The organism is Parapedobacter sp. GCM10030251, assembly GCF_042666505.1.
In the GTDB taxonomy this organism is placed as follows: Bacteria; Bacteroidota; Bacteroidia; order Sphingobacteriales; family Sphingobacteriaceae; genus Parapedobacter.
In genome coordinates, this window is sequence record NZ_JBHTDN010000008.1 from 57672 (window position 1) to 173014 (window position 115343).

At 52.9% G+C, this 115343-nt stretch carries 80 protein-coding genes (1 of these 80 only partly in view); 54 read left to right on the forward strand and 26 right to left on the reverse strand.

Going from position 1 to position 115343, the window contains the following annotated elements:
* From ACFQRK_RS18920 to ACFQRK_RS18940, 5 genes are all read left to right on the forward strand, one after another.
* Positions 1 to 1510, forward strand: partial view of a two-component regulator propeller domain-containing protein gene (locus ACFQRK_RS18920; RefSeq protein ID WP_379009507.1) — the 3' portion only. It extends 1400 nt beyond the left edge of the window; 1510 of the gene's 2910 nt are visible here — the last part of the coding sequence; its start codon lies off the left edge, out of view; it ends in the stop codon at positions 1508 to 1510.
* Positions 1511 to 1622: 112 nt separating this feature from the next.
* The gene (locus ACFQRK_RS18925; protein WP_379009508.1) at positions 1623 to 4484 is read left to right on the forward strand and encodes a TIM-barrel domain-containing protein; all 2862 of its coding nucleotides are present in this window, start codon (positions 1623 to 1625) and stop codon (positions 4482 to 4484) included.
* A 34-nt stretch (positions 4485 to 4518) separates the two neighbouring features.
* Positions 4519 to 7758, forward strand: coding sequence for a SusC/RagA family TonB-linked outer membrane protein (locus ACFQRK_RS18930; protein WP_379009510.1), 3240 nt, complete (start codon positions 4519 to 4521; stop codon positions 7756 to 7758).
* Positions 7759 to 7769: 11 nt separating this feature from the next.
* A complete protein-coding gene (locus tag ACFQRK_RS18935; RefSeq protein ID WP_379009511.1) occupies positions 7770 to 9464 on the forward strand; it encodes a RagB/SusD family nutrient uptake outer membrane protein in 1695 nt (564 codons plus the stop codon).
* A 19-nt stretch (positions 9465 to 9483) separates the two neighbouring features.
* Entirely contained in the window at positions 9484 to 10326 is an 843-nt protein-coding gene (locus ACFQRK_RS18940; RefSeq protein WP_379009513.1) for a hypothetical protein, read from the forward strand.
* Positions 10327 to 10389: 63 nt separating this feature from the next.
* Here the strand turns inward: ACFQRK_RS18940 and ACFQRK_RS18945 are convergent, their stop codons facing one another.
* From ACFQRK_RS18945 to ACFQRK_RS18960, 4 genes are all read right to left on the reverse strand, one after another.
* A complete protein-coding gene (locus ACFQRK_RS18945; protein ID WP_379009515.1) occupies positions 10390 to 11616 on the reverse strand; it encodes an MFS transporter in 1227 nt (408 codons plus the stop codon).
* An 83-nt stretch (positions 11617 to 11699) separates the two neighbouring features.
* Positions 11700 to 12611, reverse strand: coding sequence for a helix-turn-helix domain-containing protein (locus ACFQRK_RS18950; protein WP_379009516.1), 912 nt, complete (start codon positions 12609 to 12611; stop codon positions 11700 to 11702).
* A 210-nt stretch (positions 12612 to 12821) separates the two neighbouring features.
* Positions 12822 to 15218 (reverse strand): TonB-dependent siderophore receptor, encoded by a 2397-nt coding sequence (locus tag ACFQRK_RS18955; protein WP_379009517.1) that lies wholly within the window; start codon positions 15216 to 15218, stop codon positions 12822 to 12824.
* A gap of 109 nt (positions 15219 to 15327) precedes the next feature.
* On the reverse strand, positions 15328 to 18264 hold the full coding sequence (locus ACFQRK_RS18960) for a two-component regulator propeller domain-containing protein (RefSeq protein WP_379009519.1): 2937 nt from the start codon (positions 18262 to 18264) through the stop codon (positions 15328 to 15330).
* A gap of 314 nt (positions 18265 to 18578) precedes the next feature.
* On the opposite strand from ACFQRK_RS18960, the gene ACFQRK_RS18965 reads away from it, so the two are divergent.
* The 24 genes from ACFQRK_RS18965 to ACFQRK_RS19080 all read left to right on the forward strand — a co-directional run bounded on the left by ACFQRK_RS18965 (position 18579) and on the right by ACFQRK_RS19080 (position 54542).
* Complete coding sequence (locus tag ACFQRK_RS18965) at positions 18579 to 21635, forward strand: SusC/RagA family TonB-linked outer membrane protein (protein ID WP_379009521.1); 3057 nt, start codon at positions 18579 to 18581, stop codon at positions 21633 to 21635.
* Positions 21636 to 21660: 25 nt separating this feature from the next.
* Complete coding sequence (locus tag ACFQRK_RS18970) at positions 21661 to 23211, forward strand: RagB/SusD family nutrient uptake outer membrane protein (protein ID WP_379009523.1); 1551 nt, start codon at positions 21661 to 21663, stop codon at positions 23209 to 23211.
* Positions 23212 to 23337: 126 nt separating this feature from the next.
* Positions 23338 to 24627, forward strand: a complete 1290-nt coding sequence (locus ACFQRK_RS18975; protein WP_379009524.1) for a glycoside hydrolase family 2 TIM barrel-domain containing protein — start codon at positions 23338 to 23340, stop codon at positions 24625 to 24627.
* A gap of 79 nt (positions 24628 to 24706) precedes the next feature.
* The gene (locus tag ACFQRK_RS18980; RefSeq protein WP_379009525.1) at positions 24707 to 25222 is read left to right on the forward strand and encodes an RNA polymerase sigma factor; all 516 of its coding nucleotides are present in this window, start codon (positions 24707 to 24709) and stop codon (positions 25220 to 25222) included.
* A gap of 94 nt (positions 25223 to 25316) precedes the next feature.
* Positions 25317 to 26369, forward strand: a complete 1053-nt coding sequence (locus tag ACFQRK_RS18985; RefSeq protein ID WP_379009527.1) for a FecR family protein — start codon at positions 25317 to 25319, stop codon at positions 26367 to 26369.
* Between the two features lie 103 nt (positions 26370 to 26472).
* The gene (locus ACFQRK_RS18990) at positions 26473 to 29844 is read left to right on the forward strand and encodes a SusC/RagA family TonB-linked outer membrane protein (RefSeq protein ID WP_379009530.1); all 3372 of its coding nucleotides are present in this window, start codon (positions 26473 to 26475) and stop codon (positions 29842 to 29844) included.
* Between the two features lie 13 nt (positions 29845 to 29857).
* A complete protein-coding gene (locus tag ACFQRK_RS18995; protein ID WP_379009531.1) occupies positions 29858 to 31252 on the forward strand; it encodes a RagB/SusD family nutrient uptake outer membrane protein in 1395 nt (464 codons plus the stop codon).
* A 1-nt stretch (position 31253) separates the two neighbouring features.
* Entirely contained in the window at positions 31254 to 32321 is a 1068-nt protein-coding gene (locus tag ACFQRK_RS19000; protein ID WP_379009533.1) for a cyanophycinase, read from the forward strand.
* A 2-nt stretch (positions 32322 to 32323) separates the two neighbouring features.
* Positions 32324 to 33325, forward strand: coding sequence for an isoaspartyl peptidase/L-asparaginase family protein (locus tag ACFQRK_RS19005; protein ID WP_379009535.1), 1002 nt, complete (start codon positions 32324 to 32326; stop codon positions 33323 to 33325).
* A 6-nt stretch (positions 33326 to 33331) separates the two neighbouring features.
* Positions 33332 to 34195 (forward strand): cyanophycinase, encoded by an 864-nt coding sequence (locus ACFQRK_RS19010; protein WP_379009536.1) that lies wholly within the window; start codon positions 33332 to 33334, stop codon positions 34193 to 34195.
* A 223-nt stretch (positions 34196 to 34418) separates the two neighbouring features.
* Positions 34419 to 35003 carry an RNA polymerase sigma factor gene (locus ACFQRK_RS19015; RefSeq protein WP_379009538.1) on the forward strand — a complete coding sequence of 195 codons (585 nt, stop codon included), beginning with the start codon at positions 34419 to 34421 and terminating at the stop codon, positions 35001 to 35003.
* Between the two features lie 12 nt (positions 35004 to 35015).
* A complete protein-coding gene (locus ACFQRK_RS19020; protein WP_379009540.1) occupies positions 35016 to 36179 on the forward strand; it encodes a FecR family protein in 1164 nt (387 codons plus the stop codon).
* A 118-nt stretch (positions 36180 to 36297) separates the two neighbouring features.
* Complete coding sequence (locus tag ACFQRK_RS19025; protein ID WP_379009542.1) at positions 36298 to 39585, forward strand: SusC/RagA family TonB-linked outer membrane protein; 3288 nt, start codon at positions 36298 to 36300, stop codon at positions 39583 to 39585.
* Between the two features lie 11 nt (positions 39586 to 39596).
* Positions 39597 to 41108 (forward strand): RagB/SusD family nutrient uptake outer membrane protein, encoded by a 1512-nt coding sequence (locus ACFQRK_RS19030; RefSeq protein WP_379009544.1) that lies wholly within the window; start codon positions 39597 to 39599, stop codon positions 41106 to 41108.
* A 10-nt stretch (positions 41109 to 41118) separates the two neighbouring features.
* Positions 41119 to 41982 (forward strand): PKD domain-containing protein, encoded by an 864-nt coding sequence (locus ACFQRK_RS19035; RefSeq protein WP_379009546.1) that lies wholly within the window; start codon positions 41119 to 41121, stop codon positions 41980 to 41982.
* 146 nt (positions 41983 to 42128) lie between these two features.
* The gene (locus ACFQRK_RS19040) at positions 42129 to 43124 is read left to right on the forward strand and encodes an acyltransferase family protein (protein WP_379009548.1); all 996 of its coding nucleotides are present in this window, start codon (positions 42129 to 42131) and stop codon (positions 43122 to 43124) included.
* Between the two features lie 4 nt (positions 43125 to 43128).
* Positions 43129 to 44682, forward strand: a complete 1554-nt coding sequence (locus tag ACFQRK_RS19045; RefSeq protein WP_379009550.1) for a DUF4832 domain-containing protein — start codon at positions 43129 to 43131, stop codon at positions 44680 to 44682.
* A gap of 72 nt (positions 44683 to 44754) precedes the next feature.
* Positions 44755 to 45105, forward strand: a complete 351-nt coding sequence (locus ACFQRK_RS19050; RefSeq protein WP_379009552.1) for a hypothetical protein — start codon at positions 44755 to 44757, stop codon at positions 45103 to 45105.
* 164 nt (positions 45106 to 45269) lie between these two features.
* Entirely contained in the window at positions 45270 to 45968 is a 699-nt protein-coding gene (locus ACFQRK_RS19055; protein ID WP_379009554.1) for a type 1 glutamine amidotransferase domain-containing protein, read from the forward strand.
* Between the two features lie 67 nt (positions 45969 to 46035).
* The gene (locus tag ACFQRK_RS19060) at positions 46036 to 46644 is read left to right on the forward strand and encodes an RNA polymerase sigma-70 factor (RefSeq protein WP_379009556.1); all 609 of its coding nucleotides are present in this window, start codon (positions 46036 to 46038) and stop codon (positions 46642 to 46644) included.
* Between the two features lie 122 nt (positions 46645 to 46766).
* Positions 46767 to 47765: a FecR domain-containing protein gene (locus tag ACFQRK_RS19065; protein ID WP_379009557.1), complete on the forward strand. Its 999-nt coding sequence runs from the start codon at positions 46767 to 46769 to the stop codon at positions 47763 to 47765.
* Between the two features lie 203 nt (positions 47766 to 47968).
* A complete protein-coding gene (locus tag ACFQRK_RS19070; protein ID WP_379009560.1) occupies positions 47969 to 51334 on the forward strand; it encodes a SusC/RagA family TonB-linked outer membrane protein in 3366 nt (1121 codons plus the stop codon).
* A 23-nt stretch (positions 51335 to 51357) separates the two neighbouring features.
* Positions 51358 to 53223, forward strand: a complete 1866-nt coding sequence (locus tag ACFQRK_RS19075; protein WP_379009561.1) for a RagB/SusD family nutrient uptake outer membrane protein — start codon at positions 51358 to 51360, stop codon at positions 53221 to 53223.
* A 53-nt stretch (positions 53224 to 53276) separates the two neighbouring features.
* Positions 53277 to 54542, forward strand: a complete 1266-nt coding sequence (locus ACFQRK_RS19080; protein ID WP_379009562.1) for an alpha/beta hydrolase family protein — start codon at positions 53277 to 53279, stop codon at positions 54540 to 54542.
* Positions 54543 to 54559: 17 nt separating this feature from the next.
* Here ACFQRK_RS19080 and ACFQRK_RS19085 read toward each other — a convergent pair whose 3' ends face one another.
* On the reverse strand, positions 54560 to 55297 hold the full coding sequence (locus tag ACFQRK_RS19085; protein WP_379009564.1) for a GntR family transcriptional regulator: 738 nt from the start codon (positions 55295 to 55297) through the stop codon (positions 54560 to 54562).
* 228 nt (positions 55298 to 55525) lie between these two features.
* On the opposite strand from ACFQRK_RS19085, the gene ACFQRK_RS19090 reads away from it, so the two are divergent.
* From ACFQRK_RS19090 to ACFQRK_RS19125, 8 genes are all read left to right on the forward strand, one after another.
* Entirely contained in the window at positions 55526 to 57304 is a 1779-nt protein-coding gene (locus ACFQRK_RS19090) for a class I mannose-6-phosphate isomerase (protein WP_379009565.1), read from the forward strand.
* A 22-nt stretch (positions 57305 to 57326) separates the two neighbouring features.
* Positions 57327 to 58619 carry an MFS transporter gene (locus tag ACFQRK_RS19095; RefSeq protein ID WP_379009566.1) on the forward strand — a complete coding sequence of 431 codons (1293 nt, stop codon included), beginning with the start codon at positions 57327 to 57329 and terminating at the stop codon, positions 58617 to 58619.
* 333 nt (positions 58620 to 58952) lie between these two features.
* Positions 58953 to 62435 (forward strand): GH92 family glycosyl hydrolase, encoded by a 3483-nt coding sequence (locus ACFQRK_RS19100; protein ID WP_379009568.1) that lies wholly within the window; start codon positions 58953 to 58955, stop codon positions 62433 to 62435.
* A 32-nt stretch (positions 62436 to 62467) separates the two neighbouring features.
* Positions 62468 to 65632: a SusC/RagA family TonB-linked outer membrane protein gene (locus ACFQRK_RS19105; RefSeq protein ID WP_379009569.1), complete on the forward strand. Its 3165-nt coding sequence runs from the start codon at positions 62468 to 62470 to the stop codon at positions 65630 to 65632.
* A gap of 20 nt (positions 65633 to 65652) precedes the next feature.
* On the forward strand, positions 65653 to 67572 hold the full coding sequence (locus ACFQRK_RS19110) for a RagB/SusD family nutrient uptake outer membrane protein (protein WP_379009570.1): 1920 nt from the start codon (positions 65653 to 65655) through the stop codon (positions 67570 to 67572).
* A gap of 22 nt (positions 67573 to 67594) precedes the next feature.
* Positions 67595 to 68797, forward strand: a complete 1203-nt coding sequence (locus tag ACFQRK_RS19115; protein ID WP_379009572.1) for a DUF5000 domain-containing lipoprotein — start codon at positions 67595 to 67597, stop codon at positions 68795 to 68797.
* 8 nt (positions 68798 to 68805) lie between these two features.
* Complete coding sequence (locus ACFQRK_RS19120; protein ID WP_379009573.1) at positions 68806 to 70017, forward strand: DUF4998 domain-containing protein; 1212 nt, start codon at positions 68806 to 68808, stop codon at positions 70015 to 70017.
* Complete coding sequence (locus tag ACFQRK_RS19125; protein WP_379009576.1) at positions 70014 to 70688, forward strand: SGNH/GDSL hydrolase family protein; 675 nt, start codon at positions 70014 to 70016, stop codon at positions 70686 to 70688. The genes ACFQRK_RS19120 and ACFQRK_RS19125 overlap by 4 nt, the downstream gene beginning before the upstream one ends.
* Positions 70689 to 70702: 14 nt before the next feature.
* Here ACFQRK_RS19125 and ACFQRK_RS19130 read toward each other — a convergent pair whose 3' ends face one another.
* The 3 genes from ACFQRK_RS19130 to ACFQRK_RS19140 all read right to left on the reverse strand — a co-directional run bounded on the left by ACFQRK_RS19130 (position 70703) and on the right by ACFQRK_RS19140 (position 77223).
* The gene (locus ACFQRK_RS19130) at positions 70703 to 75268 is read right to left on the reverse strand and encodes an efflux RND transporter permease subunit (protein ID WP_379009578.1); all 4566 of its coding nucleotides are present in this window, start codon (positions 75266 to 75268) and stop codon (positions 70703 to 70705) included.
* A gap of 40 nt (positions 75269 to 75308) precedes the next feature.
* On the reverse strand, positions 75309 to 76499 hold the full coding sequence (locus ACFQRK_RS19135) for an efflux RND transporter periplasmic adaptor subunit (protein ID WP_379009579.1): 1191 nt from the start codon (positions 76497 to 76499) through the stop codon (positions 75309 to 75311).
* A gap of 112 nt (positions 76500 to 76611) precedes the next feature.
* Positions 76612 to 77223 (reverse strand): TetR/AcrR family transcriptional regulator, encoded by a 612-nt coding sequence (locus ACFQRK_RS19140; protein ID WP_379009580.1) that lies wholly within the window; start codon positions 77221 to 77223, stop codon positions 76612 to 76614.
* A 110-nt stretch (positions 77224 to 77333) separates the two neighbouring features.
* Here ACFQRK_RS19140 and ACFQRK_RS19145 point away from each other — a divergent pair, with 110 nt between their 5' ends.
* From ACFQRK_RS19145 to ACFQRK_RS19185, 9 genes are all read left to right on the forward strand, one after another.
* Positions 77334 to 77624 carry a Smr/MutS family protein gene (locus ACFQRK_RS19145; protein ID WP_379009582.1) on the forward strand — a complete coding sequence of 97 codons (291 nt, stop codon included), beginning with the start codon at positions 77334 to 77336 and terminating at the stop codon, positions 77622 to 77624.
* A gap of 190 nt (positions 77625 to 77814) precedes the next feature.
* Entirely contained in the window at positions 77815 to 78384 is a 570-nt protein-coding gene (locus ACFQRK_RS19150; RefSeq protein ID WP_379009584.1) for an RNA polymerase sigma-70 factor, read from the forward strand.
* Between the two features lie 96 nt (positions 78385 to 78480).
* The gene (locus ACFQRK_RS19155) at positions 78481 to 79635 is read left to right on the forward strand and encodes a FecR family protein (RefSeq protein ID WP_379009586.1); all 1155 of its coding nucleotides are present in this window, start codon (positions 78481 to 78483) and stop codon (positions 79633 to 79635) included.
* 235 nt (positions 79636 to 79870) lie between these two features.
* Positions 79871 to 83263 carry a TonB-dependent receptor gene (locus tag ACFQRK_RS19160; protein ID WP_379009588.1) on the forward strand — a complete coding sequence of 1131 codons (3393 nt, stop codon included), beginning with the start codon at positions 79871 to 79873 and terminating at the stop codon, positions 83261 to 83263.
* Positions 83264 to 83274: 11 nt separating this feature from the next.
* Positions 83275 to 84981 carry a RagB/SusD family nutrient uptake outer membrane protein gene (locus ACFQRK_RS19165; RefSeq protein ID WP_379009591.1) on the forward strand — a complete coding sequence of 569 codons (1707 nt, stop codon included), beginning with the start codon at positions 83275 to 83277 and terminating at the stop codon, positions 84979 to 84981.
* A 39-nt stretch (positions 84982 to 85020) separates the two neighbouring features.
* Entirely contained in the window at positions 85021 to 86109 is a 1089-nt protein-coding gene (locus tag ACFQRK_RS19170) for a DUF4838 domain-containing protein (protein WP_379009593.1), read from the forward strand.
* 58 nt (positions 86110 to 86167) lie between these two features.
* Positions 86168 to 87673, forward strand: a complete 1506-nt coding sequence (locus ACFQRK_RS19175; RefSeq protein WP_379009595.1) for a Gfo/Idh/MocA family protein — start codon at positions 86168 to 86170, stop codon at positions 87671 to 87673.
* A gap of 77 nt (positions 87674 to 87750) precedes the next feature.
* The gene (locus ACFQRK_RS19180) at positions 87751 to 88533 is read left to right on the forward strand and encodes a DUF1080 domain-containing protein (RefSeq protein ID WP_379009596.1); all 783 of its coding nucleotides are present in this window, start codon (positions 87751 to 87753) and stop codon (positions 88531 to 88533) included.
* Between the two features lie 107 nt (positions 88534 to 88640).
* Positions 88641 to 90071 carry a Gfo/Idh/MocA family protein gene (locus ACFQRK_RS19185; RefSeq protein WP_379009598.1) on the forward strand — a complete coding sequence of 477 codons (1431 nt, stop codon included), beginning with the start codon at positions 88641 to 88643 and terminating at the stop codon, positions 90069 to 90071.
* A 322-nt stretch (positions 90072 to 90393) separates the two neighbouring features.
* Here the strand turns inward: ACFQRK_RS19185 and ACFQRK_RS19190 are convergent, their stop codons facing one another.
* The 10 genes from ACFQRK_RS19190 to ACFQRK_RS19235 all read right to left on the reverse strand — a co-directional run bounded on the left by ACFQRK_RS19190 (position 90394) and on the right by ACFQRK_RS19235 (position 105117).
* Positions 90394 to 90819, reverse strand: a complete 426-nt coding sequence (locus ACFQRK_RS19190; RefSeq protein ID WP_379009600.1) for a hypothetical protein — start codon at positions 90817 to 90819, stop codon at positions 90394 to 90396.
* Between the two features lie 60 nt (positions 90820 to 90879).
* Positions 90880 to 92802 (reverse strand): OmpA family protein, encoded by a 1923-nt coding sequence (locus ACFQRK_RS19195; RefSeq protein ID WP_379009602.1) that lies wholly within the window; start codon positions 92800 to 92802, stop codon positions 90880 to 90882.
* Between the two features lie 115 nt (positions 92803 to 92917).
* Positions 92918 to 93925 carry a type IX secretion system membrane protein PorP/SprF gene (locus ACFQRK_RS19200; RefSeq protein WP_379009605.1) on the reverse strand — a complete coding sequence of 336 codons (1008 nt, stop codon included), beginning with the start codon at positions 93923 to 93925 and terminating at the stop codon, positions 92918 to 92920.
* A gap of 16 nt (positions 93926 to 93941) precedes the next feature.
* Positions 93942 to 95501, reverse strand: coding sequence for a gliding motility-associated C-terminal domain-containing protein (locus ACFQRK_RS19205; RefSeq protein WP_379009606.1), 1560 nt, complete (start codon positions 95499 to 95501; stop codon positions 93942 to 93944).
* 60 nt (positions 95502 to 95561) lie between these two features.
* Positions 95562 to 96629 carry a hypothetical protein gene (locus ACFQRK_RS19210; protein WP_379009608.1) on the reverse strand — a complete coding sequence of 356 codons (1068 nt, stop codon included), beginning with the start codon at positions 96627 to 96629 and terminating at the stop codon, positions 95562 to 95564.
* 10 nt (positions 96630 to 96639) lie between these two features.
* Positions 96640 to 97659, reverse strand: coding sequence for a hypothetical protein (locus tag ACFQRK_RS19215; RefSeq protein WP_379009610.1), 1020 nt, complete (start codon positions 97657 to 97659; stop codon positions 96640 to 96642).
* Between the two features lie 6 nt (positions 97660 to 97665).
* Complete coding sequence (locus tag ACFQRK_RS19220; RefSeq protein WP_379009612.1) at positions 97666 to 98730, reverse strand: hypothetical protein; 1065 nt, start codon at positions 98728 to 98730, stop codon at positions 97666 to 97668.
* A gap of 42 nt (positions 98731 to 98772) precedes the next feature.
* On the reverse strand, positions 98773 to 102936 hold the full coding sequence (locus ACFQRK_RS19225; protein ID WP_379009615.1) for a beta strand repeat-containing protein: 4164 nt from the start codon (positions 102934 to 102936) through the stop codon (positions 98773 to 98775).
* Between the two features lie 652 nt (positions 102937 to 103588).
* Positions 103589 to 103948, reverse strand: a complete 360-nt coding sequence (locus ACFQRK_RS19230) for a helix-turn-helix transcriptional regulator (protein WP_379009617.1) — start codon at positions 103946 to 103948, stop codon at positions 103589 to 103591.
* A gap of 557 nt (positions 103949 to 104505) precedes the next feature.
* A complete protein-coding gene (locus ACFQRK_RS19235; protein ID WP_379009620.1) occupies positions 104506 to 105117 on the reverse strand; it encodes a DUF3267 domain-containing protein in 612 nt (203 codons plus the stop codon).
* A gap of 316 nt (positions 105118 to 105433) precedes the next feature.
* Here ACFQRK_RS19235 and ACFQRK_RS19240 point away from each other — a divergent pair, with 316 nt between their 5' ends.
* The 6 genes from ACFQRK_RS19240 to ACFQRK_RS19265 all read left to right on the forward strand — a co-directional run bounded on the left by ACFQRK_RS19240 (position 105434) and on the right by ACFQRK_RS19265 (position 107704).
* The gene (locus tag ACFQRK_RS19240; protein ID WP_379009622.1) at positions 105434 to 106201 is read left to right on the forward strand and encodes a hypothetical protein; all 768 of its coding nucleotides are present in this window, start codon (positions 105434 to 105436) and stop codon (positions 106199 to 106201) included.
* The gene (locus ACFQRK_RS19245; RefSeq protein WP_379009684.1) at positions 106201 to 106620 is read left to right on the forward strand and encodes a DUF5675 family protein; all 420 of its coding nucleotides are present in this window, start codon (positions 106201 to 106203) and stop codon (positions 106618 to 106620) included. Before ACFQRK_RS19240 ends, ACFQRK_RS19245 begins: the two co-directional genes overlap by 1 nt.
* Complete coding sequence (locus ACFQRK_RS19250; protein ID WP_379009625.1) at positions 106610 to 106909, forward strand: hypothetical protein; 300 nt, start codon at positions 106610 to 106612, stop codon at positions 106907 to 106909. The genes ACFQRK_RS19245 and ACFQRK_RS19250 overlap by 11 nt, the downstream gene beginning before the upstream one ends.
* Positions 106896 to 107069 (forward strand): hypothetical protein, encoded by a 174-nt coding sequence (locus ACFQRK_RS19255; RefSeq protein WP_379009627.1) that lies wholly within the window; start codon positions 106896 to 106898, stop codon positions 107067 to 107069. Before ACFQRK_RS19250 ends, ACFQRK_RS19255 begins: the two co-directional genes overlap by 14 nt.
* Before the next feature lie 96 nt (positions 107070 to 107165).
* Positions 107166 to 107396 (forward strand): type II toxin-antitoxin system ParD family antitoxin, encoded by a 231-nt coding sequence (locus ACFQRK_RS19260; protein WP_379009630.1) that lies wholly within the window; start codon positions 107166 to 107168, stop codon positions 107394 to 107396.
* Positions 107393 to 107704 carry a type II toxin-antitoxin system RelE/ParE family toxin gene (locus ACFQRK_RS19265; RefSeq protein WP_379009632.1) on the forward strand — a complete coding sequence of 104 codons (312 nt, stop codon included), beginning with the start codon at positions 107393 to 107395 and terminating at the stop codon, positions 107702 to 107704. Before ACFQRK_RS19260 ends, ACFQRK_RS19265 begins: the two co-directional genes overlap by 4 nt.
* Before the next feature lie 12 nt (positions 107705 to 107716).
* Here the strand turns inward: ACFQRK_RS19265 and ACFQRK_RS19270 are convergent, their stop codons facing one another.
* Positions 107717 to 107911, reverse strand: a complete 195-nt coding sequence (locus ACFQRK_RS19270; RefSeq protein WP_379009633.1) for a hypothetical protein — start codon at positions 107909 to 107911, stop codon at positions 107717 to 107719.
* Between the two features lie 283 nt (positions 107912 to 108194).
* On the opposite strand from ACFQRK_RS19270, the gene ACFQRK_RS19275 reads away from it, so the two are divergent.
* Positions 108195 to 108425 carry a hypothetical protein gene (locus tag ACFQRK_RS19275; protein WP_379009636.1) on the forward strand — a complete coding sequence of 77 codons (231 nt, stop codon included), beginning with the start codon at positions 108195 to 108197 and terminating at the stop codon, positions 108423 to 108425.
* 2 nt (positions 108426 to 108427) lie between these two features.
* Here ACFQRK_RS19275 and ACFQRK_RS19280 read toward each other — a convergent pair whose 3' ends face one another.
* The 4 genes from ACFQRK_RS19280 to ACFQRK_RS19295 form a co-directional block, all read right to left on the reverse strand.
* On the reverse strand, positions 108428 to 109171 hold the full coding sequence (locus ACFQRK_RS19280) for a LytR/AlgR family response regulator transcription factor (protein ID WP_379009638.1): 744 nt from the start codon (positions 109169 to 109171) through the stop codon (positions 108428 to 108430).
* Positions 109171 to 110226 carry a hypothetical protein gene (locus ACFQRK_RS19285; RefSeq protein WP_379009641.1) on the reverse strand — a complete coding sequence of 352 codons (1056 nt, stop codon included), beginning with the start codon at positions 110224 to 110226 and terminating at the stop codon, positions 109171 to 109173. Before ACFQRK_RS19285 ends, ACFQRK_RS19280 begins: the two co-directional genes overlap by 1 nt.
* A gap of 103 nt (positions 110227 to 110329) precedes the next feature.
* Positions 110330 to 111208 (reverse strand): hypothetical protein, encoded by an 879-nt coding sequence (locus ACFQRK_RS19290; RefSeq protein ID WP_379009643.1) that lies wholly within the window; start codon positions 111206 to 111208, stop codon positions 110330 to 110332.
* A gap of 110 nt (positions 111209 to 111318) precedes the next feature.
* Positions 111319 to 111468, reverse strand: coding sequence for a hypothetical protein (locus tag ACFQRK_RS19295; RefSeq protein WP_379009645.1), 150 nt, complete (start codon positions 111466 to 111468; stop codon positions 111319 to 111321).
* Between the two features lie 277 nt (positions 111469 to 111745).
* Between ACFQRK_RS19295 and ACFQRK_RS19300 the strand changes: the two genes are divergently transcribed.
* Entirely contained in the window at positions 111746 to 112732 is a 987-nt protein-coding gene (locus ACFQRK_RS19300; RefSeq protein ID WP_379009647.1) for a helix-turn-helix domain-containing protein, read from the forward strand.
* Between the two features lie 19 nt (positions 112733 to 112751).
* On the opposite strand, the gene ACFQRK_RS19305 is transcribed toward ACFQRK_RS19300, so the two are convergent.
* From ACFQRK_RS19305 to ACFQRK_RS19315, 3 genes are all read right to left on the reverse strand, one after another.
* Positions 112752 to 113144: a hypothetical protein gene (locus tag ACFQRK_RS19305; protein WP_379009649.1), complete on the reverse strand. Its 393-nt coding sequence runs from the start codon at positions 113142 to 113144 to the stop codon at positions 112752 to 112754.
* A 64-nt stretch (positions 113145 to 113208) separates the two neighbouring features.
* Positions 113209 to 114021, reverse strand: coding sequence for a helix-turn-helix domain-containing protein (locus ACFQRK_RS19310; RefSeq protein WP_379009650.1), 813 nt, complete (start codon positions 114019 to 114021; stop codon positions 113209 to 113211).
* A 42-nt stretch (positions 114022 to 114063) separates the two neighbouring features.
* Positions 114064 to 115209 carry a hypothetical protein gene (locus ACFQRK_RS19315; protein WP_379009651.1) on the reverse strand — a complete coding sequence of 382 codons (1146 nt, stop codon included), beginning with the start codon at positions 115207 to 115209 and terminating at the stop codon, positions 114064 to 114066.
* Positions 115210 to 115343 lie beyond the last annotated feature (134 nt).

The following is a 115343-nucleotide window of genomic DNA, read 5'->3' on the forward strand; positions in this document are numbered from 1 at the left end:
GGGACGATTCTGGGTCGGTACTTTACGGGCCGGGTTGGCACTTCTTGACCGAAAAACGAATCGTTTTAAACGGTTGGGGGGTGGTGAAGGAGGGTTTACGCAATCGGCTTATATTTCGGCTATTGTTGAGGATCACAAGGGGCAACTGTGGTTTGGTACGGCTTCCGGCATTGAATTGCTGATGCCGGATGGCCAGTTCAAGTTGTTTTCGTATACGGAAAACAAAAAAGGGGCACTCAGCAACGATCACGTGAATGAGATCATTAAGGATCGCCATGACCGGATCTGGGTGGCTACGCGTGATGGCCTCAATCTATACGATTCATCAAGCGATACATTCCGGGCCTTCCGCCTGGAAGACGGGTTGCCGGACAATACGGTATTGGGAGTTGTTGAAGACCAGGATGGAACGATTTGGGTCAGCACAGCGAAAGGGATTTCGGCAGTCCGGGAGGAGGAGCGTAGCCCCCGAAAGTGGCACTTTTGGAATTATGACCGCCGGGACGGTTTACAGGGAAACGCATTCAATGAGGACGCCGCTTGCCTGTTGTCAACGGGAGAGTTGTTTTTTGGTGGTCCGCAAGGATTCAACGTGATCGATCCCGCCCGCATTCAGTCACCTCCATCGACGTTAGCCGCTCCGGTTCTGACGGATTTTCAATTGTTCAACCGCAGCGTGGAGGTATCGCAATGGTTAAACCGGGAACGGATAAAACTTTCTCACGATCAAAATGTCCTGGGGTTTGTAGTCGCTTCGCTGTATTTCCTCAATAAGGACCGGGCTTATTTCCGCTACAAATTGGAGGGATTCGATCAAGAATGGATAGCAATGGATGGCCGCACGCGCAAGGCGGCCTTTACAAACCTGGACCCGGGCGACTACCGATTCCGGGTGATGGTATCCGAAGATGGCGAAAACTGGAGCACGCCTTATACGCTGGCAACCCTCACTATCATGCCACCGTTTTGGAAGACCGGTTGGGCGTATTTTCTGTATGCAGCCGTCGGGTTAGGCAGTATACTTTTGATCCGGCATATCGAGCGAACCCGGGAAAAGACGCGTTTCGCCCTACAGCGAGAGCGGCAGGAAGCCCGGTCAAAACTCGAAAATGTCTTAAAGCAACAAGCCACGATGGAACAGGCCTATAAGAAAAAACTTGACGTCTTTCCGTCTGAAAAGCCGGTGATGACCGCAGATGAGTTGTTTTTAAGGAAGGCGCTTGATACGGTAGAGCGGCATATTGGAGAAGCGGGTTTTTCGGTCGAATCCTTTGCAGTCGCCATGCACGTCAGCCGGGTCAGCCTTTACAAACGTATCCTTACCTTGACGGGCCACACACCCTCGGAGTTCATCCGGAATATTCGCTTACGGCGGGGTGCGCAGCTGTTGGAACAGTCTGGTCTTACCGTAGCGGAAATCGCCTATGAGGTGGGGTTCAGCAACCCCAAGCCCTTCAGCAAATATTTCAAGCAATTGTACGGCGTAGCCCCTTCCGCGTACCGCAAATGAGCGTGTATTACGTATAGGTTAACCAAAATACCCATATTTATTAACATACTTATCCCTTCGCATCCGCGTACCGCACCTAATTTTGATCCCGTAACCAATTGTGTTAACCAGCATGATGAAACAGCCGCTTGTTACTGCATTACTGCTCGGCAGTTTGTTGATGCCAACGATGGCAGTGCGGGGCAGCTATCCGAAGATAACCCGTACTGCCACCGGCGTAACTTTACGGTTTGACGGGCAACCGACAGCGATTGATCAGGAAGTCAGCCTGACGGTCGTTACCGATCGGATTATCCGCGTGACGGCCAGGCCCCTGACGGGAGGCGTGGCGCCAAGTGAATCGTTGATTGTCGTAGACTCGTTGCGTCAAACGGCGGGGCCACGGAAGGTGGAAGAGGTTGATAACTACTTACAGTTGAAAACGGAGGCGCTTACTGCACGCGTCTCACTGCTTTCCGGTGCGGTAGATTTTCTGGATGAGCAAGGGCGGATGCTGTTGGCCGAACGGCGACGGGATGCCGCCACATTTGAGTCGCATGCCTATGACGGCGACGCCTTTTACCGGGTGCGGCAGCATTTCACGGTCTCTGACACCGAGGGGCTTTATGGATTAGGGCAACATCAAAATGGCGTTATGAATTATCAGGGCCGCCAAGTGACCCTCCTGCAGTATAACACCATGATTGCGGTGCCTTTTCTGTTGTCCACCAACAACTATGGTATCCTTTGGCACAATTATTCGATCACGAAGGCCGGTGATATCCGGCCGCTGCTTCCCCTATCTGCATTCCGACTATATTCCATGGAGGGGCAGCGTGGGTGGCTGACGGCAACCTATCGGGATAAGCACCATCCCGAAACCATACGCGTGTCGCGACCGGAATCAGTGATCGATTACCGGTACCTGAGCGACCAATCCCGGTTTCCGGATTCGGTAGACCTAGCCAACAGCCTTGTTACGTATGAAGGGCAACTGGAATCGCCGTACACGGGCTTGCACCGCCTTCATTTTACCTATTCAGGTTACCTCAAGGTCTGGATTGACGGCCGTCTGCAGGAAGACCGCTGGCGTGAATCGTGGAATGCCGGCTCTTTCGAGGTCGCTTTGGATATGAAGGCAGGCCATCGCCATGATATACGGATCGAATGGCTTCCCGACGGTGGGCAGTCTTATCTGGGCGTCGAGTGGCAACGACCGATCCCCGAAGCCGATCGCGGTATATTTTCGTTTGATTCGGAAGCCGGTGACGGTGTCGACTATTACTTCATCGCCGGCGACAGCATGGACCATGTCATCGGAGGATACCGGCATCTTACCGGTCGTGCGCCCATTATGCCGCGGTGGGCATTTGGTTTCTGGCAGAGCCGGGAGCGCTACAAAACACAGAAAGAGCTGGAAGATACCGCGATGGAGTTCCGCACACGGCGGATTCCGATAGACAACATGGTGCAGGACTGGTCATACTGGCGTGAACACGATTGGGGGAGCCATGACTTTGATTCCACACGTTTTCCGGATCCTGAGGGAATGGTGCGTCGGTTGCATAAAAATCACTTCCATCTCATGATATCGGTTTGGCCCAAGATCAACGAAGCGTCCAGCGTATATAAGCGGTTCCGTGACAAGGGCTGGCTCTACCCTCGTAATATTTACGATGGCCGTAAAGATTGGATCGGCAAAGGGTATACCTCGACATTTTATGATCCGTTTAATGCAGAGGCCCGCGCGGGTTTTTGGGAGTTGATGAATAGAAAGCTCTATCAGAAAGGCATCGATGCCTGGTGGATGGATGCCAGCGAACCGGATATTCACTCCAATATCCATATCAACGCACGAAAATCCGTTATGCAACCAGCTATAGGGTCATCGGTGCGTTATTACAATGCTTTTCCGCTTGAAAATGCCCGGGGCATCTACGAAGGACAGCGTGGTACGGACCCCAATCAACGGGTCTTCATCCTGACCCGTTCGTACTTCGCCGGGCAGCAGCGCTATGCCGCGGCAGCGTGGAGTGGCGACATTTCTTCCCGCTGGCACGATATGAAAGATCAGATTGCCGCCGGCGTAAACTTCTCCATGTCGGGCACCCCATATTGGACGATGGATGCAGGCGGATTTTTGGTAGAACGGCGTTTCCATCATCCAAACGATGAAGATCGCGAAGCGTGGCGTGAATTGAATACCCGATGGTACCAGTACGGTGCGTTTCTGCCGATTTTCCGGGCGCACGGACAGTTTCCTTTCCGCGAGCCATTCAACATCGCTCCGGATGATCACCCCGCTTATGCCAGTATGTGCTATTACATCGGGCTGCGTTATCGGCTGCTACCGTACACGTACTCGCTCGCAGGTAATGTCTACCTGCGCAATGCTACGATGCTGAGAGGCTTAGCTATGGATTTTCCGGGCGACGTGAAAGTGTTGAACATCAACGATCAGTTCCTCTTCGGTCCGTCGCTGCTGGTAAATCCGGTTACGCAGCCCGGCGTAACCTCCCGCAAACTGTATTTGCCGGGCGGAGTGGGCTGGTATGATTTTTACCGGGGGGAATATTATCGTGGCGGGCAGACGGTTGAAGCGGCTGCGCCCTACGAACGTATGCCGCTTTTTGTCAAGGCGGGCAGCATCGTTCCGCTGGGGCCGGAGTTGCAATACACCGACGAAAAGCCAGCCAGCGAGATCACACTTCTCGTGTATGCAGGTGCCGATGCCACATTCGAGCTATACGAAGATGAGGGCACCAATTACAATTACGAGCAAGGAAAATTCAGTACCATTACATTCACCTATCGCGATAGCACCGGAGAACTGCATATTGGCGACCGGGAGGGTTCGTTTGAGGGGATGTTGACGCGCCGGACATTTCGCATCGTTTATGTACAGCCAGAAATGCCGCAGGGGCTGGATACACCGCTGAGCGTTACGCAGACTGTTCAATACACGGGAAAGAAAAAATATGCCAAGCTGAAATGAATTAGTCAAATTTTCAATTATAAACAAAAAAACCATGCGATTAATTTTTTACAAACACACGCGAAGGTTGTTGCGACTCACTATGGGTTGCCTCGCCTTGGGCATTTCGGTGTCTCCCGGCGCCGCATTTGCACACAGACACTCCGGACATCTGGTCGGACGCCCGCACGCTGTGCAGGCAACGGTTAGCGGCACGGTTGTCGATGATGCCGGTATGCCTATACCGGGCGTAACTGTTGTCGAAAAAAACACAAATACGTCAACGACGACAAACGATGAAGGGAAATTCCAGTTATCGGTATCTTCGGACAACGCGATTTTGGTGTTTTCATCAATCGGGTATACAACCCGGGAGGTATCCACCGGCAGTCAACGGGTAATCCACGTTACGTTGGAGCCTTCGGTCAATACCTTGGAGGAGCTGGTTGTGATCGGATACGGTACCCAGAAAAAAAAGCTGACTACAGGGGCGACCGTTCAGGTGAAGGGGGAGGATATCCAGAAACTGAGTACTACCTCGGTGGCCAATGCCCTGCAAAGCCAATCGCCGGGTGTACAAATCACCCAGTCTTCGGGCATGCCGGGCGAAGGATTTAAAATCAACATCCGGGGCATCGGGACCATCGGTGACTCCCAGCCCCTTTATGTCATTGACAACGTCATCGGCGGTGATATCAACAGCCTTAATCCCTCGGATATCGAATCCATCGACATTTTAAAAGATGCCGCTTCCGCAGCCATTTATGGTGCACGTGCCGCCAATGGGGTTATCTTCATTACCACCAAGCAAGGTAAGGCCGGAAAAACCTCGCTCCACTACGACACGTTTATCGGCTGGCAGAATGCCTATAAGATGCCCTCATTGCTCACTGCCAAAGAATACATGGCCATCCAGGATGAACGTATGTTTAACGAAGGGCTGGCACCGTATGACTGGGCCAATCTTATTCCGAATCAATACCAACAGATCCAGGAGGGAACATGGAATGGAACGAATTGGCTCAAAGAGATTCACAATCCTAACGCGTTGACGCAGAACCACGCTTTTAATGTGACCGGAGGGACCGATCGCTCGAAATTTTCCATCGGATATTCGTTTGCCCAGCAGGATGGTATTTTCGGGAAACCTGTGCAACCCCACCTGAACCGGCATACGGTGCGCATCAATTCCGACCACGTGATCCTGAAGAATGACGAGTTCGACGTCCTGACGTTCGGCGAAAACCTTACCTATACCTACCGGGTTAATTCAGGCATCGGGATCGGCAATATCTATTGGAACGACGTCCATAACATGATGGTGGGCAATCCACTCATGCCTGTCTACAATTCAGATGGTGGATATTATGACCATGCCAGCAAAGTAGCCGACGGCTGGGCATTCGATGGAGCTACCGCCAACCCCATTGCAGACATGGTATATCGACGTGGACAGAACGAAAGCAAAAACCACTCGGCCATGGCCAATGCCTATTTGGAAATACAGCCGCTCAAAGATCTCCGTTTCCGAAGCAACTTCGGCTACCGCTTCAATGCCTCCTCATACCGGGCTTATACACCGACGTTCCACCTCTCCACCACATCTATCAACGACATTGATGACATTTCGCAGAACCAGAGCGTTGGATATGGCTGGCTGTTGGAAAATACGCTGGCCTACCGGCGGGTATTTGGAGCCGGGCATGAATTCGATGCCGTGGTTGGGCAATCCATTGAGCAGTGGGGGCTGGGTGAAAATTTGAGTGTATCGACCAGCAATTCTTCATTTCCGGGTAGCTGGAAGCACGCCTACGTCGGCAATTGGACCCCTTTCCCAGGATTCACGCCTGCCATCAGCGGAGGACTGATCGGTAACAACGGGCACCGGGTGATTAATAAGTTCGCGGCCTTTTTCGGACGTCTCAATTACAACTATAAAGAAACCTACATGGCCTCCATCGTCATGCGGGCAGACGCCTCTTCGAATTTCAACCGTTCGCACCGCTGGGGTTACTTTCCGTCCGTTTCTGCGGGCTGGAACATTACCAACGAGTCGTTCATGGAAGGGACGTCCAACTGGCTTAATTACCTGAAATTGCGTGCCAGCTGGGGCCAGAATGGCAATGCCAACATCGACCCCTTGCAGTTCCTCGCCACCATTTCAACAGACCCCAAAAACGGGTATTACTTCGGCAACGATAAAAATACGTTGCTCAACGGAGCTTATCCGGACATTCTCCCCAATGAGCTTGTATCGTGGGAAACGTCCGAGCAGCTTAACCTCGGCTTTGATGCGCGTTTTGCGCAGGACCGCCTGGGTGTGGTATTTGATTGGTACCGCAAGTCTACCATCGATTGGTTGCTGGTTGCCCCCATATTGGCTATTTATGGTACCAACCCTCCATTTATCAACGGGGGAGATATCGAAAACCGTGGCGTTGAGCTGGGGTTGAATTGGAATGAAACCATCCATGATTTCACATACAGTATTGGCCTCAATGGCGCATATAACCGCAACCGTGTGGTGCGGATCGAAAATTTTGAAAAGCTTATCGAGGGCGATGCCAACGTGTTGAGCCAGGGCACGTTGCCCATGTACCGTGCACAGGTTGGTTATCCGGTCGGTTATTTCTATGGCTTCAGAACCGCTGGAATATTTCAGACGGCCGACCAGATCGCCGATTATCGGGCCCAAGGGCACGGCGTACTGGAAACCGCACAGCCGGGTGATGTCATCTTTGTCGATACCAACGGCGATGGCGCAATTACCAACGACGATAAAGTGCAGATCGGTAATCCACATCCTGATTTCACTGCCGGTCTGAATCTATCATTCGGATACAAAGGAATAGATCTGGGGATTACCGCATTTGGCGCATTCGGGCATCAGATTGCCAAGTCGTACCGGTCGTTTGCCGACAGTCCCCTGCAAAACTACACCACCGAGGTGTTCCAGCGCTGGCATGGAGAGGGGACGTCCAATCGGTATCCCCGTCTGACAAATGGCAGCCATACCAACAGCCAATATGTGTCCGATATCTACATCGAAGATGCTGATTTTGTCAAAATCCAAAACGTTACGCTGGGCTACAACCTGAAATCGGCATTCCCCCGGTTGCCGTTGGGCCAGGCGCGCCTTTACGTGTCGGCTCAGAACCTCTATACGTTTACCGGTTACTCAGGGATGGACCCTGAAATCGGATACGGTGATACGCGGGGATGGGTATCCGGCATAGACCTCGGATTTTATCCCAGTCCGCGCAACTTCATTATCGGGCTTAATGTTAACTTTTAGTACGCAAAGACATGAAACGATTTATCGCAATAGTCGTCGGCATCCTTACCTTATCCAGCTGCGAGCGCTTCCTGGACACGGAGAGCCACGACAAAAAGAACACAGGCAATTTCCCGCTCAATGCCACAGATGCCGAGCAGATGATCACGGGTATTTATTCCACCTTCAGCACGGCCATTGCTGATGCGGCGCACACCCACTTTTACACGGCAGAACTCGCTTCTGACGACCGTTTTGGCGGTGGCGGTGAAAACGACCGCGATATGCACGGTTTGGACCACCTGATGAATACCCAGCCCAATCGGTTCTTGCCGTTCTGGAGAGCACGCTACCAAGGGATTTTCCGGGCCAATACGGCCATCGCCACCATTGATAATGTCACCGTCTGGGAAAACGAAACCCAGCGCAACCAGCTGCTGGGCGAAGCGCATTTTCTGCGGGCACTATTCTATTTCGAGCTTTCCCAGCTTTTTGGCGAAGTACCGTTAGTCATTGTGCCCGAAGCCGAAAATCTGCCCAAAGCGCCGGCGGCCGAAACGTATGCGCAGATCGGTTATGACCTGCAGCAGGCCATATCGCTGCTCCCATCCGTTCCTTATACGAGCACGGTAGCTGGTCACGCTACCAAATGGGCTGCCGAAGCATTGGCTGCGCGGGTATTCCTGTTTTACACCGGGTATTACAACCAAGGTTCATTGCCGGTTGCCGGAGGCGGTGAAATCACCAAGGCGCAGGTAATCGGATGGCTGGACGACTGCATCGCGGAAAGCGGTCACGGCTTGGTGCCTAAATTTGGTGACCTATGGCCGTATAGCAATGAATACACGGCGAAGGACTACGATTACGTTGAAGACAATGATTTAGACGGATGGGCGGGCGATGGGAATCAGGAGACGGTCTTTGCCATTAAATTCGGCACGTTGGTGGATTGGGGCGACCAATATAAGCTGGGGTATTCCAACCAATATGTGCTGCACTTCGGTTTACGGTCAAATAACGGCCAGGCTGGCACGTTTCCTTTCGGCCAGGGATGGGGTGCAGGCCCGGTCAATACCAGACTATGGAATGAGTGGCGGCAGGCTGAACCCACCGATATCCGGCGTACAGGTTCCATTATCGATGTCGAGAACGACCTGGAAAGTTATATCTATGGGGCCGATGCGCAGATGGAAGAAACCGGCTACTGGCAGAAAAAGTATATTCCCGTTACGGCGTACAATGAAGGGACCTTATTGCCTTCATACGCCATCCTGAAAGACGCGGCTCCGACGGACTATCAACGGGCACATACCCAAGACCATGTGCTGATCCGTTTTGCCGACGTGTTATTAATGCATTCCGAGCTTACGGAAGACGCCACGGGCTTAAATCGCGTGAGGGCACGTGCAAAACTGGGCAGTGTCGCCTATTCGCTGGAAGCCCTGAAACGTGAGCGTCGCTGGGAGCTCGCTTTCGAAGGTCTCCGCTATTTTGACCTGATGCGTTGGCACGATGCGGCAAATGCATTGGCTGCGCAAGAAGGAGTAGCTATCAAAAATAAAGGCGTGGACACTCAAATGAAAGGGTTCGGCGGTGGATACCGTGCGCGTTACGAGGCCACGGGAGGCTTTTGGCCCATTCCTCAAAACGAAATCGCGCTCTCAAACGGTGTGCTGACACAGAATGCAGGATGGGGATCCCCGGCAGACGAATTTCCCGGATGGTAAGACAAAAAAGAACAATACGATGAAAACGTTAATAAAACACTGTGCCAACTGGGCAGCTTTACTGATTATGGTGGTTTCGGCCTGCGAGCCCATTGAAGACCGGATGGACATCGGCGGTGCGATTACTGCGGAACAACTCGATATTACGGCCACGCTGGTCCAGGTGGGTGGCAAGAACTCCAACAAAGTCGTGCTGGATAATCGAAGTCCCGTGCTCTCCTCATGGGACTACGGCATAGGGGTCACGCAGCGAAAAACAGATACCGTATTATTGGTTACCACGGGTGAGAACGAAATCGTGTTTACCGGGCTTAACCCCGACGGTAGCAAGGTAACGAAAACCCTGACGGTCAATGTCGATGAGTTGACGTTCGACGTTCCCTTGGAATGGGGGTACTTAACGGGTGGCCTTGAACGCGAGTGGGTTTGGGACGATGCCAAGCCCGCTGTTTGGGGTAACGGCGGTTACATGGGTAGCAGTAAACCTGAATGGTGGGCGCTGCCAATTTCTGATATCGATGGGCAGGCCGCTGGAGAAGGTGTCGGAGCTAAGATGGTTTTCTCGCTGCGGGGAGCTTCCCTTACCAAGATAAAATCCGACGGGCAGAGCCAGACCGGTTCGTTTTCATTTGATATGACCAAGATCATCACGCTAGACAATGGCACGGTATGGGCTAAGGGCAAACTTACCACCAAGGGAGTTACGGTGCTGTGCGGGAAATCGCCCAACGAGGGAGGTGCGCCGGTCTATGAGTATGACATCCTGCTGCTGGATGACGGGCACATGGTGTTGAGTTACCCGGAGCCCGGTGTCGGACCTTGGGGTACCGCTTGGTTCTGGATGTTCCGGGCTGTCGACTGATTTTATCCGGCGATTGATTCCTATTGGTAAATCAGTGGAGGCCGTTCCGTTATGGGGCGGCCTCTATTTTATGTGGCGGGCTAAGTGTTGCGCTTGGCCCGATTCGGGTGTAGTTTTGAACGAGGCTGCAATCAGCAGGCCTGTGGTGATTACAATCAGGATAAGGTAATTTACTGCCAACTGGGCCTGGTTTGCGGCAGGTAGCAGGGATACGATGGCGTAGCTGGTCAGTGAGGTGACCAAGTAGGATCCCCCACTGGTAAGGCCGCCGGCCACACCTGCATTTCTAGGAAAACGTGTGAGGCAGTGTGTGAAGTAAACGTTATAGATGAATCCGGAGGCCATGTGCATAACCAAAACGAAGCCCATCAGCGAGTATAGGTTGGCCATCCAATAGCTGCTAGCCAGCATAATGAGGGCGACCGCCCATTCAGCGGCGTTGGCATAACGTAACTTGGTCATTAACGGTGCATCGGTGAGTGCCCGGCCAATCGAACCTCCACAGAGGAGGCCCAGCCCGGAGACCAGCGCACAATAGCCCGTTACCACCGGTGTGAGGCCCAGTTCATGTTCCACGATGAAGGGGGCAGACATCGCAAAAATCATGACCATGCTGTAGCTGATGCCCAGCGTGAGCAACCCGTAAGTAAAGTCAGTAGCACGCAGAATGCGGCGATAAATGGCCAGTTGACCCTTGAATCGGAATGCCGGGAAGCGCTCCATCGCCTCGCCTCCAAAGCGAACTTCCATAAGGAGTGCCAGCAGCGCATAGGCGCCCAGAAAATGGAAATTGGCAGTCCAACCGAACCATACCTGCAGGTAGCCGCCGATAAAGGGTGCGGTGATAGGACCGAGCGCCCAAATTACGGTCAGCATGCTGGTGTAGCGTTTCAACTTGCTGCCGGTGAAGATATCGGCTAAAAAGGCACGTTTACTTACCACGATCAGGGCCGTAACGGCTCCCTGCAAAACACGCATCGCATAAACGAAGCCCACCTGGTGTATGGCGGCAATCGCGAAATTGCTGAGTGCAAAAAGCAGTAGCGAGATCAATACCACGCGATAGCGTCCCCATGTATCGACTACGCTGCCGGCGACAAGCATGGTCAGGCCATAACTAATCAGGAAGCAAGATAGTGTGAGCTGGATACCCGCAACGTCGGTGTGCAGCGCCCGCTGCATCTCCGGGAATGAGGGGAGGTATACGTCCGTCACCAAGCCCGACAGTGGGACAAGCACAAAGGTGGACAGCGTGGCCAATTTTTCGTATCGGGGCTGGTATCGTTTCATTCGGCTCCTGCAATGTGCAAAAGTAGGCAACGAGGTGCAGTTGACAAATAAACAAATCAAATGCTGAATGACGAAAATCAAAGTTAATTACCCCCGCTCCGATACGCTCTGGGACTTGCTCCGGTATGTTTGCGGAAGAATGCATTGAAATGCTGGGGATAAGCAAAGCCCAAGCCGTAGCTGATCGCCGTTACCGGCCAGTCACTCTGCCGGAGCAGATCAATTGCCTCCTTCAGTATCCGCTCATGAATGAGTTCACTGGTGGTCTTGCCTAACGATTCTTTTACGCAATGGTTCAGGTGATTTACATGAATATTCAGCGCATGGGCAAAGTCGGCGGGCGAGCGCATACGCGGCATTTCCGTAGGCGAGTCGAGCGGGAACTGCCCGTCGAGCAGATTAAGGAAGCGGCTCACCAGCAGGTCTTTGGCGTTCTCTTTGGGAATCGGAATGTTACTAGCTCGCTTCATTTTAATCGCTGTATAGATCATCAGCTTGAGGATGTTGCGGATAACCTCCTCACGGTATATAAAATCGTCCCGATGTTCGGCCATCAATGCCTCAAAGTGTCCGGCAAAGTGTGTGTATGATTCCTCATCCAAGAAAAGGAAGGGGTGGCCGGTCGGGTCAAACAACCCGGTAAATCTGCGGAAGGCGTGTCTGAGGTCTGCGGTGGTAAACGGCTCGTTGAAGAGGCAGACATAACCCGCTTGCTCTTCGGAACGGTTCTGCCAACCGTACCGGATGGATGTATCTGAAAAGAAAATCGCCGGGCGGTCAATGGTTACCGATCCGGCCTCCGTAAAAAGCTCGGCACTGCCTCGGCATAGGCATATTTTATAGTAATCTCGGCGAACGAATTGGAGCGAAGCATAACAATTGCCACGGCGCAGCACATTGAAGTGCGCCCTGGAGACGCCCGTTGCCGCCAAATCGGACGGCACTAACCGTTTCGTGCGTTCGTAATACTGCCTGATCGTCTCTACGGAAGCCATAGAGCAAAGTTACGCAAATCAAAGAGAAAAAGTATCCGTGGGCTCACTGTTCAAGCGTGAAAAGGCTCAAAAATGAAAGGTTTCCAAACGGGGAGAATGGAAACCTTTACTAACCAATTATAAACCTAAATTATGATGACACAAAGATAGTGTATTTTTAACACTATGCAAACTATTTTTTATTTTTTTTCAAAAACCTTTGCGGGGGCATTAGAACTTGTATCCGATTGAGAGACGCAAATTGCGGGGCGTCTCGGTTTGCCAGTAGAACGCGTTGTTGAATGCATAGTACGAGCCGCTGTACAGGTAATTGTCCAACAGATTGAATGCGTTCAGGCGAACGGTGACGTTGCTGACGGCGTAATGTAAACCCGCGTCCAATTTGAAGTAATCACCAAACGGCACGCCCTCCAGCTCACCCGAATATGTTTTCCGGTCCCACAGGTAGGTGAAGCCTGCAGAAATCCCGAGGTTGCGTAAGGGGCCCCGCTGAAGGGTGTAGTTCAACCAAGCATTGGCTGTATTGGTCGAATAGCCGGGAACGACGTCGCCCACCTGAAATTCGGTCACTCCTTCGGTCACTTCGGTGATCTCGGCATTGGTATAGGCATAATTTGCTACTACATCAAATCCGGGTATAATTCGGCCGCGGACATCGAGCTCGACGCCCCGGGCTACTTTTTGCCCCAATACAATGCTGTATTGTTGAGGGTCGGTGGGGTCGGCGGTTAACTCGTTATTTTTCAGGATTCGGTATACCGACAGGGTGGAATTCCAGTTGCCGCCTGCCCAATTGCGTTTGAAGCCAATCTCCTGGTTATGCCCGGTAATGGGGCGGACCCGGCTACCATCTTTAATCTGTCCCGATTGGGGCACAAACGCTTGATCATAGAGCGCATACAGCGCATTGTGCGGGTCGATGCTCCAGCTGAGGCCAATGCGGGGCGTGAATCGGGCGGCACGATCTGCGGGCGCTCCCCAGGCACTTTGACTGACCCAGGTGTAGCGTCCAGCCACTGTAAGGCGCAGTTGATTTCCAAAAAAGCCGAGTTCGTCTTGCAGGTAAATGCCGGTATAACGCTGGTCTTGGAGTCCACCGGCGGCCTTGGCCCGCTCGTTCAGCGGGGTTTCGCGATCAAACGTTGGATAACCATTTGCCGGGCGGCCGAGATTGGGACTGTACACATCGAATGGATCGTCTTCCGTGTCCAGCGCAAAGCTTTGGCCCCAATCGGCCATATAGTCTTTCTTGCCTAGATCGATCCCTGCCAGTACGCGGTGCTGAATGCCTCTGGTCTGAAAGTGTCCGTTGACAAAAGCCTGTCCCAATATGGATTCGCTGAAGGCATCCCAGATATCCACCCCACGGATAATCTTACCATCGTCGGTCATTTCATTTTCCGGCCACATGGAGGTGCCCTCCTGATTATACCGCAGGTAATACCCCTGTGCGGTTACTTTCCAGTTGGAGGTCAGGTCGCGAGTCACGTTTAACAAAAATGTCTGGTCGGTGATGTTGGTCGGATCAAGTCCCTTGGGTGTCATCGAAAAATTTTGCGGTAACCAGGCATATCCGTTGGTAATTGGACCGAATACATAATAAGACCCCACGTCAGACATGCGTGCGTATTGCATCGTATACTCCGCCGTAATCGTGGTCCTGTCGTCTGGCCGGTAGGCGATCACCGGTGCCACCGCGTAACGGTTGTCGAATTCATTCGGACGATGCGAACCTTTTGACTGTGCCGATACATTCAGCCGATACAGAAATTTGCCATTGCGGGATAGCTTACCATCTAAGTCAACCGCTGCGCGGTACAGGTTATATTCACCCACTGTCACCAACGCTTCGCCTTTGGTCTCGCCGGTCGGCTTTTTGGTCACTACATTGTAAGAGCCTGAAGGGTCTCCATTGGATAGTAGAAATCCGGCAGGCCCTTTGACAAACTCGATGTGATCAACAAAACTCATGTCCTCGGTCAACGGCCCCCAAAAAGAAGAGACCACGTTGAACCCATTGCGGAAGGCCTGTATCTGTGTGCCCCGCATGCTGATATTCGTGTACAGGTTGCCCCAATGCTCCAGTCGTACGGCACCGCTCACATTGCGGATCAATCCGTCGCTCATGCTGATCACCTGTTGGTCTGACAGGGCTTTGGGAGAGACCACCTGTATATTCTGCGGTATTTCCACGAGCGGCTCGTCCAATCGTAACGTAGGAGAGGGCACCGAGGAGGTGTAACCCTTTGACTGCGTGACGAGTACTTCCTGTAGCTGGGCGCTGGTCATATCGAGTGTAAAATCCTGGGTTAGCTGATCGCCGGGATTTGCCGTGAGGGTCTGCCTTTGCTTGGCCATGCCGATGGCGCTGACCTCCAACGTGAATGTGCCCACCTCGGCCAATTCAATTCGGTAATGTCCTTGCTCATCGGTCGTCGTACCCTGCCGGGTGCCAACCACTACAACGCTTACCGCGGCGGCGGGCAGGTTGTTGGAGGTGGAGACCTTACCGCTTACTGTTGCGTGGCCGCTAACTTGGGCATAAGAATCGAAAACGCAGAGGAAAACCGAGACAACCAAAAAAACAAAAAAATTAAAAGGTTTCATTTGAACGTTAATTTATCGTCAATCTATCGCCGGGAGTCTCCGACCATTTCGGCGACAATATTAGGAAACCTTTTTGATTTATTTAAATTAATTCTAAATAATATAAGTATTAGATACTTGCCAAATACTCGCTCAGCGACAATTCAGTTGGCAGTTCCAATTTTTTACGAAGCCGGTAGCGATGTATTTCAACACCTCTGACCGAGATGTTCTGAAGCTGGGCAATCTGCTTGGAGGAAAAATTCAGGCGCAGGTAAGCGCATACCTTTAGGTCGGTACGCGTCAGATTGGGGTGTGCGGTTTTTAACCGGTTGAGAAAACCGTCAATCAGTTCGTCAAAATGGGCGGCGAACTGATCCCAGTTGGCGCTGTTCTTCTCGACGTCTTTGAGTAGCGAAGTAATCCGTTTCAGGTCGTTTTCATCGTCGGCGTTTAAATTGAGTTTGGCGATTTCGACTTTCAGTTTGATCAGTGCGTCGGTATTTTCCATCAGCTGCATGCTCGTATTGGCCAATTCTTTGGTCTTTAGGAGTACTTCATTCTCGAGTTTTTCATTTTGTAGTTTAACGATCTCCTTTTCATTTTTTTCGATTTCCAGTTGATGGATATAGCGCAATTGTTCCAGTTTCTCGTCAAATTTTTGTCGTTGGCGCCGCCATGCCCGTTGCTGCCAGCGGATCAGCAGGTAAATGCCAACCAGGAATGCCACGAAATAGCCAAGCATCGCCCAAACGGTCTCGTACCATGGCGGAAGGATTACAAACGTATAAGCGACGATTTCAGATTCGTTGCCAGGATTTTTGCGGGCCTTTAATTTAAATGTATACCTGCCGCTTGGCAGGTTGGTATAGTGTTTTTCTGTTCCCGCACTCCAGTCGGACCACCCCGTATCGTAGCCTTCCAGCCAGTAGCTGTAAGTTACATGGTTCTGTATACCAAAACTCGGCGATCCATATTTGAAATGATACGAATCAAATGATGGATTTAGCTGGGGTATGTGTGAAGGATTCTGCTTGAAAATGCCCGCCCCGTCTTTGGGAAAATACCCATCAAAGATGACGCTGTCCTTTTTGCCGGAAGTCTTTATGGAAGAAAGTAGTGCCACTGGCTTGGGCGTATCGCCGGTATATTTTTTATAGTTGATGTGGATGACACCTTTTTCCGAACCGATGTAAATGTTATTTGCGTCATAGGGATAGATGTTTTCAAAACCTGACGTGTGGAGCCCTTCGATTTCCGGGAAAAATGTGATCGCCGGATCCGTCTGCCCCGCACCTAGGTGGGCTACCCCTACTTTCTTTCCGCTGCAGAACCACACATTTCCCTCTGCATCATCTTTCAGGTATTTGATGGGCATCCCCTGAAAGCAGGCGAGCGAGGCCGAAGGGACAAAGCGCGCTGTAGCCGCGTTATACTCATAGATGCCTGATTCGGTGGCAAACACAACGCGGTTACCGATTTTAAAAACATAATTCCGGAAAGATGAAGGCAGACCGTCAACCGCTGTAAAAAGGCGGGTCTCATATGTTAAATGATCCGGTGATATCTTTAGCTGATAAATACCGCGATACGGGTGAGATGCCCAAATGATGCCGTTTTCGTCACGTTCCAGAAAGCGATAAGAGTCTGATTGACCGATCATTGTGCCCGCTTTCTGGAAATGACCGTCTGAATAACGGAGTAGGTCGAGTCCGTAATACGTGCCTACCACAACATCCTGCACGGGGTACACCGAAGACAGGGGCAAGAACATCCAGGAGCCGGTGCCTGTTGCGATGGGTTTAGCTGCCTGATCATTGACCCTAAAGACCCCTGCGTTGTGGGCCAGCAGCAATTGCCCGTTTACCTCTTCCAAACGCCAAGCTTCACCCCGGTCACTGCCGGCGATCAGCGAAAAGCTACCCTGGGAGAAGCTATGATCGGCGATGTCTGGATCCAATGGTGCCGTATAGACGCCATTGGAGGAAGAAAGGTAGAGCTTATCTTTAAAAACACGAGTGGAAAATCCCGTGACGTCGTTGTCTAGATTCGGACGAAAATATTTGACCACACTATTGTAGCTGATCACCGCGATCGCATTATCGACCCCTGCCCAGATATTTTTGTCCCTATCGGTGAAGACGGCGGAGACGTTGTTGTTAGGTAAACCTTCCGCAACACCGATGCGTTGAATTACCTGTCCATCCAAATTGCGGATCAAGCAACCTGCCAGAGACGTAGCTGTGACGTACTCCGTGTCACTGATCGGCGAGAAAGAGGGGGTGTAGAAATCCTGCCAATGACCGGTATCGAAACGTTGGAAGCCCTTGTCGTGGAGCAAATACGTCTTATTGGTGATCGTCGCAAATAAAACGCTGTCCTTGCCGATGGAAAAAACACTGGCAATGCCTGCGTTTTCAAAAAACTCTCCCGCATAGCGCGGTATCCACTTATTGTTCCGGAATTCCAGCAATCCATTGGCCCGATCCTGTGCAAAAAGCCGGCCTTCTGCCTGCCCGAGAAACTGCCATGCCGACGTGGCGGTATGTACGGCAATCCTGCCTCCGGTTAATTCGAAAATGCGGTCGGAGGTTCTGAAAAAAACAGATTTTCCGTGCTTGGTAGTATTCCATACATCTGCAAATTTCCGGTGTTTTTCGGGAACAAGGTCCATCAGCGAGGTATAGCGCAGCGACGTGTTCGATGCCTCGAAATAACCGAATTCACCCTGACCACCCACATAAACCCGGTCGTCCGGGTCGATATATAACGAACGAACGATCGTACCGTTGGGCAGCGGATAGAGTTTCCAGTAACCGCCGTCAAAGGTGATCAGCCCTTCGTTATTGCCGAAATACATGACCCCTTTGCTATCCTGCTTGATGTCCCAGGTACGGCTTCCCCCTTGGAATACCGCTTTGTTGTAATTGAAAATTAAGGGAATTCCCAGTGTATTCTGCCCCCATGCTGCATACGGGAGGACAACCAACCAAATACATAACCATCGGGCAATAAACATCGTCGAGATTTTCTGCTGTTCAGTTGTTGTATTACTGAAGTAGGCCAAATGTAGCAAAATTTAGCTGATTCGCGGTTATGACGTAGAAATGATGTAGTGCATTATTTCGCGTTTGCTCGCGTTGTACACTACTTTTGGGTTGCTGATTGTAAACAAGGAATCCTAGTTAAAATGAATGGCATATGAAGCAGGTATGGGTCGCCTCTATTCTTGTTACCGAACGCTTAAAGGTGCTCATGCTGCTTCGGTGCCGTTAAAAATCAAACTGATGAGACCAGCATGAGTTGCCTTCACAAAACGACATAAACTTGGCGGTGAAATTACTTCATGCAAGCTCATTACCATTAAAACCAATTACTCAAATGAAAAAAAATCTATTAAAACTTGCGATGGTTACACTTTTGTCGAGCATGTACGTCTTCGTGCAGGCACAAAGTAGGCAGGTGACCGGTACGGTCACCGATGCAGGGGGCAACCCGGTGGTTGCTTCCGTAACCCTAAAGGATGTATCGGGTGTTGGGACCACTACCGATGAAAACGGAGCGTTTAGCTTATCCGTGCCGCAAACCGCCGACTCGCTAATTGTTTCTGCGGTGGGTTATGCCCGGCAGACCTTTGCTATTTCGGGCGATGTGTTAAACCTGCGGCTCACCGCAGATGGAGCGTTTAACCTTGATGAAGTGGTCGTAATCGGATACGGCACGCAACGGAAAGGTGACCTGACTGCGCCTGTAGCCACGGTGAATATGGAAAACGCAGCCAAGCGTACCATTTCGACACCCATGGATGCGTTGCAGGGCACGGTAACCGGCGTACAGGTGGTTAGTTCGGGCGCACCCGGTACCACACCTACTGTACGGGTGCGTGGAGTGGGCTCGTTCAATAATGAAAATCCGCTTTACGTCGTGGACGGTATGTTTATGGATAATATCGATTTCCTGAATCCGAATGATATTGCCGATATGTCGGTACTGAAGGATGCTTCCGGCGCTGCAATTTACGGGGTGAGGGCAGCAAACGGGGTCATCATCGTTACCACCAAAAAAGGAAGTCTTAATATGAAGCCCCGGGTTACCTATAACGGCTATGTGGGAGTCCAGACGCCCAACAACGTGCTGAAGATGGCAGATGGATCGCAATTTGCAGCTTATTCGCGGGCAAAGGGAGAGAATAGTATTGTTGAAAGCTCAATAAAGGAATTTGGCGGAGAAGGAAATAACCCGGCGATGAGTACCGATTGGTATGGCGAGTTGCTGCGGTCTGGGGCACTGATTACCAACCACAACCTGGATGTTCAGGGTGGTAGCGACAAGATCACCTATACCTTTGGGATCAACTATTTGGACCAGGACGGCATCATGGATGCGGAAAATTATCACCGCAAGTATAACATCCGCATGCAGGCCGAAGCACGGGCGGCCTCGTGGCTGAAGATCGGATTTACCGGTCACCTGAACAATTTCAACCAGTTTTCACCGAATAACGCGGCTTTCCGTCAAGCTTATTTTGCTTCGCCACTATATCCGGTCTACGATCCGAACCTCGAATTGGCCAAGCCCGTCAAGTTCGGCACCAGTGCCTCTATCGGCATACCCACGGGCTTTTGGTTCAACAATCCCATTGCAACGGCTTATTACAATCACAATGAAAGCAAGGGATTCCAAATCTTACCGAGTGCGTACCTAGAAGCTGAGTTCTGGGACAAGAAGCTGACCTTCCGATCGCAACTGAGCCAGCGATACCAGTCGGGGCATGCCATTGGCTATACACCGGTCTATTATATTGACAACGATCAACGAAGCGATCGTTCCTATTTGCGGTCGGCACAAACCCGTAATACCAACTACATCCTTGACAACCTCCTTACCTACCGGGATGAGGCCGGCGCCCACCATTGGACGATCCTGCTCGGGCAGTCTGCACGTGAAGAGCGTTGGCGGGAAACCTGGGTATCAGCCAATGATGTACCCGAGTCGCCTGAATTCTGGTATGTGGGTCAGGGCGCCCAAGGTATCGGCTCAGCGACGGGTTACGGCGAAGGAGGTTTCCGCAATGCGGGTATTTCGTACTTTACGAGGGGTACCTACGATTATGATAACAAATACCTGCTCACGGCGACGTTCCGGGCAGATGGAAGTTCCAAATATCAAACCAAATGGGGATATTTTCCGTCACTTGGCTTAGGATGGGTACTCAGTCGGGAAAAATTCATGGAAAACCAATCGCTGTTCGATCTCCTGAAAATCCGTGGAAGTTGGGGGCTTTTGGGTAATGACGGTATTCAGCCCAATGCTGGATATGCGATTGTCAACTCGGGCAATAACAATTCCGCAATATTCGGGAGTATCGGATCGACATATGGTAGCCGGATTCCCGGCTACCGAGTCAGCCGGTTCTTTACGCAGGTACGGTGGGAGGTGGTTGAAGAATGGGATGGCGGTATTGACTTTGCGATGCTCGATAACCGGCTGAGCGGTACCGTCGACTACTACTACCGCAAGACCAAAGACCTGGCTTTCAGTCGCCCGATACCCTTCATGTGGGACCGCGTGTATGGCAACTGGGGTAGCGTGGCCAACAGCGGATGGGAAATCGGCCTGGACTGGAAGGACCAAGCCGGCGAGTTGACTTATTCCATCGGGGTCAATGCCACCACCCTTAAAAACCGGGTTGTTGACCTCGGTGGACTTGCCAACATCATGAATGGCTTTCCAGAATGGTCAGCCGAGTTCCCCGCGCGTATAGAGGAAAATCAACCCATCAATTACTATTACGGGTATGAAGTAGCCGGCGTTTACCAAAGCCCGGCGGAGATCGATGCCGATCCGATCGCACGGCAATACAACGAGGTTAACCCGGGAAGCCCCATCTTACCCGGATATCTGAAATATAAGGATCAAAATAACAACGGAGAGCTGGATGAAGCAGATCGTATAAACCTGGGGAATTACCTGCCCAAGTTGACCTATGGGCTCAATATCGGGTTGAATTACAAACAGTTTGATTTCAGCGTAGCCCTTCAGGGAGTCGCCGGTAACAAAATCCATAACCTCAATCGGGCCATGCGGCGCAAGTATCCCCAAATGAATATGGATCGGGCCTTTTACGAAGGCCTCTGGACGGGCGAAGGATCGACCAACGAATACCCCTCGGCCCAAGGTACGGTGGCCTCGTGGAACCTGCAGGCAAGCTCTTTCTTTGTCGAAAACGGTGCCTATCTGCGCGTGCAGAATATTCAGGCGGGGTACCGCTTCAATATCCGGGGGACAGTGCCGGTGCGTGTCTTTGCGACAGCCGACCGGCCCTTTATTTTTACCGGATACAACGGGTTTACCCCCGAAGTTTCCGGAATGGGATACGATGCGAACGTGTACCCGGTGTCTGCCACCTACAGTGTCGGCTTAAACGTGACGTTTTAACAATGAAGTAATAAATAAGATAGCCATGAAAAAGTATCAATATATCGTAGTGGGCGGATGCATCGGAATAGCATCCTTATTGAGTGGTTGCGAGAAGTTTTTGGATAAACCGCTGGAGAACCAGCAGCGGTCGGAAGAGATCGACTATACCGATCTTTCGCTGATGTATGCACCTGTTTCGGGAGTTTATCGGGCTGCTTCCGACGATAACCTGGTGCACTGGATCGATCTGTCTATCCGCTGTGTGCGTGAAGACGACTACCAGCAGGGAGCGCCCAATCCGAATGACAACCCCGAATTGATGAGTATCAAAAATTTCCAACGCGACGTCACCATTCAGTCATATTGGGGACTTAACCAATCGTGGATCAGCTATTACAGTTTAGCTATTGCCGCGAACAGCGCCTTGACTGAGCTGAATCTCTTTGCGCAGACCATCCCTTCCGGAAACACGACGGATGCGGCACTGAACAGGCAGTATCAAGCCGAAGTGCGGTTTTTGCGGGCTTATGCCCACTTGATGGCTTCGCGGTTGTTTGGCGATGTACCGATCCTTTCGGACAGCGATGACATTGCACGGCTCACGACCATCGAAAAAAGTACAGCTGCCGAGGTGCGGCAATTCATCATCGACGAAATGGATGCCTGCGCGGCTGACCTTGAGGATGCCAGGCCCAATGAATCCATCCACGTAGGCGCAGTGACCAAATATTCTGCCCTGCTGCTGAAAGCCAAGGCCGCAGCAGACCTGGCGGGGAACGACAATGCCAGCCCCTACTGGGATGTGGTACTGGATGCGACGAATCAAATTATCGCAAGCAACAAGTTTTCTCTTTTTCCTGATTTTTACCAGCTGTTTAAGCTTCCCGGCAAGTTGTGCGATGAGTCGCTGTTTGAGTTGCAGTATTCCGATTTCGGCCTACCTACGGGAGATATCGTGCGGCCGGGAGTCGATTGGGGGACTTTCTTCCGTTGGCAAGGGCCGGCCGGCGATCAGCGGGGCAGTGCCATCTCGGGTGCAGGCTGGGTGCCCCCTTCGCAGGATATCGTTGATTTTCTGACGGAGCGCGGCGACGAAACCCGGTTGGAGACCACCATTCTGTATTGCGGAGAAGATGGCAATCCGGACACCTTTGTCGAGACCCCCAGTGGTGACCGCGTGTATGGAAATCCGTTTGGTACGAAATACTTTAACGGCAAAACCTACCTGCCGGTTTCGCAGATGACCGAAGGGCGGCTGGAATACGGGGCCAATAACAACGTACGCATCCTGCGTTATTCAGATGTACTGCTGTTAAACGCCGAAGCGAAAGTGCGCAAAGGACAAAATGGAGATGAACCTTTCCGGATGGTGCGCGAACGGGTGGATATGGATCCAATCACCGGGGTGACACTGGATCAGATTCTTGACGAGCGGCGTGCCGAGTTCGCCTGTGAGTGGTGGGGCGAGCGCTTCAATGACCTGGTGCGCACCGGAAGGGCGCAGCAAGTGTTCGGCCCGAATTTCGTACCCGGACAAAGCGAATATGTTCCGATCCCGCAGACGCAAATCGATGCGAATACTAATTTCAGGTAGCCATAGCCTGCGTAGATATCGAAATAACCGGGTTGACACGATGAGATCGAAACCTCACCGTGTCAACCCGGTTCGGTAACTACTTTTAAGCGACTATTACATTTTTATGCCATTAAATTCAATGTTATGAAATTTTACAGGTCCATCACTTGGATATTGCCAAGCCTCCTTTTCCTGACGTTTAGCGCCTCCGCGCAGCCCGATAAACCGATAAAGGCAGAAATCGTAAAGCGGGATGGAGGCTATACCTTGCTGCGGGATGGAAAACCGTATTTCATCAAGGGCGCCGGTGGTACAAGCTACATGGACCGGCTGCACGCTTATGGCGGAAATTCCATCCGCACCTGGAGCACTCACGATGGGCAGCGGATACTGGATGAAGCCCAACGGCTGGGGCTCACCGTAACGATGGGGCTGGCCGTAGCCACCGAGCGCCACGGCTTTGACTACAATGATAAAGAGGCGGTTGCTCAACAATTGGAGCGCCTCCGCGCGGAAGTGTTGAAGTACAGAAATCACCCTGCACTGCTGGCCTGGGGTATCGGCAATGAGCTGAACTTGCATTACACCAACCCAAAAGTCTGGGACGCGGTCAATGAAATCGCGGAGATGATCCATGAGCTCGATCCCAACCATCTGGTCACCACCATGTTGGCAGGAATCAACCAAAAGGAAATTGACTACATCAAAGCGAAGTGCCCCGCACTGGATTTGATTTCCGTCCAGGTATACGGCGGGCTCGCTTCAGTGCCCGAAAAGATCCGGGCTACGGGGTGGGAAAAGGCCTATATGGTAACCGAATGGGGGCCTACCGGTCATTGGGAAGGCCCGCAAACCCCGTGGAAGGCTTCGGTGGAAGAGACGAGCAGTGAAAAGGCTGCTGTTTATAAAAGCCGTTATGAAGCTTCGATTGCCACGGATAAACAGTGCCTGGGGTCGTACGTGTTCCTTTGGGGGCAAAAGCAGGAGCGCACCCCCACCTGGTACGGGCTTTTTACCGAGGCAGGCGAGGAAAATGAAGTCGTTGATGTGATGCAGTACTTGTGGACAGGTCAATGGCCGGAGAATCGGGCTCCTCATCTGGATTCGGTGCGGCTGGATGGGAAGCGGGTCTTGGACTTCATTTATCTTACCCCCGGTCAAATCTATACCGTTGATGTATTCGCATCAGATCCCGATGGCGATGCATTATCGGCGCGCTGGGAACTCCTGCATGAAAGTACGGATCTGAAAGAAGGCGGTGATCGGGAAAGCAGGCCCGAGGCGGTTCCGGGATTGGTAAACCACACCTCCGTCGAAAGGGCTACCTTGGCAGCGCCCAGCAAAGAGGGGGCGTACCGGCTGTTCCTATACGTATCGGACGGCAACAACAATGTGGCAACTGCCAATATTCCTTTTTATGTACACCGCCCATAATAGCGTATCTTTAGCGCGTTTACCCGAGGGGTGATCGCGCAAAGGCATGGGCTCAGGATATATAGCGTACTGGAATGCTTTGAGAGCAGGAAAAAAAGAGGCATTGTATGCTTTATACAATGCACTTTATTTTCATATGGTGCGTGACGGACTGCGTATCGGTGCCGACGATGAGCTTACCAAAGATTGCATCAATCAATTGTTTTTAAAACTTTGGGAACAACGAGGCGGTCTTAAGCCCGTAACCGAAGTGCGGGGATACTTGATGACGGCTTTCCAGCACCTCGTCCTGGACGAACTGGCTGACCGCCGCAGGCGGGGGCAGGCCTTGGATCATTTCGCAACCGAAATTCCGCAAACGGAGCGTTCCTACGAGGAAATCCTCATCAGTAGCCAACAATCCGAAGAGCAACGCATGCGATTGGGGGAGGCGTTATCTAAACTTACGCCCAAGCAACTGGAATTGATTCGGCTGAAATTTTTTGAAAACCGAACCTACGAAGAAATTGCTGAGCAGGAAGGTCTGGCCATCAAGACCGCCTACAACACCATTTACGATGCCGTAAAGCGGTTGCGTATGCTTTTAAAGCGTTGACCGCTCTGTTTTTTACCTAAACAACCTAAAATTTTAAAAAGTCTTAGGAAAAATCCCAGCTTTTCCCGTCGATAATAAAAAATAAAGGGAGTTCATGGACTTTGAACAATACGAGGTAGCAGATTTCGTGTGCGATCATGGGTTTCAGCAGTACTGTTTAGGGCAAGACGACGACGTTTGCCGCTTTTGGGAACGCTGGATTGAGGCCCACCCCGAGAAAAGTGCCGTCATCGTCGAGGCGAAAAGCCTGTTTGAGCTGTTATGTGCACACCAGGGCAATTTAGACGAGCAACTCCGTCAGTTTAAGCTGGGACTTATCCGGACCGAGGACTTCAGGGAGCAGATCGCAGGCCTGCCGGCAACGGGAGGTGGCCGCGGCAAGTCGCTGCGGCGGATTTTGCGTGTCGCCATACCGCTGGGAGCGGCCGCCGCAGGAGCACTGTTTATCTTGGCGATGCGTTACTGGACGGGGGACCCGAATCAACCGGAAATGCCAGTGCAGAGTGGCTACGATGAAACGGTGAGCACACGTAAGACCATCACCCTGCCCGACGGTACGGTGGTGATACTGGCAGACAGCAGCCAGGTTCTCACAGACGAAGGGTTTAACCGCACAAACCGTACAGTTTACCTAACCGGGCAGGCGTATTTCGATGTCACTTCACAAGCGGAGCGACCGTTTACCGTGCTAGGCAAGCTGACAAAAACGGTGGTGCTGGGCACGGCATTCACCGTGAAGGAAGACTTGCATGAAGGCGTTGCGGAGGTAACGCTGTTGCGGGGGAAAGTCAAGGTCAACCCGCATGAACATCCCGATCGGGAGGCTACCATCTTGCCGGCACAGCGGTATGTTTACCGAATGGATAAACCCATCGGTAGCAAAGGAGATACAATCATAACCACCCCTCTGGAAGTAGCATGGGCCAAGCAGACGTTTCATTTTGAAAACGATCCCTTGGAGGCCATTGTCGGAGAGCTGAGCAATTGGTACGGCATCCAGGTCCGGTTTACGGACGAAGACGTAAAACAGTATCGCTATACCGGCCGCTTTGAAGGCGAAAGTATTCAGGATATCCTCGAGTCGCTGCAACTTTCCTACCCGTTCGGCTTCCGGATGGAAGGAGACACGCTATTTATCGGGAATTAACGTATTGGTAGCGAACGCGCCACCAAAAGAATCATTCACATATAATCCGTTCCAAACTATGACAAAAACACCTACTATTCGACTGTTGCGGCTTAAACCTGCTATGTCAGCGCCCAATGCAAAGGGCGATGGACATGCACGTTCCATCTGGCAGCTAGGCGTCAATTATGTTCGCGTGAAATTATTGATGATGTTGATGTTTCCGTTCTGCATGAATGGTTACGCGGCCGCCCAGTTCAAGATCAACCTTGAGCAGCAGGGACAGCCGTTGAAGGCTATTTTTAGAGAAGTTGAAAGACAGACCGATTACCGGTTCGTTTACAGCAACAAGATCATTCCCGACCAACAGCGGTTTTCCGTTCAGGCCAAAGACGCCACTTTGCAGGAGGTGATGAACCAGTTGCTTGGCGACCTTGACCTCACCTATACGGTTAAGCAGGATGTGCTCGTCGTGATCTATCCGAAAGCAAGTCCGGCTGAGGCTGCCCAGGCGACGGTGTCGGGGCGTGTGGTCGACGAGTCGGGCACGCCCCTGTCGGGCGTTACGGTCCGGGCGGGAGCGGTTCATACCAGTACCACCACAGACGCCAACGGCGTTTATGCCATCCATGGCGTTTCCGGCGGTCAGGTCCTTCAATTTTCAGCCATCGGTTTCACAAGCCAGGAAGTCGTTTTCCGTGATCAGGCGAGGCTGGATGTCACGCTGCTGAGGGAGAACCGGGTGCTGGAAGAAGTTGCCGTAACGGGTTATACCAGTTACCGGCGGGAACAGTCCAGCAGTGCCATCGCCAATGTCCATGCCGAGCAGATCAATCAGGTGCCCGTGGGGTCGTTGGATCAGATTCTGCAGGGGCGGGTGGCAGGCCTTAATGTGACCGCGTCGTCCGGTCAGCCCGGAACCAGTGCCAGCGTGGTGCTGCGTGGCATCGGCAGCATCAGCGGGAGTACGGCACCCTTATACGTACTGGACGGCGTGCCCATCGAGTCTTCGTATTTCCAGACCCTCAACCCGGGCGACATCGCCCAGGTGACGGTGTTGAAGGATGCTTCAGCCAAGGCTCTGTATGGCTCACGCGGGTCCAATGGCGTCATTTTGATCACCTCAAAAAAAGGAAGTGCCGGTGGCGTCCGTGTGGATTATCAGTCGCAGTACGGCTTTTCCGATCTCACACGCACCAAGTTCATCATGATGAATACCGAACAGCGGCTGCGTTTTGAAGAGGAAGTGGGCCTGGAAATCGGACGGAATATCGGACCGGGCTGGACCTACTCGCCCAGACATCCCGATTATGCATCCATGAGTCCCGCCGAGCAGCAGCGGGCCAATCAAATACTGGATAGCCTGCGTAGCATCCAGACCGACTGGCGCGACCTGTTTTTTCAGCAGAGCCAATTTATGGAGCAGCAGGTCAGTGTCAGCGGCGGCAATGAGCAAGTGCGTTTCTACAACTCCCTCAATTATTACAAACAGGATGGAATTGCCCGCCGTACCGGAATGGACCGGTATTCGCTGCGCAGCAATGTCGACTTCCTGTCGGGCAAATTCTCAGGGCAGGTTAATCTCGGATTGGGTTATTCGCAGTCCAGTTTCACCGAGGGTGAAGGCGGAACGGGCGTAGGAACCTCCATGGCTTCGGTGTATTATGCCCTGCCGTATGAGTACCCTTATGCCCCCGATGGCACATTGATCCATCCCGGCAATGCAGGCGACGATATCCTGGATTGGCGCGAAGGAAGCCAGGGATTGGAGCGCCTGCTCAATTCGAGCGACAAAACCCATCAGTTTAAGTCCGTGATCGGCATCCAATTGGCGTACCAACTGTTACCGCATCTGAAGGTCAGTACCCGTGCGGGCATCGATTACCGCAATTCTACCGATCAGGTGTATATCAATCCCGATTCCTATTACGGATCGCGCAACAACTCCAACACCGTGGGTGGGCAGGGCAAATTTGGCGAAGGCAGCCGACAAAATTTCGGCATCATTTCCACGTCAGGCCTTACGTATGCCCAGGTGTTCGACGATGTACATGATGTAGAAATCAACGCTTTCTATGAATACGTATATGATAATTACCGGGCGTTCAACTATACCGGTTATGGCATCGACGGGCGGCTGCCGGAAACACCTGCCGGCGTAGCTTCACCCAGTGAAACCTTTCTTCCCGGCCTTGGCGGCGGTCGCACGCGCAGCGCCTTGGTATCATACATCGGTACCGGCCGGTATACCTACGGAGGCAAATATACCCTCACGGCTAGCTATCGGCACGACGGGTCTACCAAAGTAGCGCGTTCAAACCGCTGGCATGGGTTCTATTCGCTGGGGGTGAACTGGAATGCCAAGGCAGAGTCCTTTCTGCAGCCGATCGAATGGATCAGCGCCCTCAACGTGCGGAGCAGTTATGGCACGACGGCCAGCCCGTTCGGCAGCGACTTTGCCTATCTACCTACCTTCAGCGTGAGTACCAGTTACGGTGGCGCCCCGGCCATCCGGCCGGGTGAGCCGGGCAATCCGGCGTACGACTGGGAATATGTCGATGAGTTTGACGCAGGTATCGATCTGGGGCTATTCAAAGGGAACCGGCTGTCGCTCTCGGTTGATTACTATAACCGGATTACCAACAACATGTTTGTTGAGCAATCGCTCTCGGCCACCTCCGGATTCAGCAGCCTGCAACTCAGCACGGGCAAAATGCGCAACCGGGGTGTGGAAATCAGCGTGGCCGGAGACGTCATCCGGACGGCCGATTTCACCTGGTCGCTGGGAGCGGATGTCGCTTACAATAAAAACACCATCCTGGCACTGGGCAACGGTTTAGACAACCTCCCCGACGGAGACACCCGTGTGCTGAAAATCGGCATGCCTTACGGCACCTACCTGGCACCTCAATGGGCGGGGGTCGATCCTGAAACCGGCGAACCACAGTATTATACACCCGATGGGCAGCTTACCAAGACTTACAACGCCGAGGCACTCAACGTGACCAAATCCGGCAGCCTGTACCCCTCTTTTACGGGCGGATTCCATACCGGCCTCCGCTACAAAGGGCTGTCGTTGAATGCGCTGTTTTCATTCGTGTCTGACGTGATGCGCTGGAATAACGAAGATTTTTACAATGAAAACCAACGGTATATGACCAGCAACCAAAGCATACGGATGTTGGAAAATCGATGGAAGCAGCCCGGCGACCAAGCCATCCTGCAACGCATTGATATCCCGCGGCAGTTTACCTCCAAAGACATCCAGGACGCTTCCTACCTGCGCCTGCGTAATGTCAAGCTGGCCTACAGGCTGCCTCAGGGACTCCTGGACCGCTGGCAGGTCATCAGTGGTGTAAACGTGTTCGTGCAGGGCCAAAACTTGCTTACATGGACATCCTGGCGCGGCCTGGATCCCGAAAACAACCGCGTATACGGACGCTTTGAGTATCCGGCGGCGCGTACCTTTACCGCAGGACTGAATGTTAACTTTTAACCGACAAGAGACCATGAAGATACGATCCATTAAACATGCAATATGGGGGCTCGTAGCCGCCCTGCTGACATCCTGCAACGCATTGGACCTCGGGCCTACCGATACCATTGACCCGTCTAAAGCATTCCGCAATGTCAACGACCTGAATATGGGACTGCTGGGCGCATACGCGGTGTTGGATTACACACTGATCGGCGTCAACAGCATCGTTGCGGATGAAGCCGTGATGCCGGAAGAAAATACGGTAAGCAACTCGGATGCCTATCGCTGGCTGTATACATCCAGCAGCGGCTCGGTAACGAGCGCTTTTGCAGAATACTACATGGCTATTGACCGGGCCAACCGGGTGCTGGCCGCCATGAATCAGGTCCAAGCCGCCAATTCCGGCGAAGAGCAGTTGAAAACCCGCTATCAGGGTGAGCTTCTCGCCCTGCGGGCTTACGCCCACTTTGAGTTGCTTCGTGCGTATGCCTCGGATTATGAACCGGGAGCGCTTGGCGTGCCCTACATGAAGGTCTCTGCCATCGGTAGCCCTGCGCGCGACCCCTTTGAGTCCGTGGTCGCCGCGATCTACGCCGACCTAGCGGCAGCCAAACCCCTCATTCCGGCCGATTTTTCGGACCACACGCGCATTACCCGTGCGGCGGTCAGCGCCATACAAGCCCGGGTGGCGCTTTACGCGCGCGATTGGGCATTGGCTCATCAATATGCCGATGAGGCCATCGGGCGCATCCCCTTGGCAGATCGCGCTGATTTTGCAGCGATCTGGGTAGACGACAGCCAGGAGGAAGTAATCTGGAAACTCAGCCGCGTTGCCGGCGACACGCGTATCGGCGGGGCCTACTTCCGTGAGGCAGGAGGAATCGTGCTGTATGCACCTTCCCAAAAGCTGATGGCCACCTACGATCGTGAAAATGACATCCGTTTCAGCGCGTACATTGCGCATGAGCCAGGACGGGGCGAAGGCAAATCCGAATACCTGCTGAAAAAGTACCGCGGTGGCGATGCGGAAGCGCCAGGTCTGGCCGACATCAAGCTGTTCCGCACAGGTGAACTGTACCTGATCAAGGCCGAAGCCCTTGCCGAAGACAATCAGCTCGCTGCAGCCAACGAAGCCCTGAATACGTTGCGATCACGGCGGATAGCCGGATATGAGGACCAATCATACGGCAATAAAGATGCGCTGATCGACGCCGTCTACGAAGAACGCTACAAGGAACTTGCTTTTGAGGGACACCGGTTCTTTGACCTGCGGCGCCGGCGCTTGCCGGTCGAGCGGTCGCCGGCAGACGCGGCAAACACCAGTGGGGCATTGACACTCACGCCCAGCCAGGCGCAATATGCCTTACCCATCCCCACCGACGAGCTTCGGGTGAACCCGAACATGATACAGAATCCCAATTATTAGGATGATGGACAAGACGTTGTGGTTAAGTAGCTTGTCGCTTCTGCTGATGTGCATGTGCTGCAAGGGCGCGGCAGATGCAGGCCCGCCGTCCGGTGGGGGCGATGGTGGTGGAAATAGCCCGCTGCGCCCGGCATCGCTTGGCATCGTTGGCGATACGGCCGATGTGCAGACGGTTACCCAAGGAGGCTTGGTGCTGATGGGTGGCGGCAGGGACGTCGATGCCGCCTTCCAGTGGATGATTGCCCGAGCGGGCGGCGGCGATGCCGTAATTATCCGTGCCAGTGGCACGGATGCCTACAACCCTTATGTCAACGAACTGGGTCGGTTGAATTCGGTTGAAACGCTGAAGATCGATTCCCGCACGCTGGCTAACGACACGCGCGTGGCGCAGGTGGTCCGCAATGCGGAACTGCTTTTCATAGCGGGCGGTGATCAGTCCGATTACGTCCGTTATTGGAAAGGTACCCGGATCGAAGCCGCCATCAACTACCTGCTCAATGAGAAAAAGGTCCCCGTGGGCGGTACCAGTGCCGGATGCGCCATCTTGGGCAGCAGTTATTTCACCGGAGCGCAGGGTAGTATCACTTCCAACGAGGCGCTGTCTGATCCGATGGGCGGTAAGGTAACCATCGGCCATGGCGATTTTCTGCATGCACCGTTTTTGTCGCACCTCATTACCGATCAGCATTACGTGGCAAGGAACCGCCAGGGCCGCTCCGTGGTTTTTTTGGGTGCGCTCCAGGCGTCCGGTCCAGGCGAGGCGCGGTCCATTGCCGTTGACGAGCGGACGGCGGTCTGCATTGACGAAGCCGGAATAGCCCGGGTAATGGGAGAAAGCCGTGCCTTTTTTCTGTACGCTGCTGCCGACAAGCGGCCCGAAACGTATACAGCTGGCAAGCCGATGGAATGGAACCATGACGAGCAGGCCATCGCCGTATACGAAATTGCCGGGAGCACGGAAGGCGCAGGGCTGTTCGACGTATCCGATTTCCTGCACGGTCGGCAACAAGGCGGTCGCTGGCAATGGTGGTGGGTAGAAAATGGAAAACTACATCAAAAACAACAATAACTATGAAGAAAAGACACATAAAGAACCTCGCTGCAGGTTTAATCGCCGTGTTCGCCGTAGCCTGCTCGGCCACGCAGCCGGCTCCTGGCGAGCGCTACGTGCTGGTGATTCACGGCGGTGCCGGTACAATACGGAAAGCCGATATGACTGCTGAGCGGGAGCAGGCCTACCGGGAGACGCTAGAGGAAGCGCTTCGTACCGGGCATAAGCTCCTCCAAGCGGGCAGCAGCAGCCTCGACGCAGTAGAAGCAACCATCCACGTGCTGGAAGATTCGCCGCTGTTCAATGCCGGGAAAGGAGCGGTCTTTACGCACGAGGGGCGTAACGAACTCGATGCTTCCATCATGGATGGACAAAGCGGCAAGGCCGGTGCCGTAGCCGGTGTACGGACCATCCGCAATCCCATTAGCGCTGCCAGGGCGGTCATGGAAAAAACGGAACACGTTATGCTGAGTGGGGCCGGTGCCGACCAATTTGCCGCCGAAAGTGGCCTTGAAATCGTGGATCCATCCTATTTCTATACGCCCGAGCGCTGGCAGTCGCTGCAGGAAGTGTTGAAGCAGGATTCACTGAAGACAACCGGCAATGATTCCAAATTCGGCACCGTCGGCTGCGTGGCCCTCGATCAGCAAGGGCACCTGGCGGCGGGCACGTCTACCGGTGGCATGACCAATAAACGGTATGGCCGCATCGGCGATTCGCCGATTATCGGAGCAGGTACCTACGCCAACAAAGAAGTGGGTGTATCCTGCACCGGCTGGGGCGAGTTCTACATCCGCCATGTAGTTGCGCATGACGTAGCCGCTTTGATGGGCTATAAAGGGCTAGGCGTGACTGAAGCCACGGAAGCCGTGATTGCGAAGGTGGGCGAAGCCGGCGGTGACGGCGGGATTATCGCGTTGGATCGCAACGGGCAGATGTCGATGTCGTTCAACACCGAGGGCATGTACCGTGGCGCCATTACCGAATCAGGAGAAATTGTCATCGGCATTTACCAACCCTAAATACGCATGAATACCCGAACACATTACCGCAGCACCGGCGCGATGGCGCTGGCCATGGCGCTCCAGTTTACCTTTATGGCAACGAGCGCGCATGCGCAGCAACCCCGTGGCACGCTTTTCATCATCGGCGGCGGCGCCCGTCCGCAATCCTTGGTCCAGCGCATGGTTGCTACGGCTCCATTGGCGCAGGGCCGCCCCATTGTGGTGCTTACCATGGCCAGTGAAATCCCTCAGGAAAGTTTCGACGGCATCCGCGAAGAATTGCAGGCCGTGTGTGACGCCGCGGTTTACCACCTGCACTTTTCCGGCACGACCGCCCCGACCGACCCCCGTCTGGACACCCTGCTGCAAGCCGGGTTAATCTACATGACCGGGGGCGATCAAAACCGGCTTATGGAAGCTATTGGCTCAGGACCGGTTTATCGTGCCATCCACCAAGCATACCGGCAAGGAGCCACCGTCGCCGGTACGAGTGCCGGCGCGGCCGTCATGTGTGAACACATGATTACCGGCCGGCAACTTCAGGGCGATACCACCTACCAGGCCACTTTTGACAAGGTGTGGCAGGGCAATATCGAATTCGCGCCCGGGCTGGGGTTGGTCAAAGGGGTTATTATCGACCAGCATTTTATCAAACGAAGCCGGTACAATCGGTTGATTTCGGCCTTAGCCGCCTATCCCGATCAAACCTGCGTGGGCATCGATGAGGGGACTGCGCTGGTGATCCACCCCGGTGGGGCAACCGTGGCTGGGATCGCACAGGTGGTGGTCATGACGGCCATCGAACCGATCGGTGCGGATGGTTCCTTGATCACGGCGGAACACATCCGGCTGGGGCTGTATGCCGAAGGGTCGCATCTGCCGTTGTGAGCTTCTGTTGTAACGTGATTTCGCCCGTGCATTTCATCGAAATGGTCGGATAACGCAACCGGTTGCGTGCGCATTTCCCTTGGCAGATTGAATTTCTTTTCTTAACGTTGCAATACGTTAATACGCCAATTGTAAAACGAAATCAAGGTTGAGGTGATGTATTTGGCAGCGGTGGGTACAGCCGGTGCTAAAGGGCTGGAGCGGTCGTTAAAGCGAAAAGCATATGGAGCCAAAGGATTTGCTGCACCGGATCAGCAGGAACGATGAGGAGGCGTTCGGTGAACTCTATCGGGAATACCAGCCGGGTATGCGCGACTTTTTCATGCGGTATGTCCATGCCGATTCGTTGGCAGAAGACCTCTGTCAGGAACTGTTCATCAAGCTCTGGAATAACCGGCAGCAGCTGGGCCGGATACGTGAGTTCCGCCCCTACCTGCACGTCATTGCCCGAAACCTCGCCCTCAATTCCCTGAAGCGCATCGCGGTTTCCCAACGCGCCCTGGGTGAACTGCTCCGACATTATCCGTTGCAGCAAGAGACCACGGAACAGGCCGTGGCCGACCGCGAATACCAGGTGCTGCTTGATCAGGCACTCTCCCGGCTGCCCCGGCGGTCGCGCGAAATTTTTGCCTTATGCCGCGAACAGGGCAAAAGTTACGACGAGGCGGCCAGTACCCTCGGCATTTCCCGCAACGCCATCAAAAACCACATGGTGAGCACACTCAAAGTATTGAAATCCTTTGCCGAGAAGCAGTTGGGGGTAACCATTACGCTGCTTATCGGAATACTGAAATTTTTGCTACCCTAAATTCCATCTCAGGTGTCCTTCTATCAAAAGGAAGGAGTGCGACCCTCTGAGATGGACAAAACGGAATTTTATAAGTTGCTTATAAGGCGGTACAAGGAGAAAACCGCGACCGACGAAGAAATCGAAGTATTTTTTCAGCTGATCCGTGAAGGAAAGCTGGAAGCCTCACTCATGGCTGAAATGGGAATCGATCTGGACGAAGCCGAGAGCGGTGTTCCGCGTGTCCGTTCCCGGCGGCCCTATTACATTGCTGCTGCCGCTATGGTTTTGATTGCGTCCGGTATGGCGTTCTTGCTGATGAACCGTCCATCTGCCCCGTTGCCGGAATCCAACCTGGCGCTTGCCCCGGACGACGTGCCCGCCGGGGGCAATCATGCCACCCTCACCTTACCGGATGGTTCACGCATCGCATTGGACGAGATGGGGATCGGTGCGCTGGTGGAAGAGGCAGGTGTGCGGATCGATAAAACCGAAGACGGCCAATTGGTCTATCAAGTGGCGCCTTCCGCGTCGGCCGAAACCAGCCATGGGAGTGAGCCGGTGCTTCACGAAATCAGCACTCCCCGGGGCGGTCAATACCAGGTCGTACTGCCCGATGGCAGCCGGATCTGGCTCAATGCCGACTCCCGGCTCCGTTTTCCGCCGGTTTTCGCCTCCCGCAACCGGGAAGTATTTCTGGAGGGCGAAGGTTTTTTTGCTGTGGAACACGACGACCGGCCATTTATCGTCCACACCGACGGTCAGCAGATCGGCGTATTGGGAACGGAATTCAACGTCCGGGCACATCCCGATGAGCCAACGGTGCAGACGACGTTGGTGCGCGGAAGCGTGCGGGTCGACCTGAAAAACGGCCAATCGAGTTACGTACTCAAGCCCAATCAACAGTCGGTGGTAAACCGGCAGGCACAAACCGCCCGTATAGAATCCGTCGTCGCGACCGAATACGCAGCCTGGAAAGACGGATACTTCACGTTCCGCGATACGCCGTTGGCCACAGTGATGCAGGATGTCGCCCGATGGTACGACGTTGCGGTCGACGCCGGCGCGCTGCCCGACAAGCGGCTGTACGCAGTACTTCCCCGCGATGTTTCGCTGGCGACGCTGCTCGAAATGATCGAGCTGACCAGCGGTGTCCAGTTTACGTTAAAAGAAAGGAGGGTGTCTTTGGAGCGATAATACCACGAGCGGCAGGAAGCCAAAAACCGGAAGTGCGCCAACACCCCCGGTATGCGTTAGGCAATCCTTGTCATTGAATAGCGATCATTAACAAATTAACCACCTAATACACAAATGTATGAAATTTAGTAAACATGCATGTAGCATTTTCCTTGCCATGAAATTAACCCTTTTCTTTGTGCTTTGGTTCAGTCTGTATGCATCGGCCGAAGCCCTATCGCAGGAAGTCAGCCTGCGGGTGAAAAATGCTTCGCTGGAAGAAGTGCTTCGGGAAATCCGGAACAAAACCGGATTTACGTTCATTTACGACGCACAATACCTGCGTGAAGCGACGCCCATTACGCTGAACCTCCGGGAAAAGCCCGTGGAAGAAGCGCTGAAGGCCGTCTTTTCGGGTCAACCCTTCCGGTATGTCGTTCGGGAGAAAACGATCATCGTAGTCCCTCGCGAAGGAGAACGGCCTGTTGCCGTGCAGACTACCATCAGCGGCACCGTTCTGGATGAGCAGGGCAGGCCGATAGATGGCGCAAGCGTGCTGGAAAAGGGCACCACCAACGGCACATCGACCAATGCACGCGGCGAATTTACCCTCACGCTGCGTGCGCAGGGGGCGACGCTGGTAATTCAATCCATCGGCTATACCACCCGTGAAATCGCAGCCACTGAATCCCCGTTGCGCGTTGTTCTGCAACGCGAGGAAGCCCTGTTGGAAGAAGTGGTGGTAAGCGTGGGCTACAGCCAGGTCAAACCCGAGGAGCTCACCAGTGCCGTGAGCGTTGTCAAGTCCGATAAGCTGCTAGACGTCACGGCTAACAATGTCGGCACGATGCTTCAGGGAAAAATTCCCGGCTTGCAGATTATTAACAGTTCGGGCCAGCCCGGTGCAGCACCCGAGATACGCCTGCGGGGTGTGTCCTCCATCAATGCATCGCAGCAGCCCTTGGTGGTGGTAGATGGCATCATCGGTGGCAACTACGATCCGAACGATGTCGAGAGTATTACCGTGCTGAAAGACGCGGGCGCCACAGCCATGTACGGCTCGCAAGCCAACGCTGGCGTGCTGATCGTGACCACCAAGACCGCTTTGCAGGACAAAAATGTCTTTGAAGCCCGTTTGACCACTGGGGTCAAGACCGCAGATTTCGGTACCATGCGGATGATGAATGGCACCGAGCTCTACGAACACCACAAACAATTTTACCGCGATTACATCGTGGGCGGTACAGGCAACTCCTATAAGATCGATCTGTTGAAATTCTACAACGAGCGCCCGCTGACACTCCGCGAACAGAATTTCAATTGGCTGAAAGAATCGTTCCGTCCGGCGCCGACCACAACGGCTTATGTATCCCTGCGTGGCAAGACCGAGAAAAACAGCTACTATGCCGCGGTTTCCTATTACGACGAAACCGGGAGCTTCCTGAATACCGATTATCAGCGGCTCAACCTGCGGGCAAATACCGAATACCGGTTTTCTGAGCGGCTAAAGGTACGCAACAACCTTAACCTGAGCGCTAATATGGGCAAGAGCTACGACTACATGGATATGTACTACACCTTTCTCAACCTTCCTTGGGACAATCCCTACGACGAGAACGGCGTAGCCCGCTACGTAGATGGCAATGTGCCCTTCCGGTGGTGGTCGCGCGATAAGGTCAACCCCGTGCATACCATCGAGAACTCGGACCATCCCTATAAGGGATTCGACGCCAATTATGATTTTGTGCTGGAGTACAAAATCCTGCCCTGGCTTACCTTTTCGTCATCCAGCCGGTTATCCGCTGGATACAACAAAGGTACCAACTATTTTTCGCCGGTTGTTGCCGGCCAATACCACGGCACCGGTTTCCTGGATGAAACCAATTCGTTATTTTACGGCGGCATCACCAACAACTTGCTGCGCTTCGATACCGATTTCGGCCGCCATAGCCTCAACGGGTTGGCGGGCGTGGCGCTGGAAGGCGGGCGCAGCGAGCATTCCGGTGGCTCCGGACGGGGGCTTCCCGAAGGCCTCCGTGTGCTCAACGTCGTATCCAATAGCCAGGTCGTGAGCGGGTATTTCGACCGCTCAGCCCTCCAGTCGCTCATTTCACAGGTCAACTACAACTACGACAGCCGGTACTTTCTGACGGCTTCTTACCGGATAGACGGCTCGTCGGCCTTCCCGGAAGGAAACCAATACGCCGGCTTCCCGGCCGTCTCGGGAGCCTGGTTCGTCAGCAACGAATCGTTTCTGGAAAACCACCCCGTGGTTAGCTCCCTGAAGCTGCGCGCCAGCTACGGGGTTACCGGTACGCAGGACATCGGCAGTTCCCGGTTTCTCGGACTGTTTGCCTTGTCCAGTCAATACAATTCAGCCGTGGCCGCCATCCCTTACCAGCTGGCCAATCCCGGCCTCACCTGGGAAGGCAAGCACCAGTACAACGTCGGATTGGACCTGTCGCTGTTCAAGCGCGTCAACCTGACGGTCGATGCCTACCGGAACGTCACCAAAGACCTATTGCTGCAGGTATCCCAGCCACCATCCATCGGCTTTGAAGTCCGCTGGGAGAATGCCGGAAACGTGGTCAACAAAGGCCTGGAAATCGGGCTAGATGCCAACCCGGTTCAATCCACGAATTGGGACTGGAATACGGGCTTGGTGGTCAGTTTCAACAACAATACGCTGTCCGGATTGCCCAGCGAGATCGTCCGCACCACGATACGCGGCGTCTCACAGATCTACCGCAACGGCGGCCAGCTGTACGAATTTTACATGCCCAAATGGGCCGGTGTCGATCCGCAGACCGGTGCCCCGCTTTGGGAGAAGCTGGTATACGACACCGAGGGTGCTGCCGTGGGTCGCGAGCTAACCTCCAATTATGCCGAAGCCACCCACCAGGAAGTCGGATCGGCCCTGCCCCGCTACCAGGGAGGGTTCAACAACGCGCTCCGCTACCGCAACTTCGCCCTTCAGGTCAACACCGCATTCAGCTACGGCAACCAGGTGTTCAGCAACGACCTGCGGTATGTGTTCAACGACGGGCACGAGCCCTACTACAACCAGGTAAAGCGGCCTGAGGGTACGGTCATCTGGTCGAAACCTGGCGACATCGCCACCGAACCCAGTCCGCAGAATGCCGCCAATTCGGCCGAGTCGTCGTCCCGGTTCCTGATGGATGGAAGCTATTTCCGTATCCGCAACATCGCGCTTTCGTACGACCTGCCCAGTACGGCTGTCGGCAAACTCGGACTATCCGGATTGACCGTCTCGCTGACCGCAGACAACGTATACACGTTTACCAATTTCCTGGGGCAGGACCCCCAGACCTCCATTGTCTCCGAAAGCTGGACCATGCCCGGGGTTGCCGACTTCAAGTATCCCAACAACCGGCAGTTTCTGATTAACATCAATTGTAGGTTTTAAACATAACAACCATGAAAATCCGTATATATTTCCTCGGCTTACTCTGCGGTCTGCTCGTCAGCAGCTGCGACCTCGTCGTCGAGCCTTCCGACTCGCTGACCACCGGTACGCTCGTTACGACCAGCGACGGGCTCCGGAATGCCCTGAACGGGGCGTATTCCCTTTTCAAGGATCACGTCGAATTCAACGGGGTGGTTAGTGCGAACAACATGTACCTGCGTCAGTATTTTCAGCTGTCGGACTTTGCCAGCGACGACATCGTGTGCGGCCAGGTGACTACCGACCCGCTGTGGTACAGTTTTACGCAGGATCATACACCTACCCAGGCCAATACCCGCTTCTTCTGGTATATTTCCTATAAGATTATCAATACCGCGAACACGGTCATCGACGCCGTTGAGCAGCAGGGCGAAATCAATGCCGAAACCGAGCAATTGCTGGGTGAGTGTTACTTCCTGCGGGCCTTGGCCCATTTCAACCTGGTGCGCCTGTTTGCCAAACCCTACACGCATGACCCTGCGGCACCGGGTGTGATCCTGCGGTTATCGCTCGATGAGCCCGCCGCCAAGGAACGCGCCACCGTGGATGAAGTATACCGGTCGGTCATCGCCGACGCCGAGCGCGGGGCTTCGTTGATGAACAGTCCGCGTGGTGCCCAGTATGCATCGAAGGAAGCCGCGTGGGCGTTGCTCTCGCGTGTATACCTGTACATGGAAAACCACGAGCAGACCATCCAGTATGCCGATCAGGTGATCAATTCCGGCCGGTTTACGTTAACCACGGCCGATACCTACCCGTCGTTGTTTGCGAACGCCGTTTCGGGCAGCGAAACCATTTTCTGCGTGGCATTCACCAGTGTGGACGACTACGGCCGGGGCTCCATCGCCTCGATGGTGTACTCCGACGGAAATTCCGGTTGGGGCGAAGAGTTCGCGTCTGCATCCCTCCGTGCACGCATGGAAGATACGCCCGAAGACGTGCGGTGGTCGTACATCGAGCCTTCGACCGACGGATCCGGTGCCGTAAGGCGCCTGAATGGCATCCCCATCTACTACATCCGGAAATTCTCGTACCAGGACGGCAACCCCAATCTGAGCTCGCCCATTCTGTTCCGGCTTGCCGAGCTCTACCTGAACCGCGCGGAAGCCAAGGCCAAGAGCAACCGCGGCGCCGAAGCGCTGGACGATCTGGACATCATCCGTGCCAACCGCGGCTTATCCGACCACCTGTATGCCGGGCAGGCACCCAGCGGGATGAGCGTGCTGGAGGCCGTCTGGCAAGAGCGCCGCATCGAGCTGGCTTTCGAGGGGCACCGTGTGTTTGACATTTACCGCAACAAGCAGGACCTGGTGCGTAACTACTGGGGGTACCACTTGGTGGGACTGCGCGAGTCCGATATCGACCTGTCGCGGCAGCCTACCGGATATGCCAATATCCGGTTGGATTGGCAGCATCCACGGAGCATCTACCACATTCCCATCGATGAAATATTGAGCAATCCCTCAGTTACCCAAAACCCCTAATCGCAACCTCATGAAGAAAATCAGTTATATCATCGCAGCACTTGCCGTCGGGTTGGCGGCAGGCAGCTGCACCAAGTTTCAGACCGTCCCGGTACCGGAAATCGATGTGTTGTTCGAGTTGCAGGTTGATGGAAATGAGGTGTCCTTCGTCAACAAAACCGAAGGCGGCGGAAGCTACCGTTGGGAGTTCGGAGACGGGAATGAGTCGACGGACGCGAACCCTACCCACCAATACCCGGGTAAAGGCAAATACGTGGCTACCTTGTACGTGACGCTTCCCGGGGGAAAGATGTACGAAGGATCCACAGTCATCAACATTGCGAAGACCTCGCCGGTCCGGATCGGCGACAACACGCTTGCCGACTGGGAGGCCGTCACCCAGCATGTAATCGACCCCGGTTCGACCGGCGGCATCGTCAACGAAGTCAAACTGGACTACGATGGCAACTATGTATATGTGTACGTCGATCTGGACACCCGGCCGTCGGCAGGGGATATCTTTGACTTTTACCTCGATACCGACAACAGCAGCGGCACGGGCTTGCTTACGGGCACCTTTCCCGAAGGCGGTTACGATGTGTTGCTGGAAGGGCCGCTGTTGGCAGGAAGCTTAGACGTATTCTACCACGTGGGCGAACAGTCGGCCTTCAGTTTCGCACAGCAATCCATTGCCGACTACTATACGTTGGGTGCCGTGGAGACGTCGGGTAACAACACCCGGTTCGAACTGCGCATAGAGCGGGGGAAGCTCAAATTCCTTACCGGTGGGGGCCTGCGGCTCGGCATTACGGTTACGAAGAGCGATTGGTCGGCTCAACTGGGACGTGCGCCCGGCGAAGGGCAGGCATCGTATGAGCTTCCCATGGATGAATAAGAACGACCACTGATATACATAAACCGATGGAACCAATGAACGGAAAACCGCAGGCCACCCGCGTCCTGTCGCTGGATGTAATGCGGGGATTGATTATGCTGCTGCTGGCCGCCGAGGCCTGCGGCGTATACGAGGCACTTGATCACGTGTTCCCCACCGGGCCTGCGCATCTCGTGGTCGCCCAGTTCTTTCACCACGAGTGGCACGGGCTCCGTGCCTGGGACCTGGTACAACCCGGCTTCATGCTCATTGCAGGCACCTCGTTGTACCTGTCGTGGAGCAGGAAGTCCCAGCAGGGGGTCGCCTGGTCGACCCATTTCCGGAGCGTCGCCTGGCGATCGTTGAAGCTGTTTGCCTGCGGGGTGGCGCTCCACTGCGTATACTCCGGTCGGTTGGTTTGGGAGCTATGGAACGTATTGACCCAGCTTGCCGCCACCACGCTCATTGCCTACCTGATCATCCGTTGGCCTACGATGGGGCAGCTTCTGTTCAGTCTGGGGCTGCTGGTGCTGACCGAATGCCTGTACCGCTTGGTCACCGTGCCCGGTTTCGAGCACCCCTTTGTAAAGGGCGAAAATTTCGGCGCTTACGTTGACCACCTGATTATGGGCAAGCACAATGGCGGCGGCTGGGCAGCGATCAATTTCCTTCCGACCGCTGCTCATACCATCTGGGGCGTACTGGCGGGCAAGCTATTGACCAGCAGCCAACCTGTGGCTGCCCAGATCCGGAAACTGATCTGGGCAGGGCTGGCCGGACTGTTGGCCGGTTATCTGCTCGACTGGCCTGCCGTCACGCCCATCATCAAACGCATCAGCACCTCGTCGTTCGTGCTGGTTTCCGGCGGTTATATCCTGCTGCTCTTGGCCTTCTTCCGTTGGCTGATAGACGTACGCGGATATAACCGGTACGCATGGGTATTCGTGGTCATCGGCATGAACCCGATTTTTATTTACCTGTTTTTTGAAACGGTGGGCAAGCAATGGTTCAACGGTACCGTCGGCATTTTTGTGGGCGGTGCGCTGGAGTTGCTTGCCGCACCTTCCGGACTCGTGTTGATCGCCGTAGCGTGCGTTACCCTGTACTTAGAGTGGCTGCTCTGCTACTGGCTGTACCAGAAACGGATCTTTTTTAAACTTTAACGTTATGCACAAACTATTCACCATATGCCTCATCGGCAGCGTGCTGCTGTTCGGTGCCATCCTGGCTTACGCCTGCACGCGGGCGACCAAAGAGCTGCCGCTAGTGAGCGGAGTCCGTGTTACCTACACAGAAAGCGACGCAGATTTCACCAACCCCGAACGTGGGTTCTATCGGTATTCCGAAACCCGTACCAGCCAGTTTACGCCGTTGGATGCAGCCGAGCTGCTGGAATACCGCAGCCCGCAGCAGCTTTCCTCGGCCAACTACGAAGTGGCCAGCACGCTGGTATTCCGCTATTACATCCTCGATAATTTCCGGAACGGGCCCATTTCGGACGCCATCCTCACTGCGCTGGATACCGAGATGGATGCCGTGAGGACCGCAGGTGTCAAGATCATCCCCCGGTTTGTGTACACCGTCACTTCCACGGCAGGCGATTGCCCCGAAGGGTTCATCTGCCCACCTTATGGAGACGCCCCCAAGGCCGTGGTGCTGAATCACATCCAGCAACTCAAACCCTTTTTCGAGCAGCATGCCGATGTGATTGCCTGTGTACAGATGGGGTTCATCGGTACTTGGGGTGAGCAATATTATTCCGACCATTTCGGCGATCCTTCCGGCAATGGCGGACAGGACTACCGCCTTACGGATGCCAATTGGCAGGACCGTCTGGATGTCCTTCGGGCACTTCTGGAAGCCGTTCCCGAAGACCGCATGGTGCAGGTACGTTATCCGCAGATCAAGCAGCGCTATGTATACGGCATCGACGCACCGGTTAGCTCCGAGCCGCTATCGGCCGCCGAAGCCTTTTCCGGCGCCGATAACGCACGCATCGGTTTGCACAACGACTGCTTCCTTTCGGGACCCAATGACATTGGCACGTATGAGGATTATGGCAACAGCAACCGCCCGCGTAATTCGGATGCGGCCGTGGTGAGTACCCTGCGCAACTTTATGAAAGAAGAAGGGCGGTATGTGGTCGTCGGTGGCGAGACCTGCAGCGACGATTACAGTCCGCAGAACGACTGCGAGCCAACGGGCATCGCTCGGCAGGAATTTGCAGACATGCACTACAGTTACCTCAATGCCCATTACAACAACGCCGTCAACAACGATTGGCAGGATGGCGGCTGCATGGACGCCATCAAGCGGAACCTCGGTTACCGGTTCGTGTTGAAAGAAGCCACGTTGCCCGATCAAGCTTTCCGCGGCGCCAAAAGCCGGATAACCCTGCAGTTGGAAAACAAAGGATATGCCGCGCCGTTCAACGCCCGGCCCCTGCTATGTGTACTGCGCAATCAAGCCGACGGATCGGTGGTTTCGATTCCCATTCCGCAGGATGTGCGGACCTGGCATACCGGAACGGTACAAATCACTGCGGAGGTGTTGATTCCGGAGGACCTTCCGGCCGGTACCTACGAAATGCTGCTGCATCTGCCCGATGCGTATGAACGCTTGGCGGGGCGCCCCGAATACTGCATCCGGTTGGCCAATGACGACGTGTGGGAGGAAGCCACCGGATACAATCGGCTGCAACATGCTCTTCAGGTTAAATGAGCGTCGCAAGGAGCGATTATATTGCTATTAACCGGATTTTCTATATGTTTGCAGTATACCAGCGCTTTTGATATGAAAAATAACCGTCCGGCTTCCTTTTCTCGTTTATTATCCGGCGTCACCGTGTTTGCTCTATTTTTATGCTCCTGTTCGACGATCTCCTATGTGGGCGATCGTTACCAGCCTACCGATCGTATCGATGTATATTACGCCGAGCGCGATGTCAAATCCGAATACAAAGTGATTGGCCATCTTTCTGAGTTGGTCGGGGGGATAAATGGCGAGGAGCAAGCCAAGCAAAACATCATTGCCAAATGCCGGGAGGTAGGAGCGGACGGCGTAATCATCCTCGGCTTTCAGTATAGCGGGTCGGACGAAGACAAACAATACCAAAAAGCCCAAGCAATCAAGTATATTGACTAAACGCGCACGTGCGCATCACGAATTTTGGCAGGCGATACGCAAAACTGGCGGATATGCCTGCCATTTTTTCGGCATTGTTAGGGTTTTTTCATGGAATTGTTAAAAAACGCTAAAACTTTGCGATACGTACAAACACTGCATCGGTTTTGTCGTTTATAGGGCATATGAAGAAACTATTGATGATCCTGACATCCCACGCTGATCTGGCAGAAGAGAAAGAGCAGACCGGCGCGTGGCTGAGTACATTTACAGATGCATATTATGCATTTATAAAAGCTGGATTTGAAGTTACTGTCGCCAGTCCCCAAGGCGGCAGATCCCCCATCGATCCGTTGAGTGAACAAAGCGATTATGCCACGGAAGAAGTAAAGACCTATCGGGACGATTTCATGGCTCAGATGGAAATGGGCAACACCTGGAGCCTGGAGGAAGTGGCGTCAACCGTTTTTGATGCCCTGTATATCGCCGATGGACACGGCGCGTTGTGGGACTTATCGGATAACCGGCGGCTGGGAAAGCTGCTGTATGAATGCCTGTTGAACGGAAGCCCGGTAGCGATGGTAGGACACGGGGTGGCTGCGATGTTATCGTTGTCCAAACTTCGGCCGGCGGCATTAAGCGGATTGCGTATCACGGCCTATACCGATACCGAAGAGGCCCTGTTAAAAAGGCACCGTTACGTGCCCTTCAGTCTGACCGATCGGTTGAAAGCACTGGGCGCTCAGTTCGGCCATGCGATTATTCCGTTTACACCATATATCGAGACCGACGGCATTTTTATCACCGGGCAGAACCCTGCGTCCGCAGCCATGGCCGCACAAGCGCTCGTAGCGCGGACAGCGGTGGAACAGCTATGTGATTAAAGGCTTTTGGGGGTTCCGAATTCATTTCTGAAAACTGTATGTTTGCAGAAAAGGTTATCCCCATTCCATGCCAACGAAATATGAACCATCGGACGAAGACCTGGTTTTGGGAATCAAGGCCGGGGAGGAATGGGCTTTCCGCACAACCTTTGACCGATATTATCACCGGCTACTGCGGTTTGCGGTTTCCTATCTCAAAGATGACGGCTTGGCGGAAGACATTGCGCAGGACGCGTTTGTCTTACTTTGGGAGCACCGTTTAAACTTGCAGGAAGATACCTCCCATTTGTTTGCTTTTCTGGCACAGGTCGTCAAGCTGAAAATGTTAAACAGCCTGGAAAAAAAGCGTAGGCGGTATCATATCGAGCAGCACCTATTTTCACGTAGCTTACGCCAAGTTGAGCTGGATATGTATACACTCCAGACGTTGAGTATCTCCAATATTTATCTTTCAGAAATCGAACTCGTGGTAGCCGATACCTTGGCTCAATTACCTGAGCAGACACGGGCGATATTTAACCTAAGCCGTGAACAAGGCTTTTCCAACAAAGAAATTGCGGCCCGAATCGGAAAAACTGAAAAAACCGTAGAATATCATATCGGTAAGGTACTTAAAATATTGCGGCCTAAATTATCCGATTACCTCAAAATAGCCCTTCATTTTGTCGGCTTTTAAAAAAAAATCACTTTTTCTTTAGGGGTAATGCCTTCTCGCAAAATAACCTTTCATTAACGGACAGAAACGTTAATCAAATTATAAACCGCACGGCGGGCAAACTTTTTCGTTGATTTTGAACCATGTCGGATCAGCAACTATTAGCATACATTAGGGGAGAACTTTCCCCCGAAGAAGAGGATCGTTTTTTGGACTGGGTGGATGCCTCTCCAGCACATAAGGCGCGTTACCGTCTGATCCGGAATGCGTGGGATCTCGTTCTCCTTAGCCACAGTGATATAGACACTGTTTCGACGGACCAAGCGTATGATCTGCTGAAAACAAGAATTCAAGGCCCGAGAGAAGAGCTTCCGGGAGGCGATCATCGGCCTCGGAATATCCGGGGCATGCTCAGGATCGCCGCGACCATACTTTTGTCGGTAGCCGCAAGTTGGTATTTTTTTAAATACCGAGGTGATGTTTCCGGCTACCACCACATCGAAGTATCTGTGGGACAGCGTGTAAAATTGGTGCTTGCAGATGGTACCATCGTTTGGCTGGCTGCGGGAAGCGAATTTACCTATCCAGAGCGGTTTAGCACGCGAAAAAGACAGGTCGTGTTAAATGGTGAAGCCCAGTTCCATGTAAAAAGCGACCAGCAGAAACCTTTCGAGGTTGAAACCGCCACACACACCATCCAGGTATTGGGAACCGAATTTAACGTCTATGCGTACGATGAGGCCTCGCATTTTGAGACGACCTTGTACGCTGGTTCGGTGTTGATACGTGACCGTAACCGGGCGCATCAGGAGATAACGTTGCAGCCCGGGCAAAAGCTCGATTATGATAAAGAAAAGGACAGAAACCATCTTCAGGGCGATATCGACTCAACAGAAATGGCAGATCGGATCGAAGGCTATCTGATATTCAACAAGACGCCATTTTCCGATATGGCAGAACGACTATCCCGCTACTATCAAAAGCCCATCCGTATTAAGGATCCGGAGATTGCATCGTATGAATGTACGGGTAAATTCTATTACCAGGAGAAGTTGGAGAAAATCCTTGAAGTTGTTCGGGCAGGTAGGCCTTTCGGGTACAAAATAACGGAACACGAGGTTGAAATATTTGCACAGAAATAAATTAACATTAAAAAGGAGGGATGCTTATGACGATAGACTAAACGATCGGATAAAGATGGTAAGGCGTGTTTGCCGCACACCTTACCAAAAGTAGCTTAAAGTAATAGATTCACAGAACTTTAAACATAGACAAAAATATGAAGAACAATTCATATGTGACGTGCATTGCCCTACAAAATCCAATTATACGTCTAGTAATTTATATGAAACTGACCATTACTCTATTGATGCTCTGTTCGTTGTTGCTAAGTGGCAAAGATTTGTACGCACAGAAAGAGCGCATAACCTTGAAGGTTAAAAACGCTAGCGTAGGCGATATCCTGAAAGCCATAGAAAAGCAAACTCCCTATTTATTTTTTTATAACCACCGGGAAATCGGTGCCGAAGAGCACGAAACACTATCGGTAGAAAGTGAGCGATTGGACCTGGTCTTGGAAAAATTATTTGCAGGAAAGGAGATTTCCTACAAAGTGGTTGACAGCCATATCGTGTTGACGCCATCTTCTCAACTGAAATCGGTCGCAAAAATCCTTCAATCGGCTGTTTCGGGGACTGTCATAGGGAGCGGGGAACCCTTGACGGGGGTAAGCGTATCGGTAAAAGGGACAAACATAAGTACCGTTACCGATCAAAACGGCCGGTTCCAAATCGAAAACGTAGCGCAGGGAGCAACCTTGCTATTTACCTATGTAGGGTATATGGCACAGGAAGTTAGGGTCGGATCCACGACGGTAATCGATGTTACCCTACAGGAAGACGTACAGCTATTGGAGGACGTTGTGGTAATTGGCTATGGTACAGCAAAGAAAAGGGATTTAACGGGCGCCGTTTCCAGTATCAAAGCGGAAGATCTGGCGTCTCAGGGACCACGAAACGTGCAAGATCTGTTAAGAGCTAATGCGCCGGGATTAAATATCGGCGTCGGTACGGATGCAAAAGCCGAGGCCACACTTTCCATCCGCGGCAACGGGACGTTGACCGCGAGCAATAGCCCACTGATTGTGCTGGACAATGTCATTTATGAGGGGGCACTGACCGATATCAATCCCAATGACATCGCTACGGTTGACATCCTTAAAGATGCAAGCGCCGCCGCCGTTTACGGTTCCCGGTCGTCAAATGGGGTGATCGTGATAACGACCAAACGGGGTAAACAGGGTAAACCATTGATCAATCTGGTTAGTAATACCGGTCTTGCCCAATCGGCCAATCAGCCTGATATTTTGGATCCCGAAGGCTTTCTGAGGTTTCGTCAGGACTATAACGAAGGTCGGTTTTCAGAGGAATACCTTGCGCAATATCCGCAGATGTTTGTCAACCCGAACAACCTAAGTGGGATAGACCCGTTGGCGTGGTATAATTACGACCAAAGCACGCCGGTAACTAGCGTGACCCAAGAACAGTTAGTGACAAAATGGCTGTCGCGTCTAAACCTGACTTCGCCCGAGATTGAGAACTATTTTGCCAATAGGATCACCCACTGGGATGATCTGATATTTCAAACAGCACGGCAGCAGGATTACAGTCTGAATATTTCAAATGCTTCGGAATATGTCTCCCAATATTTTTCGCTGGGTTATACGGATCGTGAAGGCGTGATCACGGGGGACCGGTTTAAGAATATCCGCGCACGGGCAAATGTCGAATCGAAAATCACTTCTTTTCTGACCTCCGGGGTGAACATGCAGTTTGCTTCACGCAATGAAGGATTCTTGAAGTCGGATTCGAGCCAGATGACCATGATTTCACCCTATGGTTCAAATAACATTGGCGATCCGAATAGTGAATTTTGGCGCCGCCCGACTGGCCTTGACCCAATCAATCCCTTTTACGATAACTTATATACAGACCGTGTCGATAGGCGGCAAAACGTCATCGCTACGCTTTTTGCCCGTGTATACCTGCCTTTCGGCATCGAGTATAACCTGAATTTCACGCCGAGGTATGAGTGGTCTGAATACTATAACCATTACTCCTCACACGGAGATCGCTGGGCATCCATCGGTGGGTCGGCGGAAAGGGAACACACGAAGACCTTCAACTGGCAGCTTGACAACATTCTCCGCTGGAGGCGGGAGTTTGCCGACATCCATAACGTCGAGGTGACGTTGTTGGCCAATGCGGAGAAAGGGCAGTATTGGTCTACGACTGCCGAAGCCCAGGGGTTCTCGCCAAGCGATCAGCTTGGGTATCACCGGCTACAAGCTGGATCCATCAACAAGGTGTCAAGTGAAGACATGTATAGAACAGGTGATGCCCTGATGGGCAGGCTGTTTTACTCGCTAAAGGGGCGCTACATGCTGACGGCGTCCATACGACGCGACGGATACTCCGCATTTGGCAAGCGCAATCCACGGGCCGTATTCCCTGCGCTGGCACTGGGATGGACTTTTACCGACGAATCCTTTATTCCCGATGTAAGCTGGCTCAACTATGGGAAACTCCGCTACTCATGGGGCGAGAATGGTAACCGGGAAATCGGTCAATATGCGGCGTTGGCCCAGATGGCTTCCGGTTTAGTGCCCTACATCGACCAGTCGGGTAACGTGTATACAACTTCGCAGATTTATGTTGAGACGATGGCTAATTACGACCTGAAATGGGAACGGAGCGCCTCTCATAACATCGGTTTAGACTTTGGCTTGCTGAGCAATCGAGTCAGTGGTTCAGTAGAAGCTTATTTGGCTACCACGCACGATTTGTTGGTGGACCGTTTGCTACCGGACGTCACCGGCTACGAGAAAGTCACCAGCAACTTGGGCAAGCTACAGAATAAAGGACTGGAAGTTTCGATCAATGCGGGGATTATCCAGCGCGAACAATTTAGCTGGAATGCGACTGCCAATTTTTCGCTGAACCGACGGACAATCAAGTCACTCTACGGAGACATGGTCGACGTTGTGGATGCGTCGGGACAGGTAATTGGCCAACGTGAATCCGATGACGAAGTGAACGGCTGGTTTATCGGTCAGGACCCGGATCGCATCTGGTCATACGAACGAGCAGGGGTGTGGCAGCTGGGTGAAGAAGCCGAAGCAGCGAAATACGGCCTGCAACCCGGAGATTTTAAGTACATAGACCAAAACGGCGATGGGCTGCTGAATAATGAGGATAAGGTGTTTCAGGGTTACAAAACGCCGCGGGGGCGGTTGTCCCTGAGGAACGACCTCAAGCATAAAGGATTCGCTTTGTCAGTAATGCTGTACTCGAATTTAAACTACTACGGGTCATTTCAGCGCGCAGCCAACTCATACTCTTTTCCGGACCGGACTTCGGATTATGCGTTTCCGCGTTGGACCAGTACCAACCCGATCAACGACTATGCACGGATCGGCTCTAAAAACATCGGCACCAATTGGGTAAACAAATCATTTGTGCGCCTCGAAAGCGTTGTACTGTCGTACCAATTTCCGAAAGATCTGCTGTTGCCTTATAAGATTCAGGGCTTGCAACTTTCGGCAAGCGTGCAGAATGCAGCGGTATTTTCGCCGCGTTGGACTTTCTGGGATCCGGAAAACGGCTTCATCACTCCCCGCAATTTCAATTTTGGCGTGAACATTATTTTATAGTATACAGAACTAGTAAAAATCATATGATCACTTATAATAAAATAAAACGATATACGGCAGCCTCCATCGCTGGATTAATGCTGACAATGGGATGCAGCAAAGAGTGGTTGGAGCCCAATCCGCTGTCCTTTTATACCCCGGAGAATACGTTCGTCGACGCAAAAGGGTTCGAGTCTGCCCTCGCGGCTTGCGAACGGGTCATGTTCAGCGAGTACAATGGTGACGGCATGGCAGCGCTTACTGAAATGATACTTTCTGATATCGCTGTAGAAGGGACTACAGATAAAGCCGGCCCACAAATGGATATCGACATTTCGCTTTTGCCAGACGCGAACCTAAACAATACTGATTTCACTCGTGTGGGTTGGTACTGGACCAACGGCTACAAAGCGATCCAGTATGCCAATATCATTGTGTCGCGTATTGATCAGGCGACCTTCGGAAGCGATGCCGAGCGCAACCGCATCCTCGGGCAGGCATATTTCCACCGTGCATATTGGTATTACAAGCTGGTGCATCAGTTTGGCGATGTGCCGTTTATCTCAAATGAAGTGACCGACGCACGGACTGATTACTTCACGACTGATCGGTGGGATATTTTGGCGTTCCTCAAGCAACAGCTGGAATGGGCTTATACGGTTGTCCCCGATGCGGTAGATCGCGGGCGTGTCAGTAAAAGTGCCATCGGTACCTTGCTGGTCAAAATCAATATCGCCTTAGGCGAATTTGATCAAGCCATATCGATTGGCCGCGAGATTGTGGCGGCACATCCCCTGATGACCCAACGGTTTACCCCCAACGCGACCAAACCCAACACCAATCTGATGCACGACCTGCATTCCGTAGAAGCAAAGCTTGATGCATCCAATACCGAAGGTCTGATGTACATCGTTTCCTATCCAGGGATTCAGGGAGCGACCAGATCGCAGCTTATGCGTCAGCTGTTGCCACGCATTGTGGGGGTGACCACGCCCGATGGCGCTACCGGTATTGTTTATACGGCCAACGTGGAACCACCTTATGAAATCAATACTACGTATGGTCGCGGAATAGGGCGGGCCCGGTCTACCAATTATTTCCAATATACGCTATGGACAGACAAGGAACGGGGTGACATGCGCGGCGTTTACAATCGCGATAGCTGGGTGAGTCCGGCCGACCTTTGGTACAATGACCCTGCGTTAAAGAACCGGGGAAATCCGTATTACGGACAACACCTGATTAAAAACCCCGCGATGTCTGTGGAAGATTCCATCCGGTCCTGGTACCAATGGCCCCATTTTAAAACCTTCGTGCCCGACCCATTGTCGGCAGATTGGTACTGGGGTGGAGAAACGCCGATGTACATTTACCGGTCGGCTGAAGTTTACCTGCTAATCGCCGAGGCCCACTACTGGAAAGGGGAGAACGCCCTGGCTGCCGAGGCGCTTAACACGGTCCGGCTGCGTGCGGGTGCAGATCCGTTGACAGCAGGTGATGTAAACATCGGTGCAATTGTGGACGAGAGAGCGAGAGAACTGTATTTCGAGGAAAACCGGCATATCGAACTGACCCGCATTTCGTACACCTATGCAAAAACGGGTAAGGTCTGTGAATATTTCGGTCGGACCTACACCTTGGATCGGCTTTCTGGACCCGGTGGTACCGGTTCCAATGTAAAACAGGAGGGATATAACTTTTACTATGACTGGGTGACCGCCAAAAATAATTTTTACAACAAGGGCATAAAGCACCGGTGGGCCGAATATAAACTCAGCGTGCACCACATCTTGTGGCCGGTTCCTGCCGCAGCAATAAACGCCAATACGAAAGGAGTGATTAACCAGAATATCGGTTATCCCGGTGCCGAAAAAAACATACCTGCAGCAAGGCTGGATTTAGCGTTTTAATGTGTAACTTACAGGCGGTGACCCCCGGGTCACCGCTTTAAACCAATTAGTTTATGAGAACGAATGTATTTTCTTTGGTTATTTGCCTGTTGGCCGGCACGACGTTGTACGCCCAACCGAATATTAACTACGACGAGTCAAAGGTGCCTGATTATGTGTTGCCTGAACTCCTGGTCACTTCGAAAGGGGAGACGATCAGGTCCGTCAGTGAATGGGAAAAAATACGGCGGCCGGAATTACTGGAGCTTTTCACTTCGCAGATGTACGGAAGAACCCCCGACGATTCGGGCATAACGGTGAGGTATGAATTGGTAACCGAAAATCCCCGGGCATTGGGCGGCAAGGCTACCAGCAAACAGGTCAAATTTATTTTCAGTAATGGCACCAAAGAACTGGAAGCGCTCTTGCTGTTGCTCATACCCAACGGCAGGACAGGTAAGGTTCCCGTATTCGTTGGCTATAACTTTAAAGGGAATCACAGTACCCTAAACGACACCACGATCCTGTATTCCAGAAATTTTGCCTTGGTCAAAGAGCCGGGGCATCCCGATTGGGAAAGGGGCTGTCAGACAAATCGGTGGTCCTATGACGATATTATTGGCCGCGGGTATGCGGTGGCCACCATGTGCTATCACGACATCTTTCCCGACAAGCCGGGCCTCAAAGATTACAGCGTGGTGTCCTTATTCAAAGGCTACGGGGATCGGCCCGAGGCGCCCGACGAGTGGCAGGCCATCGGCGCGTGGGCCTGGGGTTCGAGCCGTATTGTGGATTACCTCGCTACCGAACCCCGCATCGATACTGACAAGATCGCCATCATGGGTCACTCGCGGCAAGGCAAGGCCGCTTTATGGGCAGGCGCATTGGATCCACGTTTCAAGGTCGTGATTTCCAATAACTCCGGAGAAGGCGGAGCCGCACTCTCGCGCCGCGAATACGGCGAGAGCATCGAACGGGTGAGCAGCATCAAACCGGCTTGGTTCTGTCCAGCATTCAACCGGTACCGGGGGAAGGAGCAGGAGCGGCCATTTGACCAGCATCAGTTGATCGCACTGATGGCACCCCGCGCCATCTATGTAGCCAGTGCGGTGGAAGACCGATGGGCAGATCCCAAAGGAGAGTACCTCGGGGCTTACCATGCCACTCCCGTTTACCGGTTATACGGTTTAACAGGTCTGGAATCTGACCAGATGCCAGGCCTCCACGAGCCGATCATGAATGACATCGGCTACCACATACGGAAAGGCAAACACGATGTAACGCGATACGATTGGTTGCGCTTTATGGATTTTGCGGATAAGCGTTTTGGAAAACCATAAAACGGCTATCCGCCGCATTACAGCTCCCGGATGCTTTCCACGGTGTAGGTAAAGCTATCGGATTTATAATATCCGGTGTTGAACTCAATCGGCTTGTCATCCTTGTCGTACACAAACCTTTTTCGGAAAAGGACGGGATAACCTTCGTTAATCTCCAGCTTTTCAGCAATAAATTTTGTGGCTGATTTTGCGCTGATTTCTTCCTGTGATTTATAGGAGATGATCGAAAAATTCTCTTCCAGCATTTCGTAGAGCGGTTTCTTGAAGTCCTCGTCCCCGGTGAGTCCGATGCTGGGATGGAAAAAAGATTCGAAATAAACGATCGGCCCGTCGTTGGTTCCCCTTAATCGCACAAGTTTTAACACCTTGGTGTTGCTTTTTATACTGAAAAACTTGACCACCTGATCGTCTGGTATCACCCAGGAAATGTGCAACTCGAAATTCCGGATAGGAATTCCCCTTGCAGCCATTTCCTGGGAGAAACTCAGCCAATTTTTTGATTTTGAGCTAATGGGCCGGCTCTCATTGACCCACGTACCTATTCCCTTTTTACGGATCAACAGTTCTTCATACACCAATTTGTTGATTGCCTGCCGCAAGGTCGTCCTTGATATTCCAAGTTGTTTCGCCAAATCAACTTCATTGGGTAGTAATTTCCCATCTTTATAATCGGAGGAATCTATTAACGCACGCAATAGCGACTCAACTTGATGGTGCAACGGAATCGGTGAGTTATGATCGATACGGATCTTCATCTGTTCACAATAAAAATGTAAATATAGAATAAAATCACCTTAACCCAAAATGTATGCATAATATTGGCTATATGTTCGTACAAATGTTTTTATTTTTCTTGTGTAGTAAAAAGTTTAGTTCTACATTTGCCCGACATTAAGTGTTTATATGGTCAATTATAGCGTTTTAATGTGATTTTCAGGATTTGATATTTGCAATTATTATGTACATACATTTATATAGTTTACATGTCTAGGTTTAAGATTGAAAGAAGTACGACCCAGCCGATTATGCCATCAAGGGCTCCGCTGAGCGGAGAGAAAGCTAGCAAATACAATTTATTTCCTCATTTTTCACTTGGTGTGGGGAAGATTCATGGCGGTTATGAATCCCTTGCGGAATGGATACTCTCAAAGCGAACTGTAAAGATTGATGGCTATGTGGGGGTAGACTGGCAGGGCATCAAAGCACGGCTAAACGAAGTTTTTGCAGCAAGGGGATTGCGCGTCAATTGGGTGTTTGCGCACGACTATTTTCTTCCGGAAAGGCAATTGGACGAGCTGGTTAAGCCTTTTATGGGTGAGGAAGATTCGGTGTGGGGACGCATAACTTCATTGGAACTGAGTCAATTGTATGATTTAGAGAGTTTGGTTGGTCTGCAGTCTGACAGCAGCTATGACCTAAATATTTTTTATGGCACAGGTGCTTCCCTAATACGGGAACACCACGAAATCATCTATATAGACTTGCCTAAAAATGAGCTGTTGCTTCGAATGCGGGCTGGTTCGGCTTACAATCTGGGGGGTACCCGGGATACCGACACAACCCGTATGTATAAGCGGTTCTATTTCGTTGATTGGATTGTGTTGAATAAACACAAGGAGCGGTTGATCCATACGATTTCCGTTTATGTGGATTCACAGTGGCTAGATACGGTAAACTGGATAGCGTCGAAAGATCTGCAGGCGGCATTAGGTCAGATGTCAAAGACGGTATTCCGGCCACGTCCTTGGTTTGATTCGGGCGTCTGGGGTGGTCAATGGATGAAGGATAATTTTGCTCAATTGAGCGATGAGGAAGACAACTATGCTTGGTCGTTCGAAATCATTGCTCCCGAAAACGGAATTGTGTTGGAAAGCGACGGATATTTGCTTGAAATCTCCTTTGATATGCTGATGTTTGCGCAGGCCGAACAAGTATTGGGTTCGGGATACGGTCAATTTGGCAATTATTTTCCGATTCGCTTCGATTTTCTGGATACTTTCAACGGCGGTAACCTGTCTATTCAATGCCACCCTTCTCTGGCCTATATTCAAGAAAATTTCGGCGAGAAGCATACGCAGGACGAAACGTACTACATTCTGGATTGCAAAGACGATGCGAAAGTGTACTTGGGATTTAATGAAGACATCAACCCCGATGAATTTCAACAGGCGCTGAAAGATAGTTTTGATAAGGGAACAGAGATCGATGTTCAGAAATTCGTCCGGACGTTTGCCAGCAAAAAGCACGACCTTTATCTGATTCCCAACCAAACGGTGCATAGTTCCGGTCGCAACAACCTGGTGCTTGAGATAAGTGCTACCCCTTATATATTTACTTTCAAAATGTACGATTGGTTGCAAAAAGATAAAAATGGTAAGCAGAGGCCCATAAATATCGCGCACGGACTCAACAATCTCGATTTTACAAGAAAGGGTAGCAAGGTCGAGGCGGAACTTATTTCAAAACCCTATGTGTTGTCTGAAGCGCCCGGCTTCAAGCTGATCCATTATCCCACCCACCAAGCGCATTATTACGATGTGCACCGAATCGACGTGACCGGTTCGGCAACCCTGACCACTGACAAACAGGTGCACGTCCTGATGCTGGTAGAGGGTACGTCCATTGAAGTAGCGGATGCCTGGGGGAAGAAATCGGTTTTTAATTATGCGGAGACGTTCATTATTCCGGCAAGCGCCGAGACCTATACCCTTAAAAATTTAGGTGGTGGCGAGGCAAAAATCGTTAAGGCTTTTTTAAAGTAGCATATATCTTTATAATCCTAATATGATGAGTTTAATGTTCAGACAAATCACCTTCATAACGTTCGTGGCGTCTTTGGGAGGCTTGTTATTTGGCTTTGATATGGCCGTTGTTTCCGGAGTGTTGCCCGTTTTCAAGACGCAGTATGCGCTAGATTCATTCCGAGAAGGCTGGTTTGTTTCGTCGGCATTGCTGGGCTGCATCGCGGGGGTTGTGATCGCTTCCTATTTGTCAGACAAATGTGGCCGCCGACGAACATTGATCGTTTCTGCCCTGCTCTTTATGGTCTCCACGCTGGCATGCATCCTTTTTACGGAATTTTCACATATCATTGTTGGCCGCATTTTGACGGGTGTCGGTATCGGTGTTGCATCAAATGTTGTTCCACTCTATCTATCGGAGATTTCGCCGGTTAAAGACCGGGGTAAATTGGTTACCTTTTACCAGCTGGCGCTTACTCTGGGTATTGTATTGGCTTATGTTTCCAATGCGTATATCGTCAAGAGCGCTTCCCTATTTGCAGAGTGGAACATTGGAGGGCTTTTTTCGCGTTTCTTCGTAGATGAATCCTGGCGGGGGATGTTCGGTGTTGCACTGATTCCGTCGGTTATCTTTTTCATTGGGTTGCTGTTTGTTCCGGAGAGCCCATCCTGGAGCGGTCAACTGAAAGGTCATTCCCTCAGGCACTATGCGGAGTTATGGAAGCCTGTGTATCGAAAATCAATGCTGGTAGGCCTTTTCCTGCCGATATTTTCGCAGTTATGCGGTATCAACGTCATCATCTACTACGGCCCCACTATTTTGGGTAATTTAGGCTTCAGTCTGGACCATTCCTTGTATGGACAGATCGTCATCGGCGTAGCTAACCTGCTATTCACGGTCATTGCTATCTGGAAGGTAGACAGTCTCGGCAGGCGCCCGCTTTATTTAGCAGGTACGTTGGGCGGTGCTATTTGCTTATTCTTCGCAGGCATCCTTTTCTATCGAGAAGCACTGCATAGTTGGTGGCTGATGCTGAGTGTCGTAGGTTTTCTGGCATGCTTTGCATTCTCTATAGGTCCATTGAAGTTTGTGGTCGTTTCGGAAATATTCCCTGTCGGAATCCGGGCGAAGGCAATGGGAGTCAGTATATTGGCTATGTGGGTTTCGGATGCCCTTATCGGTCAGATAACCCCTTTTTTATTGAATAACTTTGGGGTCTATTTAACTTGCTTTATGCTGGGTCTGGTCTGTTTGTCCGGATTCTTCTTTGTGCTCAAAAACCTTCCCGAGACCAAGGGGAAAACCATAGATGAAATTCAGGAATTGTTAAGATAGTTAAAATCTGGTTAGAACTGAAACGCTAGGCGTGGCCATAATGTATGTACATAATGAGGTGTCTTATTCGTATGTTCCCATTTATGAATTAGAATTAACGGGATTTAAATTATCTCTCATTCCTTACATGCGCTACTAAATCCCATGAATTCTTATTTGGTAAACTGCTGATTAATTATTCATTGTGCGTATTGATGAACCGATGGAAGGAATATTTTTCAAAAAAATTGGACAATTAAAAAAAAATTGTAGATTTGTATGAACATATGTGGTATATGTCTGCATATGGCCGATTGTGAATCTGTTTTCTTAGTGATGATGTAATCAAATTCTATGCGAAAGTTAAACGATATGGTGATGACTCTTGGTCTTTTGTTGTGGGGTGCCGGTGTGTTTGCCCAGTCGGGGCCGAGAGAATACGTAGACTATGTAGATCCGTTGATCGAGTCTGCAAAATCCAGGTACTTTTATTTCAATTCAGCGTGCCGACCTTTCGGGATGGTCAATCTCAGTCCCGATAATATTCTGGAGAAAGAATGGAACTCCGGGTATAAATATCAGGAACCCTATATCCGGGGGCTTACCCACGTACACGACTGGGGGGTAGGAGGGTTGCTTTTAATGCCGACAACCGGTGTGATCGATCCCACCAAAGGCCCGGAGAGCTGGAAGACGAAGTTTTCACACGAAAGAGAGCAAGCCCGGGCGGGTTATCATCAGGTGTATTTTGACGATTACCACATGAACGTCGAACTCACTTCGACCACGCGGGTGGGCTTTCATAGGTATACATTTGATGAAGGAGGCGAGGCGCGCATATTGGTATACCTCGGGGGTCAACTTGGCGGCGGTATCATGAAGGATGCATCTTTGCGAAAGGTCAGCAATACCGAATTGGAAGGATGGGTCATCCAGGAAACCTTTGTTGGCGATGTAAAGCTTTTTTTTGTCCTTCAATTTGACCAGCCGTTCAGCGGCCTTACCGCGTGGCAGGGCGAAACCATTGGAAAGCCGGTGGCGGATCGTGTGGAGGGCAAGCAATTGGGTGCCTTTGCTACCTATCAGGTATTCAAAGGCGATCAGCTTCAGGTGAAAGCCGGCTTATCGTGGTGCAGCATCGACCAAGCCCGGCTGAACCTAAACACGGAACTCAACCATTGGGATTTTGACCGTGTCAGGCAGGAATCAAGAGACGATTGGAATCGTTGGCTGAGCAGAATCGACGTAGCGGGAGGTACCGAGCAGCAGAAAATCAAATTTTACACGGATGTTTGGCGTTCGTTGCTCGGACGAAGGCAGATTCAGGACGTCAACGGCCGTTATCCGGACTATTCGAGAGGCCATTTACAGGTAAAACAGCTGCCATTGGATGCTGAGGGAAGGCCTAAGTTTATGCACCTTAGCACGGATGCGTTGTGGATGACCATGTGGAACCTGAACATTCTTTGGGGGATTGCCTATCCCGAAGTGCTCGAAAGTTTTGTTAATTCGGCACTGGTATACCACCGGGACAGCGGCCACCTACCGCGGGGTCCGGTCATTGGGCGGGAATCGTGGATCATGACCAGCAGTCCGGTTACAGAGCTCATCGTTGGCGCGTACATGCTGGGAATACGGGGGTACGATGTAGATTCGGTATACTCTGCCCTGAAAAAGGCGCATATGCCGGGCGGCACTATGGATATGGGCGGCGGTTTTGTGCAGGAATATATCGATCTGGGATTTGTTCCCGAAACCGATCCGCCCCAGGGCTGGGGCGGAGCCGGCCGGGTCATGGAATATGTTACCCAAGATTGGGCACTTGCACAATTGGCAAAGAAGCTCGGCAAGCATGAAGATGCGGCCTATTTCCTGAAACGTTCAACCAACTGGTATAATATGTTCGATCCCACCATCGGGTTTATCCGACCCAAAAATCCGGATGGCTCCTGGACAGAACCGTTCGACCCGGTTCTAAACGCCAATTTCGGTGGTTTTGTCGAAGCCAATACCTGGCAGACCACCTGGATGGCTGTTCACGACGTAAAGGGACTGATCAATCTGCTGGGAGGCGAAGATCAGTACTGTGACAAATTGAACTTTGCATTTGAAAAAGCGCGTGCGGACAACTTTGTGGGCGGCTATGGGGGCAACTATGTCAATTATTCCAACCAGCCTGGCCTGGCGATGGCGCATTTATTCAACTATGCGGGCAAGCCGTGGCTCAGTCAATATTGGGTACGGGAGGTCTATAACCAGACCTTCAGCGACATCAGCCCCTACGGAGGGTACGGAGGGAATGACGAAGATCAGGGGCAGATGGCGGCACTCAGCGCACTGATGGGTATCGGGCTATTTGACATAAAAGGGGGGTGCGATCCCGAGCCGATCTACCAGATTACAACTCCTTTGTTTGACACGGTAACCATCCACTTGAACCCGCAATATTATCCTGGCAAGACGTTCACGATCACTACATCAAACAACGCTCCGGATCACCGCTATATCCAGTCTGCCCGTCTCAATGGACGGCCATTGCAGCAATGCTGGTTCCGTCAGGCTGACCTGAAAAGAGGGGGTACGCTGACACTCGCACTCGGTCCGGAGCCGAATACAGCTTGGGGCGTTAGCGAACAACCGCCCTCAGAGACCAAAGGCGATCCGAAATTCACCGTCTCGGCATTGACATATCCCAAGGAAGTGGGTGCAGGTGAAGCAATCCGCATTGGTTATAAAGTCAAGAACACCGGCAGCGTGGGAACCTATTTCGGTGAAATCGCGTTGGGGCAACGGGTGATTGCCCACCAGGAACATATTATTAAACGTGGCGAGGAGAAGCAGATCCACTATGAACTTCGGCTGTACGATCCGGGAAAGCAGCGGCTTTCCATCGGCGGACGCTCCTATCCGGTTCAGATCCGTTATCGGAAAAGCACATTAGCACTACACGACGTGGAGCTGTACAGCATAGGCGAACAGGTCCATGGAAGGGGAAGATTGTTGAATACCGGAAGCGATACACTCACACAATCCGTACACATCGAAGCAAACGGTATTTGCATCCGTGAAGAACAACTGCGGCTATTCCCAGGGGAATCGCAGCACCTGTCGTTTACCTATCGGGCACCTGCGTCGGGGAGTTACCGGATTGCCATCAATGGGGAGGTACAGCCGCCGCTTCAGGTCCTGATTCCTGAAGAGCGGCCTGAGCCGGGACTCGTCATGCATTATAACTTTGACCACTCGCAAACCCCCTTGCTTGACCTATCGGGTAACAAGCACCATCCGCAACGGCAGCGCCTGCCAGAAATCACGGAAATCGGGCCGGGCGGAGCTATGTTCGAAAAAAATAATCACCTGAAAATCGCCAGTTCAAACGATATTAATGCGGCCAATGCCTTGGCAATCAGCGTAGTCCTTTATCCTACCAATTGGTACAGTTTCGGGCGCGTATTGCAGAAGGGCGCCTCAGACGATCAGTTCATGATCTATCGGAACGGAGGCGAAGACCTGGAGTTCAAATTAACCGGCGTGCATCAAGGTACGATTTCAACCAAGCTGCCACCGGTCAACCAGCTAACGCACTTGGTGTGCCAATACGATGCGGCACAACGTAAAATCGAAATCTGGTCGAACGGTGAATTAGTGGCTCAGCAAGAGGCGGTAGGCGCCATACACCCGACAAACGACCCCCTATACATCGGCGTGAAAAATGAGCGCACGGGGCTGGAGGATAGCTTCAGCGGTATCCTCAATGACCTTCGGATTTACAATCGAACCCTTACACCGGATGAAATAAGGTCACTTTTCGATGCAACGCGAAACACCGAAAATTAAATCATGTCTATGTATTAACCAATCATAACCATATGAAAATTAGTGTGTTATTTGTAGTGGCGCTTTGCCTGTCGATAGGTAGCGCAGGGGCCACCAACTTTCTTCACCAGGTCGATACCATCACAGTAGAAGGCCAGGTAAACGGTCCGGACGGGCCCTTGGAGGGAGTGTCTGTTTTGCAGGAGGGGACAGCCGAAGGAACCAAGACCAACGACAGGGGGCGGTATTCCATACGGGTACCCGGCAACCGCAATTTAGTCTTCAGTTCAGTGGGCTATCTCACGCAAACGATTCCTGTGGATTACCGCATATTGATCGATGTGCGGTTGGAGCCCGGCGACCAGGCGTTGGATGAAGTGGTTGTGGTTGCCTTCGGCAAGCAGAAAAAAAAAGAATTGGTAGGCGCGTCCACTTCCGTCAGTCCTACTGAGCTTAAAGTTCCTTCAAGTAACCTGACCACAGCACTCGCTGGCCGGCTCGCCGGCATGGTGGCCTACCAGCGCAGTGGCGAACCCGGGGCCGACAACGCCGAGTTCTTTATCCGGGGCGTGACGACTTTCGGTTACAAAAAAGACCCGCTTATTCTGGTGGACAACGTTGAGGTTACGCCGACGGACCTGGCCCGGATGCAACCGGATGATATCGCCAGCTTCACCATCATGAAAGACGCCACGTCCACGGCGCTATATGGCGCTAGGGGAGCCAACGGTGTCATCCTGATCACCACCAAAGAAGGTAAGGAAGGAGCCGCAAAGGTGTCTTTCCGGCTGGAACAGTCGCTTTCGTCCAATACGCGGCAAATCGATCTGGCCGATCCCATTACCTACATGACGCTGTCTAACGAAGCCGTCCTCACCCGCAACCCGATCGGGCGATTGCCTTACTCGCAAAACCGGATTGACGCCACGGCAGCCGGCGTCAATCCCTATCTGTACCCGGCCAACGACTGGATGGCACAACTGATCAATAAGACTGCATCCACACAACGGGCCAATCTGAATGTAAGCGGTGGGGGCAAAGTGGCGCGTTACTTTATCGCGGGTGCCTACAATAAGGATAATGGCATCCTGAAGGTTGATGAGCGGAATAATTTCAACAACAACATCAACCTCCAGAATTTCCAGCTGCGTTCAAACGTCAACATTAACCTCACGTCATCCACCGAGGCGGTGGTTAGACTGTCGGGTGTGTTCGACGAATACAACGGACCGATAGACGGCGGAGCGGGGATGTTCCGAAAAATCATTTCGTCCAATCCCGTCCAATTTCCGGCTTATTATCCCTCCAGCGCACTCCCCAGTGCCCGGCACATCCTATTTGGGAATAGCAGTGAAAGCCCTACGGGCGGGGGGGCGGGAAGCGGGATTCCCTCGGCAAATTACATCAATCCTTATGCAGATATGGTAAAAGGATACCAAGATTATAGCCGATCCCAGATGTATGCTCAATTCGAACTGAAACAAAACCTCGGATTTTTAGTGCCCGGCCTTTCCGCACGCATGCTCTTCAACACATCCAGGTACTCCTATTTTGATGTTTCGCGGGCTTATAGTCCTTTTTTCTACAGTGCGAACCCTGTTGACCAATCACACAGCCAGTATCGGCTGAGCCTGTTAAACGAAGCTAGTGCTCGGGATTATCTTAATTATTCGGAAGGGTTGAAAGACATCCGTACCATCACCTACTATGAAGTGGCAGTTGATTACAACCGGGCCTTTGGCGACCATACGGTTTCGGGGCTGTTGGTAGGCATCCGCCGCAACCAGCTGTTGGCCAACCAAGGCACTTTGCAGAAATCACTGCCTTATCGGAACGAAGGAGTGTCCGGCCGGCTTAACTATGGTTATAAAAGCCGGTATCTGGTTGAGTTCAATTTCGGTCTCAACGGTTCCGAGCGGTTCTACAAATCGCAGCGCTATGGATTTTTTCCCTCAGCGGGTCTTGCCTGGAATGTTTCCAGTGAGCCGTTTTGGGAACCTCTGAAAGAGGCCGTATCCGAGCTAAAAATCCGCGCCACCTATGGACTGGTAGGCAATGATGCCATTGGCGATGAGAACGACCGCTTTTTCTACCTGTCGGAAATCAATGCCGACAATATTGACCGCGCGGTCTATTTTGGTACCCTTTACAATTACGGCAGAGACGGGTTTACGGTATCCAGGTACGCTAACAACGACATTACCTGGGAGCGAGCCCGTAAACTGAACCTGGGGCTGGATATCCAGGCCTTCGATGCATTTACCTTTACCGCCGATGTCTTTACCGAACACCGTAATAACATTTTGATGACCCGTTCTTACATCCCTGCCACCATGGGATTGGCGGCAACGGTACGAGCGAATGTCGGAGAGGCGCGGGCTTATGGGGTTGATGCCTCTCTTGATTACAATAAGGCCTTTGGCAGCAATTGGTGGTTGCAGGGTAGGCTCAATTTTACCTATGCGCGTGGGGAATACTTATATTACGAGGAGCCAGAGTATCCCGATAACCTGAAACATCTTTCCCGCAACGGTCACGCGTTGAATCAAACCTGGGGCTACATTGCTGAACGCTTATTTATCGACGACTATGACGTGGCGAACTCACCCCGGCAGAATTTCGGAGAATACGGCCCCGGCGACATAAAATACCATGACGTTAACGGGGACAATGAAATCACGGCATTGGACCGCGTGCCCATCGGGCTTCCCACGGTACCGGAAATCATTTTCGGACAAGGCCTTTCGGTGGGATATAAGGCGCTTGACTTTTCGTTCTTTTTCCAGGGATCCGCGCGGTCATCGTTCTGGATCGATCCCGTGCGGACGGCACCGTTTATCCCAAACCCCGACCTTGGTGCCGGTTCGCAGAATGCGCTGCTTCGGGTATATGCAGATAGCCACTGGTCCGAAGACAACCGCGACTCGTACGCGCTTTGGCCGCGGTTGAGCAGCACGCAAAACACCAACAATTCGCAGGTCAGTACGTGGTTCATGCGCAACGGATCGTTCTTGCGTCTTAAGTCGGTCGAACTAGGGTACAGCCTTCCTGAACGTGCGTTGAGCCGAATCCATCTCAACGGCGCGCGCGTGTACTTAAGTGGTACAAATCTGTTGTGTTTTAGTGGCTTTAAGCTTTGGGATGTTGAGATGGGCGGGCAAGGATTGGGGTATCCTATCCAGCGCGTGTTTAATGTAGGTGTTCATGTGAATTTATAGACCTCCTAATGGTATCATCGATGAAACTAATTAGACTTTTTTTACTGACGGTTGCGCTGGCTACCGTGGCCTCCTGCAGTTTTCTGGATGTGGTTCCGGACAACATTGCAACCATCGACAACGCGTTCAACAGCAGAAATGAAGCGGAGAAATTTCTATTTACCTGTTATTCGTTCCTCCCCAAGGAGGATCATCCCGACGCGAGCCCGAACTTTAACGCGGGCGATGAATTTTGGATTTACTGGCCCATTCATGAGGCCGACCGTTACACGCTGGAACCGTACCATATCGCCCGTGGGCTGCAAAACAAAGTCACCGTTAACCTGAACCATTGGGAGGGCAGCGGGAACCTGGTCCCATCGCTGTGGCAGGGGATCCGTAATTGCAACATCCTGCTCAAAAATATAGACAAGGTGCCCGATCTGGATCCCTATATGAAAAGTAGGTGGCGGGCGGAAGCCATGTTTCTAAAGGCATATTTCCACTGGTACCTCTTCAGGATGTACGGGCCGATACCAATCGTGGATGTCAACCTGCCCATTTCGGCAACTACCGATGAGGTGCGCATCAAACGCCAGCCCGTAGACTCCGTAGTTAATTACATCGTTGGGTTGATCGATGGAGCTACAACGGGCGACCATCAGGATGCGCTTCCCGCCGTCATTACCAACGAAGCAATCGAGCAAGGCCGCATTACACGTCCCGCTGCGCTGGCCATCAAGGCCCGTGTATTGGTTACCGCTGCCAGTCCGCTTTTCAACGGGAATCCGGATTTTGCCAATTTTAACGACAAGGACGGTGTCGCCCTGTTCAACACCTCGCCCAATCCAGCTAAATGGGACCGGGCCGCTGAGGCTTGCCGCATTGCAATTGCCGCCTGTCACGACGCCAATAGGGAACTTTACCGGTTTGACGGCGGCGTACTAGCCGTAGACGATGCCACACGGATCGAAATGAGCATCAGAAACGCCGTCTGCGAACCGTGGAACAGCGAATTAATATGGGGCTACACCTATTCGGGAGCCGGCGATCCCGCGCTGCCATCGAAGCTGTTGCAACTCTACGCTTCCCCACAGTTAGACCCCAACAACATCAGCCTGAACCTCCGGGGGCAGATGGCTCCTACTATGAAAATGGCTGAGCTATTTTATACCAAGAACGGAGTCCCCATTGAAGAAGATAAGGAGTGGGACTACGGCAACCGGTTCGACCTACGTACCACGACCGCTGCCGACAGCATGATGCAAAATGGGTACACTACCGTTGGACTGCATTTCGATCGCGAGCCTCGCTTTTACGCAGACCTAGCGTTCGACGGAGCGAAATTCTTTATGAAAAACGGCACTTGGCCCATCCAAAATAAATCCGGGCAAACCTCCGGCATCAAACAAAGCCGGTTATATTCCATCACGGGGTATTACGCCAAAAAGCTGGTTAACTGGAACCTGATTCCGTATACCGGCGGATTTGTCGCCATGGAGCTTTACCCTTGGCCCATCATGCGGTTGGCCGATTTGTATTTGCTTTACGCCGAAGCGCTGAATGAATTGGGCAAATCGGATGAGGCGCTTCCGTATCTAGACCGAATCCGTGAGCGCGCCGGTTTACCTACCGTCCAGATGGCATGGAGCGAACATTCCAAGAACCCGGATAAATACACCACACAGCCTGGTCTCCGCGCCATCATCCGTCAGGAGCGACTCATCGAATTGGCGTTTGAAGGTAGTCGTTTCTGGGATCTCAGAAGATGGAAGCAGGCCGTAGACGAATTAAACGACCCCATCTACGGATGGAATATCTTGGGTGAGGACGCGGCGACTTACAACCGGAGAGTACTGCTGTTTCAACAGCGATTTGTCGGGCCGCGCGATTACCTTTGGCCCCTATCCGATAATTCCTTAATTGTTAACCCTAGCTTGGTTCAAAACCCGGGGTGGTAATTCAATGCCGAAAAAAAATTCCATGAAAATCTATCACATTCATATGAAACCGCTGAACATATTGCTGGCTGTCGTGCTGGGCTTCGCCACGATGGCAGGCTGCCAACAGGACAGGCTGGAACCCACCAGAAATGACGGAATACCTCCCGGAAAAGTAATCCACGCAGAGGCCGAACCGGGGCATGGCGTGGTGACCATTACCTATACACCGCCCACCGATCGGGATCTTTTATACGTGAAAGCGGTCTATCGCACCAAGAAAGGAGAAGTACGCGAAACCAAGGCGACCTTTTACACCAACAAGATCACGGTAACGGGCTTTGCCGATACCAGTTTTTACGATGTAGATCTGTACGCCGTTGACGAGGGGGAGAACCTTTCGGAGCCCTATACCATCCGGGTGAAACCCCTAAAGCCTCCTTATCTGATTGTCCGGGATAGTATCAAGGCCATAGCAGATTTTGGCGGCCTGAATGTAAGCTTTGTCAACGAGCTAAAAGAAAATATTGCCATCATCACGCTGGGCAACGATTCCCTCGGCAATTTTGTTCCCGTCAACACCTTTTACACCAATGTGGAACGTGGCAATTTCTCGACACGCGGATTTCCGGCAGAACCGACCACCTTTGGCATCTGTATCCGTGATCGCTGGAATAACCTTTCGGATACCCTGTTGTTTGAACTTACTCCCTACTTCGAAGTCCGGCTCGACAAGACCCGTATCAGGCCGCTCGTGTTACCGAATGATGCGCCGTTGGGGTACGGGGGTGAGGTACGATACCTGTTTGACGATGTTTTCGGTAACAACGGTTGGTACCATACATCCGATCAATCGCGCATGCCCCAATGGTTTACATTTGACATGGGCATGAAAGCCAAGCTAAGCCGCTTGGTGTGGCGCATGCGCGACGGCCAATTCTATAATCTGCACAATCCCCGTACCGTTGAAATCTGGGGGTCCAACAACCCGTCGCCGGATGGTAGCTGGGACAACTGGGTGCTGTTGAAGGCACATGAACAGATAAAGCCATCGGGATTGCCCCCCGGCCAGCTCAGCCAAGCGGATGAAGAAGCCGGCATTGCCGGTGAGACCGTTACGTTTCCCTTGGACGTGCCCGAAGTCCGTTATATCCGGTTCAAGACGTTACGCAATTGGTCGAACGGAACCTACGTCAACTTTAACGAAATCACCCTGTTCGGGTCGCCAGAGCAAACCCCCAATTGATACATACCATGAAAAAAGCTACTTATTTCTTTGCTTCTTTAATGGCCTTTGCAGGAATGCTATGGCTGTCATGCAGCAAAATGGACGATTATAAACAGCACTTGAAAGACCGTAAATATACCGGAAAAGTGGATACTGTCATTGTACAGCCCGGGTATAAGCGTCTGCAGTTAGCGCTCGTGCTGAACAACGACCCTTCCATTTCACGTGTTCGCGTTTACTGGAGCAACCGCAGCGATTCCGCTGAGGTATCTGTTGAGCGAACCGGGCAGGCGGATACCGCCAGACTCATGATAGAAGAATTGCAAGAAGGAAACTACAATTTTGAAATCATTACCCTCGATGCAGAAGGTAACCGATCCATTTCCACTTATGCTACGGGCCAGGTGTTTGGCGACAGCTATGTAAGCACGCTTAATAACCGTGTACTTCGGGGTGCAAGCCTTACCGACGACGGAAGCAAGGTGATCCTGCGGTGGTCATCGGCCTTATCCGGGGAGATCGGTTTGCACGTTGAATATGTGGATAGCCGCGGTAGGCTACAGCGTACGACGGTCTCTGCCAGCGAGGTTGTCAGCGAATTGCCCGATTACGAAGAAGCCAGCCAAATGCGGTATCGCGCCTTGTACCTGCCCGATGAAAACGCCATCGATACGTTTACCACTGCGTATGCCCAGGCTACCTTGCCGCTTTTTGAACGTAAGCTGGATAAGAGCCGCTTCAGGCCCCTGCTTTTGCCGACCGACGCGCCGGATGCCTACGGGTGGATCATGCCCTTCCTTTGGGACGAAAATTACGGCGAGCCTGGTTTCCACACTCCGCCCGGTGGCGGTTTACCGCGTTGGTACACCATCGATATGGGCGACGCCGTCCGGCCCCATCGCCTGAAATTCTGGCAGCGGATCGATGGCGGATTCGTCTTCAACCGAGGAAACCCAAAAACGTTTGAAGTGTGGGGCAGCAACGACCCCGACACGGATGGCGGATGGCAAAACTGGGTGAAGCTTTTGGACGGTGAATCCATAAAGCCTTCCGGATTACCCCTGGGCACCGTCAATGAGTCCGATGTGGCCTATGCGCGTGGGGGAGAAGAGTTTCGGTTCGAAGGTGAGATGCTGCCTGCTGTCAGATACATACGGTTTAAGGTCGTGGATACCTGGAGTGGCGAGGATTTCACCCATCTGCTTGAACTTTCGTTGTGGACAAGGGACAGGCTATGATGCGTATCCTCGGAATCGGACTGGGGCTAATCCTTTCCATGCCAGCCGTATTCGGACAATCGCGGCTGGTCCGTAACCTCCGGCAAGGTACTCCACAGGTACTTGTCGTTTACGGAACAAGCCTCTCGGCGGGTGAGGGGGGTAAAGCTTGGGTGAAGGCCTTAGCCGATGAGCTCAACAATCGGTACGGTAACCGGCTTTCTTGCCATAATGCAGGGAAGCCGGCCATGTGGTCCACGTGGGGCGTACAGCATCTCGAAGATAGCGTGGTTCGCCGGAAGCCCGATGCTGTGCTGATTGAGTTTGCCATCAACGATGCGTTTACTCCCTACTATACGTCGCCGCAGCTTGCGCGGCTTAACCTGGAATACATGATTAACCGGCTGCGGTTAACCAATCCTGACTGCGAAATCATTCTGCAGCTTATGAATCCACCCATTGGACAGCATGCCGCGGATCGTCCGGAATTGTCGGCATATTACCAAGTTTACCGAAAGGTCGCGAAAAAATACAAGCTTTTGCTTATCGACCACGATACCTATTGGCGGGACATCCTGCTGGCGGGAACCGAGGCGTTCCGCGTCTGGGTGCCGGATGGCATACATCCCAGTGCGGAGAGCGCTCGATCACTGATTGCGCCGTTTATTCTGCAGGCATTGGAAGCGCGGTAGTCAACATGGGTGCATCACTCCACCCCGCCGCCCAGGCTCCGGTACAGCAACACGTACGCTTCGATCTGCTGGCGTTTCAGATCCGCCAGTTCCAGTTCGCTTTGCAGCGCATTCTGCTGGGCCGTGATCACTTCCAGGTAGGATGCCATGCCGCTTGCAAAAAGCAGCTGCGCATTCGGAATGGCCTTTTCGAGCTTGTTTTTCTGCGACTCGGTGATTTCGATCTGGGCTTTCAGTTTATCCAGCTGCGCCAGGGCGTCCGCTACTTCGCCCACCGCGTTCAGCACTGTTTGCCGGAAACGGATCACCGCGTTTTCCCGCTGTATCTTGGCCGCTTCAAACTGCGTTTTCAGTTTGCGGCCGTTGAATACCGGCTGCATTACGTTTCCGGCGAGGTTGCCAAACAACGAAGCCGGCATCACAAACCAGTTGCTCGCCTGAAACGCATTCAGTCCGCCGGCCGCGGTGATGCGCAGCGCCGGATAGCGGTTGGCCTGCGCAATTCCCACCTGGGCATTGGCAATATCCAGCGCATATTCGCTCTCTTTCACGTCCGGGCGGCGGCTCACCATGGCGGCCGGTATGCCCACGGCAAACTGTTCGGGTACCGCGAAGCGATGCAATGGCACGCCGGTGGCGATGGCCTGCGGTTCGCGGGCCATCAGGATGCTCAGCGCATTTTCCTGCATGAGCAGTGCCTGCTCCAGTTTGGGTATCCACGCCTTTGTCTTTTCGAGTTGCACCTCCGCCTGCTGCACCGCCAGGATCGACGCCTGTCCGGCCGCGTATTGCAGGCGGATGGCACGCAGGGTGCTATCGCTCAGTGCCAAGTTGCGCCGGGTAATGTCGAGCTGCTCATGCAGCATCAGCAGCGTGTAATATGCAGAAGCCGATGCCGCGATCAGGCGGGTTTGGAGGGATTTTACCGCTTCCGTGCTTTGCAGGTACGCCGCCAGGGAGGCCTGTTCCTGCTGCTTTATCTTGCCCCATACGTCTACCTCCCAGCTTACGCCCAGGGCCGCCGTGTAATCCTCGATGTGGTTGGTGCCGAGAAAGCTGCCGAGGCTCACGCCGTTCAAGCTGTTTTCCGAAGGACGCGACGTGTTGGCCGATACATCGGCCTGCACGGTGGGCAACCAGGCCGCACGGGCCTGTTTGAGGTATTTTTCATTCAGGGTGATGGTATTTAAGGCCACCTGCATGTCGTAGTTGCGGGCCAGTACGCTATCGACGATGCGCTGCAGGGCCGTGTCGGTAAAGAACTGCTTCCACGGCAAGTGCGCCATGCTGGACGAATCGGCTGCCGGCGGAGCCATGGAAGCCGCCGATACGGTCCGGAACGTGTCCGGCACCGCCCCGGCGGGGCGGACGGTTTCCCTGCCGGTACTGCAGCCATAAGCCAGGAGAGCTACCGCCAGCAGCAGCGCCGCCGGTTGCAGCGCAGGTTGGCCTTTACGCTTGGCGCCCACCCGTTCCTGCAGGTACTGGAAAATCACGAAGAGCACCGGGATGACGAATATCCCCAGTAGCACGCCAGTCAGCATCCCACCCACAGCTCCCGCACCGATGGAATGGTTGCCCAAGGCCGACCCGCCCGTGGCACGCAGCAACGGAATCATGCCCACGATGAAGGCAAAGGACGTCATCAATATCGGGCGGAGCCGCAACCGCGAAGCTTCCAGCGCCGATTCGAGGAGCCCCATGCCCGCCCGTCGCCGCTGCAGGGCGTACTCCACGATGAGGATGGCATTTTTCGCCAGCAGGCCGATCAGCATGATCATCGCCACCTGCACATAAATGTTGTTTTCGATGCCCATCAGGTTGATGAACAGCATTACGCCGAATATCCCCAGCGGAATGGTAATGACCACCGCCAGCGGCAGGATATAGCTCTCGTACTGCGCTGCCAGCAGGAAAAAGACAAACACCAGGCTCATGATGAAGATCACCGTAAGCTGCGAGCCTGCACTTTTCTCCTCACGCGTCATGCCCGTCCATTCGTAGGCAAAGCTGCGCGGCAGCACCTCGGCCGCGGTTTCTTCGATGGCCGTGATGGCATCGCCCGTGCTGTATCCCACATTGGGCTTTCCGTTGATGGTCACCGCGTTATACAAGTTGTTGCGGGTTACCGTCTCCGGGCCGTACACCCGGTCCAGCGTCACCATCGTATTGGCCGCCACCATGCCGCCTTCAGCATTTTTCACGTAGATCTCGTTGAGGGACGAGGCACTCGCGCGGTAGGGGATATCGGCTTGGGCGATTACCCGGTAGAATTTCCCGAAGCGGTTGAAGTCCGATACGAACGTGCTACCGAAATAAATCTGCATGGTTTGCAGCAGGTCGCTCACGTTGACCCCCAGTTGCTTCGCCTTCTCGTCATCGATCACCAGCTCGTATTGCGGGTTGTTGGCCGCAAACGTCGTAAAGGCAAATGCGATTTCCTCCCGTTTGGACAGGGCGGCGATAAACGACTTGGCAGTGGCGTCGAGTTTCTCCAGCGAGCCGTTGCCCCGGTCCTGCAGCATGAATTCAAAACCATCCACGTTGCCGAAGCCGGATACCGTGGGGAAGGTGAAAAACACCGCCTGCGCCCCCTTCACCTCCGCAGCCACTTTCTGGGTGAGGCTCGCCGCAATGGCCTCATAATCTTTGATCGGACCACGTTGGTCTTTCGGTTTCGTGCGGATAAAGCCCGCACCATACGGAGCGGCATTCGCGTTTGAAATGAAGTTGAGGCCATCCACCTGGTAGTGGTTCAGCGTAAACGGCTCTTTGGCCACGATCTCCTCGATCTGTTTCATGGCCCGTTCCGTGCGGGCCAGCGAGCTTCCCGGCGGCGTATTCACCGCATACAGCACAAACCCCTGGTCTTCCGTAGGGATAAACCCGGTAGGCGTACGTTGGATCATTACCGCCGTAACGGCCGTCACCAATGCCAGTCCCGATACCACCACCCATTTGCGGCGCATCAGCAGCTGCAGCGACCGCACGTATTTATCGGTGATGGCCGTAAACGCCACGTTGAACGCCCTGAAGAACCGTTTCAGGAACCCGCCGCTATGATCGGCCGCGTGGCCTTCGGCATGCGGATTTTTCAGGAACAGAGCGCATAGCGCCGGACTGAGCGTCAGCGCATTCAAGGCCGAGATCAGAATCGCCACCGCCAGCGTAAACGCAAACTGCGTGTAAAACACCCCAGCGGGTCCCTGCATGAAGGTCACTGGTACGAATACGGCCACCATCACCAGCGTGATGGACACGATGGCTCCCGAAATTTCCTTCATCGACTCCTGGGTCGCATCCCGCGGCGACAGCCCCGTCCGTTCCATTTTCGAATGGACGGCCTCCACCACCACGATCGCGTCGTCCACCACGATGCCGATGGCCAGCACCAGGGCAAACAACGTAAGCAAGTTGATACTGAATCCGAAAAGCTGCATGAAAAAGAACGTACCGATGATGGCTACCGGCACCGCGATAGCCGGAATCAGCGTAGAGCGGAAGTCCTGCAGGAAGATGAACACCACCAGGAAAACCAGGATAAAGGCTTCGATGAGCGTATGGTTCACCTGGCTGATGGATTCATCCAGGAAATCCTTGGCGTTGAACATCACGATCGGTTCGATGCCTTTGGGCAGCGTCTCTTTCAGCACCTCGATCTGCCGTTTGGCTTCGATCAGGATTTCGTTGGCATTTGAGCCCGCGGTTTGCAGCAGGGCAATGCCCGAAGTCGCGCCTCCGTTGAGGCGGCTGTTGGCCGCATAGGAGAACGAACCGAACGACACCCGCGCCACATCCTTCAGGCGCACCAGCTGCCCGTCATTTGTCGCCTTGATGATGATATTTTCGTAATCCTCGTTCCGGTTCAGCTTGCCCTTGTATTTCAGCACGTATTCAAACATCTGCGGACTGCTTTGCCCCAGCCTTCCGGGCGCAGCCTCCACGTTTTGGTCGGCAACGGCCCGCATCACGTCCTGGGGCGACAGGTTGTACGCCACCAGCCGGTCCGGCTGAAGCCAGATGCGCATGGCGTATTCGCGGCCGCCGAAAGGCTGCACTTCGGCCACACCCGGTATCCGCTGCATCTGCGGGATAACGTTGATCTTCAGGTAATTTTGGATAAACGCCTCGTCGTACAAGCTGTCCTTGCTCGTGAGCGCCACGAACATCAGGAAGCTGTTTTGCTGTTTCTGCGTGGATATGCCCGCCTGGATTACCTCCTGCGGAATTTTGTTGCTCGCTTTAGACACCCGGTTCTGCACGTTTACCGCCGCAATGTCCGGATCCGTACCCTGTTTGAAAAAGACGGTCAGGGTCATGCTCCCGTCGTTGCTTGAGTTTGACGTCATGTACGTCATGTTTTCCACGCCGTTTACCGCCTCTTCGATGGGCGTGGCTACCGAGCGCGCCACCGTCTCGGCGTTGGCGCCCGGATACGATGCCGTCACCACGACGGTAGGCGGAGCGATGTCCGGAAATTGGGAAATGGGCAAGGTAAGCGCCGATATGGCGCCAAGGATAACCAAAAGGATGGAGATAACGGTCGATAGCACCGGCCGTTCGATAAATTTCTGTAACATCGAATCGAATTGTTTTAACTAAGAATTAACCGGGATTGCCTTACAGCGCCGCTCGGGCAATCAAACTGTCCGAAGCCACGGGCTCCGGGATGATGCGGGTGCCCTCCTGCAGGCGATCCAATCCGGCATACACAATCCGGTCGCCCGGTTTCACGCCGCTTTCAACCAGGTAGTGGGTTCCGCTCCTGCCCGCTATCGGGATGGGGCGGCTTTCCACGCGGTTGCTGTCTGCCAGCGCAAACACGAACACCTTGTCCTGCAGCTCGAAAGTCGCTTCCTGCGGAATAAGGATCACCGATGGCGACACATTCGGGATGCGGATCTTTCCCGTATTGCCCGAGCGCAGCAAGCCCTCCTCATTCGGGAATACCGCCCGGAAGGTAATGGTGCCCGTACGGTCATCAAACTGGCCCGATACCAGTTCCACCTTTCCTTTCTGTGCGTAGGTGCTGCCGTCTGACAGCACCAGCTCCACCGGAGGCAGCTGGCTGATCTTATCGGCGATCGTGGCGCCCGCTACGCGGTTTTTAAAGCCGATGAAATCGTTCTCGCTCAAGGAAAAATACGCAAACACGTTGCGTATTTCCGAAAGCACCGTCAGGGGTTCCGGCGTGGTCGTGCCCACCAGGCTGCCCATCTTGAACGGAATGCGGCCAATGTAGCCCGACACGGGGGCTGATATCACCGTATAGCCCAGGTTGATCTGTGCACTCTCTACCAGCGCCTTTGCCTGCAGCACATTCGCTTCGGCCACCCGTTCGGCCGCCAGGGCCGCATTCAGCTGCACATCCGACAATACCTGATTTTTAACCAGGGGTGTCAGTTTGCCCACGTCGATGCGTGCATTCGTCAGGTTCGCTTCGGCTGCGGCCAGGGTCGCTTTCGCGTTGTTCAGCTGCTCGGTATACACCCGGGCGTTGATGCGGAAGAGCGGCTGTCCCTGTTGCACATACGCCCCTTCGTCTACGTAAATGTGCTCCAGTTGGCCGTGAACCTGCGGCCGTATTTCGATGTCTTTGCTGCCCTCTACGGATGCCGGGTATTCGTCATACGTGGTGGCCGTCTGCGGATGCAGGGTCAATACCGGCAGGCGCTGCGGCGTATCTGCCATCTGCTCGCTGCCGGAAGACGTTTTGCACGCCTGGATAGTTACCAGCAGGAATAGTCCGGCGAGCGGCAGGAGGTAGCGGATCGGGTTGTATTTCGCGTGGATGGAAAAGCTACTGTTCATGGTCTATTTATTATTTATATTAATATATTTTGATGATGTAATTGACTATTAATCTTCTATTTCCTATCGCTATTATATTTCCTAACACCGTTAGGAAACCAAGCAAAAAAAATTAAGCCTTCAGGTTCTTGATAAATCCGGTGATGGCGTCGTCGAGCACCAGTTTATTCAGCTGTTCAGTGTCGTCGGCGGGGGCGACCATCTTGATGGAAATCAATCCGTGCAGGATGGACCAGAAGGTATGGTACTTGAGGCATGCGTTGTCTTCGGCATCGCCGGGGTTTGCCTTTTCGATGATTTCGATCATGGGCGCCATCACCAAATCCCGGAAGACCGAGCGTTCCGGCATGCATTTATCCATTTCGCAGGTCGGCGCACCCATTCCCCACATCAGCTGGTAATATTCCTTGTTGCTGAACGCGAATGCCCAGTATGCGTCGGCTATGGCCTTGAGCTGTTCTGCCGGATCCGTAGAACTGGCTTTCGCTGCGGTCAGTTTGGCAATGACCCGCTCAAACCCCTGTTTACCAAATTCAAGCAGGATGGCCTCCTTGTTTTCAAAGTAATCGTAGATCACGGGCACACTGTATTGGATCGCGTCGGCAATCTTGCGGATGGAAAGCGACTGCCAGCCATCCTCCTTCACGATCTGCCATGCCGTGCTGAGGATATTGGCCCGCATGGCCTCTTTTTCCCGTATTCTCCGTGCCGCAATAATGCTCATTTGCTTTTTACCTAACAGTGTTAGCAAAAGTAACAGGGTTTGGTCGCCGGTGCAAGGAATTTTTTAAAACCTGAAGATTTGATGACACAGCATCTTCCTACCTTTGTACCATGGCACCCGTACAGGAAGTCGATTTGCATCTCCGGGCATTCATGCGCAATACGTCGGGACTCAGTGGCGATGACATGGTGCAACTGAGCATCGAGCGTATGCGTGCTGCGCTGGATAAAGCCATTGAGCAGGGCCAGCAGGAAATCCGCTTCATCCACGGCCACGGCACCGGCGTACTGCGCGAGCGTGTGTACCACGAATTGCGCGTATACGAACGCAGGGGCCTGATCACCTCGTTCGAACCTTCTTTTTTCAATCCGGGAATGGTGAATGTGGTTATCAGGTATTGAAATGCACAACCGTTTGCGTATCGATTCTCCTTGACAGATTCGAATTTTTTCCCCAATATTGTCTTGTAATAGTCATATCCACGCACTGACCAAATTATACAAAGACTGTTGAATAGGGCTATTCTTACTCACCAATTGGCATTCGGTTGCATCGTAATTAGCGGGTTGTTTGTTAACGTCAGATAGAGTTATGGAAGCACTCAAAAACCTTACCGACCACGAATTGATTGCGCTGTTACGTACCGACAATCCCCATGCTTTTTCCGCACTTTACGAACGGTATTGGAAAAAGCTGCTATATTTTGCGGCCCAGCGCACGGCGACCTTTGCCGATGCCGAGAATATTGTGCAGGACATTTTTGTTTCCCTGTGGGAGAAGCGAGCCACACTGCAGCTCACCTCGACGCTGGACAACTACCTTTACGTGTCTGTCAAGTACCGCATCATCAAGTTGCTCGACCGGCAGCGTACGCGGCGCCTCCACGCCGAAGCCCAGGCGCTGAGCGGCGACCTGCTGGACGACTCCATGCAGGAATACCTGAATCTCGAAGAACTGCGGCAGCGGCTCGAAGCATTTGTTGGCACGTTGCCGGAGCAGAGCCGGCTGATCTACCGCATGCGGAAAGAAGAGGGCCTGAGCCATCACGAGATTGCCGAGAAACTCGGCGTATCGGAAAAAGCGGTCAACGCCCGGCTCGTCCGCATAAAAAAACAGCTGCGCACGGGGCTGGATACCTTCCTTGCCGGATTTTTGTTGTAATTATTCGGTTGTTACACAGCAAATTGCAATTTTTTAAGGAAAACGGTGTGTCATTTGCCGGCTTCGGGGTACCTATGGAAAAGCGCCCGACAGCATATGGCAAAACACGTAGACACGGTCAAGTTGCAGGAGTTAGCCCATAAATGGCTTACCGGCACGCTTAGTAAAGAAGAACATGAAGAATTTGAGCGCTGGTTCAACGATGCCGGCGATGCACCCATCGACGTTCCCGGCTTCCATGCCCAAAGTGAAGACGAGCATAAACAACGGCTTTACGCCCGGATCCTGGACCGTATTGACGGCGCGGAGCCCAAGCGGAGAATCACGCGGTGGCTTCCCTATGCCGCAGCCGTCGTTCTTGCCGGCATGGCCCTAACTTGGAGCCTTCTCGAGCCAAAACCAGCGGAAGAAACGGCAACCGTAAGCATTCAGGACGTGGCACCGGGCGGCAACAGGGCCACCCTCACGCTCGCGGATGGGCACACGATCGGCCTCAGCGAGGCCCGGCCCGGCATTGTTGTAGGCGACAACGGCATTACCTATCGGGATCAGTCGGAAGAAATCGTCGACCTGAGCACGGGGGTTGTCAGTCAGCTGGCTCTGTCCACTCCGCGGGGCGGCACCTATCAGTTAACCCTGCCCGACGGTACAGAGGTATGGCTAAACGCCGCCTCCACGCTGCGGTATCCGAGCCGGTTCACCGGCGAAGCGCGTGTCGTCGAGCTGGAGGGAGAAGGGTATTTCGAAGTCTCCAGGTCGGCGGTACCTTTCAAGGTAAAAACCGCCGGTCAGCAAGTCGAGGTACTCGGTACCGCTTTCAACATTTCGGCCTATTCAAATCAAGCGGAAGCGAAAACCACCCTGGTGGAAGGCCGGGTAAAAGTAACACTGCTTGACCGGCGGTCCGACGGTGAAGCCAGGTCTTCACGCATCCTCACGCCCGGTCAGCAGGCCACGAAATCCGGTTCTGCCCTGGCGCTGCATACGGTCGATACCGACAGCTATACCGCGTGGAAGGACGGATATTTCAATTTCGATGGCCTTACGCCCGCAGCCGCCTTTGCCCAACTTGAACGTTGGTATGACATCGAAGTGGTTTACCAGGGAAACGTGCCCACCATGCGGTTCTTTGGCGTATTCAAGCGCGGCAAACCGCTGTCGTCGGTATTGGCCATGTTAAAAGAAAGCGGGCTGGATTTCAAAATCACCCAACAAGGCGGCAAAAGGCAGCTGCTGGTCATTAATGAGTAAACTAAAATCCGAGCATATGAAAAGAGAAACGTAAAACCCACAACCGCGGGCTACGGACAAAGAAAGCCGGACGGTGCTGCCACACCATCCGGAAAGCTGTCTGAAATGGCTCCGGCAGTTATCGCAACTGTGTCAGTAAACTGAATTATAACCATTCAAACCATACAAATATATGATTTTTATACCATCTGTTAAAGGCACGTCTTGGCCTTTGGCAATACGAATATTCATCATCATGAAGCTAGTGGCTTTTTTAATCCTGGGGCTCGTGCTACAGACCTCCGCAGACGTAAAAGCACAACACATCACGTTGAATGTGAAAAGCAAAACGCTGCGGGAGGTGATGAAGCAGATCCAGCTGCAACAAGGGTACTCCTTCTTTTTCCGGGGAGACCGCATTGCCCAAACCCGGGTCAGCGTGCAGGTAGAACGCGCCGACCTGGCCCAGGCGATGGCCGCCATCCTAGCGGATGAACCCCTGGAGTGGGCGTTGAAAGACGGGACCATCATCATCAAGCCGAAAGCCCCCGAAACCCGGACGGCCGCACCCCCGCCGGCGGAAGTCCAGCAGCGCGAAATCACGGGCCGGGTGGTCGACGCACAGGGCGCTCCGCTTGCCGGTGTTACCGTATCGGTAAAGGGCGGCAACTCCGTCACGACCACGGATGCCCAGGGCAGTTTCAGGATAATGCTGCCACCGGGCAGTCAGACGCTGGTGTTCAGCAACGTCGGCTTTGAACCCCAGGAGGTAACCGTATCCAATCAACGTTCGGTGCAGGTTACGCTGGCGGGTTCCGTCAGCGACCTGGACGAAGTGGTCGTGGTGGGATACGGCACGCAACGGAAGGCCAACCTCTCCGGTGCCGTGGAAATGGTAGACGGCAAGCGGCTTGCAGACCGCCCGATCGGCAATGTGAGCCAGGCCTTGCAGGGCATAAGCCCCGGCCTCAACGTGTTTACCAATAATTCCGGGGGGCAGCCCGATGCTACCATGAATTTCAACATCCGGGGTATGGGTAATCCGCTGGTGCTGGTTGATGGGCTGCCGGTAGACATCAACCTGGTGAACCCCGAAGACATTGAAAACATTTCGGTCATCAAAGACGCTTCATCGGCGGCCATTTACGGTGCGAATGCGCCTTACGGAGTGATCCTCATCACCACCAAAAAAGGCCAATTCAGTGAAGGCAAGCCCCGCTTTAATTACAACAACACCCTCTCCATGGGTGCACCTACGCGGTTACCCCATCCGGTCAACTCGCTGGATTTCTCGACCTACCTCAACGCCGCGACCGTCAATGCCGGCAGCGCGCCCCTGTTTTCCGATGAGGTGATAGCCCGGATCAAGCAGTACATGCAGGATCCCTCCAGCATTCCCGCCGTGGGGCCGGATCCGCTGGACCCTTCCAAGTGGGCAAAGCGCGAAAACGCCAACGGCAATACCAATTGGTACGAGGAACTTCTCAAACCGTGGGCTTTGCGCCAGAAGCACGACCTCAGCATGAACGGCGGCGGCCAGCATTTTAACTACTATGTGTCGTTGGGGCTCTTCGATCACCGCGGACAAATGCGCCATGCCAACGAAGGCTACAAGCGGTATAACATCGATGCGAAGATGAGCGCCACCATTACCGACTGGATGCAGTTGAATTTCCTGACCAAGTTCTCCAACAGCGATATCGATTATCCCAACGACGGGTACGGCCTGGACCGCTCGGTCATGTGGCACGATTTCCCGCGGCGGTTTCCAACAGACCCCGTACGGTATCCCAACGGTACCTGGAGCGAAATGTCCCGCTTCCAGGTGTTCGAGGACGGCGGTAGGGAAAAGCACGTCACCAACGATTTCTGGACGAAGATTGAAGTCGAGTTCGAGCCTATCAAGGGTTGGCTGATCAAGGGCGATTACGGTTGGAACAACAAAGCGTCCACGTCCTCGCTCCATCGCGCCAAGGTAGATGCGGTTGGCCCCGCCGGAACGTTATATACCCACTTCGATACCACGCCCCTCAATAGCCTCACCAAAACCTTCGCGCGCAACAACTATTGGAATGCCAATATTTACTCCTCGTACGAAACCCATGTTTCGGATCATAATTTCAAGCTGCTCGTGGGCCATCAGCGTGAGTTCGGCAAATTCGAAGACCTGTCGGGCTATCGCGACAACCTGCTTACCGATTATGTTCCCGCCATCTTGCTGGCGACCGGCTCGACCCGGTTGTTCGATCACATGAACGAGTGGTCGACCATGGGTACATTTGCGCGCCTCAATTACGATTACCGCGGCAAATACCTGCTGGAGTTCAACGGCCGCTACCAGGGCAGCTCGCGGTTTGATGAAGCGTCGCGGTTCGGATTTTTCCCGTCGCTCTCCGTGGCCTACCGCCTTTCGGAAGAAAACTATTGGGCCCCGTTGAAGAACACCCTCAACGAATTTAAGCTACGGGCTTCCTATGGTTCCCTGGGCAATCACAACGTTGCCAACTTCCTCTACCTTCCGGTCATGCCGGTAAAGCCACAGGTATCGTGGGTAGCGGGCAATACGCCCGTGATCGGCATCAACGCCCCGGGCATCGTCAGTTCGTCGCTCACCTGGGAGACGATCAGCACCACCAATGTGGGGTTTGATGCGGGGCTGATGAACAATCGGATCCTGGTTACGTTCGACCTGTTCAAGCGGGAGATATCCGACATGATCGGCACCCCCAACCCCTTGCCCGCCACGCTGGGCACCAGCGTGCCGCAGGAAAACAATGCGGCGCAGAAGAACACCGGATGGGAGCTTAGCGTCACGTACAAGGGAACCATCCAGGAGGACTTCCAGTACGAGCTAACGGCCGGCCTTACCGACTACAAGACGGTCATCACCCGCTGGAACAACCCCAACCGCGTACTTTCCCAGAATTACGAGGGGCGCGTGCTGGGCGAAATATGGGGCTATCATTCCAACGGCCTGTTCCAATCGGACGAAGAAATTGCTTCGGCGCCCAATCAGTCGCGCTTTTTCGGCGTGTGGAAGCCCGGCGACGTGCGGTATGAAGATGTGGACGGAAACGGTGAAATAGGCCCCGGCCTGAATACCGTTGACAATCCGGGAGACCTGCGCATCATCGGTAATTCCAACCCCCGGTATCTGTATAGCCTCAACCTCGGCATGCGTTACAAGCGATTTGATTTCAATATGTTCTGGACCGGCGTAGGAAAACGGGATGTCGATTTTTCGGGAGGCGGCGATTGGGTTTTCTGGGGGCATGCAGACAACGTGTGGGGCACCAGCGTATTTGAGCAGCATATGGATTATTACCGGGCCGATAATCCCGACGCCTATTGGCCCAATCCTTATATCAGCGCCGAAACGCATAAAAACCGGCAAACGTCCACGCGCTACCTGCAGAATGCAGCGTACGCCCGGCTGAAAAACCTGTCGCTCGGCTACACACTTCCGCAGCAGCTTACCAACCGGCTATCCCTTTCGAACACCCGGATTTTCTTCAACGCTGAAAACCTGCTCACCTTTTCCGGCATCGAGCGGTTTCTCGATCCGGAGGGTACCGACGGCAATTTCGGCCGGGGCAAGGTGTACCCCATCCAGAAAACACTCTCACTTGGGCTGAACATCAATTTCTAAAGAAACGAATTATGAAAACAAAATACATCGTTTGGTTTGCTTTCTTCGCCACCCTGGTGTCGTGCGAGAAAAGTGAATTTCTGAATAAAACGCCGCTTGACGCGATTACCGAAGCCAATTTCTGGAAGACCAACCAGGATTTGGAGTTATTCCTCAACCCCTTTTACGAACTGTTTCCCGGATGGTCCTCGCACGACGGAGGTCCCTTCTGGCGGGACAACAACAGCGACAACATGGTGCCGAGCGTCTACAACACCCGTCTGGGGGGTGTCCGTGCCCTGCCGCAGACCGGCGGGGGATGGGTATGGAACCAAGTCCGCAACATCAACGTGTTCCACGCCAACTACCAGCGGGTTATCGATAACCTCGGCGGCCGTACCGCGGATGTTGACCAGTACGTAGGCGAAGGGTTCTTTTTCCGGGCCTACATCTATTTCGATCTGCTGCAGCGCTTCGGCGGCTTGCCGTGGTATGACCGGCCGCTGGGCACGGACGACGAGGCGTTGTACAATCCGCGCGAACCCCGCAATGTCATTGCAGACCGGATACTGGCCGACCTGGATCAGGCCATCCAATACCTGAAACCCGATGCGCCGGCCTTCCGGATCAACAAATACGCAGCGTTGGCATTGAAATCGCGCGTTGCCCTGTATGAAGGAACGTGGCAGAAGTACCATGCCGGCACGCCGTTCGGGGTGCAGAATGCCAACCCCGATGCGTATTTCCAGCAGGCGGCGGATGCGTCGCTGCAGATCATGGATGCCGGCAAATACCAGGTGGCCGGCAACAGCGTGGCCGACTACGTCACCCTGTTCAACCAGAGCGATCTGGGTGCCAATCCGGAGGTGATTTTCTGGAAGCGTTACATCCTCGGGTTCAATGCCCACAACGGGCAGCGGTTCCTTTCCATCATCGGCGGTGCCACCGGGGTCAGCAAATCGCTGGTGGAGAGTTACCTCTGTACCGACGGGAAGCCCATTGCGGTCAGCCCCCTGTACGAAGGCGATGCGGACCTGACCACCGAGTTCACGCATAGGGACCCCCGTTTGGACGCCATTGTCTTTGACCCGGGCGATCCGATCAACGAGGACCTGGTTTTTGAGCGGGCGCCCGTACACCTCGGCGGCGAAGCGAATACCACCACCGGGTACCAGATTCAAAAAGGAGCCCTGCCCAACAAGCAATTGCAGCAGGCCGATTTCGGCTCGACTACGGCCGCCATCATCTTCCGGTACGCCGAGGTGTTGCTCAACTACGCCGAGGCCCGCGCCGAGCTGGGATTGCTGAGCCAGGAAGACCTCAATAAATCCGTCAACCTGCTGCGCCGGCGGGTACATATGCCGGATCTGGTCATGGGTTCGATTACCGTAGATCCCGCATGGGATTTCCCCACGCTGACGCCCGTGCTGAATGAGATACGCCGGGAACGGCGCGTGGAGCTGGCCTGCGAAGGGTACCGCCTCGCCGATCTGATGCGTTGGCGCGCGCACGACCTTTTTGTCAACAAGCGGCCCAAGGGCGCGAAGTTCAACCCCTCAGATTACCCCGGTTTCACCAATATTGACCTCGATGAAAACGGGTACATCGACTACTACCGGGAGATTCTGCCCAACGGATACCAGTTCAAGGCCGATCGGGACTACCTGGATCCGCTTCCGGTGAACGAGCTGCTCATTAATAAAAACCTCACCCAAAATCCCGGGTGGCCAAATCAATAATCACAAATTACAAGCATGATCCCTTTAACTAATCATACCATGAACACTACCCATCGAATCCGTTTCCCTTGGACCTCTTTTGCACCCATATGGCTGATCCTCGTCGTGCTGGTTTCCTGTTCCACAAAGGCAGAAAAGCAGGAGGCAAGTCCGTTCAAGACCCGCGGCTTGGTGCTTGACGTCAATGACCTGAGCACCGTAGACTGGCCGAGGCGCGCCAAGGAGGCCGGCCTCACCACGCTAGCTACGCACATCACCCCCAGCCAGGTCGCCGAGTTCATCCAGTCCGATCGCGGCCAGCAGTTTCTCCAGGAATGCAAAACGCACGGCATCGAGGTTGAACACGAGCTGCATTCCATGGGCGACCTGTTGCCGAGAAGCCTGTTCGCAGAAGACTCCACGATGTTCCGCATGAATGAAGAAGGTAAGCGGGTTGCCGACTACAACCTCTGCGTGCATTCCGAGAAGGCCGTCCAAACCGTGTGCGACAACGCCGTGAAGTACGCCAAAATCCTTACCCCCACCACCGGCAGGTATTTTTACTGGATTGACGATGCCGTTCCGATGTGCCGATGCCCGGAATGCAAGCCCTACTCCGACAGCGAGCAGGCCCTGCTGCTCGAAAATGCTATCGTGAGTGCGTTACGGAAGGAAGTGGATCCCGACGCCATGCTGGCACACCTGGCCTACGTCAATACCCTCGAGGCGCCCGTAAAGGTGAAACCGGCGGCGGGCATCTTCCTGGAATTTGCCCCCATTTACCGCAGGTGGGACAAATCCCTGCTTGACACAGCCGCCACCGGCTGGAACGACACGCAGACGATTACCCACGGCGATCACCTGCGGTTACTGGATGAAAACCTGAAGGTATTTCCCGTCGAAACGGCACAGGTGCTTGAGTACTGGCTGGATGTATCGCTGTTCAGCGGCTGGAAGAAGCCGGCGGTTGCGCTGCCCTGGCATCCGGAGGTGTTTCAGGAAGATATCGATGTCTATGCCAAGCGCGGCATCCGCCACATTACCAGCTTCGGGGTGTATATCGACGACCAATACATCAAGAACCATCCCGACCTGACCTTTGTAGATGAATACGGGAAGGGGCTGGAGCTTTACCGCTTGCGTCAATAAGCGGCCACCGGCAAATACAGACGCGATTTGAAATTCAGAACGTTAAAATACATAAATTATGACCGTACTGTCCAGAAGAAAATTTATTCGCAACACCACAGCCGCCGCCGGGTTTTCGATTGTTTCCAGCCATGTGCTGGGCAAGGTAACCGGCCATGTGGCACCCAGTGACAAGCTCAACATTGCCGGCATCGGCGTAGGCGGCGTAGGCCGCCGAAACCTCGCCAACATGGCCACCGAAAACATCGTCGCCCTCTGCGATGTCGACTGGCGGTATGCCGCCAAGACGTTTGACGACTACCCCAAAGCCCGCCGGTTCAAAGACTGGCGGGTGATGTTCGATGAGTTCGGCAAATCCATCGATGCCGTCATGGTAGCCACGCCCGATCACACCCACGCCGGCGTCACGGCGCATGCCATCACCCTGGGCAAGCACGCCTACACCCAGAAGCCGCTCACCCATTCCGTCTATGAGTCGCGGTTGCTGACCAAACTGGCCAAGAAATACCGGGTAGCCACGCAGATGGGCAATCAAGGAAACTCGTTCGACTGGTGCCGGCAGATCACCGAATGGATCCAGTCCGGGGCCATCGGCGACGTGTACGAAGTGCACTGCTGGACCGACCGCCCCATCTGGCCGCAGGGCCTTATGGTGCCCGCCAGCGGCCAGCCCGTACCCAGCACGCTGGATTGGGACCTGTTTCTGGGGCCAGCCGCCAAACGGCCTTACCATCCGGTATACACCCCATGGAACTGGCGCGGCTGGTGGGATTTCGGTACCGGAGCCCTGGGGGATATGGCCTGCCACATTATGGACCCCATTTATTGGGCCCTTGAACTGCAATACCCCATAAAGGTAAGCGGCAGTTCCACCCTTGCCAACCTGTACTCGCCACCCCATGCGCAGAAAGTACATTACACCTTTCCCGCCCGGCCGGCAAAGGATAAGGTAGGCATGCCCGAGGTGAAGGTGACCTGGTATGACGGCGGGCTGCTGCCCGAACGTCCCGCCGAGCTTGCCCCCGGCCAGATGATGGGCGATCCGAACGGCGGCATCATCTTCGTCGGCACCAAAGGTAAAATCATGACCGGCTGCTTCGGCATGAATCCGACCCTGTTGCCAGCCACGGAGATGGCCCATTTTGCGGAACCCACCCCCTGGATACCCCGCATTCCGGGCGGAAACGGAGACATCTGGGCCACCAACGCACACGAGCAGGATTGGATACGGGCCGCCAAGGAATCCCCCCGGCGCCGGAAAGAAGCCTCTTCCCATTTTGGATTCTCGGGTCCCTTCAATGAGACCGTCGTCATGGGCGTATTGGCCGTAAGGCTGCAAGGGCTGCACCGCGAACTCGAGTGGGACGGCGAGCACATGACCTTTACCAACATCGCCCCCGCGGAGAAAATCCAGGTGGTCTCGGTGGATAAATTTGAGGTGATTGACGGCGATCCCCGCTTCGATCGGCAATTTACCGAACTGAATGCCGCCGATGCAGCCAGGGAATGGATCAATCACACGTATCACAATGGTTTCAGCCTGCCCGCTATGCCGGGGGATTGAGGCCGCTCTTTTTTGTAATCGATTTGCATTAACTCGTTGCAATGTGCATCTTTACACCGAACAGAATACATGCTAAAATGAAGATCAAACTACGAACGTTGATGGGACAGGGTGCTTTGTGGATGCTCGTTGCCCTGGCTTTGCCGTTTACCACCCATGCGCAGAAAGCCGATCCGGATTCCGGATGGATTTATCTTTTTGATGGAACCAGCACCAAGGGCTGGCGAGGATACAACGCAGAGGTGCTGCCCCCGGGGTGGACCATCAAAGACGGTACCCTGACTTTTGACACCAAATTGGGCAAGGAACAGGACTATAAGGGCGGCAAAGATATCCTCTACGGTGCCGAAGAGTTCGAGAATTTTGAATTATACCTGGAGTGGAAGCTTCCCGAAGGAGGCAACAGCGGCATTTTTTATCACGTAAAGGAAGGGTACAAGGCGCCGTCGGTCGTCGCGCCGGAATACCAGCTCATCGATGATGAAAACTATGCCCGTATCCATGACCTTACCGCCTACAACCTCAGTTTGGGCTATACGGAAAAACCCGAAGAGCTGAAACCGTTGCAGCAAACCGGTGCCGACTATGCCATGCATCCGCCAGATCCGAACAAGATCTTACATCCGGTAGGCGAATGGAACAGCTCCAAAATCGTGTTTACGCCGGAGCGGGTAGAACATTGGCTGAATGGGAAACTGATCGTATCCTTTGTTCCGTGGGATGAAGCGTGGTATGAAAAGAAAAATTCGGACAAGTGGAAGACCAGTCCGGATTACGGCAAATTCAAATCCGGATACATTGCCCTGCAGGATCACGCGAGCCCCATCTGGTTCCGTAACATCAAGATCAAAAAATTATAGATCAAAAAACGAGAGCTTGTAGACGGCCGCAAAAATTAGCCGGAAATTTGGAATAAACGGACAATAGTTTTACTTTCGACTGCGATAAAACGCATCAACACCCAGTCATGAATAAACGCGAATTTTTAAAAACCAGTGCATTAGGTGCTTTGGGAGTCATGTTGGCCCCTTCTTTATTGAGAGCTTTTCCGGCCAGGAGCCGTTTACGGACCGCGCACATCGGCGTCGGAAACATGGGCGCCGAAGACCTGAAAGCCATCTCGTCTCATGCGAGTGTTGATGTGGTGGCCCTGTGCGACGTGGACGCCCGGAATTTATCCGCGGCGCATAAACTCCACCCCGGGGCCCGCGTGTTTTCGGACTACCGCGTTATGCTGAAGGAGATGGGCAATGAGATCGACGCAGTTGTCGTATCCACGCCAGACCATACCCATGCGCCTGCTGCCCTGGCGGCTATGCAGCTAAATAAATCCGTTTATTGCCAGAAGCCACTTACCCACTACGTGTCTGAAGCGCGTGAGATGAAAAAAGTGGCTGCCGAGAAAGGCCTGGTCACCCAGATGGGTATACAGGTGCACTCGTTTTATGACTACAAGCTGGCCACGCTGCTGATCCAGTCGGGCATTATCGGAAAAGTACATACCGTTTACGCATGGTCGCCGAAGAACCACGGCTACGACGGTCCACGTCCGGTGGGAGAAGATCCCATCCCGGAATACCTGGACTGGAACCTGTGGGCGGGCACCTCGCCCAAGCCTGCTTATAAAGAAGGATTTTACCACCCCGGCGTCTGGCGTAAATTGATGGACTACGGCTGCGGTACGCTGGGCGATATGGGTGTGCATATCTTTGATACGCCTTACAACGCCCTGAGGCTGGATGTTCCGCGGACCATCACCAACGAATGCCGGCCAACCAATGGGTTCGGCTTCCCCGAGCACAATACCGTGACTTACGAATTTCCGGGTACTGAATACACCACCCGCTCACTGAAATGGGTTTGGTATGACGGCCCCGGCACGCCGCCCAAGCACGAAGACCTGATGCTGCCGGGCATGGACGCGCAAGCGGAACGAACGAACACCAAGGCAAAATCGGTGGGTACCGGGAAGGTTTCGCTGGATCCGATGGTAGCCGGCGACAACGAATTGCCGGAACAAGGAGCTATGTTTGTGGGCAGGAAGGGCCGGTTGTTGTTGCCTCACTTTATGCAGCTGCCCCGCAAGATCGTCCGCGGTAAATACGTCGATATTTCCGAAGAAATCGAGAAGGTAAGCCAAGCCCATGGTTTGGGTACGCCCATCCGCAACTACGATACCGAAGGCCCCAAGCACTACCACCAGTTTGTGGATGCCTGTTTGGGCAAAGGCGAATGTTCGGCACCGTTTGAGTACGCTTCACGGCTAACGGAAACCATTCTGTTGGGTACCATTGCCGGGCGTTTTCCCGGTGAAACCCTGCATTGGGATGCCAAAACGGCCAGATTCAGGGAAGAAAAAGCGAATCAATACCTGAGCGGCGAATACCGAAAGTTCTGAATGGCATGAACGTCCCGATCCTTACGCAAGCTATTTGTCAAACTCAAGGATCGGGAACCACTTCCAGGTTCACAACGGAATTTCATGCTTCTCACGTAATTTTATTGAATCGCTTCAATAAAGATACCGACAACTAATGGCCCCGCAGGTAGGTGTGAAATGTGCATTATGGCTCTATCACGCCCGCGTTTGAGGGCGCCATACACGTCAACGTGCTGCTGATCACGGTGCAATAAATGCCAGCAATACCATGCTGACTGTAAAGATGACATTGCAAAATGGAAAGGTAGGTTTGAACAACATCGGAAGGCCTAGCCCAAGATCAGCCGGATAGGCCCGGATTATCGTCGGCGGCAAATTCGGCAAATCTCTTAGCACGATCTAATTCTCTTGCACTTTCCTGGCAGAACCCAAATGTTGCGAGCACTTGGGCTTTTATGCGCAATATGTGCGCTAATTCACCATAGTTTTTGGTCTTGATGGCAAGATACTCTGCCTTGCCGCCATTGGCGAGTATCGCACTGTGCTTTTCCGCTGCAAACGAGGACTGGATAAGTTGAAACAACGAACGGAATTCCAAATCAATGTTCTTTGCCCGCCCGGCAGCTATATATGCTCGTTCAAATAAACGGATGGCTTTTTTGTGGTCATGACGCTGATAGGCGCAGTATTCTCCCGCAAGAATAAGCGATTGCGCGTATTGCGCCACCGTGTTCGTTTGAGGTTGCATCGGGATCAAATCATTCAAGGGTATCAAAAAAACAAAGTTACCGGGTGTCTATTTTTAATTTAGTTTCCATGGGTGAGTTTAGTAGTTCAATACTTTAACTTCAGTACGTCTGTTCGCTTGGTGTTCCTCCCGTGAGCAAGGAACGCCATTGCTGCAATGGTTAACGAGGCGGCGCTCACCATAGCCTTGCGCTACCATCCTGTCCCGCGCTATACCCCGGCTCACAAGGTAATCGACCGCCGACTGTGCGCGTCGCTGGGAGAGTACCATATTGTACGCATCGCTTCCGCGGCTGTCCGTGTGGCTCGATAACTCGATCCGCAATGTTGGGTTATCCCGCATCGTCCGAACCAGTTCATCTAATATCGCCGCTGCATCAGCACGTATGTTGTGCTTGTCGAAATCGTAGTATATGTTCTTCAGCTCAAACGAGTCGCCTACCCTAAATACCGGCTCCAGCAACAATGCCACCTCCAGCGTGTCCGACTTGGTGATCCCTTCGGTGCTAACTTTGGCAGAATCGGCATGGTAACCCTTTTTTTGACCGAGGACGGTATACCGTTCGTTGGGGTTGAGTATAAACTGAAACGTCCCGTCTTCGCTGCTTGACTTTTTAGCCACAATCTCCCGCGTTCCATCAAATAAGACAAGGGCAACTTCTGCCAAACGATCGCCGGTTGACTTATCAGCGGTTATGCCTTTTAAAACGATAATGATTTTCGGATTTTCAAAGGTGAATGAATAAATGTCATCGGCCCCTACGCCACCACGGCGATTCGTGGATAGGTAGCCCGCTATACCCTGGTCGCTTTCGTAATTAAGTACGTATGAAAAATCGTCTCCAGCCGAGTTGACGGGATACTTCAGGTTTTCCGGTGGGCTCCAGGCCGATTTAGTGCCCGTGCTTCTGAAAACGTCAAGGCCTCCCATGCCAGGAAAGCCATCGCTTGAATAATATAGGCTGCCCGCTTCGCTGATGTTCGGAAACATTTCGTCGGCGGCGCTATTCAGCACCGGTCCTGCATTCACCGGTGGTGCCCAGTCGCCGTCCGTCCGCTTCTCGCAATACCAGATATCTGTGCCACCATAGCCGCCCGGCATATCGCTTACAAAGTAAAGCAGTTGGCCATCAGCGCTGATTGCTGCGTGGCCGACGGAGTATTCTGCCACATTGTTGTAAGCGAATGGTTCGATGGTCCAAACATCCCCCTCCTTGGTGTGGATGTATAGCTCTAGTCGGTTTGTTTGATACCGGCGACCATTTTCCTTTTCTTTAGCTCCTTTCTTCCCTGGATATGTCCGTGTGACATACAAAGTGGTGCCGGATTCATCCGCGGCCACCGGCCCGATATGATACGGTTCGTTATTGATGTGCTGCTCTGCTATAGTAGGCATGCTCAGGCGATTGTCCCTAGCTCTGTCTGCCAAATACACCCTTAAGAATGGGTGACCGGTCCAGCCGTAACGCTGTTGTCCCATCAGTGCATCCGGTTCGCCTACGTAGTACACCTTATCGCCGGCAGGATACACGCCGAATTCGGAAAGCTCCGTATTCACCGCTTGCTCATTACGTAGTTTATGTATAGTGGGATTGGCCATCCAAACCACAGCGGAGTCACATCCTGCGATCTGAACAGCAACCCGCTCCCGATCACCGGTCTTTTCAGCGTAAGCCTCGAGCTGTTGTTTGGCCTGCTCATACTTGCCGTTGCTTTTCAGCACATCGCCGTAGCGGATGAGGTTTTCTGGATCGCTCTCTTCATGCCGCACAACCCGCGCATACCAGTTTTCTGCCGATTCATAGTCTTTCATTTGCCGATAGCAGTCGGCCGCCAGCTCCATATCCTCCAGCCGCGGTTTCCGGCTGTCGGCCAGTTTTGCGTAGAGCGCCGCCGCCGCCGCATATTCGTACCGGTCATAAAGCTCAGCTGCCCGTTGGCGCAGGCTCGGCTGCTCTTGTGCAACTGCCACCAGACCGTACAGGAATAGTATCGTTGTCAAACATGTCTTGATTCTTGGCCAGGAAAGAAACAAAGTCATCAATAATCTCTTTTTCATAATTGCTTTAAAAAACGACGCCACCTTTATCACTACCGTATGCCGCGATAACTACCGGTCAAAAAAATCTCGGGCTAAGCAGTCTATTTCGATGGCGACCAAATGTAATACCTAACGTGAGTTCATGCGAACCGTTCTGCACGCCACTTAGCCGACTAGCGACATAATCGTAAGAATAGCCGACCCTAAGCTGTTCTGTGGCATAAATTTGTACAATGGCGGCAAATGAGTTACGCTTGCTTAGGCTGTTTCCCGTCACGCGTTGATATTCCTTACGGAAAACCGTTACTCCGGTACGCCACCCTCCGCCGATCCAAAATCGGTTGCCAAAAATGAACATGGCATTCACGTCAAGACTCGTAGGTCCTTTAAAATCCTCTTTGACCAATACGCTTGGCCGTAGTTTCAATCCGCTGTAAAAGCCGATCAACGCGCCACCGATAAAATATATATGGCGTTTCCGCCTAATATTGTCGGTCGTCGTATTGTCCCAGCGAAAAATGTTGTTGCTTTGGTCACCCGATAACAAATCCATCACCGACACCCCTGCATACCACTGTGGGTTATAGTAATAAACCCCGAATCGCACATCAGGCACGAAGGTGTTTACTTTATTCGGTGGAACGGTTGGATCGCTCGCGTCAACAGGGTCCAATCGGGTTCCGTCCAAGCTGTACTGGGTGACACCCGCCGCAATCCCGAAGCTGAGGCGCTGGGTGTCCTCGTCATTCAGGCGCAGCCGGAAGGCATAGTTGGCATAAGCGGACGTTGCCGTCTGCGGTCCTAATCTATCAGCCGTGAGCTGCAGGCCTATGCCATGGCGTTTGTGCATCGGATCGGTGATTCCGTCTATAGACAGGAGACCGGTCTGCGGCGCACCTTCAAGTCCTGTCCATTGGCTGCGCAGCCCCAGCTGGCCGAACCACTCTTCTTTGTAACCCGCGTAAGCTGGGTTTACGCTCATCGAATTGAAAATGTACTGCGTAAACTGGATATTCTGCTGTGCGTTCACTATCTGGGCAAGGCCGATCAAGCCTAGCGTTATCAGTACCCTGTTGTGCTTCATAAACATCCTATTATTGTTATAGCCGCTTAATCAAAACCCATCCCTTATGTTCCACCACTTCACTTCCTTTGTGCGTTTTGATGGCATAGTAGTAGGTACCTTCGTTCAAACTACCGCCGTTCCAGTCGTTTTGGTAATCGGCGCTGCGGTACACCTCATTACCCCAACGGTTCACTACGGCGATCTCCACCCGGTCAAAAGCTTCCATTCCTTGGATTTCGAACACATCGTTTTTGCCATCCCCATTAGGCGTAAATACGTTGGGGATATGCAATGGCTCCGGTGCCACGACAATAGTTACGGTGGCTGTTGACACCTGTCCGTTAAGGTCTCTAACTTGGTAAGCGAAAACATCTGTTCCTACAAATCCACGTACGGGAGTATAAGTAATGCTACCGTCTGAATTTACGATTGCCGTACCATTACGAGGCGGCTCGGCAATCTCAATGCTGGACACATCAATAGGCGCGCTGCCGGGCTCATCGTTTTCCAAAACAAGTATTACGGTAGAAGAACCGGAGGTGGCTTCTTGCACATCATCCGTTGCAATAGGCCCCGCTATTTGGTCGGTCAGTTTGGTCAACCAGCTTCCCTCGTCGTTTATGCCGGCCGCTGCCATAATATCCGCTCGGGTGTGGACGCCCTCCGCGTCGACCACGGTAATATCGCCTATCCAGTTTCCACCGCCTGCGTACTGTACGATCCGGGCTTCCGCATCGACATAGGCTGTACCATTGGTAATGTTGTTGTGCTGCAAGGTATAGGTGGCCTGCACGCCCTGGTCGGCATAAATGTGCCAGATGCGGTCCATACCCCGCTCTGCCTCGGCAAGCTCAATGCCTGCGGCCGCATAGTCCTGCACACTAACGTACATCGTAGCTGCCCCGGAGGGCGCTAGCGTTGCTGGCGTGTAGTCGCCCTCGCTAATGCCCACCGGGAACACAAAGGGCTGGCTATTTACAAAATCTTTTATGACATGTCCGGATACGCTGTTGCCCGTCACAATCATGCGGCGTTGATTATAGCCGGAAAAGGAGGCGTCCGCACCAAGGCTTAGGTCGTACCCATTCAGCAAAATATCACCGTTGTCAACCCCAAAAAAGAATTGGCCGTTGATACGCAAACCGGCACCCTCACGGCTGACTTCGTCTCGCGAATCGAATTCAGGTACAGCGATGTTTTGCAGCACCAGATTGTGCGGGTTACGAAGCTCAATATTGATTGCCAGCGGCTCGCCGTCATTGCCGTCAATGAATGTGGGAGAATCTTCCCAACCTTCGTAGTAAAGATTATCGCCGGGACCGTGAATAATCAGCGTACCGGTACCATGCAATCGGGCAGTAGGCGCTATCCAAATGAACTTGCTCCAGACCTCAAGGGTGCCATTGATCTCCCAATCGCTTCCCGGGCCCAGATAGAAGCCTTCGGAGAAGATCAACTCGGTAGTACCCGGATCAATAACCACGTTAGACCTGTCATAGGTGGCGCTTGCCTTTCCCGGTTGGGCGACACTTATCTTTCCGATAAGAAGCACGAAAACCGTAAGTGTCGTTATTCGCTGTCTGATCTGTTGCATTTTTCATTATTAAGGTCAGGCAGTTTACTGCCGTTGTATTTTATCCGATTGCCGCTGCCATTATTGCCCCAAATAAACAAAGTAGTTGAAATTAATAGCCCTCGGGGCAATGTTCAGTGGCGCATCGCTTCCTCCAGAACTTACCGAAAACGTGTGGTTATGGTTGAGGGTGCTTGTGTTTCTGGTATAGTCCGATCCGGCGCTGAACGTGCCTCCCAACCAATACACATGGATGTTGTTGCCTCCGCCATGGGCGCTGTTGATTCGGGTGTTCTCAAACGCAAAGGTATGGCTGTGAGCACCAGCAGATGCCGCTGTGTAAGAAAAAGATACGTTAGGCAAGTTTGCACGCGCCAGCACAACAGCGTTGCTTCCGGTAGTAGTTCCAGGTGCCGCTGTGGTTCCCATCGAATACCGGTTTGTAGCATCAGGGAGATTGGTGACGCTCCCCAGCACTTCAATCACATTGGCCTGTGCATTGGCTGGCAGTTCGCTAACGGGCCTTCCATTTAACAGATACCACCCGTCATGATCAGCCGATAGAAAAGAGGGCTTCACATCCCCATACTCGAAAAACTCCATCTCGTGCATTAAGACGCCTTCCGGACTGGATACCACATTATTCACGGCATTAAGGCTTTGCGTCCGGAAGCCGCCATTGACATCCATGGTACGGGTAGGTGCATCGGTCAACACTCCGACAGATGCCGAACTGCCATTGACGTGAACTAAGTTTGGGCCAAAAATCAACGCCCTTCCGTTTTGATTGATCACCCTGGGCGACTCAAGTGTGCCATCATTCGTATAAATATTTTCGGCTACGAACGTTTCGTCGGTAAGCGGCTTCCAGGTGCCTGACTGAAAGAACCAAAATCCTGTCCTGGTTACGATGGTTCCATCGTCCGTTATGGCAAAAACCAGCTCAGACTCAATGGGACTTACAATCGCTTCGATTTCAGTGGCTGTCATACGTGGAATTAGAACACCTCTTGTCGTAGATACCACGTCAAGAATCGATTGCGGTTCGGTAGTCCCGATACCTACCCGCCGTTCCTGGGCGTACGCTTCCGTGCCGCCAGCTAAACCTATGCAGGAGGCAGTGATAATCCAAAACATTGTTTTCTGCATAAATCCCATGTTATTCGCCTAAATAGATGAAATAGGTAAAGGTTATACTTTCCGGAATGATACTGAAAGCGGTTCCGCTACCCCCTGAACTGACAAAGCCGGTGTGCGTGTGTGCACCTGCGGACGGCAGTGCCACATTCGTTGTCCCGGCCACCGTACCACCGGCATCAAGTAGCGCTGCATTTCCACCAGCCACGTAAGTCATTCCATGCCCGCCGGGAGTAACGCTATGGGTATGTGCACCGGCGGTGCTTGTTGTGCCGGTCATGTTGTATGCGGGAAGGTGGGCCTGTGTCAGTGCAAATGCGTTTGCACCACCTGCTAAAAGGGGTGCTCCTTGACGCGCTAAGCGGCTATTGGCATTCGCTAAGGAGCCACTGAGACCAATGGCCGAGGCATTCGCCTGGGCAGTCGCCGACAACGTATTAATGGCTCGGCCGTCTAGCAGGTACCAGCCGTTGTGATCGTCCTGGCGCAAGGACTCTTTGATCGTGCCATATGCCACCTTCGGCCCTACCGCCAGCGTGCCATCTGACAATGCAACGACGTTGCCTTCTGAAAGGCTGCGAACCCTTACATTGCCACTCACATCCACCGTAGTTACCGGATTCGCTTCGCCGATACCCACCCGCTGGTCTGCAGCAAGCATCGATAGTTTGTCGGCATCGAAATGGAGATTATGGCCGGCCAAACCCACCGTTCGGTCGGCGGTCAATGTCCCATCGCTGACGTAAATATTTTCCGGAGGCGCAGGGTTGTCGCTGAACGGGCGCCACTCCGCCCCGTTGTAGAACCAAAAACCGGTATGTGTAATCACTGTCCCATCAGCTGTCGTTGCATAAACAAGCTCCCCTATATGTGGGGTAGCGATAGCCTCCGCTTGTAGGGCTGTCATCCTTGCGATTAGAATACCCTTTTCGGTTGAGCTAATTTCGAGCGCAGCTTGAGCAGCAGGATTATTAATGCCGGTTTGAGCTTCCGCAAAAAGTGCTATGGCCGACAAAAAACATAAAGTTAAAACGCTTTTCATATACTTCTATTTCCCGAGGTAGATAAAATAATTGAGTTGGAGAAACGTCGGATTCAATGGAATAGGCGTGTTACTTCCGCCGGTTGAAACGCTTATGGTATGACTATGCGCCCCATTTTCAGAAGAAGTATACGTACGGCTTCTTGACACCGATCCCGGCGCAGATCCTCCTGCCAATTGCCACGACCAAGCGCTCGGCGATGTTCCCACGTTCGTAGCGTTTGTACCTCGTATCACGCTAAATCCCGGGCTAACGAAGCCGTGAAAGTGCGAACTGAACGTTGTAGTCCCGCTGAGGGTAAAATCGGGCATATTGGCCGTGGCGAGGGTTACATCGGTAGCGCCGGTTATGGTTCCGGGAGCACCCTGCTTGGCATAAAGCCCTGTCGCATTAGGTAAATTCGAGGTGATGCCCAAATTGGCAGCTCTTGCTTGTGCATCGGCAGGCAAGGCGCTTAGCGTCCGGCCGTTAAGCAAGTACCATCCATCGTGATCGGTTGAAAGGTATGAGAAACGGACGTCTCCGTACCGATGCATCGCACCCTCGTCAATCACGAGCATGCCGCTAGCGGTGGTCACCAAGTTTCCCTCGGCCAGTTCACGAATCCGCAGCTGACCGTTGACATCTAGCTTTTCGGTGGGCTGGTCAGTATTGACCCCTACGGATCCATCATCACCTTTGATGACCAAGTTCGTTGGACCAATATTTACATCGTAACCCCCCATCATCACTGTACGGTCAGACGTTAGGTCGCCATCTGTGTTGTATAGGTTATCGCCCGTGCTGCTTCTGGCGATGATCGGCATCCAGCCGCTCCCATTATAGTACCAAAAGCCTATACGGTTAACCACCGTTCCCGTATTGGTCGTGCTGAAAACCAACTCACCTTCATCTGGGCCCGCAATCTGTTCAATCTGAGCAGCGGTCATACGGGGGATGAGGACACCGCTGCTTTCCGATCTCACATCCAATGCAGCTTGCGGCTGTGTGGTTCCAATTCCCACTTGGGCATTTAAAAAGACCGGCGCTACACCTGTATAGATTAAAAGCAGCAGTTTTTTTATGGTCATACCTTTTGTTAAATTCATGTCCTTTTTGAGTGCTGACGGTTATTATTCGTTCTCCTTCAAATTGGCCGCTTCCTTTCCGAGCAATAATTTTTCCAGGCGTTCCACCCGTTCACGAAGATCCTTGATCTCCTCTTCCTTACTATCCAGCAGACGCTGTTGCTCTATCGTGTGCAGGTATAGTTCCTCTACCTTTTCCAACACCTGTATAGATAGTTCAGACAGGTTGAATAGGTATTCCCCGTTTTCGTTTTTCTGCAATCCGTTTATGCTGGTAATGCCCGGCAAGTGCCTGTTTTCGTTGATAAACTGCTCGACGTCTTTCAATGACTTGAAGTTGTAATCGGCGTTCAACTCCGAGCGTCCTTCAAAGTAGTCTTCGAATACGTAGTCGGCATAAATGGAATTTGTCGTGAGGATAGCGCCATTGACGGCTAGCATCACATCTGGGTTGGCAGTGGCCAGCATATCGTTGGTACCTACACCGACTTTGCCCATGATGTAAATATCATCGGTATTTGCGGTAGCTTTTTCGGCGTCGCTCTGGCGCAACCAAGGCTCGATAGCAAGGTCTTCTACTTCTATGGTTTGCAGTACGCCAATGGGATTTACTGACATCACTTGGTTTGTTTGCGCGTCACCGGCTCCTAGTCCGGTTATCGCTAGCGTGTTCGTGGCATCTGTGGTTATGGCAGTTGGCTCAGTAAGGGCACCTCCCAGTTCGACAGCTCCTGAAGTTCCGTCTATACTCAATCCGTTTGCCGCGGCAACATCCGAAGGGATAGTGAAGGTCACCACCGTGCCGTCGGCTGCCGTGTGGGTGAAGGTTCCGTCGCCGTTGTCCACCAGCGCGTCGGTGTTGGCCACGATCTGGTTATTGATGATGGAGACAACCTCGTTGTAAGTGTTGCTGGTGTTGTCCTGCAGCTCGGTCACCACATCACCCGGAACGTCGACCGTCACCGTCGTGCCGTCCGCGTTTACAATGGTATACGTGCCGTCACCGTTGTCGGTGACCGTGGTGGTATTCGCATCGAAGGTCACCACGGTGCCGTCGGCTGCCGTATGGGTGAAGGTACCGTCGCCGTTGTCCACCAGCGCGTCGGTGTTGGCCACGATCTGGTTATTGATGATCGAGACAACCTCGTTGTAGGTATTGCTGGTGTTGTCCTGCAGCTCGGTCACCACATCGCCCGGAACGTCGACCGTCGTGACCGTGCCTCCGGCATCCGTAAACGTATAGGTACCATCCCCGTTGTTTACAAGCGTACCCTTGGCATCAAATGTAACCGCTGTGCCGCCCGGAGGGGTATAGGTAAACGTACCGTCGCCGTTATCCACCAGGTCCCCGCCGTTGGCCTCGATCAGCCCGATGACCTCGTTGTAGATGCTGCCCAGGTTCTGGATGTTGCTCACCACATCGCCAACCACATCAACAGTAACACTCGTGCCGTCCGCGTTGACGATGGTGTAGGTGCCGTCCCCGTTATCGGTGACCGTGGTGGTATTGGCATCGAAGGTCACTACGGTGCCGTCGGCTGCCGTGTGGGTGAACGTACCGTCGCCGTTGTCCACCAGCGCATCGGTGTTGGCCACGATCTGGTTGTTGATAATGGAGACGATCTCGTTGTAGGTGTTGCTGGTGTTGTCCTGGATCTCCGTCAGCACGTCGCCTACCACATCAACAGTAACACTCGTACCGTCGTCATTGACGATGGTGTACGTGCCGTCCCCGTTATCGGTGACGGTGGTCGTATTCGCATCGAAGGTCACCACGGTGCCGTCGGCTGCCGTGTGGGTGAAGGTCCCGTTGCCGTTGTCCACCAGCGCATCGGTGTTGGCCACGATCTGGTTGTTGATAATGGAGACGATCTCGTTGTAGGTGTTGCTGGTGTTGTCCTGGATCTCCGTCAGCACGTCGCCTACCACATCAACAGTAACACTCGTACCGTCGTCATTGACGATGGTGTACGTGCCGTCCCCGTTATCGGTGACGGTGGTCGTATTCGCATCGAAGGTCACCACGGTGCCGTCGGCTGCCGTATGCGTGAATGTTCCGTCGCCGTTGTCCACCAGCGCATCGGTGTTGGCCACGATCTGGCTGTTTATGATGGAGACGATCTCGTTGTAGGTGTTGCTGGTGTTGTCCTGGATCTCCGTCAGCACGTCGCCTACAACATCAACAGTAACACTCGTGCCGTCCGCGTTGACGATGGTGTAGGTGCCGTCACCGTTGTCGGTGACCGTAGTGGTATTGGCATCGAAGGTCACCACGGTGCCGTCGGCGGCCGTATGGGTGAATGTTCCGTCGCCGTTGTCCACCAGCGCATCGGTGTTGGCCACGATCTGGCTGTTGATAATGGAGACAACTTCGTTGTAGGTATTGCTGGTGTTGTCCTGCAGCTCAGTCACCACATCACCCGGAACGTCAACCGTCACGGTCGTGCCGTCCGCGTTGACGATGGTGTAGGTGCCATCACCGTTATCGGTGACCGTGGTGGTATTGGCATCGAAGGTCACCACGGTGCCGTCGGCTGCCGTATGGGTGAACGTGCCGTCGCCGTTGTCCACCAGCGCATCGGTGTTGGCCACGATCTGGTTGTTGATAATGGAGACAACCTCGTTGTAGGTGTTGCTCGTGTTGTCCTGCAGCTCGGTCACCACATCGCCCGGAACATCAACCGTCACGGTCGTGCCGTCCGCGTTGACGATGGTATACGTGCCATCACCGTTGTCGGTGACCGTGGTGGTATTGGCATCGAAGGTCACTACGGTGCCGTCGGCTGCCGTATGGGTGAAGGTTCCGTCGCCGTTGTCCACCAGCGCATCGGTGTTGGCTACGATCTGGCTGTTGATGACGGAGACGATCTCATTGTAGGTGCTGCTGGTGTTGTCCTGGATCTCCGTCAGCACGTCGCCAACCACGTCAACAGTAACACTCGTGCCATCCGCGTTTACGATGGTGTAGGTGCCGTCCCCGTTGTCGGTGACCGTAGTGGTATTGGCATCGAAGGTCACCACGGTGCCGTCGGCTGCCGTATGCGTGAATGTTCCGTCGCCGTTGTCCACCAGCGCATCGGTGTTGGCCACGATCTGGCTGTTGATGATGGAGACGATCTCGTTGTAGGTGTTGCTGGTGTTGTCCTGCAGCTCGGTCACCACATCGCCCGGAACGTCAACCGTCACGGTCGTGCCATCCGCGTTTACAATGGTATACGTGCCGTCACCGTTATCGGTGACCGTGGTCGTATTGGCATCGAAGGTCGCCACGGTGCCATCGGCTGCCGTATGGGTGAAGGTCCCGTTGCCGTTGTCCACCAGCGCGTCCGTGTTGGCCACGATCTGGTTATTGATGATCGAGACAACCTCGTTGTAGGTGTTGCTGGTGTTGTCCTGGAGCTCGGTCACCACATCACCCGGAACGTCGACCGTCGTAACTGTGTTGTCCTCACTAGTGTATGTATAAGAGCCGCCGCCATTGCTAACAAGGGTAGTCACGGTCTCGTTTGCCTTCACTAAATTTTCAAAGTTGATTGTTTGAGCAACACCGTTCTCATCGAAGTATGTAAACTCGTTGCCATTATAATTTACATTGCCGCCATATTCTCGCGCGATCTCAATCAGCTTGTTGTGTACCTCAGTGTTAGCTACGATTTGTTCGAAATGTTCGATGACACTATTGGGGATATCAATCGTGACACCCGAACCTAGTATGACGTTGCCTTCAGCGTCTATTGCCGATTCGTTGTAGTAAGTGTACGTCCCATCACCGTCATCTATCAACAACGTCACCGTTTCGGTTTGTTGAACAATGTTTTGCAGGTTAACCACTTGTGAAACACCGCCTTGATCTATATACGAAAACTCATATGTCGCCGGGTTGTAAGAGACAGTTGAACTAGTGGTCGCGCCTACTAAAACCCATTTAGATCCGTCATTGTAATATATGCCGGGGACAACGTCATTTGTCGTTGCCGTATTGTAGACCATCATCCCCGCCACATGACTACTCAACGGTGCAGAATTGTTAGCGCCGACCAGAGCAACACGTGTATGTAGCAGCCCTTTATTGGCACTTTCCAATTCTAAGACAGCGTCGTCATTGGGCGAGATGTTGCCGCCTACTGTACCATCTTTCACTTTCTGTTGTGAAAACGCCGCTCCCATCATGAATACGGAAACAAGCGTGAGAAGTAGTTTTTTGCTCATTCTTAAAAGTGTTAACTTAATCAGCTTATCGTTGACGTGCTAATCGCACTAGTTATTTTGCAGGCAAACGTTGTGGTTAATTCGGACAAGCCCTAACCACCGGTATATGCCGGTTTAAGTATGGTTTCAAAGGGCTTGTATAAATCTTTTCGTGCGACCGACCAGTGCTTTAAACAATCCATACGTGGACCAAAATTGAAAGTATGCCGGTCGAGACTATCGAATCCGCTACTCACTACTCATGGTATCGATAGACACTGCAAGCCCTTTGGATGTGAAACAACATGTTTATTATGTTCTTCGTAACACGAAGTTTCTTCATTACGTAAGAATGAAGAGTTAGCTCCGCAGCCATAGGCAAACTAAACGGAGTAATGGCGATCGGGCTGATTGCGAAGCAATCAGATCCGCAATTTGTTAATTCACTCATGTCAATCATTTTTCAGAGGTAGATAGTATTGTAAAAGTACAGCGGAAAAGAAAGGAGAAAGAATATGTAGCTACTCACTATTACTCACTTCGTAAGACGTGTGTCTAACTAGCTTATAATCAGCGATAAAAAATTGACAATTAACAGATTGCCTCTAGATTTAAAACGGGTTATTGTAGAATTCGCGTATGAGCAGGTCGATGTTTAACAAGAGCACGTCTTTTAAAGACTGATAATCCATGCGACTAGATCGACTTTGCCGCTCAGTCCAAGTTTTTTTCTAACACGGTACTTTCTGTTTTCGATAGAACGGACGGTGCAGTTCGTGCAATAGGCAACTTCCTTAGTGGCAAACTGTAAATGCAGATAGGCACATAGTTCAAGCTCTTTGCCGATAAGCGTCGGCGCTTTCGTAAGCAACTTATTAAGCACTTCGGGATATCTCTTTGAGAACTCCGTAAGAAATGCCGGGCTCCCTCCTTTCGCGAGTTCAACCAGGTGTCCTAAGTCGGGGAGGTAGTCTGATGCTTCATTGATATCAAGGCTTTCGTTATCGGCATAGTCTTTTTTGCTTTTCAACATACTTTTCAATTATAACATGAACAATTAGATAATTTTCGAACTACCTAAATTCCGTCCTTCTGAATAAAAACCGCAATTCGATGCTTTATATGACAATGGTAGATATCAAACGTAGCTAGCAAGCAAAGTGTCTAAGTACTTCCTCCTGTACCCATTTTTCTTCTACAAAGAAAATTGAAACATTTATTTATTCAGAAAATTGAACTACTCACAACTACTCAGATCAAAAAAAATACGACTCGAAAATAGCAAAAAATTGAGTCCTAATTAGAAAATCATCTATATGAAATTAGAATCCTTAAGAATAATATGTGCGATAGATCTGGCACCAAGGTATCCTCCGTAAGTTTGCGCAATAGATTGCGATCATGAAATCGTCGCCGGGGGGAACGTTAGGAACAGGCCTCCCGCGAGCCAGGAGAGGCTGGCGGTGGAACACCAAAAGGAATGCGTTAGCCTGATCAGCGTATGCATCAACTTAGCGAAATGCACGTTTAAATGTGCACAGTGTTGCTATAGTTGCACGTATCGAAATGCGACAGCCTTCGAGAAACGTTTTAAAGCGATTTCTTATACACATAGCACCCCAGTTTTTCCGGATGATCCTGCACGAGGCTGTTCATGGGCAGCTTGCGCAATAGGTTGATGATCATGAAATCGCCCCCCGCTGCAAGTGTGAAGAACAAGCCGCCGGCCAGCCAGGACAGGCTGCCGGTGAAGATCGCGACGATACATGGCAGGAAACCGGTTAGGATGGCCGGCATGATGCCGCCGATGATGTAGTGCCGTACGGTTAACGGCTCTTTGCAGTGGCAATAAGGCGTCGCGTACTTCCACATGATGCCGAAACGGATGGAGCGGAAACCCTGTTTGGCAAACAGCGCCCAGGTAGCGCCGTGGATCAGCTCATGCGCCACAATGCCCAATACCAGCACGATCAGCATGCTGAGGCCGGTGCTTTGCATCCCCGGCAGTGTGAGCGCCTCGGATATGCGATCGGGTACGGTTGGTCCCCACCGCAGGAAATACGCCGCGCTAAACAACACCAAAAACGGCAGTGCATACACAATGGCCTGCCACTGGGTTTTGACAACGTCAATGGTCAGTTCTTCCCGGACGTATCCTTCCAGTTGGGCCGAGGATTCAACGGTCTCTTGCTGATTTTCCATAGTGAAGGCAAAAATACGTTTTATCCCGACGCCTTCCCGATGGTTTCTCTATAAAACGCCGTCTTTTGCAGTTTTTGCCGAGATAGGGTAGGCGATTGCCGGGATAGCGCAGGGATTTGCCCCGGCCAGCGAATAGGGGTGGGAGGGATAGGAGTTCGCACGCTGGCAGCGATCTGATAAATGCATCATCCGGCGACAAAAACGTCATTTCGCGACAAATGCGTCATTTCGCGACAAATGCGTCATTTTGCGACATCCGCGACAAGGCTTTTTGGGCTTCCGCCGATCTTTGTACTGTTGTTTAAATGATCTTATCATGGCACAACAGGAAAGTATCATTAAATTAAAAGGAAAGATCGGGGATCTGACCTTTTACAAAACCAAAGATGGGTACCAGGCACGGCAGGCGAAGGGTGTAGACCCCCAGCGCATTGCCACGGACCCCAACTATCAGCGTACGCGCGAGAACAACGCTGAGTTTGCCACCGGGGCGGCCGCGGCCAAGCGGTTGCGCGACACCCTGCGGCCGATGATCCTGCTCACGTACGACCCCAAGATGCCCGGTCGGCTTTTCAGCCGGGTGATGCGGGTGGTTAAGGCGGATGCCGTGAGTGACCGCGGCGAGCGGCGTGTATTGCCCGGCAATCTCGGGTTGCTCGGCCAGTTTGGGTTCAACGCGGCTGCATCGTTGACCAATACGCTCTTCCTCGAGCCGCAATGCACGGTTGACCGCGTTGCGGGTACGGTGGCGCTAGACATCCCGTCACTGGTGCCCAAGCTGACCATCGCTGCACCCCAAGGTGCCACGCATTTCCAGTTCAATTTCGGTGCAGCCGTTGTTGATTTCGACACCGAAGGCGAGGGTAATGGATCGGTCATGGCCATCGCCGAGAGCGAAACCAGCTTACTGATGGCCGAATCGTTTGCGGGGGTCACGCTGACGGTGGAGTTGCCTCCAGCGAGTGAGCTTCCTTTGTTTGCGCTGTTCGGCATTTCCTTTTACCAGGAGGTAAACGGTAAGCCCTATCCGCTCAACAACGGGGCGTACAATCCCATCGACATCTTCCGGGTCGACGTGGCATGATGACGCTCTATCTGAAGCGCCGCTATCACGCCGGGGGGACCAACGGCGAGATCACGTATGAAGGCCGCGTGGTATGCGCCTGTATCGAGCTGCCCTGGCGGGGCAACCGTCGGTTCATCAGCTGCATTCCGGAGGGGCGCTACCGTCTGGTAAAGCGCATGCATTCCCGTTGGGGCGAGCAGCTGGCCGTAGCCAACGTGCCGGGGCGCGAGGGTATTCTCATCCACCCGGCCAACGATGCCCTTACGCAGTTGCAGGGATGCATTGCTCCGGTTACCAAGTGTACCGCGCCCGGCGTTGGCAGCTACAGCCGGGTAGCCCTGGAGCGGCTGAAGGATCTCGTTTATCCGGTGCTTGATGCCGGAGAGGAGGCTTGGCTCGTGGTTGTGGAGGAATCGGTGGTCGTTGATGATGACTAAACACAGCAAACCGGCATCCGCCCCTCGGGGAGCGGCGGATGCCACGCCTGTCCAGGCGTCGAGTGGGCAGCCGGCAGTACCTTGGTGGGTATCCTTGCGGCAGGGACTGCAACTGGCCAGCCAGTTGGTTGCCGCGTCGCCGGTACGGTTACCGCCCAAAGTCGTGGCCGCAGCCAAGTACCTCAGCTTGGCGTTGGGTATTTGGGAAAGCTTAGACCCGCAGCCCGGTTCGCTGGTTGATGCGACGGCCGACGAGGACGACGGAGTGGAGGCCCATGGCACGCCATGACCTCAAGCTTGGCACGGCTGGAGGCACATTGCTGAGTGTGATGCCCCAAATCGGTGCCGATGAGCTGCTCAAAACGGCCATCCTTGCCGCTGTGGGTGCCATCATCAGCTTCGTGGTGAGTTTTGCGCTCCATCGGCTGCGTAGATCTCGCCGCCGATAGTCAGACCGCCCCCGGAAAACGGGGGCGGTTTTTTTGTTTAATTTTATTTTTGAATTGTCTATATTTGCTATTATTGGACATTAAATTTGAACTATCATGAATATTAGTTTCACTGAACGGCAAGAAAAGTATATTGCAAGCCAGCTGGCGTCAGGCGATTATCAAAACGCAAGTGAGGTGGTGAGGGATGCATTGCGATTGCATGAATACTATAGACGCAGAATGTTGGAAGAGCTGCGCATCGAAATTGCCGCAGGTTGGGAGAGCCCAGAAACAAATGATACCGTCCAGGACATCATCGCGTCTCGCCAACGGGCTAAAAGATGAAAGATACCAAAAAGTGTTATCGACTTTCAGTTGCGTCGACAAAAGATGTAAATGATATCTACGATTATACCTTGCTGAAGTTTGGTGAACAACAAACTGTAAAGTATCTCAACGGGCTTGAAGAACGCCTTGACTTTTTGGGTAATTATCCCGCATCTGGTCGATCACGTGAGGAAGTAAGAAAAGGATTGATGAGTTTCGCGTATAGAAGACATGTGATATTTTACCGTGTTATGAAATACGGGATTAAAGTAGTGCGTATTTTACATGCAAGCATGGATATCCCGAAGCAATTCGGTACCCCATAGCGAATAATTAAACTATCCTATCACCCTTTCCACCTCTTCCGCCTTCAATCCCATATAATCCGCAAATTCCCGTACTGACACCGGCTGGTGGGGCAGCTTGCCCAGCGCAAAGTGGATGTCTTTGAGCAAACGCTGGGATGCGCGGATGCTTTTGCCCGTAACCATGCTTACATCGTGGGGCAGGATGATGAGTCGTTGTTTCTTCATAAGTAAGTATTGGTGCTACGGGCTAGAATTTCGTACCTTAGCGACGAGTTAAGGTTTTAATAGATTTGTATTAAAAAGCACAATAATTGATTAGATAAAAATTGAATTAACATATTAACTATAGCGACAGCTATTTTTCTCGCAACCGAAATACTGCTAAAATTTACACTACGCGAAGAAGAATCTGCTGGACGCCCGGTCATGCGGGCGCCAGATTCTTTGCGTAGGCCGTTAGCAGCGGTTCGGTTGCGGGAGTTTGGTTGCCCGCAGCTGTTTTAAAGCCATGATCGTTCCACTTCCAACTGACATCCTGAAACTCCCCATTGCCGACATTCCCGAGCTAAGTAAAAAGTTCCGTGCCTGCTGTCAGGTATGCGGATTCCACACGCTTCGCGACGTTTGCGATCTAGGAGCCGATGAAGCTTCAAAAATCCGCTACCTCGGCCCCGGTCATTTCCGCGAGCTTGTGGATTTCCTGCAGCAGCGCCGGCTCCTGCATGCCCTAAAGGATTAACGTTATTCGTCCACGGCCGGTGCCGCCGAGGGATCATTCTGGAAACGGGCACGCAATTCCGCGCGATAGGACCTGCTCACCGGTACGACGGCATCCGTACCGAAGAATGTGACGAAGGTGGGGCTTAGCTTGCGCAATTGCCATAATGAAATGATGTAACTCTGGTGTACCCGGAGGAAGTACGTTTTAGGCAGCATGTCGGCCACTTCTTTCAGCGTTTGCCGGAACGAGACCTGATGTTCGTTTGCCAGATAAATGGTTACCTGGTTTCCTTTTACCTCGACGTAGCGGATCTCACTCAGCAATACGCGTTCCTTGATGGCCCCTGTACCGAACATGACGTGTTCGCCGAGGGAGTTATCGATTTTCGGCTTGCCGTTGATGCGGTCTATCGTCCGTTGCATCGCTTCCTTGAAATCGCCAAACGAGAACGGCTTGGTGAGGTAATGTACCGCGTCAAATGCATAGCTCTTCGTGGCGGTTTTTTTGGAATTATGGCCCGTCATAAATATTACCAGTGGTTTATTGGGCAGGGACTTGATCATTTCCATGCCATTCATATCGGGCAGCTGGATATCCGCAACCAGCAGGTGTACCGGATTTTGCAAGAGAAAATCCCGGGTTTCCCCGGCTGAGGTGAAACAACCCTTGCATTCGAAATTGGGAAATTCCTTGAAATAGTGAAATAGGAGTTCATGGGTTTTGGTGTCGTCTTCCATAATGACGAAGTAGATGATTGGATCCATTAGTGATAAATTATGGTTAAACAAACGGTATAAGTGTCTTCATCCTCTTGGATATCCAGCTTAACGTCATGCCGATCCAGCAGGGCCAGCTCCTGCCTTACGAGTGCGAGCCCCTTGCCGCTGCTTTTCAAGTTGCTACCCCTTTTACGCTTTGTGTTGGTGCAGGAGAACACCATCTTTCCTCTGCTGAAAAAAAAGTGCACCTCGATGGGATGCTCTGGGTCGACCAGTCCGTGGGTGTCGCTATTTTCGAGGATGGTCGTCAGCGTGAGCGGCCCGATGGTCTGCATGGTCGGTTCGCCTTCGGTCGTTATGCGGATAACCGGCTTGTTGTCGTGCCGCAACCGGATGGAGGCCACCACCTGGTTGAAATAAGCCATTGCCGGGTAAATGGTGGCAATGGGTATGCTCTGGTGTACGATGTCAGCGATATAGTCAAACGTCTTGCCGATATGCGTTACCTGCTCGACCGTATAGGTATCACCGGCCTTTGCAGCACGGGCAACCACGTCGTTCATTACGTACCTGGCGTAGTGAGATTGACCGGCGTTCAGCACCAGATCGGCCTTTAGTTCGGCCAGTTCTTTTTCCTTTTTGGCGGTCGCCTGTTCCAATTCATTTACCCGCCGGGTCATCATTTCCTTTCGGTAGAAGACATAGTAAAACCCGGCACCGATCCAAACGGTCTTCAGTGCCAGAAGTACCTTGGCTGCGAACTCCTTGATGTCAAATTCCGCCTGGCTATACTGGAGCTCAATGCCGATCCATGGGAAAATCAGATACACCAATACCGGTGCTGCCAGCGGGAGTACCAACGTGAACAGCAGGGCTGCTTTGCCCACATACCGCCGGCTGCCGCGGTCGAACGAAATCCGGATGAGGTAGCAGTACCCATAAAGCGCTGCAATCTGGGATCCACCCACGGCCAGGGAATGGCTGATGCTGGAATTTCCATGTAAAAAGAGGTTGACGATGTAGGTCAATGCAATAAACAAAGCGCCCATGGCCAATTGCCAGCCAACTGACAAGCGCAGAAATGTTCTGTTCCTTTCCATTAGGTAGGGTTTTTATTAATCGGTTAAAAAAATGAGCGTTTAAATTACAATAAATTCCACAAATGCGCCGAAACTCCCACAAATCTGTTGCAAAGGACGCGGCTCAGAAGCTTCCGTGCACGTTCAACCATCCTTCCCATTCGTACGGACGGCTGCTTGCCACTTCCCCTAGTTCCGTGTAAAGCAGCGAGATGGCACGCGCAGCGAATGCGGCCTCATCTTCTTCCGCCAAGGGAAGCAACGCGTCAAGATGCCTGTAACGCAACCGGTGGCTGCTGTCAACGGTGATTCCCGCAGATTCGCGTACGCAAATCGCCGGGTATATGGGCAGCCCCAGCCGATACGCCAATACGGCCATGCCCTTGCGCACACGCAGCTGCCCGGCGCAAAACGGCACGGTTATTAAATTGCCGGCGTTTTCTTTATGCATGCCGGCACCGGTGTTGCCATCCAGGTAGACCAACAGGCAGCGCCCGCGTTTGGCGGCACGCGCCATGCGTATCAGTGAATTGGGAAGCGAGGCATTGATGAATTCAAGATCAGGCTCGATGCCCAGCTGCCGGGCCGCCGGCGCAAAGCGGTTATCGAAGGCTTGCTGTTCCTGCTCGAGGACGCTCCTCGCTACCAGCAAACTGATGGGTACCCCCGCTTTGGCCAGCAACAGGTTCAAAAAACGGTACGATCCGGTATGGAAGGTACAGATCATCCCCGGGCGCTTACGCAAGTCGATGACCCAGCGTTCATTCCAGGCCTGCGCTTGAATGAGGCCCGCTTGCTCGATATCCAAATCGCTCAGCATCCGGTTGGCCTGCAATTGATTAAATAGGGTCAGGTAATCGTGTATTGGAATTTGCGGCAGCAGGTTAGATAGGTTTGCGCTAAAGTAGGCAAATTCGCGCGCCATTTGGGGCGTGGTGTTATGCAGCGTATGACGCAGATAGGCTTGTATCCGCCCGTGTCTTTTCGTTATCAGGTGTTTCATGGTTCTGTGGTTTGGTATATGGGGGTTAGTGGCTCGTGTTGTAATAATACGGGGGCGGCACCGGGCCGCCGCCCGTATCGGCTATCCAGCGTTTTACGCAGATCTGTATCCTAAAGCGGCGTAAACCCGCATTTGGGCACTTTAGGCTCGTCGTCCTTGTCTGCGCTCAGCAAACCTAACATGGTATGCAAAGAGATAGGCTTTTCCAGGATCATACCGCCGCAGGGCTGTACGTTCTGATCGAAATTCATTGCTTTCATTTCGTATTTATCCAACTATTAAACCATCACCCGCTTTGGTGTTTGCCGGGGCTTCGGGCACCTTCCCCGTACCTGCGGCCGCAGGGCTTTGTGTGATCACAGGGCAAGTATAAGGAGGTAGAAACAGTTACGGAAAGGGTAGGGATACATAGCCGGGAACCGGTATATAATCGGTATAAATCTGTGATAATCGGCAATTGTGGTCGATTATCACAAAATACGTGCAATGTATCACAAGGCCTTTGGTGCGCGGGCATGGGTTGGGTAGTTTCGAAGCATGCGGCTATCCATCCACATCGACCGGCCCGATGCCCGCGTGCACGATGAAGCCACCATTGGCGCGGCCGTGGCACGCAGCGCCTATCCGCTGCCGGGTGCTGAGGTGCGGTATTGGGTAGGGCAGGGATGGCAGGTATTGGAGCAGGGGTACGACCTGCCTGATGTGTACGTATGCAGCATCGAGGTGGAGGCTATGGGCGATACCGTCCTTCCCATCCGCTGCCCGCAGCACGACCTATATGGATTTTATGTGGTGGCGGGGAGTGTCAGCCTTAGCGGTGCTGATGAGCAGACCGTTGTGTTACGTACCGACGCCGGGCATTACCGGCTCAGCTATCTTCCTGCAGCCGCTTATACCTGTCACTTTGCCGCCGGTACGCACCATATTTTCTATTTCGTAGCCAAGGGTACCACGCTCCTGCGCGAACCCAGCGCCGAGCTATCGGAAGATATTGCCCCCGTGAAAGCATTGAAGGCACGGCTGACGGCTCCCGCGGTGAGTGGGGGCCTCTCCATGGCCGGTATGGCAGACGGTGCCATCCGGCGTTTTCTACGTTATCCCGGCACCACTTACTTGCGACGCTATCTCACCATTCAGGTATTGACTATGACGTTGTTGTTGCATGCCTGTGATGCACTCCGTGTACAGCGCGCTGCTGGAACAGTAGGGTTATTGCTTGCCGGCCGCATGCGTATGTACATTGACGAGCATATAGCTGATGGGGAAGCGGTTGACGCCGCATCCGTAGCCCGGCACTTCGAAGTATCCTACGCCTATGCCAAGTTGATTTTCCGTAGCCACATGGGCCGGCCCATCGGCGGCTACATCCGCGGGTGTAAGCTGGAGCAGGCCCGTCGTTTGCTCGAAGCAGGCGAAAGCCCTGCGCGGGTAGCGCGGTATGTGTGCTGGACGTATGGCCATCTTAATAAGGCGTTTAAGGCAAGGTATGGTGTGCCGCCGGGCAGCTATCGGGCTTCGTCATAAATTCACGAATACGCCAGCTTCACTGCGGCCGCTCGCGCACCTCTACAGAACCTCCATGATCCAAAACGGGGCACCGTTTCGCCAGTTCCGTGGCCTTCGCCATATTCTCTGCCTGTAGCACCACGATGCTCACCACTTTCTGTCCGCCCCAGGTAATCATCCCCGCCTCAACCTGCTTGTCCTTGCCGGAGATGACATGGCCCGGTTGGGGGAAGGGGAAACTTTCTACGTATACCCCCTCGGCTTTCCAGTATTCGAGCGTTTTGTCCCACTCGGGACCCACTTTCTTTGCCAGCGCGGTATCATAGGTTTCTGGTACACGCACCACCAGCACAAACTTTTTTAACTCGGGTTTTGCCTTTGCCTTGCTTGGCACCACAGCCGCAATAGCCATTAAAATTGCTGTTACCATCGTATTCTTGTTTTTCTACAAAGGTCGGCCGTGCGCGATCACCATCCTTGTAAAAAATCATTGATTACCAAAAGCGGGATTGGCTGAAGAATAGGCGTGGAGATTGCCCGGTAAACCGCTTGAAGGCCCGGTTGAAATGCGCTTGGTCGAAGTAACCGCCTTCCAGTGCCAGGCGCTGGATGGACCGGTCGGGCCGATACGCACCGATAAGCGTCTTTAAGCGCACGATATCCGCAAACGGCTTGGGCGATATGCCGACGGCTCGGCGGAATCGTTTTTCGAATGCATCCTGGCTCAGGCATACGCCGTTAGCCAGTTCGGCCATGGATAGCCTGCCCTCCGCATGGCAAATAGCCGTCACGGCATGTACCGCTGCGGGGTCCGGTTCATGCGGCCGTAGTTTAGCCAGCAGGAAACGCTCCAGAATGGCCAATCGCATACGATGATTACGTGCCTCGAAGAGCTGATCCTGCACCCGTGCTATTTCGGCGGGCGCAAAGAAGCTGTCCAAACCCAAGGTAAGGCTCTTCATCTCGTGGAGCGGCTCGCGGAAAAAGGCAGCGGCCGTGCCTTCCCTTAGCAACGCCACGATGGTGCCCGAGTGCGGCTGGTAGCTGATGAGGCGGGCCGATTGGCGCAGCCCCGCCAGCGACGCCTCGGGAATGACCGTTTGTTGGTTACCATGCCCGTTGGCCACCTGACCACCGACGCGGAAAGCCAGTGCCAACGACGTATCCGGCAGTACCCGGTTTTCGAGCGGCAACCCCTGGCTTTCAATGATGTGAAACGCCTTGATATATGGTTGCAGCGCCGGGCTTGGTATGTGGGTTTCCATGGTCATCGCCTGCCCAAAAATAACCGGTTTTGTGCATACCATTGATAACGCTAACGTCATTTTTGCGGACAACAAATAAAACCATCATTTCAATAGGTCGCCCAATCTGATATGCATTTTGAAAAGTGCTAAGGCCGCATCCTTCGTCTTCTGATCCGGTTGTCTCCCCGCTTGATAGTTTCGATCCACCCGGTCAAAATATAGATCCATTTTCTTCAAACCGTGTTCCGCTTCCAGCTCTTGCCATTGGGCGGGTTGCAGACACACCATCCACTGATAAGTATGATGAGGCTCGCTCAGCAATTTGCAATGCCGGAGTTGATAATCCGGCATCAGCAATATGCATAGTTCGCCCATCATCTCGTTAATTGTCGCTATGGCTTCCGGATGCCGAACGCGGACTTTGCGCGATTTGTACTTCATCTCCAGGTATGTACCGTCTTTAAAATCCGGAATATCACGGATCGTGATATGCCCGGTCTTTATCAATGAATTTACGCGTGCCAGCATCGCCTTGTATCCATAATGCGGCAATACCCGAAAGATATAGGGATCCAGAATTTGATGGATCGGCCGTGTGAACGCATCGGGCGCTATCCCGAGATATTTTTCTATCCCCACTTTCCACATGAGCGGCAATGCCTCGCGGATCTGGCTAAGGAAGGGCTCAGCGGAAAACTCCTTCCGAAAATGCTCCAGTTCCACGATGTCTTTTTGTAGTGACGATAGCATGTTGTCAAATTTTTCTGCCGCTACCTGCGGTTTTACAGCCTTGGCCAATAGGAGCAGCATTACCGAAAACAATAACATGACCGGGAAATACACGTATGCCCAATGTTTCGCGGCGATTTCAATAGGCAAATCCGGTCGCTCTCTAAAATACAGCACCGACGGGAAAATCAACATGTGGCAGCAAACTCCAGATATCAGCAAGGGGACAGCTGTTTGGAGCCCAAGCGTGCGATACCATGTCATACCGCTCGCTTGATAGATTTTTGCATAATAGTAGATCTTTTCATTCGCCCATACCAAGCCTGCATAGGCCACGGCCCCCACGCCATAGAACCAATTGTCCGGAACGGTCGGCTTTGGATAAACAGACCACACTAGCCATGCAAAAAGAAAGAATAAAGAAGAGGTGAACGCGATCCTGAAGGGGAAACGCGGAGATAGCACCGAGCCCGGCATAAACGACATCCAAAAATTCTTGAAATACGGTTTACTTTTCACAGGTTAGTCAGTGATTTGATGAAAAAAAGGTTATTGACAAGCGATTATACAGAAAAAAATTGAGTTGGCAAAATGTATCTCTTTCCATTCTTACGGCGGCGCCGCTAGTTAGCCACAGGGCGCTGTAGCCAAAA

Excerpts from the sequence above, each read along its gene's own strand:
- ACFQRK_RS18925 (WP_379009508.1), top strand. The coding sequence starts at position 1,623 with ATGATGAAACAGCCGCTTGTTACTGCATTACTGCTCGGCAGTTTGTTG.
- ACFQRK_RS18930 (WP_379009510.1), top strand. The coding sequence starts at position 4,519 with ATGCGATTAATTTTTTACAAACACACGCGAAGGTTGTTGCGACTCACT.
- ACFQRK_RS18935 (WP_379009511.1), top strand. The coding sequence starts at position 7,770 with ATGAAACGATTTATCGCAATAGTCGTCGGCATCCTTACCTTATCCAGC.
- ACFQRK_RS18940 (WP_379009513.1), top strand. The coding sequence starts at position 9,484 with ATGAAAACGTTAATAAAACACTGTGCCAACTGGGCAGCTTTACTGATT.
- ACFQRK_RS18945 (WP_379009515.1), bottom strand. The coding sequence starts at position 11,616 with ATGAAACGATACCAGCCCCGATACGAAAAATTGGCCACGCTGTCCACC.
- ACFQRK_RS18950 (WP_379009516.1), bottom strand. The coding sequence starts at position 12,611 with ATGGCTTCCGTAGAGACGATCAGGCAGTATTACGAACGCACGAAACGG.
- ACFQRK_RS18955 (WP_379009517.1), bottom strand. The coding sequence starts at position 15,218 with ATGAAACCTTTTAATTTTTTTGTTTTTTTGGTTGTCTCGGTTTTCCTC.
- ACFQRK_RS18965 (WP_379009521.1), top strand. The coding sequence starts at position 18,579 with ATGAAAAAAAATCTATTAAAACTTGCGATGGTTACACTTTTGTCGAGC.
- ACFQRK_RS18970 (WP_379009523.1), top strand. The coding sequence starts at position 21,661 with ATGAAAAAGTATCAATATATCGTAGTGGGCGGATGCATCGGAATAGCA.
- ACFQRK_RS18975 (WP_379009524.1), top strand. The coding sequence starts at position 23,338 with ATGAAATTTTACAGGTCCATCACTTGGATATTGCCAAGCCTCCTTTTC.
- ACFQRK_RS18985 (WP_379009527.1), top strand. The coding sequence starts at position 25,317 with ATGGACTTTGAACAATACGAGGTAGCAGATTTCGTGTGCGATCATGGG.
- ACFQRK_RS18990 (WP_379009530.1), top strand. The coding sequence starts at position 26,473 with ATGTCAGCGCCCAATGCAAAGGGCGATGGACATGCACGTTCCATCTGG.
- ACFQRK_RS18995 (WP_379009531.1), top strand. The coding sequence starts at position 29,858 with ATGAAGATACGATCCATTAAACATGCAATATGGGGGCTCGTAGCCGCC.
- ACFQRK_RS19000 (WP_379009533.1), top strand. The coding sequence starts at position 31,254 with ATGATGGACAAGACGTTGTGGTTAAGTAGCTTGTCGCTTCTGCTGATG.
- ACFQRK_RS19005 (WP_379009535.1), top strand. The coding sequence starts at position 32,324 with ATGAAGAAAAGACACATAAAGAACCTCGCTGCAGGTTTAATCGCCGTG.
- ACFQRK_RS19010 (WP_379009536.1), top strand. The coding sequence starts at position 33,332 with ATGAATACCCGAACACATTACCGCAGCACCGGCGCGATGGCGCTGGCC.
- ACFQRK_RS19015 (WP_379009538.1), top strand. The coding sequence starts at position 34,419 with ATGGAGCCAAAGGATTTGCTGCACCGGATCAGCAGGAACGATGAGGAG.
- ACFQRK_RS19025 (WP_379009542.1), top strand. The coding sequence starts at position 36,298 with ATGAAATTTAGTAAACATGCATGTAGCATTTTCCTTGCCATGAAATTA.
- ACFQRK_RS19030 (WP_379009544.1), top strand. The coding sequence starts at position 39,597 with ATGAAAATCCGTATATATTTCCTCGGCTTACTCTGCGGTCTGCTCGTC.
- ACFQRK_RS19035 (WP_379009546.1), top strand. The coding sequence starts at position 41,119 with ATGAAGAAAATCAGTTATATCATCGCAGCACTTGCCGTCGGGTTGGCG.
- ACFQRK_RS19045 (WP_379009550.1), top strand. The coding sequence starts at position 43,129 with ATGCACAAACTATTCACCATATGCCTCATCGGCAGCGTGCTGCTGTTC.
- ACFQRK_RS19050 (WP_379009552.1), top strand. The coding sequence starts at position 44,755 with ATGAAAAATAACCGTCCGGCTTCCTTTTCTCGTTTATTATCCGGCGTC.
- ACFQRK_RS19055 (WP_379009554.1), top strand. The coding sequence starts at position 45,270 with ATGAAGAAACTATTGATGATCCTGACATCCCACGCTGATCTGGCAGAA.
- ACFQRK_RS19060 (WP_379009556.1), top strand. The coding sequence starts at position 46,036 with ATGCCAACGAAATATGAACCATCGGACGAAGACCTGGTTTTGGGAATC.
- ACFQRK_RS19065 (WP_379009557.1), top strand. The coding sequence starts at position 46,767 with ATGTCGGATCAGCAACTATTAGCATACATTAGGGGAGAACTTTCCCCC.
- ACFQRK_RS19070 (WP_379009560.1), top strand. The coding sequence starts at position 47,969 with ATGAAACTGACCATTACTCTATTGATGCTCTGTTCGTTGTTGCTAAGT.
- ACFQRK_RS19075 (WP_379009561.1), top strand. The coding sequence starts at position 51,358 with ATGATCACTTATAATAAAATAAAACGATATACGGCAGCCTCCATCGCT.
- ACFQRK_RS19080 (WP_379009562.1), top strand. The coding sequence starts at position 53,277 with ATGAGAACGAATGTATTTTCTTTGGTTATTTGCCTGTTGGCCGGCACG.
- ACFQRK_RS19085 (WP_379009564.1), bottom strand. The coding sequence starts at position 55,297 with ATGAAGATCCGTATCGATCATAACTCACCGATTCCGTTGCACCATCAA.
- ACFQRK_RS19090 (WP_379009565.1), top strand. The coding sequence starts at position 55,526 with ATGTCTAGGTTTAAGATTGAAAGAAGTACGACCCAGCCGATTATGCCA.
- ACFQRK_RS19095 (WP_379009566.1), top strand. The coding sequence starts at position 57,327 with ATGATGAGTTTAATGTTCAGACAAATCACCTTCATAACGTTCGTGGCG.
- ACFQRK_RS19100 (WP_379009568.1), top strand. The coding sequence starts at position 58,953 with ATGCGAAAGTTAAACGATATGGTGATGACTCTTGGTCTTTTGTTGTGG.
- ACFQRK_RS19105 (WP_379009569.1), top strand. The coding sequence starts at position 62,468 with ATGAAAATTAGTGTGTTATTTGTAGTGGCGCTTTGCCTGTCGATAGGT.
- ACFQRK_RS19110 (WP_379009570.1), top strand. The coding sequence starts at position 65,653 with ATGAAACTAATTAGACTTTTTTTACTGACGGTTGCGCTGGCTACCGTG.
- ACFQRK_RS19115 (WP_379009572.1), top strand. The coding sequence starts at position 67,595 with ATGAAAATCTATCACATTCATATGAAACCGCTGAACATATTGCTGGCT.
- ACFQRK_RS19120 (WP_379009573.1), top strand. The coding sequence starts at position 68,806 with ATGAAAAAAGCTACTTATTTCTTTGCTTCTTTAATGGCCTTTGCAGGA.
- ACFQRK_RS19125 (WP_379009576.1), top strand. The coding sequence starts at position 70,014 with ATGATGCGTATCCTCGGAATCGGACTGGGGCTAATCCTTTCCATGCCA.
- ACFQRK_RS19130 (WP_379009578.1), bottom strand. The coding sequence starts at position 75,268 with ATGTTACAGAAATTTATCGAACGGCCGGTGCTATCGACCGTTATCTCC.
- ACFQRK_RS19135 (WP_379009579.1), bottom strand. The coding sequence starts at position 76,499 with ATGAACAGTAGCTTTTCCATCCACGCGAAATACAACCCGATCCGCTAC.
- ACFQRK_RS19140 (WP_379009580.1), bottom strand. The coding sequence starts at position 77,223 with ATGAGCATTATTGCGGCACGGAGAATACGGGAAAAAGAGGCCATGCGG.
- ACFQRK_RS19145 (WP_379009582.1), top strand. The coding sequence starts at position 77,334 with ATGGCACCCGTACAGGAAGTCGATTTGCATCTCCGGGCATTCATGCGC.
- ACFQRK_RS19150 (WP_379009584.1), top strand. The coding sequence starts at position 77,815 with ATGGAAGCACTCAAAAACCTTACCGACCACGAATTGATTGCGCTGTTA.
- ACFQRK_RS19155 (WP_379009586.1), top strand. The coding sequence starts at position 78,481 with ATGGCAAAACACGTAGACACGGTCAAGTTGCAGGAGTTAGCCCATAAA.
- ACFQRK_RS19160 (WP_379009588.1), top strand. The coding sequence starts at position 79,871 with ATGAAGCTAGTGGCTTTTTTAATCCTGGGGCTCGTGCTACAGACCTCC.
- ACFQRK_RS19165 (WP_379009591.1), top strand. The coding sequence starts at position 83,275 with ATGAAAACAAAATACATCGTTTGGTTTGCTTTCTTCGCCACCCTGGTG.
- ACFQRK_RS19170 (WP_379009593.1), top strand. The coding sequence starts at position 85,021 with ATGAACACTACCCATCGAATCCGTTTCCCTTGGACCTCTTTTGCACCC.
- ACFQRK_RS19175 (WP_379009595.1), top strand. The coding sequence starts at position 86,168 with ATGACCGTACTGTCCAGAAGAAAATTTATTCGCAACACCACAGCCGCC.
- ACFQRK_RS19180 (WP_379009596.1), top strand. The coding sequence starts at position 87,751 with ATGAAGATCAAACTACGAACGTTGATGGGACAGGGTGCTTTGTGGATG.
- ACFQRK_RS19185 (WP_379009598.1), top strand. The coding sequence starts at position 88,641 with ATGAATAAACGCGAATTTTTAAAAACCAGTGCATTAGGTGCTTTGGGA.
- ACFQRK_RS19200 (WP_379009605.1), bottom strand. The coding sequence starts at position 93,925 with ATGAAGCACAACAGGGTACTGATAACGCTAGGCTTGATCGGCCTTGCC.
- ACFQRK_RS19205 (WP_379009606.1), bottom strand. The coding sequence starts at position 95,501 with ATGCAACAGATCAGACAGCGAATAACGACACTTACGGTTTTCGTGCTT.
- ACFQRK_RS19210 (WP_379009608.1), bottom strand. The coding sequence starts at position 96,629 with ATGCAGAAAACAATGTTTTGGATTATCACTGCCTCCTGCATAGGTTTA.
- ACFQRK_RS19215 (WP_379009610.1), bottom strand. The coding sequence starts at position 97,659 with ATGAAAAGCGTTTTAACTTTATGTTTTTTGTCGGCCATAGCACTTTTT.
- ACFQRK_RS19220 (WP_379009612.1), bottom strand. The coding sequence starts at position 98,730 with ATGACCATAAAAAAACTGCTGCTTTTAATCTATACAGGTGTAGCGCCG.
- ACFQRK_RS19225 (WP_379009615.1), bottom strand. The coding sequence starts at position 102,936 with ATGAGCAAAAAACTACTTCTCACGCTTGTTTCCGTATTCATGATGGGA.
- ACFQRK_RS19230 (WP_379009617.1), bottom strand. The coding sequence starts at position 103,948 with ATGTTGAAAAGCAAAAAAGACTATGCCGATAACGAAAGCCTTGATATC.
- ACFQRK_RS19235 (WP_379009620.1), bottom strand. The coding sequence starts at position 105,117 with ATGGAAAATCAGCAAGAGACCGTTGAATCCTCGGCCCAACTGGAAGGA.
- ACFQRK_RS19240 (WP_379009622.1), top strand. The coding sequence starts at position 105,434 with ATGGCACAACAGGAAAGTATCATTAAATTAAAAGGAAAGATCGGGGAT.
- ACFQRK_RS19245 (WP_379009684.1), top strand. The coding sequence starts at position 106,201 with ATGACGCTCTATCTGAAGCGCCGCTATCACGCCGGGGGGACCAACGGC.
- ACFQRK_RS19250 (WP_379009625.1), top strand. The coding sequence starts at position 106,610 with ATGATGACTAAACACAGCAAACCGGCATCCGCCCCTCGGGGAGCGGCG.
- ACFQRK_RS19255 (WP_379009627.1), top strand. The coding sequence starts at position 106,896 with ATGGCACGCCATGACCTCAAGCTTGGCACGGCTGGAGGCACATTGCTG.
- ACFQRK_RS19260 (WP_379009630.1), top strand. The coding sequence starts at position 107,166 with ATGAATATTAGTTTCACTGAACGGCAAGAAAAGTATATTGCAAGCCAG.
- ACFQRK_RS19265 (WP_379009632.1), top strand. The coding sequence starts at position 107,393 with ATGAAAGATACCAAAAAGTGTTATCGACTTTCAGTTGCGTCGACAAAA.
- ACFQRK_RS19270 (WP_379009633.1), bottom strand. The coding sequence starts at position 107,911 with ATGAAGAAACAACGACTCATCATCCTGCCCCACGATGTAAGCATGGTT.
- ACFQRK_RS19275 (WP_379009636.1), top strand. The coding sequence starts at position 108,195 with ATGATCGTTCCACTTCCAACTGACATCCTGAAACTCCCCATTGCCGAC.
- ACFQRK_RS19280 (WP_379009638.1), bottom strand. The coding sequence starts at position 109,171 with ATGGATCCAATCATCTACTTCGTCATTATGGAAGACGACACCAAAACC.
- ACFQRK_RS19285 (WP_379009641.1), bottom strand. The coding sequence starts at position 110,226 with ATGGAAAGGAACAGAACATTTCTGCGCTTGTCAGTTGGCTGGCAATTG.
- ACFQRK_RS19290 (WP_379009643.1), bottom strand. The coding sequence starts at position 111,208 with ATGAAACACCTGATAACGAAAAGACACGGGCGGATACAAGCCTATCTG.
- ACFQRK_RS19295 (WP_379009645.1), bottom strand. The coding sequence starts at position 111,468 with ATGAAAGCAATGAATTTCGATCAGAACGTACAGCCCTGCGGCGGTATG.
- ACFQRK_RS19300 (WP_379009647.1), top strand. The coding sequence starts at position 111,746 with ATGCGGCTATCCATCCACATCGACCGGCCCGATGCCCGCGTGCACGAT.
- ACFQRK_RS19305 (WP_379009649.1), bottom strand. The coding sequence starts at position 113,144 with ATGGTAACAGCAATTTTAATGGCTATTGCGGCTGTGGTGCCAAGCAAG.
- ACFQRK_RS19310 (WP_379009650.1), bottom strand. The coding sequence starts at position 114,021 with ATGGTATGCACAAAACCGGTTATTTTTGGGCAGGCGATGACCATGGAA.